Genomic DNA, 112,259 nt, shown 5'->3' with positions numbered 1-112,259 from the left:
TTCTTCCTGCCGACGACCGCCTTCCAGGACTCGGCGGGCCGGCACCTGGACTCCGCCACGCTGCCGTATGTCGTCGTGCCCGGCCCGAGCAAGGTCTGGGACCACCGCCGCTGGGGTGTGCACGGCGGGGGAGTGGTCGCCGTGATCCACCGGGGGAAGGTCGAGTACGCCGTCGTCGGCGACACCGGCCCGACGGATCTGATCGGTGAGGCCTCGTATGCGACGGCCCGCGCGCTGGGCATCGATCCGCATCCTGTGCACGGGGGCGCCGACGGCGGGGCCACGTACATCTTCTTCCGCGACTCGCGGGTGCGGCCGATCGAGAACCACCGGGAGGCGGTGCGGATCGGGCAGGAGCTGGCGCGGAAGTTCGTCACCAGCTGACAGGGCCTGTCATTACAGCTGGGTCAGGATGCGCGGCCCGTCGTCGGTGATCGCGACCGTGTGCTCGGCGTGGGCGGCGCGGGTGCCGTCCACGGTGCGCAGGGTCCAGCCGTCCCGGTCCTCGTAGTAGCGGTCCGTGCCGCCGCCGATCAGCATCGGCTCGATCGCGAGCACCATGCCGTGCCGCAGCGGCATACCGCGTCCGGGGCGGCCCTCGTTCGGCACGGACGGGTCCTCGTGCATCTGCCGGCCGATGCCGTGGCCGCCGAAGCCCTCGGGGATCCCGTAGCCGGCGGACCGGCAGACCTTGCCGATGGCGTGGGCGATGTCGCCGATGCGGTTGCCGACGGTGGCTGCCGCGATGCCTGCGTCGAGCGCGGCGAACGCGGTCTCCACGAGCTTGGTGTCCGCGGGGCGCGGGGTCCCGACGATGAAGCTGATCGCCGAGTCGCCCGCCCAGCCGTCGAGCTTGGCGCCGAAGTCGATGGAGACGAGGTCGCCGTCGGCGAGCCGGTAGTCGTCGGGGATGCCGTGCACGATCGCGTCGTTGACCGACGCGCAGATCACCGCGGGGAACGGGGTGGGCGCGAAGCTCGGCTTGTAGTGCAGGAACGGCGAGGAGGCGCCGGCCTTGCGCAGCACCTCGTGCGCCACCTCGTCGAGCTCCCGCAGGCTGCTGCCGATGCCGGCCGCCTCCCGTACCGCCGTGAGTCCCTGTGCCACCACGCGTCCGGCCTCACGCATGGCCTGGAGCGACTGATCCGTCTTGATCTCAACCATGCCAATTACTATACCGGTGGAAGCGGTATAGAAATAACGGTCCCTGGCGGTATTAGAATAACGGCATGGTGCGCACCCCTCTCACCCCCGAAGAGCGCGAGCGCGGCGAGCGTCTCGGCCGTCTGCTCCGCGAAGCACGCGGTCCCCGCAGCATGAACGAGGTGGCCACGGTGGCAGGGCTCTCCGCCGAGACCCTCCGCAAGATCGAGACGGGCCGCGCCCCGACCCCGGCGTTCTTCACGGTCGCCGCCCTGGCCGAGGCGCTCGGCCTCTCCCTGGACGAGGTCCTGGCCCGCTGCTCACCGCTGCCGGCCTGACCGGGGCCCTGCACGTCTGTACGTCCCGGTTTTACGTCCGCACGTCGCGGGCGGATTTCCCGCCCGTATGTCTCAAGCCGATACGGCCAGCTGTACGCGGTGGTGCGCGGGCCGCTCGATCTCGTCGAGGAGCGCCACGGCAAGGTCCGCGTGGGCGATGCGCCCCTCGCCCTCGATGACGGTGCCGACTGCGGTGCGGTACGTGCCGGTGACGGGGGCCTCGGCGTCGAGGTTCAGCGGCGGGACCACCATCAACCAGTCGAGGGCGTCCGCCTGTTCGCGCAGCAGACCGAACTCGGCGACATGCCCCTGCGAGAACACCCGGTACTCCTCGGGGAACGCCGGGTCGTCCATCACCCGTACCCCCGGAGCCGTCTCGAGCGTCGAGGCGATGCCGAGGACGAGCAGCCGGGGCACGCCCGCCTTCTCCAGGCCGGTGATCAACGCGCGGGCGGCCGCCGTGAAGTACTCCTCGGCCGGCATGTCGAGCCGCGCCGACGCGTTGACCGCCGCGTCGTGCCCCGCCGCGAGCGAGGCCACCGCCGCGGCATCGGTGACATCGCCCCGTACGACCGTGACCTGATCCGACCCGAGGTCCGGGTACTTGGCCGGGTCGCGCACCACCGCTGTCACCGTGTGGCCGCGGCGCACCGCCTCCGCCACCGCCGCGCTGCCCACCCGCCCGCCGGCGCCGAAGATCACGATCCTGCTCATGGGAACTCCCTGGGTTGCTCACCTCTGGACTGAGGGCAGGACCGTAGAACGGCAAGGGCCGGTTACTTCAAGGGAACCGGCCCCGGTGGCCGGGGAGAACCCGCCCCGTACGGCGACCTCGTAGGCTTCCCGTATGAACCGGATCGAGCCCCTGAGCGCGGACATGTTCGACGCCGACTGCGCGCACCGCATGCCCTTCCGCATCGGTGACAAGTGGAGCGCCATGATCATGCGCTGCCTCGAAGCCGGGCCGCGCCGCTTCACCGAACTCAAGGTGCCCCTGCACCGCGTCTCCCCGAAGGTGCTCACCGAGACGCTGCGCGCCATGGAGCGCGACGGCTGGGTGACCCGCACCGTGTACGACGAGAACCCGCCGCGCGTCGAGTACGCACTGACCGCGCTCGGCCGCTCTCTGCTCGACCCGATGGACCATCTCTGCGCGTGGACGCGGGCGCACCGCGAAGAGATCCTCGGCGCGCGGGAAGAGCCGGCCGGGACGCCGTCCGTGCTGCGCGGCGCGCGGGGGGAGTAACAGATCCTGCGCCCCGGCCCCGCCGGGTCCAGGCTGCCCGTATGGTCCGTCCCCTGGCTCTCGTACGTGCCGTGCTCGCCGTCGTGCTGCTGCCGCTCCTGGTCTCGACCGCTCCCGCGCCGCGGCCGTTGCAGCATCCCGGTGCCTTCCTCGACCGGGCCCGGCTCGACTTCGTCCGCGCCCGGGTGCGCGCCGGCGACGAGCCGTACGCCTCGGCCTTCGACGCGATGCGCGCCAGCCGCTACGCCTCGATGTGGTACTTCGTGCAGCCGCAGAACGAGGTCGTCTGCCCGCCCGGCGACCGGCCCGGGCGCGGCTGTGTGCAGGAACGCGAGGACGCGATCGCCGCGTACACCCACGCACTGATGTGGGTGGTCACCCGCGAACAGGCCCATGCCCGCAAGGCCCTTGAGATCATGGACCTGTGGTCGGGCACGCTGCGCGCGCACAGCGCGGGCAACTCCGGACTGCAGGCCGCCTGGGCCGGATCGACCTGGGCGCGGGCCGGGGAGATCATGCGGTACGTCCACAAGGGCTGGCCGGAAGAGAACGTGGCGCGCTTCGACCGGATGCTGCGCGAGGTCTATCTGCCGCAGGTTGCGGGCGGTTCGCTCGGCCGCAACGGCAACTGGGACCTGGTCATGGCCGACGCGGCCGCGAGCATCGGGGTCTTCCTCGACGACCGCGCGGTGTTCGAGCGGGCCGTCGCGCGGGTGCGGCAGCGGGTGCCTGCCTACTTCTATCTGCGGACGGATGGTCCGCGGCCCAAGAGCCCGCCGGGCGGACTGGTCGACAGCCCCGCGGAGTTGACCCGCTACTGGTTCGGACAGCAGCGGTTCGTGGACGGTCTGGCGCAGGAGACCTGCCGTAACTTCGAGCACGTCGGCTACGCGATCGCCGCCACCGCGCATGTCGCCGAGACGGCCCGGGTGCAGGGCGTCGACCTCTACAAGGACGTGGCCGAACGGCTGCGAGCCGCCTTGGAGTTGCATGCGCAGTACCAGGTGAGCGAGGCGGAGGCCGGGCCCGAGTGGCTGTGCGGCGGGCGGCTCACGCTCACCATGGGGCCCGACGCCGAGGTCGCCCTGAACCATCTGCAGAACCGCCTCGGACTGCGGCTGCCGCACGCGCGGCGCCTCGTCGGCGAGATGCGGCCGGCCGGCACGGACAACCTGTTCGTGGCCTGGGAGACGCTGACGCACGGTGGGGAGCCGGTGAAGTGAGACGTAACGTCGCCTTGTTCGCCCTGGTCACCGGCCTGCTCGCGGGCCTGGTAGGCGCCGCGCCGCCGCCTCCGCCGCCCGCCGACATCCGCTCCGGGTTCCAGCACCCCGGCGTCCTGCTCGACCTCGATCGGATCGAGGCGCTGCGGCGCAACGTCCGAGAGGGCCGGGAGCCCCAGACCTCCGCGTACCGCCGGATGAAGGAGAGCCGTTACGCGGCGGACGACTACCGGCCGCGCCCGTACCGGATCGTCGCCTGTCCGCCGTACAAGAACCCGCCCGCCTGTACCGGCGAACGCGAGGACGCGATCGCCGCCTACACGCAGGCGCTGCTCTACACCGTCACCCGCGACCCCGCCCACGCCCGTCGCGCCGTACGCATCATGGACGCCTGGTCCGCGGTCCTGCGCGACCACACCGAGGGCAACTCCGCGCTGCAGGCGGCCTGGTCGGGCTCGACCTGGGCGCGCGCCGGGGAGTTGGTGCGCCACACCTATGAGGGCTGGCCCGTGGAGGACGCCGACCGTTTCTGGAGGATGCTGCGCCACGCCTACCTCGGCGAGTACGCCGAGGAGGTCGCCGACTACAACGGCAACTGGGACCTGACGATGATCGACGCCGCGATGGCCATCGGCGTCTTCCTCGACGAACGCCGGATCTTCGACGAGGCGGTGCGGCGCTTCCGTGACCGCGTCCCCGCGTACTTCTATCTGCGCTCCGACGGCCCGCTGCCTGTCGCACCGCCCGGCGGCAAGGCCGATACGCCCGAGGAGATCCGCGAGTTCTGGTTCGGCCAGCGCACCTTCGTCGACGGGCTCGCGCAGGAGTCCTGCCGAAACTTCGAGCACGTCGGCTATGCGCTCGCCGCCACCGCGCACGCCGCCGAGACCGCCCACCACCAGGGCGTGGACCTGTACGGAGAAGTACGCGAACGGCTGCGCGCCACCATCGAGCTGCACGCCCGCCACCAGCTCGGCGAACCCGTGCCCAAGACGCTGTGCGGCGGCCGCCCGCAGCTCACCATGGGTCCGGATCTGGAGGTGGCGCTGCACCATCTGCGCGGCAGGCTGGGGATCCGTATGCCGTACGGGCAGCGCCTCGCGGCCTCGATGCGGCCGGCCGGCACCGACGACCTGTTCGTGGCCTGGGAGACGCTGACACACGGCACCGGCTTCGGCAGCTGCCCCGGCGCGGATAGGGTCGCCTGTCATGACCAGCGACGCCCTTGAGGCCCTCGGCCGCTCCCGCTACATCTCGCTCACCACGTACCGCAAGAACGGCACCCCCGTCTCCACGCCGGTCTGGGTGGTGAGCGACGGCACGCTCTTGTACGTATGGACGAAGACCGACACGTGGAAGGTCAAGCGGCTGCGCAACGACAAACGGGTCGTGGTGACCGCATGCGATGTCCGCGGGCGGATCGCCGAGGGCGCGGTGAGCGCCGAGGGGACGGCGACCCTGCTCGACGAGAGCGGGATGCCGAAGGTGCGCCGGCTCCTGTCGCGCAAGTACAAGTGGCAGTACTGGATGGTCGACTATCCGGCGCTGATCGTGCGGCTCGGCAAGCGGCCGCACACCGGGATCGCCGTGCGACTGACGCAGGTCTGAGCCCACCCGGCGCACCCGCATTCCCGTACCCGCCGGCCCGTTTTCATGTGACCCTACGAAAACCGCGCGTAGCGGCCCCGTAACACGCCGGGTGTGGAATGCTGCCGCACACACGTGGACCGGAACGGTCCAGTCTGGTGGGGGAGACATGGCGGCGGGGCAACACGCGGACCCTGCGCGGGAGTTCGCGGACTATCTGAGAGGACTGGTCGGACGCATCGACCAGGACGGCGGCTGGTGCGGAGTCTTCCTGCGCCGTGACCCCGACGGTATGCGCGCCTGCCTGCAGGGCCGTGAGGCGCCTCCGTGGGATGTGGTGGAGGCGCTGCTCCATGATCTGGCGGCGGCCTACGGACGCGAGACCGCCACCCGGGAGCTCACTCATGCCCGCGCCCTCCACCAGCGTCTGCTCCGCCATGTCGACACCCGTCCCGGCGCACGGGAACGGCTGGCCGAGCGTCTTGACCTGATGCTCAAGGAGCAGCACTACGCCGCCGAACGGCAGGCGGAACTGGTGGAGTTGCTGCAGTCCGCGTCGCCCTTCGACGCCGAACGGCTGCGGCTCGACCTCGCCTGGGCCCAGGACGACCACGAGCGGGCGACGGCACGGGCGGCGGAGTTGCGGATGCGGCTGCACCAGGTGGCGGGGCCCGCGCGGCAGACGGTGCCGCGGCCCGAGGCCCCGTTCTGCGCGCCCCGGCAGGCGGCGGAGGCCGCGCCTCGGGCGGAGGACGCGACCCAAGAGGCCTCCGGCGGCCACCGGTTCGCGCGCAGGGGCGCGCGCTATGCGCCCGGCGGGGAGGAGGCCTCGGTGATGCCGCCGACCGCCGCGCCGGCCGCGCCCCGTGGCGCCCGGTACGGACAGGCGCCCGAGCCGGCCGCACGGACCGCGCCGCCCGGCACCGCGCCCGGGCCCGATGTGCGGTCCACCACGGCCACGGTGGCCCAGCTGATCTCGCTGCGCAGCGCTGGCCGTACTGGTGAGGCGCATGTGCTCCTGTGCGAGGCGGCACGGCGTCCGCCCGAACAGCTGCCGCTGCTGGCCGAGGAGTTGTTCCGCGCCGGGCTCGGCGCCGACTGGGCCACGCTGCTGTGGGAGGCGGCCTCGCTGCCGCCCGCCGACCTCGTGGCCGTGGCCGACGCACTGGCCGCGGCGGGCCGGTCCGAGGACTCGGGGCGGCTGCTGCGGCAGGGTGTGGGGCGGCCCGCGTCCGAGATCGGCGAGGCCGCGCTCGTCATGGCCGACGCGGGGCGCCGCGGACAGGCCGAGGTGCTGCTCGAGGCCTTTCTGCGGGTCCGTACGCCGGAGGAGGCCGCACGGATCGTCGCCGCCGACCCGGACCGTCTGATCCCGCCGCTGCTCAAGGCGGCGGAATCGGTCTCGGGGAACTGCCGCCGCGATCTGTCCCATGCGCTGCGGGTGGCGGGGTACCGGCCGTAGGGGCTTCGGGGGCTTCGGGGGCTTCGGGGGGCTTCGGGAGCTTCGGCGGCCGGGGTGCCGGCCTCGCCGACTGCGTCGGCGGGCCCGCGTCTCACCCGTACGAGTAGGAATTCGCGATCAGTGCCGTGGCCTTGCGGCAGGCGGTCTTGCCCCGCACCCCCGGTGGTCGTACCTTCGTGGCTCCACGGCCCTCGTCTACGGGCGTAGAGCCCGCTGAACGGCCTCCTCGGGGCCGCTCGGGGCCGACAGCGAGCGTTTCGTCGAAGGAGCAGCTCATGGCCACCGTCGTACGCGCCGCACTGGTCCAGGCGACCTGGACAGGCGACACCGAATCCATGATCGCCAAACACGAGGAGCACGCCCGGGAGGCCGCGCGCCAAGGCGCGAAGGTGATCGGCTTCCAGGAGGTGTTCAACGCCCCGTACTTCTGCCAGGTGCAGGAGCCGGAGCACTACCGCTGGGCCGAGCCCGTGCCCGACGGGCCGACCGTGCGCCGTATGCAGGAGCTCGCGCGCGAGACCGGGATGGTCATCGTCGTCCCCGTCTTCGAAGTCGAGCAGGCGGGCTTCTACTTCAACACCGCGGCCGTGATCGACGCCGACGGCACGTATCTCGGCAAGTACCGCAAGCACCACATCCCGCAGGTGAAGGGCTTCTGGGAGAAGTACTACTTCAAGCCGGGGAACATGGGCTGGCCCGTCTTCGACACCGCGGTCGGCAAGGTCGGCGTCTACATCTGCTACGACCGGCACTTCCCCGAGGGCTGGCGCCAACTCGGCCTGAACGGCGCCCAGTTGGTGTACAACCCGTCGGCGACCTCGCGTGGGCTCTCCGCGTATCTGTGGCAGCTGGAGCAGCCGGCGGCCGCGGTCGCCAACGAGTACTTCATCGCGGCGATCAACCGGGTCGGCCAGGAGGAGTACGGGGACAACGACTTCTACGGGACCTCGTACTTCGTCGACCCGCGCGGGCAGTTCGTGGGCGAGACCGCGAGCGACAAGACCGAAGAACTCCTTGTACGAGACCTGGACTTCGGCCTGATCGAGGAAGTACGCAACCAGTGGGCGTTCTACCGCGACCGCCGTCCGGACGCGTACGAAGGGCTGGTGCAGCCGTGACCGAATCCGATCTGCGCGCACGTCACCAACAGGTGCTGCCCGACTGGCTCGCGCTCTACTACGAGCAGCCGATCGAGCTCACCCACGGCGAGGGCCGCCATGTCTGGGACGCCGACGGTGTGAAGTACCTGGACTTCTTCGGCGGCATCCTCACCACGATGACGGCGCACGCGCTGCCCGAGGTCACCAAGGCGGTCGCCGAGCAGGCCGGCCGCATCATCCACTCGTCCACGCTGTACCTCAACCGGCAAATGGTCGAACTCGCCGAGCGCATCGCGGCGTTGAGCGGCATCCCCGACGCCCGGGTCTTCTTCACGACCTCGGGTACGGAGGCCAATGACACGGCCCTGCTGCTCGCGACGGCCTACCGCAACTCGAACGCGATCCTCGCGATGCGCAACAGCTACCACGGACGCTCGTTCTCGGCCGTCGGGATCACCGGCAACCGCGCGTGGTCGCCGACCTCGCTGACCCCGCTGCAGACCCTGTACGTGCACGGGGGCGTGCGCACCCGAGGCCCGTACGCCGCGCTTGACGACGACGCGTTCATCGCCGCCTGTGTGGCGGACCTCGAGGACCTCCTCGGCCACGGCCGCCCGCCGGCCGCCCTCATCGCCGAGCCCGTCCAGGGCGTCGGCGGCTTCACCTCGCCGCCCGACGGCCTGTACGCGGCCTTCCGCGAAGTCCTTGCCGCACGCGGGGTGTTGTGGATCTCGGACGAGGTCCAGACGGGCTGGGGCCGGACCGGCGACCACTTCTGGGGCTGGCAGGCGCACGCCGCCTCCGGGCCGCCCGACATGCTCACCTTCGCCAAGGGCATCGGCAACGGCATGTCCATCGGCGGCGTCGTCGCCCGCGCCGAGGTCATGAACTGCCTCGACGCCAACTCCATCTCCACCTTCGGCGGCTCCCCGGTCACGATGGCGGCGGGCCTCGCGAACCTCACGTACCTCCTGGAACACGACCTCCAGGGCAACGCCCGCCGCGTCGGCGGCCTGCTCCTGGAGCGGCTGCGGGCGGCGTGCGCGGGAGTCGCGTGCGTACGGGAGGTGCGCGGCCGGGGCCTGATGATCGGCATCGAACTGTGCGAACCCGGCACGGACCGGCCGTCTCCGGAACGGGCGGCCGCGGTCCTGGAGGCGACCAGGGCCGGCGGACTGCTGATCGGCAAGGGCGGCGGCCACAGCACGAGCGTGCTGCGGATCGCGCCGCCGCTGAGTCTGACGGTGGGGGAGGCGGAGGAGGGCGCGGCGATCGTGGAACGGGCGCTGCGCGCTGTGTAGTTGACGCGCCTCTGTCCCCTCCGTCCCGTCTGTTTCCTCCGACCCGCCTGTTCCCTCCGTCCCCTCCGTCCTCTCTGTCCCCTCCGTTGATCTGCCTGCTGTTGCCGAATCCCACCCCTGGGGGAAGCCATGACGACCCGTACCCTCATCACCGGCGGCCTGGTCATCACGGCCGCCGACGAGACCCACGCCGACGTCCTGATCGAGGACGGCCGCATCGCGGCCCTGGCGGCCCCCGGCACACAGGAATGGTCGGCCTCGGCGGACCGGGTGCTCGACGCGACGGGGAAGTACGTGATCCCCGGCGGCGTGGACGTGCACACGCACATGGAGCTGCCCTTCGGCGGAACCTTCGCCTCGGACACCTTCGAGACGGGCACGAAGGCGGCGGCGTGGGGCGGCACGACGACGATCGTGGACTTCGCGGTGCAGACGAAGGGGCAGTCGCTGCGGGCCGGTCTTGACGCCTGGTACGCGAAGGCGGACGGCAACTGCGCGATCGACTACGGGTTCCACATGATCCTGTCGGACGTGAACGACCGGACCCTGAAGGAGATGGACCTCCTGGTGGAGGAGGGCCTGACCAGCTTCAAGCTGTTCACCGCCTACCCGGGGGTCTTCTTCTCCGACGACGGTCAGATCCTGCGGGCGATGCAGCGGGCATCGTCCAACGGCGGCATGATCATGATGCACGCGGAGAACGGGCTCGCGATCGATGTGCTCGTGGAACAGGCGCTGCAGCGCGGTGAGACGGATCCGCGGTATCACGGAGAGGTGCGGAAGGCGCTGCTCGAAGCGGAGGCCACGCATCGGGTGATCAAGCTGGCGCAGGTGGCCGGTGCACCCGTGTACGTGGTGCATGTGTCGGCCCAGGAGGCGGTGGCGGAGCTGGCGCGGGCGCGGGACGAGGGCCTGCCGGTGTTCGGGGAGACCTGCCCGCAGTACCTGTTCCTGTCGACGGACAACCTGGCGGAGCCGGACTTCGAGGGCGCCAAGTACGTCTGCTCGACACCGCTGCGGCCGCGCGAGCATCAGGCGGCGTTGTGGCGGGGGCTGCGGACCAATGACCTCCAGGTGGTGTCGACGGACCACTGCCCGTTCTGCTTCGTGGGGCAGAAGGAACTGGGCCGCGGGGACTTCTCGAAGATCCCGAACGGGCTGCCGGGCGTCGAGAACCGGATGGACCTGCTGCACCAGGCGGTCCTTGACGGCCACATCTCCCGCCGCCGCTGGATCGAGATCGCGTGCGCCACGCCGGCGCGGATGTTCGGCCTGTACGGGAAGAAGGGCACGATCGCGCCGGGCGCGGACGCGGATGTGGTGATCTACGACCCGGCGGCGGAACAGGTGATGTCCGCCGAGACGCACCACATGAATGTGGACTACTCGGCGTATGAGGGGAAGCGGGTGACGGGGCGGGTCGAGAGCGTCCTGTCGCGGGGTGAACTCGTCATCGATCAGAGGGAGTTCGTGGGGCGGGCAGGGCATGGGGCCTATTTGGCGCGAGGGACCAGCCAGTACCTGGGCTGAGTGCATGCCCGCCCCGCCCCGCCTGTATGGCGCCGGTCAGCGCTCGGGCCTGCTCGTGGAGGTACGGCTCAGCCTTCCTGCCCGGAGGTGTACAGCACGCGGGTGATCCGCTGGTGGAGGCCCTCCTGCGGTGCGCCGGGCGCGGTCGGTGCGGCGTCGGTGATGGCTGCGGAGAGGTCGCGCAGCTTGGTGTTGGTGTGCTGGGAGTGGCGGCGCAGCAAGCGGAGCGCGACATCGGCGTCGATTCCGTACAAGGCCATCAGGATGCCGCGTGCCTGGTCGATGGCCGCCTGGCTGGCCCGTGCGCGGTGGATGTGAGGTTCGGCGGCCTCGTTCACCTCCTGGGCGACCGGATGCGTGACATCGATGAAGAATCCGCGCAGGGTCACGACCGAGCCGCTGTCGTCGAGGCGTCCGTCGCCGACCAGCACGACCTTGAGCTCGCGGTCGGAGGCATCGAGGATGCGGTGGTAGCAGGCGAACGGCTCGCCCGTCTCGCGGGCGGCGGCGAGTATGCCGGCGACACGCTGGGCGTCGTCTGGGTGCTGATGCTTGCGCAGGAGCCGGATGCTCGGTGTGACGGAGTCGGGTTCGTAACCGTGCAGCCGGTACATCTCGTCGGACCACCACCAGGTGTCCTCGGGAAGGCGGTGCACGAACACGCCTGTCACTTCGCCGGCGTTGCCCGAGGCCTCGGGAGTCGAATCCACTGTGAACATCCTCCGTTTCCGCAGCGCGCACGTAGTGCCGGTCGGTGCGGAAGCACCCTCGGGCGTGGTGCCCAAAGGTTAAGCGGCGGAGCGCACCTCGGATATCGATTCGACCGGTTCCGGTACAGGACGCGGCGAAGGGCGCCCGGGCCGCACCTTCGATGCGGTCCGGGCGCCCTGTGTCTGCGGCCGGTGTTCAGCCGCTTTGCCCTGTCAGGCCGTTTTGTCCTGACATCGCACAAGCAGGAATCAGCGACCCGCCAACAGCTCCAGCGTGTCGATCACGCGGTTGGAGAAGCCCCACTCGTTGTCGTACCAGGCGACCACCTTGATGTGGCGGCCGTCGACGCGGGTGAGGGCCGAGTCGAAGATGGACGAGGCGGGGTTGCCGGTGATGTCCGAGGAGACGAGCGGGTCGTCCGAGTACTCGAGGACGCCGGCCAGCGGGCCCTCGGCCGCGGTGCGGTAGGCCGCGAGGACCTCGTCGCGGGTCACGTCGCGGGCGACGGTCGTGTTGAGTTCGACGATCGAACCGACCGGCACCGGTACGCGGATCGAGTCGCCCGACAGCTTGCCGTCGAGGTTCGGCAGGACCAGGCCGATCGCCTTGGCGGCGCCGGTCGTGGTCGGCACGATGTTGACACCGGCGGCGCGGGCGCGGCGGGGGTCGCGGTGCGGACCGTCCTGGAGGTTCTGCTCCTGGGTGTACGCGTGCACGGTCGTCATGAACCCGTGCTCGATACCGGCGAGTTCGTCGAGCACCTTGGCCAGCGGTGCGAGCGCGTTCGTGGTGCAGGAGGCGTTCGAGACGATCGTGTGGATCTCGGGGTCGTACGCGTCGGTGTTGACCCCGTACGCGAGGGTGACGTCGGCGCCGTCCGAGGGGGCGCTGACGAGCACCTTCTTCGCGCCCGCGTCGAGGTGGACGCGGGCGGCCTTGGCGGCGGTGAAGCGGCCCGTGGCCTCAAGGACGATGTCGACGCCGAGTTCGGCCCACGGCAGCTGCGCAGGATCGCGCTCGGCGAGGACCGTGATGCGGCGGCCGTCGACGACGAGGGTGTTGCCGTCGACGCTCACCGGGCGGCCGAGCCGGCCCGCCGTGCTGTCGTACGCGAGCAGCCGGGCGAGCGTGGCGGGCTCGGTGAGGTCGTTGACCGCGACGATCTCCAGCGCGGTGTCGCGCTCCAGGAGTGCGCGCAGCACGTTGCGTCCGATGCGGCCGAATCCGTTGATGGCGATGCGGGTGCTGGTCATGTGAGGTGTCCCCTTTCCTTCGCCACCAGGCTCGCTCGCGGAGTGCGCTGCTGACAGTGGCGGGAACGCCATGGTTCAAAAGGATCGCGCCACCGGCTGTACGGCCGGTCATTCCCCCTGAGTGAACGTGCGCCGGTACTCGGTCGGCGTCGTGCCGAGAATGTGCTGGAAGTGCAGACGCAGGTTCGCGCCGGTGCCGAGCCCGGTGTCGGCCGCGATCTGTTCGACGCTGCGCTGTGAGCGCTCGAGGAGTTCGCGGGCCAGGTCGATACGGGCCCGCATCACCCACTGCATGGGGGTGTAGCCGGTCTCCTCGACGAAGCGCCGCGAGAAGGTGCGCGGCGAGACCCCCGCCTGTCGCGCCAGTATGTCGAGGGTGAGGGGGTCGCCGAGCCGGTGCAGCGCCCACTCGCGGGTGGCCGCGAACCGCTCGCCGAGCGGCTCGGGCACGCTGCGCGGCACGTACTGTGCCTGGCCGCCGCTGCGGTACGGGGCCGCGACCAGGCGCCTGGCCGCGTGATTGGACGCGGCCACGCCGAGGTCGCCGCGCAGGATGTGCAGGCACAGGTCGATGCCGGAGGCGGCGCCGGCCGAGGTGAGCACGCTGCCCTCGTCGATGAACAGGACGTTCTCGTCGACCTGGACGAGCGGATGCCTGGCCGCGAGCGCCCGGGTGTAGTGCCAGTGCGTCGTGGCGCGCCGGCCGTCGAGCAGCCCGGTGGCGGCGAGCGCGAAGGCGCCGGTGGAGATGGCGGCCAGACGCGCGCCCCGCTCGTGGGCGGCGATCAACGCGTCGACCACGGCCGGCGGCGGGTCTTCGTGGTCGGGGAATCGGTAGCCGGGGACGAAGACGATCTCGGCCCAGGCGAGCGCGTCGAGACCGTGGGCCACGTGGTACGACAGGCCGTCGCCGCCGGTCACGAGCCCGGGCTGCGCCCCGCAGACGCGCACTTCGTACGGCATGCTCGCGCGGGTCGTGAAGACCTGCGCGGGGATCCCGACATCGAGCGGCTTCGCACCCTCCAGGACGAGGACGGCGACGCGGTGGAGGCGGGGGGTGGGCACAGGGAGAGGGTACGGGGTGCGGATTCCGGTTTCTGCGCCTGTGTCAGTGCCTGCGCCTGCGCCCGTGCCTCCGCCTGCGCCTGCGCCCGTGCCTCCGCCCGGCGGCGCTCGAGACCCTCAACTTGCCCACCCGCCACCCCTGTTGCCCCGGACTCTCCCCCCATCCGATGGCCGAAATACTGCGCGGATGACGCGGTACCCGTCCTCCACCTCCGACGTGTACGCGGGCGCGTCGAAGGCACCTTTGACGGCGTTGACGGTGGGCCGGTCCTCGAACTTCCCGTCCTGTGCGTACTCCAGGCGGATCAAGGTGGGGGTGAGCACTTGGAATCGGGCATCACCGTCGACGACGGTGCCGTCCGCTTGCGGGTCCGGGGCTTCGGCCCGGGCGGGGCCCGCCGTCGCGGACAGGGCGAACAGGGCTCCTGCGGCGAGCATGGCCCCTGCTCGTCCGGCTCTGATGGGCATGGCTGTTCCCTCCTCGTGGGGATGGGCGTGCGGCGGAGGATCCGCGGAAAGCGGCGCGGATCGGCACGCCGAAAGTGCCCTGCACGTGGACGCACGTCGGCCCAAGTCTGGTGGTGACAGGGCTGTTCCGAGCCGGTCGGAGGCTCTCTGCGGGCACCCGAAGGCTGGTACGGGTTTGTCGCCCAGAGCAAGATCTATTGCGCGGACGTGTGTGAGACAGCTCCTCAGCGAGCAGAAATCCGCAACTGCCGGTGCCTACGACGAGGATGCGAGCGTTCCACCCGGATCCTGGTACACCACATCGAGCGCGAGCGAAGCCGCGCCCCGCGCCGCCGCGCTGAAGCCGAGCGTGGACGCCAGGACGGTGCAGCCGCCCGCGTCGGGGGCCATGACGCGTTCGGTCAGCTCGCTCTGGACGCGGGTGATCAAGTGGTCGCCGAAATAGGCGAAGTAGCCGCCGAGGACGATGGCCCGGGGGTTGAGGATGTCGGTCAGGGCGGCGAGCCCGAGGGCGAGCCCTTCCGTGATGGCTTCCAGCGCGGCCGTGGTGGCCGGCTCGCCCGCGTCGGCGCGGCGCCGCAGTTCCGCGAGCCGCAGCTCCAGGTCCACCGTCGCGTCCCGTACGGGATCGCCGGGGGCGGCGGCGTGGTCGAGCAGGGCGTGCAGGCCGACCATGGTCTCCCAGCAGCCGCGGCGGCCACAGGCGCAGAGCTTCCCGTCGGGGCTCAGCCGCATATGGCCGATCTCGCCGGCGTATCCGGCCGCGCCGCGCAGCAGCCGTCCCTCCGTGATGATGCCGCCGCCGACCCCCGTCTCGCCGGTGACGTAGATCAGGTCGTGGATGCCGGCCGCGGCCGCGATCAAGTACTCGGCGAGAGCGCCGAGTTTGGCGTCGTTCTCCAGGTCGATCCGCGGGCTCCGGGGGCCCAGGCGCCGGGTCAGGAAGCCGACGACGTCCACGTCCCGCCACTCGATGTTCGGCGCGTAGGAGACCACTCCGCTGCGGTGCTCGATCACGCCGGGGGCCGCCACCGTCACGGCCACGGTGTGCATGCCCCGGCTGCGCAGCCTGCGGCGGGTGTCACGGATCGCCTCCGCCGCGCGGTCGAGCACCTCGTCCGCGCCGAGGCCCCGGACGTCGAGCGGGATGTGCTGTTCGGCGGCCACCTCGCCGCGCAGGTCGAGTGCGATGAGGAAGAGATAGTCGGCGCTGATCTCGACGCCGATGCCGCAGATCGCGCGCCCGTCGATCTCCACGGTACGGCTGGGCCGCCCGATCGATCCGTCACGAGTGGGTTCCCCCTCCCGCACCAGGCCGCGCTCCATCAACTCGGCCACCAGATTGGTGATCGTGGCCTTGGGCAGCCCGGTCTCCGCAGCGATCCGCGTACGGGGCCGGGGCCCGGCGTCGCGCAGCAGCCGCAGCACCTGGCCGAGGTTGGTCCGGCGCAGGGAGGCGCGGTCGCCTGCCTTGTGCGGTCCGTCGCCGCCCGGGGTACGGACACCCGGTCCCCGCTGATCTGCCGTCACTCGGTCTCTCCTCGCGTCCTCGCTCGCGCTGCAGGTCAACGTACGCGAGAGGTCACCGGCGCGGCGAGGGGCCCTGCCCGATCACAAGAACAATCTCTTGCGCACCCATTGACTAGGCATTACTAATTTCGGATCCTAGCCGAATTAAAGACGGGTCCCACTTGGAGGCGCTGAGCACGTGGTGAGGGAACGAGCTGGACGGCCGGACGGCGTGCCCGCGGGGATCCGCGGGCCCCGGGCGCGCTACCACCTGCGCTACCAGCTGCGGCCCGGCGCCGACCTGGCGCAGCGGGCCGCCGCGCTGGCCAAGGTGTGCGACGAGAACGGGGTCGGTGAGGTCGTTCTGCTGCTCGGCGCGGAGGAGGAGTACACCGGACATCTCCTCGGCGCCGAGGAGGACCGCTGGTTCGCGGCGGCTTCCGAGGCCCGTTCCGTACTCACCGAGGCGGGCCTGGACGTCAGCCTCAACCCGTGGGTGACGGCCGGGCACGCGGACCGCGGCAGGACCGGCCGGCCCGGCTTCGCCCCCATGGTCTCGCCGACGGGCAAGGCGGCCGCGGCCCAGGCCTCGTTCGCCTGTCCCGCCTGGCGTGACTGGCTGTACGCGCACTACGGGCGCTTCGCCCGCCTCGGCTTCCGCGTGCTGTGGGTGGAGGACGACTTCCGCTTCCACAACCACGCCCCGCTGGACTGGGGCGGCGGCTTCGAGCCGCTGATGATGGAGCGGCTCTCCGCGCTCGTGGGAGAGCAGGTGACGCGGCCGGACGTGGTGGCCGCCGTCACGCGGCCCGGGCCTCCGCATCCGTGGCGTGCGCTGCTCCAGGAGGTCTGGCGTACGGCGCAGCTCGAAGTCGCCGAGGGTCTCGCCGCGGCCGTACGGGAGAACTCGGCCGGAGCCGCCCGGCTCGGCCTGATGAGTTCGACGCCGGCCCTGCACTCGGTCGAAGGGCGCGACTGGGAGGCCCTTTTCGGGGCCCTGTCCATCGGCGGACGCGTCACGCAGCGCCCGCACTTCGCGCCCTACTCGGACGTTCCGGCCCGCCAACTCGCCTCGGCCGTCTGGTCCCTGGAGGCCCAGCGGGCGCTGCGCCCGGCGCACGTGGCCGTCGAGCCGGAGATCGAGAACTGGCCCCACACGGCCTGGTCGAAGTCGGACACGCAGACCTGGTCCGAGATGGTGACCGCGCAACTCGCGGGCGCGGAAGCCCTGTTGCTCAACGTGCACCCGAGCGCGGCCGGGCACGCGGACCGCTTCCCGCGGATCGACGCGCTGCTGCGGCGCTCGCGGCCCGCGCTCGACTGGCTCGCCGGGCGCCGCACGGAACAGGCGGAACCGATCGGCGTCGGCCTGCCCTGGCGGCCGGCCACCGCCGCGCACGTGCAGACCGGCGAGGGTGCGCTGCACGAACTCGCCGTGGACCCCGCGCCCGCCGCGGACTATCTGCTCGGCTACGGCGTTCCGGTCACCTCGGGACCGGGCCCGGTGCAGGCACTGTTCGGCCGGTGCGCCGACGCCTTCGGCGACGAAGCGCTGCGCGCGATGCTGGCCGGCGGGCTGCTCCTCGACGGGGTGGCCGCGCGGCGGCTCACCGAGCGCGGATTCGGTGCTCTGCTCGGCGTACGGGCCGCGGGGGTGTACGGGCGCGACGCCGAGCACTCCGAAGGACCGTATGCCGTGGAGCAGTTGACCGAGGCAGGCTCGCAGGCCATGGAGCGGGTGAGCGGCGAAGGTGTGCAGGCCGCACGCCACTCGGCCACCGAGCAGGGCGAGCAGCTCAGCGTCGACGTCCAGCCCGCGCTCGCGCACCTCGAAGAGGAGCCGGGCGCCCAGGTCCTCACCCGGATCCGTACGCCTGACGGCCGGCCCTGGGGCGCCGGGCGCAGCCACTTCGTCAACGCGCTCGGCGGCCGGGTCGCGGTGCTCGCCGCCACGGCGCCCGCCGACCTCGCCCGCAGCGATCCGGGGCAGCGGCTCCTGCACGCCACGGTGCGCTTCCTGGAGGGCGACCAGCCCCGGCTGCCCCTGGTGTCCGGCTCCCCGCACCTCATCCCGCACGCCGCCCGCAGCGGCGACCTGATCCGGCTCGCCGTGGCCAACGGCAGCGCCGACCCCGGCCGGCTGCGTCTCGGCCTGCCCGGAACCCCCCACGCGGTGCGGGCCACGCTGCTCGCGCCGCTCGCGGAACCGGCCCCGACCTCCATGACGCAGGTCGACGGCCACCCAGAACTCGAGGCCGAACTGCCGCACCGCGGCTGGGCGGTCCTCGAATGGCGACCCGCCCGCAGGCGTGTGTCGCTCGCGTCCCCCACCTCCGTCTCCTGAAGCGAGGAGTACCTGTGCCATCCCGTTCCAGAGCACGAGCCGCGAGCGCCTTCGCCGCGGTGGCCGCCCTGATGGCGGGCGCGGCCCTGTCGTCGCCCGCCGCGGCCGACGACAGCGCGGAGCCCGCCTATACCGTGAACGTGGGGCAGTTGGGCAAGTGGACCAACCCCGACGACACCCCCGCCGCCACGTACATAGACAAGGACGGCACGTTCCACTACCAGTCGGCGCACGCCCTGTACGCCGCGAACGACCCTCGCAAGTGGTCGTTCTACACGGGCAGCGACTTCGACACGGCGAAGCTGGACACCAAGGTCAGCAGCGCGGTGAACCCGGCCAACGCGCTCGACCGCAACGACGACACGACCTGGCGCTGCAACAACAGCCCCACCGGCCGTGAGTCCACCTACGCGCCCGACACCTCGCACTACTCGCAGCGCAACTACTGCGACCTGATGGGCGTGTGGATCGACCCGGACACCGGCGACTACTACGGCCTGGTGCACAACGAGTTCACGCCGAGCCCCTTCGACGACGGGCTCCACTACGACGCCATCGACTACGCGGTCTCCAAGGACCAGGGAAAGACCTGGGACATCAAGGACCACGTCCTGACCTCGCCGTACAGCACGAAGCGCGGTGACACCGAGGCCTTCCCGCACGACCTCTACCACTACGGCAACGGCGACGCGCGCCTGTTCGTGGACACCGCCTCCGGCTACTTCTACGTCTACTACAACTCCCGCGCCATCCCGAAGGGCGGGGTCTCCGGCGGCTGGACCGACGGCAGCCGCGGCCATGTGGCGCGCGCCCCGATGTCCGCGAAGATGGCGCCCGGTTCCTGGCAGAAGTGGTACGACGGCGCCTGGTCGCAGCCCGGGGTCGGCGGCAAGGAAAGCAACATGGAGCCGGTGACCGCCGAGAACCCGAAGGGGTACACGCCGGTCGCGAACGACTACGACCCGGCGAACGACGGCAATGTCGCCGAGCAGGTGGCGGCAGGTGAACTGCCCGCCAAGTCCGACCTGTTGACGATGAACATCGCCTACAACGCGTATCTCGGCCTGTACATCGGCACGCCCGAGGCGGTCGTCCAGGACAGCAGCGAGCCGCAGCGCTTCTACGTCACCGACGACCTGGCCACGCAGAAGTGGAAGCTGATCGGGGACACCGGCGCCTACAAGTCCGGCTCCTGGTACCGGTGGATGCTGGACTCGGTGAACAAGACGGGCTCCACCATCGTCGGCAAGAACTTCCGCAACTACTGCTCCTGGCAGTGCTCGGGCGGCGGCAGCGGTGAGTACTACAACACCGCGATCGAGACCGACTCGCCCGCCGCACCCGTCGCGTCGGGCGCGCAGTACACCCTCGCGAACGCCGCGGGCCGGGTGCTCGCCCAGTCCTCGGCGAGCGCCACCACCTCGCTGCCGGCCGCCGACGGCTCGGCCCGCAGCAAGTGGACCTTCACGTCCAACGGCGACGGCTCGTACCGCATCGCCAACGCCGCGAGCGGACGGCTGCTCGGCGTGGACTCGGCCAGGAACGCGGGCCGCGCCTGGGCCGCGAAGCCGACCGTGTCGGCGGCGCCCAAGGGCGGCCCGACCGTCGGCCAGCAGTGGTTCGTGATCCCCGGCAAGGATGTCTCCGGGGCGCCAACTGGCACGTTCAAGCTGGTCAACCGCTACAGCGGCCTGGTCATCGGGCTCTCGGGCGCCGAAGGCCGCGCCGCCGAGACCACTCCGGTCCGCGCCTGGACCGACAGCAGCGGTTCGGCGGTCGGCGGCGGACGGACGGCCGGCGAGCAGACGCTGACGCTCACGCGGGTCGGCTGACAGACCCCTGGCGCGCGCATGCCCTACGGCGGTACGGCGTGCGCGCGCCAGGCCCATCAGCCGTGTACCGAGCCGGGGGTCTGTCAGCCGTGTACCGAGCCGGGGGTCTGTCAGCCGTGTACCGGGCCGGGGGTCTGGCAGCCGTGTATCGGTCCGACGGCCGCGAATTCCGCGGACGTCCGCATCGGCACCGACGACACCACCGGCACCTTCACCGCGACCTCCCCGGACACACCGCGCACGCCACCGTCCTGATCGAGGCCTATCTGCCGGGAGCCTCCCTTGCACGCACAGAGGACCCGCTGCTCGGCGGGCTGCTCAGGGACGGTGCGGTGGCCGAGGAGGTGCTCGGCGATCCCGCGTATACGCATCGCTCCGGGCTGCTGACCGTCACTCCCGCCGACGGCCGGATCCTCGACCCGTCGCTCGGCGGCCCGCACCCGCGCCGGATCGCGCTCGGTGCCCCCACCAACAGCCGTTCCGTCGCGGCTTTCGCCCGGCCGCGCAGCGACGCACCGGCCTTCCGTCAGAACGACGCCGTGGCCCGGGACCTGCTTCGCGCCCTGCGGGCGCCGCAGTTCACGTCCCCGACTGCTGCGTCCGGCCCGGCAGTTGGGGCACCCGCGCCGCTTCCGCCTCCGCCTTCGCGTCGCTGACCGCGGCGTCCGCCTGCCGGGCCGCCTCGTCCGCGGCCGCCGCCGCGTCAAGGGACAGCTGGGAGCCTGCTTCGAGCTGGGGATCGCCGTCGGGTTCCGGTGCGTCCCCCTTGCCGGGGTCCGGCAGTCCCGTCTTCGACTGGTCGCCGAACGCGGTGGTGACGGTGCGGATCGCCTCCGTCAGCTCACCCGGGATCACCCAGAACGTGTTGTTGTCGCTGTTCGCCAAGTGGGGGAGTGTTTCGAGGTACTTGTACGCGAGGACCTTCGCGTCGGCGTTGTTGCGGTGCACCGCCTGGAAGACGCGCTCCACCGCCTTCGCCTCGCCGTCCGCGCGCAGGATCATGGCCTGCTGGGTGCCCTGCGCCTCCAGGATGTCCTTCTGCTTCCTGCCCTCCGCCGTCAGGATCGTGGCCTGCCGCTCGCCCTCGGCGTGCAGGATCGCCGCGCGCTTGTCCCGCTCGGCCCGCATCTGCTTCTCCATCGCCTCCTTGATGGTGTGCGGCGGGTCGATGGCCTTGATCTCGACCCGGTTGACGCGGATACCCCACTTGCCGGTGGCTTCGTCGAGGACCGTGCGAAGACGGGTGTTGATCTCCTCGCGGGAGGTGAGGGTCTCCTCCAGGTCCATGGACCCGATGACGTTGCGCAGCGTGGTGACGGTCAACTGGTCGATGGCCTGCAGATAGTCGGCCACCTCGTAGGCCGCCGCGCGCGGGTCGGTGATCTGGTAGTAGAGCACCGTGTCGATGTTCACCACGAGGTTGTCCTCGGTGATCACCGGCTTGGGGTCGGAGGAGTAGACCTGCTCGCGCACATCCAGTTTGGTGTTGATGCGGTCCGCCACCGGCAGCACGAAGTTCAGGCCGGGCTGCAGCGTACGGCGGTAGCGTCCGAAGCGTTCGATGTTGTACCGCCGTGCCTGCGGGACGATGCGCACCGTGGCGGCCACGAGGAAGACGACGACGATCGCCGCCACGAGTATGGGGATGACCACCGGATCCACAACGTCCTCCTCGTGATGGGGTGTTGTTCAAGGGAGCAGTTCGCGCGGATAGACCACCGCGGTCGCTCCGTCGATCTCCATGACGTCCACCAGGGCGCCCACCGGGATCACATGGCTCTCGTCCAGGGCGCGTGCGGACCACTCCTCGCCCGCGATCTTGATCAGGCCGCGGGAGCCGGTGACTTCCTTGAGCACCTCGGCGCGCTTGCCGATCAGCGCGTCACTGCCCTCGTACGTCAGGGGCTGCTGGTCGAGCTGCCGCAGCGCGATGGGCCGTACGACGAGCAGTCCGGCCGCGGAGGCCGCGGCGAGCGCCACCAGCTGGCCGAGCAGCCCGACGCCGACCCCGGACACCACGGCGGCCACGAGCGCGGCCCCGGCGAGCAGCCCGAAGACCAGCGTCAGGGTGAAGAACTCCGCGACACCGAGCACCCCGGCGGCAAGCAACCAGACCAACCACGGCATGGAATCAGCCTCCCTCTGGGGGACTCATCCACCACGCTACGCTCCCGAACCCGGACAGAACAGGCCTGTCGCACCAGGTCGGGACTCCCGTACGGCCGGGTCAGCCGGCGAAGGCCGTCTTCGTGAGCTCCTCCGAGAGCTGCCAGACACGGCGCGCGTGCTCCGGGCTGTCCAGGCGGGAGTACAGCTTCTGCTCCGCGGGCGCACCGCCCAGGTGACCGGGGCCGCGCGGACCGTACAGCCTGCCGCCCTCGGCGTCGGGGGAGGTGGCGGCGTACAAGGCGGGCAGCTGCGCGGTGCGCACCGTGCCGACGAGGATGCCGCGGGCCGACAGGGCCCGGATGAGGCGGACCTGAAGGGTGTCCCGGTCGCGGCCGACCTCGGGCCGCGCCGAGAGCAGGCTCGTCGGGGCCACTCCGGGGTGCGACAGATTGGACGTGATGCCCCAGCCGCCGGCCCGGCTGCGCCGGTCGAGCTCCAGGCCGAAGAGCCCGAACGCGATCTTCGACTGGCTGTAGGCCTTCATGCCGTCGTACGAACGCTCCCAGTTCAGGTCGTCCCAGTTGATGGCACCGCGGTTGGCCGCGACGCTGACCTGCGAGGTGACACGGGCCCGGCCGGCCTTCAGGAGCGGAAGCAGCTGGGCCACCAGGGTGAAGTGGCCCAGGTGATTGGTGCCGAACTGCAGCTCGAACCCGTCGGCGGTGGTCTGCCGGTCGGGCGGGGTCATGACGCCGGCGTTGTTGATGAGTAGATGGACCGGCAGGCCCTCCGTACGGAGGGCCTCGCCGAGGGCCGCCACCGAGTCCAGGGACGAGAGGTCCAGGGCACGCAGTGACACGTTCGCGGCGGGAGCGGCGCGGCGGATCGTGGCAAGCGCGGCCTCGCCCTTACGGGGATTGCGCACGGGCAGCACCACCTCGGCCCCCGCCGCGGCGAGCCGCGTGGCGATCCCGAGCCCGATCCCGTCGCTGGCCCCCGTGACGACGGCGCGCCGGCCCGTCAGGTCGGGGACGGTGATGTCGACGGTCTTGCGGGCCATGGCTTCACTCCTGGGAACGGGGGCGGCTGCTGCCACCGTCGGCTGCTGCGCTCACCGCACATCCTGCCCGCGGGCCGGGCGCGCCGCCGCCTGCGAGAGGGGGATCGAGAGGGCGTGGATATGGGGATGCGGGGCCGGTAGAAAGGGGGCACAGGTGAGAGGTTGTATGCGGTGGCAGGTGCACTGGCGAGAGGGTGTGCGTGCCGGCGGGCGCACCGGCGAGAGGGTGTCCGCGCAGGCAGGCGCACCGCAAGCAGACGCACAAGCAAAGGAGGCCGCAGTGGCGATCGACCGGGCCGCGCTCGCCGAGTTCCTCAGGCGCCGCCGCGAGGCGCTGCAGCCCGAGGACGTGGGCCTCCCGCGCGGACGCCGGCGCAGGACCAGCGGGCTGCGGCGCGAGGAGGTGGCCGCGCTGTGCCACATGTCCGCCGACTACTACGCGCGACTGGAGCGCGAGCGCGGCCCGCACCCCTCCGAGCAGATGGCCGCCTCCCTCGCCCAGGGGCTGCGGCTCTCGCTCGACGAACGCGACCACCTGTTCCGGCTCGCCGGCCACCAGCCGCCGCCGCGCGGCACGGCGAGCGACCACATCGGCCCGGGCATGCTGCGCATCTTCGACCGGCTGCAGGACACCCCCGCCGAGATCGTCACCGAGCTCGGCGAGACCCTGCGCCAGACCCTGCCCGGTGCCGCGCTCACCGGCGATCTGACCGCGTACACGGGCCCGGCCCGCAGCATCGGCTACCGCTGGTTCACCGACCCCGCCGCCCGTGCGCTGTACCCGCCCGAGGATCACGCCTTCCTCAGCCGCATGTTCGCCTCCGGGCTGCGCGGGGTGCTCACGCTGCGGGGGCCGCAGTCCCGCGCGGCCCACCTCGCCGACCTGCTGCTCGCGCGGAGCGAGGAGTTCCGTGCGGTGTGGGACGCGCACGAGGTCGGCATCCGCCCCCGCGAGGTGAAGCGCTTCGTCCACCCGGAGGTCGGAGACCTCGAACTGGCCTGCCAGACCCTGATCGAACCCGGCCAGTCCCACCACCTGCTCGTCTACACCGCCCTTCCGGGCAGCGAGAGTTCCGCGAAGCTGGAGCTGCTCTCGGTCATCGGGACGCAGACGCTGCGCTAGGGCTTGTCCAGGTGATCGGGCTCCCGGGCCGCCTTCGGTACGGGTGCCGATCCAGGACTCGTCGTCGCCGGTGTCCGGTCGCGCAGCGCGGGGACCAGCGCGGTCAGCATCAGCGCGGCCGTGCACGCGAAGGAGAGCGGATAGCCGAGGCCGGCCGCGAGCAGACCGAAACCCACGGCGCCGACGCCCATGCCCGCGTCGTACGCGAAGTTCCACATGGCCACGACGGTGCCGTAGCCCTCGGGCGCCACCCGTGCGTACATCAGCGTCATCGTGGCGTTCTGCGTGATGCCGAAGCCGATGCCGAACACGCCACGCCGGCCACGACGGCGACCGGGCTGTGGGTCAGGGCGAGCAGCAGTGTGCCGACGGCCGACAGAGCGAGCCCGGGGACGACCAGGCGCGCGGGTCCATTCCGGTCGCCGTGCCGGCCCGCGGCCCAGCGCGCGGCCGTCGACGCGGCGGGCTGCACGAACAGGGCCACCGCCACGAGGGACGTGGCGCCGGCGGGAACGGCGAGCGGCAGGAAGGTCACGACGATCCCGGTGGCCAGGGCGCAGGCGCCGAACACCGCGGTGGGGCGGACGAGTTGCCCCGTACGGAACCCCGTCACCAGGCCGACGCGCCTGTCACCGGCAGGCTCCTGATGGGGCAGCGCGGGCACCGTGGCGATCGCGGCAAGGGCGAGCGCCCCGGCGGCCACCGCCACCGGCCCGTACCCCACCCGGGCCGCCAGCCAGACGCCCAGCGGCAGGGCGGCCAGCATGGGCACCCCGGCCACCACACCGAGCAGCGCGAGCCCTTCGCCTCTGCGCTGCGGCGGAAGCAGCGGCACCGTCAGCGCGCTGCCCGCGACCAGGGTGAACGCGAAGCCGATTCCGCGGACCAGGCAGAGCGCGACGATCCAGGCGAGGTGCCCGGACAGGGGCAGCAGCAACGCCGGGGCGCCGAGCAGGAACAGGCCCGCCGCGAGCGTCACACGGTTGCCGAAGCGGGCGGCAAGACGGGGGGTGAGCAGAACGCCGGCCACCGTTGCGAACATCAGCGCGCCCGTGGTGAGTCCGGCGGCGTCACCCCTGCCGCCCGACTCCAACGCGTACAGCGGGACGACCGACAGGAGCAGGTAGTAGCTCGCGGACGCGCCGACGATCGATACGCAGCGCACCAGCAGGGGCCGGGTGACCAACTGCGTTCGCCGCGCGGCGGGTTCGGGAGACGGTGCGTCGGGCATGCGGGGAACCTAGGTGCCGCGCCTGCCGAAGGCAAGGTCGTTTCACGGTGCACGCATGCGGCGACGAGGGCCGCCGCAAGGGCGCCAAGTCAGCCGCGACCAGCGGGAATCGTGTCTGGGCACTATTAGTCGGGCATTAGCTGCACCGCCCCCTTGACGGTCCTTTCGCGACGGCGGCAGGGTTCGGTCTCATCCGCGGCAGCCGACGACGAAGGTGCTCGCCGCCGCGGACTAATGCGCATTAGTCAGGGGAGTCGAGCATGGCCGAGATCCGGTTGCCGAAGGCCCGCCGGGGGCGTCCGCGCCAGGCGGAGGTCGCCCGGCTCGCCGGCGTCTCGCAGACCACCGTGTCGCTGGTGCTCAGCGGCAACAAGCAGGGCATCGCCCTCCACCCGGACACCCGGGCGCGGGTGCTCCAGGCGGCACGGCAGCTGGGCTACGCACCCGACCCGGCCGCGCAGCGCCTGGCCGCCGCCCGCAACGACCTGCTCGGTGTGTTCAGCTTCACCGCCACGTTCCCGACGGATGTGGCGCACTCCTACTACCCGATCCTGGTCGGCGTGGAGCAGGAGGCCGTCGCGCGCGGCTACGACCTCGTCCTCTTCACCGGCTCCAGCTCCGCACCCGCCCGGGCCGGCCGCGCGGACGCGCTCGACCGGGTGCGGCTCGCCGACGGGTGTCTGTTCCTCGGCCGGCACGTGCCCGCGGACGAGCTGCGCCGCCTCGTCGAACAGGGCTATCCCGCCGTGCACATCGGCCGCCGCGACGAACTCGACTCGCTCGCCTGGGTCGGCGCCGACTACGCAGAGGCCACCGCCGAGGTCGTACGAAGGCTCGCGGCACTCGGGCACCGGCACGTGGTCCTGGTGTGCGAGACCGACGAAGCGCTTGCCTCCACCGATCGCGAGCGCGGCTTCCGCGGCGCGCTCGCACAGACGGGTCTGACCGGTGAGGTGGTCCGCGCCGCCGACCCCGCGGCGGAGATCACCGGCGAGTGGGTGCGGTCCCAACTGGCTGCGGGGGTCCGTGCGTTCGTGGCCGAGGAGACCGACACCTGCGCCGCCTGGCGGGCGCTGCTCACCGCCGTGGAGGACGCCGGACTCACCGCACCCGCGGATCTCTCGCTCGCGCTGCTCGGCGCACCGCCCGCCGACCTGGCCCACCTGCCCGAACCGACCGGATTCGACGTCCCCAAGGCCGAGCTGGGAGCGGCCGCCGTCCGCACGCTCACGGCTCTGCTGACCGCGGGCGCCGCCGACTGCTCGCCGCTCGTGCCCTGCGAGTTCAGGCCGGGACGAACGGCGGGGCCGGCCCCGCACCCGTAAGCGAGCCGCTTCCTCCGTCCCCTCTCCACGCAGCGCGTGCGCTGTGGCGTGCCCGCATGCCCCGAGCCGATCCGTCCGGGCCGATCCGCCACCCGCCTCGGTCCGTCCACCCGCCCCACCTCACGAAGGAGCCGCACCTCATGTCATTCGACCGCCGCCGCTTCCTGCAGACCGCCGTCACCGGAGGCACCGCACTCGCCTTCGGCGCGCTCGGCGCCCGCCCCGCGCTCGCCGCACCCGGGGGCTTCCCCGACTACCGCTACGTCCGCACGCTGCTGACCCCCTCCCAGCTCGCGTACAACCCCACGGGCGAGATCATCTTCCCGTGCGTACGCGGCGTGTACGACAAGCTCACCTCGCCGCTGGGCCGTTACTACCTGTACTACGCGCCGCACGACGCCCCCGGCGGCATCTGCCTCGCATACGCGGACTCGATCGAGGGCCCGTACACGGAGTACGCGGCCAACCCGATCGTGAAGAACGACTGGTCACCGCACTACAAGGTCAGCCATGTCTCGTCCCCGCACGTGATGTGGAACGCCGACCACCGCGAGCTGTGGCTCTACTTCCACGGCGAGAACACCACCACGCGCCTCGCCCGCTCCAAGGACGGCATCCACTTCACGTACGACAAGACCGTGCTCACCACCGCGATGCTGCCGGCGGGCACCACCGAGGCCTCGTACGCGCGTGTCTTCCGGCACGATCTGCCGAGCCGTGGCGCCCGCTACGTCATGGTCTTCATGCGCAACGACACCACCAACCACCGTGACATCGGCTGGGGTTGGTCGGCCGACGGGCGGGACTGGCAGTTCGCCGCCGAGCCGCTGATCGACCACGCGGACGTCGGCGCGGTCAATGTGTCGGGGGCGCATCTGCTGTGGCGCAACGGCTCCACCTACGTCGTCTACCACACGGACAAGGCCAGCGGCGGCAACATCCTGATCACCGAGGTCGGCAACGACTTCTCCCGCCGCAACCACCTCGGCGTCTTCTACGACTCCTCGTCCGCCGCCCCGGAGAGCGGCCGGGCCGCCGCGCCCTGCTTCGGCACGGACGGCGGGGTGCCGTACATGATCTACGAGGCGGGGGACCGGCTCGCCGGATCGATCGCCCTGGCCCGCGGCTGAGTTGAGCGGTGGGCGGTGCGGCATGCGCCGGCAACCGCCCACCGCCTCACACCACCGTGACCCGCACCCCCGCCGCCCGCACCGCCGTCAGCTCCTCCTCGGGCGCGCCCGGATCGGTGATCAGGGTGTGCACGGCGGACAGCGGGCAGATCTTCGCGAAGGTGGTGCGGCCGAGCTTGGTGTGCTCCGCGACCACCACCGTGCTGCCCGTGTGCCGGGCGAACGCACGGTCGGTGGCCGCCTCCAACTGGTCGTGGGTGGTGCAGCCGTGGGCCGCGCTGATGCCGTCCACGCCGAGGAAGGCGAGGTCGGTGTGGTGGTCGGCGAGGGTCTTCTCGGCGATGGGGCCCACCAGTTCGTAGCTCTCCCTGCGCGCGGTCCCGCCGATCACGATCAGCGTGACCTCGGGATACGGCATCACGGACGTGGCGATGTTCACCGCGTTGGTGACGATCGTGACGGGTCCGCGTTCGGCGAGCAGCCGGGCCACCTCGCTGGTCGTGCTGCCGCCGGTCAGCCCCACGACCGCGCCCTCGGGGACGAGGCCGGCCGCGGCCCGCGCGATCGCCAGCTTCTGCGGGGAGCGCTGCTCCAGACGGTGCTGCAGCGGGAGTTCGAGGTTCATGCCGCCGCGTACCGCGCCGCCGTGGGTGCGCTCCACGAGCCGCTGTTCGCTCAGCCGGTGCAGGTCCCTGCGCACGGTGGCCTGCGAGACGCCGAGCAGCCGGGCGAGCCGGCTCACGTCCGCACTGCCGTGCGTGGCGACCTGCTCGAGTATCCGCATGTGGCGGTCGCTTCTCAGCACGCGGTGAGCATAGCCCCGGCGGCCGCCGCCACGACCGTACGAGCATGGACTGTGCGCACTTCTGCGCGAGTTGGCGGGATTCCGCTCAAGTTCCGTCCCTTGACAGGGCCGACAGCGCTCGATTTACTCCCTGGCACGCCGATGTCGAACCTCGGCGACAGAGGTACGCCTAGCCGGTAGGTGGCCACGGCCACGAGCCCGGACTGAGTCGCCAGGACCGTTCCGTGTCCGAGGCGGGGACGTGCCCACCACATGTGGAGCTCTGCGATGAGCCTCGAGCGTGTGCTGAGCAAGAACAAAGCCAAGAGCCTGGCGACGACCGCCGCCCTCGCGGCGGGTGCCGCGTCCTGTCTGCTGTTCGCGCCGTCGACGGCCTCGGCCGGAGCGGCCGCGGTGTCCCTGCCGCCGCCCCACGCCGGCTTCGACTACCAGATCGGCGGCGCGTACACCCCGCCCGCCGGAGTGCGGGTGGTCAGCCGCGACCACGAAGCCGCTCCGGCGCCCGGCCTGTACAACATCTGCTACGTGAACGCCTTCCAGGCCCAGCCCGGTGCCGAGGGGGAGTGGGAGGACGATCTGCTCCTGCGCGACGGCGACGGAGAGATCGTCTACGACGGCGACTGGGGCGAGGCCGTCCTCGACATCCGCACCGCCGACAAGCGCGAACGGATCGCGGCCAAGGTGGGCGGCTGGATCGACGGATGCGCGGACAAGGGCTTCCAGGCCGTCGAGCCCGACAACTACGACACGTTCACGCGCTTCCCCGACCACCTCACGGCGAACCAGGCGAAGGCCTTCATCGCCCTGCTCGCCGACCGCGCGCACGCGGCCGGCCTGGCCATCGCCCAGAAGAACACGGCCGAACTGGCCGGTGCGGGCAAGGAGTCGGGCCTCGACTTCGCGGTGGTGGAGGAGTGCGGCGCGTACAACGAGTGCGATGTCTTCACCGCCGAATACGGCAACCACGTGGTCGTGGTCGAGTACACCGCGACCGGGATGCGCAAGGCCTGCGCAGGCTGGGGCGACGAGCTGAGCATCGTCCGCCGTGACGTGGACGTCTCTCCGGTGGGCAGCAGCGGATATCTGCGCCGGACCTGCTGATGAGCCCGTCCCGCCGCAGCGTGCTGCGCGCCGGTTCCGCCGCGGCCCTCGCGGGCGCCCTCGCCGGCTGTGCCGGCGGGGCGCCCGACGGGGTCGGCGCCGACGGCCGCGTCACCATCCAGCTCTGGCACGGCCAGACGGACACCGCCCTGAAGGTGATCAAGAGCCTGGTCGCCGACTTCCACCGGGCCCACCCGGACATCCGGGTCGACCTGGGCGGCGGCGTCCTCGCCGACGCCATGCTGCAGAAGGTGACCGCGGCGCTCGCCTCCGGTGCTTATCCGGACGTGGCGTTCATCTTCGGCTCCGATCTGGCCGGCATCGCGCGCAGCCCGCAGGTCGTCGACCTCACCGAGCACGTACGAAAGGGCCCCACGCCCTGGAACAGCTACTGGCCCTCGGCCCGCGACGCCGTCACCGTCAACGGCCGGGTCAGGGCGGTGCCGGCGATGGTCGACTGCCTGGCCATGGTCTGCAACAAGAAGCTGTTCGCCGAGGCCGGCATCGACCTGCCCGAACCCGGCTGGACCTGGGCCGAGTTCACCGACCTCGCCCGCCGTTTCACCGACCCCGGCAAGGGCCGCTTCGGCACCGGCTGGCCCGGCACCGGCGACGAGGACACGGTGTGGCGCCTGTGGCCCCTGATCTGGGGCGCGGGCGGCGAGGTGATCGCCGCGGACGGCAAGCACATCGGCTTCGCCGAGGAAGGCGTACGGGCCCTCGACGTCGTACGGGACCTGGTGCGCGACCGGAGCGTCTACGTGGATCCGAAGCCGGGCAGCGAGCAGATGTACAAGGTGTTCCTGTCCGGCCGGATGGCCATGGTGCCCACGGGACCGTGGCAGCTGCCGGACATCACCCAGGCGAAGCTCGACTACCACGTGGTGCCGCTGCCCACCTTCGGCGGCGATCCGGTCACCATCTCCGGGCCCGACACCTGGACGGTCTTCGACAACGGCGAGGCCCGCGCGAAGGCCGCCCGCACCTTCGTCACCTGGCTCACCCAGCCCGCCCAGGACAGCCGTTGGGACGTGGAGGCCGGCAGCCTGCCGCTCAGCCGGGGCAGCGAGGAGAGCCCGGCCTGGCACGCGCACGCCACCGGCACCCCGGGCATGCCCGTGTTCACCGAGGCCCTGACCTCGGCGCGGGTGCGTCCGGTGCACCCCGCGTACCCCCGGATCTCCCAGGCCCTCGGCGAGGCCATCGTCTCCGTGCTGCTCGGCCGCGCCACGCCCGCGGCGGCGATCCGCACCTGCGCCGAACAGGCCGACGCCGCCCTCCTGATACCGCGCTGAGGACCCGACATGCCGCGACTTCCCACCCCCCTGACCCTGCCACCCGACCGCACGGACCCCCGCCGCAAGCGCACCCTGCGCCGGCGCCGGCGCACCGAGTCCGCCACCGCGTGGGCGTTCGTCTCACCGGCCGTCCTCGTCATCCTCGGCCTGAGCGTCGTCCCCGTGATCTGGTCGCTCCTGCTGTCCTTCCGCGCCAGCGACCTGGTCACCCCCAGCCGCTGGGTGGGCCTGGACAACTACCGCGCCCTGGCCCAGGACCCGCACTTCCACGAGGCCGTACGGAACACGCTCGTCTACACCCTTCTGTACGTGCCCCTGAGCATCGTGGCCGGTCTCGCCCTCGCCCTGGTCCTCAACCGGCGCATCCGCTTCGTCGGCCTGTACCGCACTCTGTTCTTCGTCCCGTTCGTCGTCTCGGCCACCGCGCAGGGCGTGCTGTTCTCCTTCGTCCTCGACCCCCAGTTCGGCGCCGCCAACTCGGTCCTGCACCGCCTCGGCGTCTCCGCACAGGGCTTCCTCACCGATCCGTCGCAGGCCCTGTACGTCCTGGTCGCCATCACGCTGTGGAGCGGCACCGGTCTGTGCACCGTCGTCTATCTGGCCGCGCTGCAGGACGTACCGCAGGAGCTGACCGAGGCGGCCCGCCTGGACGGCGCCCGCCGCCGGCACCTCCTGCGCCATGTCACCCTGCCCGCGCTCGCCCCGGTCAGTGTGTTCCTCGTGCTGTGGCAGACCATCCAGGCACTGCAGGTCTTCGACCTCGTGTACGTGACCACCAAGGGCGGTCCGCTCGGCTCCACCACGGTGATCGTCTACTTCATCTGGGAGCAGGCGTTCAAGAACTTCACCGCCGGATACGGAGCCGCCGCGGCCTATGTCCTCGCCCTGGCCCTGTTCGTGATGGCCGCGCTGCTGCGGATCGCCCGCGGCCGTGCCCGTACGGAAGCAGCCGCCCGATGACCCTCACCGCCCTGCCGGAGGCCACCCGCACCCCGGCCGCCGAGGCCGTGGTCAGGCCCCGCCGTGTCCGACTGCCGTTCAGCGCCTGGCACTTGCTGCTCGCCCCGCTCGCCGCCCTGTTCGCGCTGCCGCTCCTGTGGCTGCTGGTCACCTCGGTGATGAGCGACGCCGAGATCAACCGCTTCCCGCCCGCCCTGTGGCCCTCCGATCTCGACCTCGGCGGCTACCGCTATGTGCTCGGCAACGCGATGTTCCCGCGCTGGCTGCTCAACTCCCTGATCGTCTCCGGGGTCGCCGTCGTCTCGAACCTCGTCTTCGGCGCGCTCGGCGGATACGCCTTCGCCAGGATGCGGTTCGGCGGCTCCCGGGTGCTGCTCGTCCTGATGCTGGCCACGATGGCCGTGCCCTTCCAGCTGACGATGATCCCGACCTTCCTGGTGATGAAACAGCTAGGACTCATCGACACCCTCGGCGCGCTGATCGTGCCCTCGCTCGTGACCCCGTTCGCGGTGTTCCTGCTGCGGCAGTTCTTCCTCTCGCTGCCGCGTGAACTGGAGGAAGCCGCCTGGATGGACGGGTGTTCGCGGCTGCGCGTGCTCTGGTCGGTCGTGCTGCCCCTCGCCCGTCCCGCGCTCGCCACCGTCGCCGTGCTGACCTTCCTGACCACCTGGAACGACCTGTCCTGGCCGCTGATCGCGATCAATCACGACACCCAGTACACGCTGCAGCTGGGCCTGACCACCTTCCAGGGACAGCACCACACCCGCTGGTCCGCGGTGATGGCCGGGAACGTGATCACCGTCCTGCCGGTGCTGCTCGCCTTCCTCGCCGCGCAGAAGACCTTCATCCGGTCCCTCACCACCAGCGGCCTCAAGGGCTGACCCCTTTTCCACCGCCTCCTCGCGACGACCTCCGCCTCCTCGCGACGACCTCCGCAGATTTCCGTACGACCTGAAGGACCTCGGACATGCCGCATCAGTACGACCTGCTCGTCATCGGGGACGCCAACCCCGATGTGATCCTCGGCCCGCTCGACGGACCCCTTGCCTTCGGGCAGCGGGAACAGCTCGTGGCAGCCGGCTCGTTCACCGTCGGCGGCTCGGCCGCGATCATGGCCTGCGGGGCCGCGCGCCTCGGCCTGCGGGTCGCGTTCGCGGGCCGCGTCGGGGACGACGACGCCGGGCGCTATCTGCGGGACACCCTCGCCGCGCGCGGCGTCGACACCCGCGGCCTGCGCAGGGACCCCGACCGGCCCACCCCGCTGACCGTCGTCCTGACCCGCGGCGACGACCGGGCCGTCCTCACCTCACCCGGCACCCTCACCGCCGTGAGCGGCGCGGACGTCCCCGACGAGCTGCTCGCCGCGAGCCGTCACGTCCACTCCTCCTCGTACTTCCTGCAGCCGCGCCTGGCCGCCGATCTGCCGGCCGTCCTGCGCGCCGCCCGCTCCCACGGTGCGACCACCTCCCTGGACACCCAGGACGATCCGTCCGACCGGTGGCAGGGACTCGATGCCGTACTCGCCCAGACCGACATCCTGCTGCCCAACGCCCAGGAGGCCCTGCGCCTGGCCGGGCCCGCCGCGTCCACCGTGCGGGAGGCGGCCGAACTCCTCGCCGCGCGGGGCCCGTTGACCGTGGTCAAGAACGGCGCGGACGGCGCGCTGTGCCACGACGGCCGGGTGCTGTGCACCGTCCCCGGACTGCCGGTCGAGGTCATGGACACCGTCGGCGCCGGTGACAGCTTCGACGCCGGGTTCATCGCCGCGACGCTGGACGGCAGACCGGCGCCCGAGGCACTGCGGTTCGCCGTCGTCTGCGGCGCCCTGTCCACCAGGGCGCACGGCGGCACACCTGCCCAGCCCACGTGGGACGAGGCCCTCGCCCACCTCACCCGTACCGGAGCACCTCTCGTATGAGCCGTCCGAACCCGCCCAAGATCGCCTTCATCGGCGCCGGCAGCGTCGTCTTCACGCAAGGGCTCCTCGCCGACCTCTTCGCGTTCCCGGAGCTGAAGGACGCCCATATCGCCCTGCACGACATCGACGCCGAACGCCTGACCACGGCGCAGGCCGCCGCCACGTACATAGCGCGGCACCGGGGCGCGCACACCACCGTCACCGCGCACACCGACCGCCGCGCGGCCCTGGCGGAAGCCGACTTCGTCATCAACATCGTGCAGATCGGCATGGGCGAGGCCACCCGCACCGACTTCGACGTGCCCGCCCGCTTCGGTCTGCGCCAGACCATCGGCGACACGCTCGGCATCGGCGGCATCTTCCGTGCGCTGCGCACCTTCCCGTTCCTCAAGGAGCTCGGCACCGACATCGCCGAGGTGTGCCCCGACGCCTGGCTGCTCAACTACACCAACCCCATGGCCATGAACGTCCAGTACGTCACCGCTGCCACCGGCCTCACCAAGGTCGTGGGCCTGTGCCACTCGGTGTACTGGACGATGCAGGACCTGGCCAAACTGGTGAACGTCGCCTACGACGAGATCACCTACCGCGCCGCGGGCGTCAACCACCAGGCCTGGGTGCTGCGTTTCGAGCACGAAGGCCGCGACCTGTACCCGGTGCTCGACGAACTCATCGCATCCGAACCGCAGTTGAGGCGCCGGGTGCGCGTCGACATGTACCGCAGGCTCGGCTTCTACCCGACCGAGACCAGCGAGCACTCCAGCGAGTACGTGCCCTGGTATCTCCACCACGACCAGGAGATCGAGCGGCTGCGGCTGCCGGTCGGCGCGTATCTGGGGATCGTCGACGAGAACGTGGCCCAGTACCACCGTACGAAGGAAGCACTCGCCGGCGGGCAGCCGCTGGCCGTCGAGGGCACCATGGAGTACGCCCCGCAGATCATCCACAGCGTCGTCACCGGCACCCCGCGCACGGTCTACGGCAACGTCCCCAACCACGGGCTGATCGACAACCTGCCCGCCCACGGAGTCGTCGAGGTGCCCTGCCTGGTCGACGCCTCGGGCGTGCAGCCCACGCGGATCGGGGCGCTGCCGCCGCAGCTCGCGGCGCTCAACCGTACGTATCTGAGCGCCAACGACCTGGTGGTGCGGGCCGCCTTGGAGGACGAGCCGCGGCACATCCGGCACGCCGCGATGACCGATCCGGCCACCGCGGCCGCGCTGCCCGTCGAGCGGATCTGGCAGCTGTGCGACGCCATGGTGCGGGCGCACGGCGAGCGCCTGCAGCCGGGGCTGCGGGCGCTCCTCGGCGACTGAGCCCGCCCCGTGGGGGGCCGGCCCGCATCAGCGGGTCTGCCCCCGCTCGAAGTAGGCGATGAGCTCGGCGTCCAGACCGGGGACCGTGCGCGCGTCGCCACCGGCGCGCAGCGACTCCGTGGCCCGGACGCCCGCAGCCACCGCCATGCGCGCCGCGACCGGCGAGGTGTCGGTGCGGCCGCCCGCGCGGGCGAAGCGCACGAACTCCTCGACCAGCAGCGGGTCGGCGCCGCCGTGCCCGGCATCGTCCTCGGCATCGGGTACGGGGTAGGTCGTGTCGGGCTCCGCGCGGTAGTGCGAGCGGCGGGTGTTCCACACCTTCACCACCGACCCCGGCCCGTCCCCGAAGTTCTCCAGCCGGCCCGCGTCACCGATCACGGTGTAATTGCGCCAGTAGTCGGGCGTGAAGTGGCACTGCTGGTAGGCGGCGAGCACCCCGTTGTCCAGACGCATGTTGACCAGCGAGACGTCCTCCACGTCGATGACGGGGTTCAGGCCGCGCTGGGTGCCCGGCGGCCAGTGCCCGTCCTCCGTGTACCAGTCCGCGTGCTTGGGCTCACCCGCCGCCCGCCGGTCCGGCAGATCCCCGTAGACCATGAGGTCGCCGAGCGCCTGCACCTGCCGCGCGAAACCGCCGGCGAGCCAGTGCAGTACGTCGAAGTCATGGGCGGCCTTCTGCAGCAACAGGCCTGTCGTGTAACGGCGTTCGGCGTGCCAGTCCTTGAAGTACCAGTCCCCGCCGTACCCCACGAAGTGCCGTACCCATACCGTCTTCACCGCGCCGATCTCGCCGCGCGCGATGATTTCGCGCATCAGCCGGACCACCGGCATGTGCCGCATGTTGTGGCCCACGTACAGCCGGGTGCCGGTCTCGTAGGCCGTACGCAGCACCTCGTCGCAGCGTTCGACGGTGATGTCGAGCGGCTTCTCCACGAAGACCGGCCTGCCCGCCCGCAGTGCCGCGCAGGCCAGGCCGGCATGGGTGTGGTCGGGGGTGAGGACGAGGACGGCGTCCACGTCCGGGCCGCCGATCACCTCCTTGGGGTCACCGGATATCCGCGCGCCGGGGAAGGCCGCGGCCGCTTCCGTACGGATCTCCGCGGCGTGATCCGCGACCGCGACGACCCGGGAGCCATGGCCCGGGCGGTGCGCGAGCCGGGCGATCGAGCCGCGCAGTCCGAAGCCGAGGACACCGAGGCGCAGGTCGGGGGAGGGGGCGGTCATGGGTGAGGGCCTTTCGTCAGGGAAGGACGCACCGGCCGCCCTCGGGTGAGGGCAGCCGGTGCGCCGTGAACGGTGGTGCGGTCAGCCGACGGTGCCGCGGTCGGCAGACCGCGTTCCGGTCAGCCGACGGTGATCCGGTCGATGTCGGGCGCCCAGCCGGACGGGTTGGCGATGGTGATGCGGTTGCCCGTACCCGCCTGGAGTTTCAGCTGCACCGTGGCCGTGGAGGTCGTCCACCAGTCCGCGGTCGGGCCGAACTGGACGGTCTGAGCGGTGCCGTCGTTGGCCCGGACCGTGGCGCTGCGGGCCGTGGCTGAGGCGTAGTGCAGGGTCACGGTGCGGGTGCCGCCGCTGCCGCCGTCGACCCCGTTGAAGGTGAGGGTGCCGCCGTTGCCGAGGTAGCCGACCTTGGCGCCGCCGGAGCAGCCCGCGCAGTCGGCGGTGACGGCGCCGCCCGCGAGGGTGTTGCCCGTGGCCTCGGCCTCGTAGCTCTTCGGGTCGGAGCCCTGGCCGCTGCCGACGCTCATGTCACCGAGGTCGAGCCAGCCGTCCGCCTGCTGCCCGGCATTGGCGAAGCGCAGCTTCCTGGCCGCGGAACTCACGTCCTCCAGAGGGTTCTTGGCCTTCATCACGAGCTGGTAGTCGCCCGCGGCCACGGCCGAGAGGTCCACCGTCGTGTCGAAGTACTGCGGCCGGCCGAAGTCCAGATAGGTGGGGTCGGCGCCGACGTTCCAGTCCGGGAAGGCGCGGATCTTCAGCGGCATGACCTTGCGCAGATCCCAGGAGGTCTTCCAGGTCTTCACCACGTTCCCGTCGGCGTCCTTCAGGCCGAGGCTGACGTCCCAGGGGTAGTAGAACGGCGCCACACCGTTGTTGGCGATCTGCACGCCCACCTTGGTGGTGCCCTGCGCGGTGCTGTGGAAGTAGGCGTTCTTCACGCCCAGGTCATAGCCCATGAGCCGGACCGCGGCGGCCACCTTGGGGTCGTCGGCGGCGTACTCGCCACTGCGCTCGTTGATCTTCCAGGTGGTGTGCTCCAGCTCGATACAGGCCTTCATGTCGTCCACCGCACCGCCGCCACCGGGCCAGTTGGCGAACGCGGTGCTCTGGATCTCGGGCCGGACCTCGCCGCCCATCGATGCGGTGATCCACTTGTTCTCGACGCCCTGCTCGACGGCCTTCTGCAGCTGGGCCCAGGGGGCTCCGCCCATCGAGATCGGCAGCGTCACACCGGCCGCGGGACTGCCCTCGCGGAAGCAGAAGGAGTCGTCGTGGTAGCCGATCGCCGGAAGGCCGTTGGCCGCGCCGCCGGCCGACTCCGGGTAGCGGATCTCCAGCCGGGTCTTCTTGAACGCGGTGTTGTACGCGTTGATGATCTCCGCGCCGTGGGCGTCGGTCGGCATCAGGTTCGGGTGCGAATCGCTGGTCGTGTCCGTGTCGTACGGCCAGGTGTGCCACTCGCCCCACAGGCCGACGAGGCCCAGGTGGATGTAGCCCAGACGCGGGTCGCCGTCGTACCGGGCGCCGAACGCGGCGATGAAGTTCTTGAGGCCGGCCAGAAGGTCGGGGTCGTCGTAGTCGGGGCTTGTGGTGCCCCAGTAGGCGTTTTCGCGGTTGGCGACCTTCCCGGCGAAGCAGGGCGGGATGGCGTTCGCGGGGTGCGTGCCGGTGCCACCCGGATACTCCATGTAGAAGCGGATCGCCGCCTGGTGGCCTGCCTGGGCGATCTCCTGCAGCGCGCTGTCGAGGATGCTCCAGTCGTAACTGCCGCAGTTCGAGGCGTTGTTCATGACCTCGGAGAGACCGAAGTAGGCCCAGGTCAGGGAGTGCGGGTAGCCCGCGTTCTGGTTGCCGCCCGGCTGGTAGAAGCGGGCGAAGCCCTTGAGCGGATTGTCCACGGGGGACGCGGCGGGGGCGAGCGCGTGGACCGGGAGCGAGGGGTCGGGGCTCGGGCCGGGAGCAGGCCGGACGGGTACTCCCGCGGCCGCGACGGCCGCGGCCTTCTTGCGGACCTGTGCGTCGGGGTCCGCGGCCTGGGCGCCGGCGGGCAGCGCCACCAGAGCAAGGGCCGCGGCCGCGGCACACAGGGCCGCCGAGAGCCCTCTGCCGCGTCTGCGCAGGGACGTACGCATCGAATCAACCTCCAGAGTGACGGGGGGAGTTGCAGGTCGGTTCCGTGCGCCCGGATCATCGCCGGGTTTATGCGCCAGCATTGACAAACTTTCGCTGTTCCTCATCAATATGTGTGCACGGCGCCACGCTGACAAGAGGTGCGGCGCGAGATCTCCTCGGAGGCGTAACCATGGGCGCCAAGACGGCAGTTGCGCCGCCGGACCAGGGCACCGGCATACGGGCCGCCGCGGGCAAGGAGCGGAAAAGGCCAGGCAGACGACGTGATGACCGCAAGGCGGCGTGGCTGTTCCTGGCCCCCGCACTGGTGGGCTTCGCGCTCTTCTACGCGTATCCGACCGTCCGCGGCGTCTACTACTCGCTGACCGACTACAACATGCTCGCCCCGCCGAACTTCGTCGGAGCGGAGAACTACACGCAGCTCATCGGCGACGAACAGTTCTGGAACGCGCTGAAGGTCACCGCCTACTACGTGGTCCTCAACATCGGCTCGCAGACGGTGCTCGCCCTGCTGCTCGCCACGCTCATGCACCGCCTCACCCGGTCGGTGGCGCTGCGGGCGATGCTGCTTGTGCCGTGGCTGGTGCCGAATGTGACCGTGGGGCTGCTGTGGATGTGGCTCCTGGACGCCAACCTGGGCTTCGTCAACCACGTCCTGGAAGCCCTCGGCCTCGGCACCTCCGGCTTCTTCACCTCACCCGACCTGGCGATGCCGACCATCGCCGCGGTCAACACCTGGGCGTACACGGGCTATACGGCCCTGCTCCTCTACGCCGGAATGCTCCAGGTGCCGCAGCACCTCTACGAGAGCGCCTCGCTGGACGGGGCCGGTGAGTGGCGGATGTTCCACCGGATCACGCTGCCGCTGCTGCGGCCGGTGCTCGCGCTGGTCCTGGTGGTCTCGCTGATCGGCTCGTTCCAGATCTTCGACACCATCGCGGTGACCACGAAGGGCGGGCCGGTCGGCGCCACCCGGGTCATCTACTACTACATCTACGAACAGGCCTTCGCGCAGTTCCACATGGGATACGCCTCGGCCGTCGCGGTGATCCTCGCGCTGGTGCTCGGTGTCCTGACCGCGGTGCAGATGCGCCTGCTGCGGGCCTCCCGCTCGGACCTGGCCTGAGGAGAGTGACCATGACCCGCACCCTGACCCGGGCCCGTACGTCGACCGCGGCCGACGCGCCGCACACCCGGCGCGCAGCGACCGGGAGCCACGGCCGCGTCCGTACCCGCCGCAAGCTGTCGCCCGGCAGGATCGCCGCGTGGGCGGTGCTCCTCTTCGCCCTGGCGGCCACGCTCTTCCCCTTCTACTGGATGATCCGTACCGCCCTCACCCCGGCGTCCGACCTCTACTACGACTCCACCGGGTTCGTGCCCGAACACCCCACGATGATCAACTTCCTGCGGGTGCTCGGGCTGACGAGCCAGGAGGAGGCCGTGGCCGCCGGCGGGTCCGGCGCCCAGGTGGACTTCCTGCGCTACCTGCTCAACTCCGTGGTCTACAGCGGCCTGATCGCCTCCCTGCAGACACTGTTCTGCGCGATGGCGGGCTATGCCTTCGCCCGCCTGAGGTTCCCCGGACGCGACGCGCTGTTCGGTGTCCTGATCGCCGCGCTGATGGTGCCGCCGATCTTCACCCTGCTGCCCAACTTCGTCCTGGTGAAGAACCTGGGCTGGCTCAACACCTTCGCCGGCATGGTCGCGCCCAGCGTGCTCATGACCCCATTCGCGGTGTTCTTCCTGCGCCAGTTCTTCCTCTCCATCCCGCGCGAGGTGGAGGAGGCGGCCGTCCTCGACGGGGTCGGCGCCTGGGGGATCTTCTGGCGGGTGGTGCTGCCGATGAGCCGCGGACCGCTGATCACCATCGGGCTCACCACCACGGTGTGGGCCTGGAAGGACTACCTCTGGCCGCTGCTGACCGGACGCGACGAGGAGACCCGGGTGCTCACGGTCGCGCTCGGCGTCTTCCAGCAGCAGTCGCCCAACACCCAGCCCGACTGGACCGGGATCATGGCCGGTTCCACGCTCTCGGTGCTGCCCGTCCTCGTTCTGCTCATCCTCCTGGGCCGGCGCCTGGTGGAGTCCCTGAACTTCTCCGGCATCAAGTAGGCCGACCGTCCCCCCACGCGCACAGGCACCACTTCCTTCCTGCTCCACCCATCGAGAGAGGTACGCCATCATGCGATCGACGCACCGGCGCGCGGGCGCGGCCCTGCTGTGCCTGGCCGCCACCGCCGGGCTCGTGTCCTGCGGGGGATCGGACTCCGCCTCAGGCAAGACCACGCTCGACTACTGGCTCTGGGACGACAAGCAGCTCCCCGCATACAAGGAGTGCGCGGACGCCTTTGAGAAGGCCAACCCGGACATCGCCGTGAAGATCACGCAGACGGCCTGGAACCAGTACTGGCAGAACCTGACCACCCAGCTCACCTCGGGCGACGCCCCGGACGTGTGGACCGACCAGGCCTCGTACTACCCGCAGTTCGCCACCAACGGCCAGCTCCTCGACCTGCAGCCGCTGATCGACCGGGACAAGGTCGATCTGTCCGGCTACCAGGAGGGCCTCGCCGACGTCTGGGTCAAGGACGGCAAGCGGTACGGGCTGCCGAAGGACTGGGACAGCATGGCGCTCGTCTACAACACCGCCCAGTTCGAGAAGCAGGGCGTCTCCACCGAGCAGCTCGCCGACCTCAAGTGGAACCCGGATGACGGCGGGACCCTGGAGCAGGCGATCGCCAAGGCCACCGTCGACGCGGAGGGCCGCAACGGACTCGACCCGGCCTTCGACAAGAAGAACGTCAAGACGTACGGCTTCCTGCCGGAGTGGGCCGACGGCGCCACCGGACAGAACGGGTGGGGCCCGCTGGCGGCCTCGAACGGCTTCACCTATCTCGACAAGAACCCCTGGGGCACCGAGTACAAATACGACGACCCCAAGCTCGCCGAGACCATCGCCTGGTTCAAGCGCCTGATCGACAAGGGGTACGCACCCCGCTTCGACAAGCAGTCGAGCGTCGGCAACACCGAACTGCTCAGCGCGGGCAAGGGCGCGATGATGATCGCGGGCTCGTGGACCATCTCCACGTTCACCGACCCGAAGGCGCGCCAGAAGTTCGCCTTCGCACCGCTCCCCGCAGGCCCCGAGGGCCGCAAGAGCTCGCTCAACGGTCTGTCCGACGCGATCTGGGCCGGCACCGAGCACAAGGAAGAGGCCTGGAAGTGGGTCAAGTACCTGGGCTCGGCCGAGTGCCAGGACAAGGTCGGCAAGCGGGGCGTCGTCCTCCCCGCCCAGAAGTCCGGCACCGAGGCTGCGCTCGCCGCGCACACGGCGGCCGGCCGTGACATCAGTGCCTTCACCGACATCGCCGCCGACAAGAACAGCACCTTCATGCTCCCCGTCACCGAGCACGGCACCGAGATCAACCCGCTCGTCCAGGACGCCGTCCAGTCGGTGATCCTCGGCCAGGCGGAGCCGGGCCCGGCGCTCAAGAGCGTCAACGAAAAGGTCAACGGCCTCTTCAAGTAAGCCACTTCGCCCGTGGGGCGGCAGAGCACACCTGCCGCCCCACCCCGTTCTCACGCAAGGAGACCCATGGCCCAGCTCCTCGACGTCGGCGCACACACCTTCGCCGTCGAACTCGAAGGCGAAGGCGCTCCCCGGCCCGTCGACGGCGGTCTGCTGCTGCCGCCCGGACGCGTCGCCGTTCTGCACGGCCTCGGCGACGCGCTGTTCTACCGGCACGGGCACAACTCCTGGAGCCCGTGCGGATGGCGCAGGCTCTCGGAAACGCCCCTGCGCATCGAGAGCGCCGAGCGCCGGCTGACCGCCGACGACACGGTCTGGGACGACCCCGCGCGCCACCACTCGTCCGCGGTGGCCGCACTGGAGGGGCCCGACGGCCGGGTGCTGCTGCTCGGCGCCCTCGGCCTCGACGTCCCGCGCCTGGCCGCCGACCGGGACACCCTCTCCGGCTGGTACGAGTCCGCGGGCGCGCCCTGGTTCCTCGCGTACGGCTCCGAGGAGGAGGTGTTCGGCGCCTACACCGCGCAGTTGGGCGAGCGGCTCGGCCGCAGCACCCGGCGGGCGGGCAACGTGTGGTGCAGCTGGTACGCGTACTACGAGAACATCACCGAGGAGCAGCTCACCAAGGACATCACCGCCCTGCGCGGACTGCCCTTCGACGTCGTGCAGGTCGACGACGGCTGGGAGCGGATGGTCGGCGACTGGGAGCCGAACGACAAGTTCCCCTCCGGAATGCGGGCGTTGGCGGACCGGATCAACGACGCCGGGCTGCGCGCCGGACTGTGGATCGCCCCGTTCATCGCGCTGCCCGAGTCGCGGACCGCACGCGAACACCCCGAGCTGCTGCTGCGCGGTGAGGACGGCGAGCCGGTGATCGCCGGGTACAACTGGGGGACCGGCTACTACGCGCTCGACCTCACGCGTCGCGCCGCGCAGGACCACGTACGGGAGACGATCCGGCGGGTCACGCAGGACTGGGGGTTCGGCTACCTCAAGGCCGACTTCATCGGAGCCGCCGCGGCTCCCGGCGTACGGGCCGCGGACACCGGGCGCGAGAAGGCGTACCGCCTCGGCTTGGAGATCATCAGGGAGGCGGCGGGGCCCGACACGTATCTCCTCGGCAGCGGCGCACCGTTGCTGCCCTCGCTCGGACTGCTCGACGGCATCCGCAGCGGACCCGATGTCGCGCCGCAGTGGGAGCACTACGCGACCCAGGATCCATCCGACGCGCTCGCCCGCAACGCCGTGGTCAACACGCTCCACCGCCTGTGGCAGTCGTCACTGCTCGAAGTCGACCCGGACGTCGTGTACTTCCGCAGCCGCCTCAACCTCCTGACGGAGCATCAGCAGAGCTGGCTGCGCGACCTCGCCGACATCTGCGGCTTCCGTGCGGTCTCGGACCCGCCGGGCTGGCTGCACCCGGACGAACTCCAGGCGCTCACCGACTACTTGGGGGCCAGGCCCGAGATCCGCAGGACCGGCAGGTACCGGTTCGCGCTCGACGGACGCGAGGTCGATTTCACGGCGGCCGTGGCGCCCGAGGCACAACAGCGCTACCCGATCTCCTAGAGGAACGACAGCACCAGCCGATCTTCCAGGCGAACGCCGCGATCGGACCCGGGCGGCCCCCGGGAATTAGTAAACTGCCCAGCGATATCCAGCGGCGGGTACCGCGCGTTCCCCACAAGGGAGTAGACCAGCATGGCGACCACGGGCACGGACCTGTCCCGGATGCGCGAGATGAACCAGCTCTCCATCGTGTGGGCGCTGCGCGGCAACCCGCCTTCGACCGTCACCGAACTCGCCGGCCGGACGGGCCTTTCCCGTCCCGCCGTCGACGTCCTGGTGCAGGCGCTGGTCACGGACGGCTGGGCGGCGGTCGAGGAACCGGGTGCCAGGAGCGTCGTGGGGCGCCCGGCCCGCCGCTACCGCTTCCGCGCCGACGCCGGCCACGCCCTCGGCATCGACATCGGCGTGCACAAGGTCCTCGTGATGCTGAGCGATCTCGAGGGCAACCTGGTCGAGGCCGTACGCAGGCCCGCCGACCCCGACGCGGATCCCGCCGCCCGTCTCGCGACGGTCGACGCGGCGATCGACGAGCTCCTCGACGCGGCCGGTATGACACCGTCCGACATCTGGGGCATGACCGTGGGCGTGACCGGACCGGTCGACGCCACCGGCCGCACCTCCTTGTTCACCCCGCTGCCCGGCTGGGGCGAGGCCGACCCGGCGGGCCATCTCGCCGCCCGGTTCCGCTGCCCCATCCAGGTCGAGAACGACTGCAAGCTCGCCGCCGTGGCCGAGCGCTGGAAGGGCGTCGCGCAGGACGCGGACGACATCGTGTACCTGCTCGCCGGCATCCGTACGGGAGCGGGCCTCATCCTCGACGGCACCCTGCGCCGCGGCCACGGCGGCGCCGCGGGCGAGATCGGCGCGCTCAAGGCCGTCCGCTGGCTGGATGCCCCCGGGCACCTGGCCGCCTGCCCCGGCGTGCCCGCGACCGCCCGGCCGGGAGAGGCCGCCGCATGGGTGTTCCAGGCGGCGCGCGAGGGCAACCGCGAGGCCAGGACGGCCGTACGGCGCTACACGCGCGATCTCGCCGTCGGCGTCGCCGCGCTCGTGCTCGCACTCGACCCCGAGATCGTGGTCTTCGGCGGCGGCTTCTCGCGCTCGGCCGACATCATCCTCGACCCCCTGCAGCGCGAACTCACCAAGCACTGCCTGCGCCTTCCCGAACTGCGCACCTCCACCCTCGGCGACGAGAGCGTGGCGCTCGGCGGTCTGCGCCTGGCACTCGACGACATCGACAAGCGCCTCCTGAGCGCGGAACTGGCGGCCCCGCGCGCACCTCGGGGCTGACTGCGGCGGGCGGGCCGCGGCCGGCGGGAACGTGCCTCCTACCTGGGCCTTGGCAGATAGCCGCCATGGCGGCTTCCCGCCCGCCTCCGTTCCTCGTGTGACGCCCGTAGACCACTGAGACTCTCCCCAGCGCCCGGGGCACAACCCACTAACCCCGGGGCTCGTAGGAGAGGCAGTTCGATGAACAGAGCACCCTCGGGGCGCAGGAGCCGGCTGCTGACAGCAGGGCTCGCGCTCGTTCTGCTCCCGGTCGGGCAGCAGGCACAGGCCGCCGACGACCCGGCGCCCTCGCTCAGGACCCGGGCCGGGCAGACCGCCCTCGCCGCCCACACGGTCACCCTGATCACCGGCGACAAGGTCACCGTCACCGACATCGGCGGCGGCCGGAAGACCGTGGACGTCGAGCGGGCCAAGGGCGCGCAGGGCAAGGTTCTGACGCAGACCGACCACGACGGCGACATCACCGTGGTCCCCGACGAGGCACGCGCCTTCCTCGCCGCCGGCAAGCTCGACAAGCGGCTCTTCGACGTCAGCGAGCTGATACGCCAGGGATACGCGGCGAAGGCGGGCCAGCAGGCCGAGGGGCTCCCGCTCATCGTCACGTACGGCAAGGGCGCACGGGCCGTCACTCCCCAAGGGGCCGACCGTACAAGGGCGTTGCCCAGCATCAACGGCGCCGCGGTCGAGGCCGAGCGCAGTGGCGAGATGTGGCAGGCGCTCACCGACGACGGTGCGCGCACCAGGTCGTTCGGCTCCGGCATCCAGAAGATCTGGCTGGACGGCAAGGTCAAGGCCGACATGGCCGAGTCCAACGCACAGATCGGCAGCGCCAAGGCCTGGGAGGCCGGGCTCACCGGCAAGGGCGTCAAGGTCGCGGTCCTCGACACGGGCGCCGACCTCACGCACCCCGACCTCAAGGACCGGATCACCGAGACCAAGTCGTTCATCGCGGGCGAGGAGGTCGCCGACCGCAACGGGCACGGCACCCATGTCGCCTCCACCGTCGGCGGCAGCGGCGCCGCGAGCGACGGCAAGGAGCAGGGCGTCGCGCCCGGCGCCGAACTCGCCGTCGGCAAGGTGCTCTCCGACGGGGGCTCCGGCAGCGACTCCGAGATCATCGCCGGCATGGAGTGGGCCGCCAAGGACATCGATGCCAAGGTCATCTCGATGAGCCTCGGCACCCAGGAGCCGGGCGACGGCACCGACCCGATGTCGCAGGCCGTGAACAACCTCACCGAGGAGACCGGCGCGCTCTTCGTCATCGCCGCGGGCAACTCCGGCTACTCGGGCTCCATCGGCTCGCCCGGCGCCGCCGACTCCGCCCTCACCATCGGCGCCGTCGACAGCACGGACACGGCCGCGGGCTTCACCAGCAAGGGCCCGCGCATGGGCGACAACGCGCTCAAGCCCGACCTCTCCGCACCCGGCGTGGACATCCTCGCCGCCCGTTCGTCCCTCATCGAGGGCGAAGGCTCGTACATGAGCATCAGCGGTACGTCGATGGCCACCCCGCACGTCGCGGGCGTCGCGGCCCTGCTCGCCGAGAAGCACCCGGACTGGACGCCGCGGCAGCTCAAGGACGCGCTGATGTCGACGTCCAAGACGCTCACCGACTCCCCGTACGACCTGGGCGCGGGCCGAGTCTCCGTCCCCGACGCCGTCGAGGCGCAGGTCACGGCGACGGGCAGCGCCGACTTCGGCTTCTACAGCTGGCCGTACGAGGACAACCAGCCGGTCACCAAGACGCTCACCTACACCAACCACACCGATCAGCCGGTCGAGTTGACGCTCGCCGCCGCAGGCGCCGACTACCTGACCTTCGCCGACAGCACGCTCACCGTCCCGGCGAACGGCACCGCCTCGACGACGGTCACCGCCGACGGCGCCAAGGCCCCGGTGGGCAACAACGGCGGCCACATCACCGCCACGTCCGGTGACAGGACCGTCGCCCACACCGCATGGGGCCTGGCCAAGGAGGAGGAGCGCTACACCCTGACGGTCCACGTCAAGGACCGCGACGGCTCCCCGATCCCCGGCTCGTTCAGCCTCCTCAAGCTGGCCGCCGGCGAGGAGGGCTGGGGTTACGAGGTCGGCGAGTCAGGCACCGTCAAGCTCCGCCTGCAGCCGGGTACGTACGCGCTCGACGGCCTCGCCGACGTCAAGGGCACCAAGGGTAAGGACTCGCTCGGCATCGGCTACTTCAGCGAGCCCGAGATCACCCTCGACCGGGACCGCGAGATCACCCTCGACGGGCGCAAGCTGCGCGAGATCGACGCCGAGGTCGACAAGCGGACCGAGACCCGCCAGCTGATCATGCAGTTCTCGCGGACGGCCAACGGCACCGGTATCGCGAACAAGGTCCAGGTCCCGCTCACCTACGACTCGATCTTCGCCGCACCCTCCGAGAAGCCCGCGACCGGCACGTACGAATACCGGACCGTGTGGCGCCTCGGCAAGCCGATGCTCTCCGTCGAGGCCGGCGGCCGCCGGATCGGCGAGGCCACCGTCCAGGGCGGCGGCACCATCCTCGACGGCGACCTGAAGCTGCCCGTCGTCGACGCGGGCGACGGCAGCGCGGCCGCGTACGCCGGAAAGGACGTGAAGGGAAAGGCGGTTGTCGTCCGGGCCACGGGCAACCTGTCCGCCGTCGAGATCGGGCAGAACGCGCAGGACGCCGGCGCCAAGGCGCTGTTCGTCGGCGACGAAGCGGCCGGCCGTCTGATGGACTGGTGGGGCACGGACGCGTACGAGGACCGGCCGCTGCACATCGCGACGGTCAACTCGGCGGACGCGGCACGGCTCGTGGAAGCGGCCCGGCGCGGTCAGGCGCTCGAACTGGAGGGCACGCAGTACACGCCGTACGTGTACGACCTGACCGACGGCCACTCGGGCGCCATCCCGGACCGGGACCTGACCTTCGAGCCCTCGCGGCGTGAACTCGCCGTCATCGACACGAAGTTCCACGCGGCGAAGCGGACCGACGGCGGCGAGTTCCGCTACTCGATGACCAGCGCGTACCCGATCGGCGTGGGCTTCTACGAGCGGATCGACTTCCCGCGCGAGCGCACGGACTACGTGTCCACGGGCGAGGGCCAGGAGTGGCACGAGTCCGTCAAGGCCGGGCCCGAGATGCTCGAGCAGCGCAGCGGTGAGTTCGCGTACGAGGGCGGCAGCCGCCAGGAGCTCAACTGGTTCAAGCCGGTTCTGCACCCGTGGCTCGGCACCGGTCTCGGCTGGGGTCAGGGGCGCTACGGCAACAACGTCGAGTTCAACGTTCCCGGCTGGGGCGACTCCGGCCCCGACCACACGGGCTTCGGCGATGTGTGGAGCGCGGAGTCCGGGCTCACCCAGCAGACGAAGGTGTACGTGGACGGCAAGCTCGTCGACGACAGGACGGGCTCCGGCGCGTACGCCTGGTCCGAGGACGTCGAGTCCAAGGTCCAGGACTTCAAGGTCGTCACGGACACGACGGCCGACCCGGCCAAGTGGCACCTGTCCACGCGCGGCCACTCCGAGTGGACGGTCAAGTCCGGCCCCACGCCGGAGGACCGCTACACCTACCTGCCGATGCTCAACCTCGGCTTCGACGTCGACACCGACCTCGCGGGCAACGTCCGCGGCGGCGGTCTCGTCCCGGTCGGGATCTTCGCGGAGTACATCAAGGGCGCCGTGGACACGGGCCGGATCGGCAAGGGCTCGCTGGAGGTCTCCTACGACGACGGCAAGTCCTGGAAGACCGTGAAGCTCTCCGACGGAGCGGGCGCCTCCTGGAAGACGCTGCTCGCCGTGCCGCGCGACGCCGCGTTCGTCTCGCTGCGCGCGTCGGTGGTGGACGACCGGGGCGGCTCGGTCAAGCAGGAGATCATCCGCGCCTTCGGCGTGAAGTAGCCCCTGCTCCGACTAGTCCCTGCTCCGACTCCCAGGTGACACGACGGCCCGGCAAGGCACGCTGCCTTGCCGGGCCGTCGCATCGGCGCCGTCACGTACTGAGATGCTCGTGGAGCATCACCCACGCGCCGTCCCGGCGCACGATGACATTGGTGCCGCGCCCCTGCCCCGAACGCGGCGCGCCGCCGACGATCCCGGTCCACGCGAACCGATAGCGGCACACGGCCGCATCGGGCGTGAGCACTGGCCACTCCACGTCCCGTACCTCGTACACCTCGTCGTGGATCGTCGCGAAGGTCCGCTCGATCGCCGCGCGGATCCGCCCGATGCCCTCGTAGGTGCCGTCCGAGAACCAATAGGTGGCGTCATCCGCGATGAAGGGCAGGACGCGGGTGATGTCGTGGCTGTTGTTCGCCTGCTCGTACGCGCCGAGGAATGCGGTGAGTTCGCGCCGCAGAGCATTCCGGGCGCTCCCTTCGCCGTCCGGCATCAGTGCTCGCACAAGCAGAACGGATGGCCCGCGGGGTCGGCGTACACGCGCCAGTTGGCATCCGGGCGGAGTTGGTCCGTGCGTTCGAGGAGGGTGGCGCCGAGGGACAGGGCGCGCTTTTCCTCGAGGTCGAGGTCGTCCACGTCGAAGTCCAGATGGAGCTGTTGCGGGCGGTCCTGGCCCGGCCACTGCGGCGGGCGGTAGCCGTCCACACGCTGGCAGGCCAGCGGGGTGCCCTCGAAGCCGACGACGTCGACCCAGTCGGGGTCGTCCGGATCGGCGACGACCCGGCCGCCGAGCAGATCCGCGTAGAACTGCGCGAGCCGTAGGGGATCGGCGCAGTCCAGTGCGACCGCCTGCAATTTACGAATCACTTGCGACACCTCTTGTTCCGTGCGACGGGTGGGGACGGCAAGTGCGTACCCGCCGCGGTTGCCCGCATACCAAGCCCGTCCTACGTGAGGTCCAGCCGGCCGAGGACACGGCGCACCGCTTCCCGTATCACCGCGCGGGACTCGTCGGTCCGGTCGATGCCCTCGAAGGAGTGGTGTCCGTTCGGGACGTCGATGATCTCCAGCGCGGCGCCGGCCGCGTCCGCCGCCGCGACGAACTCCGTGACCGTCGCCGCGATCGCGGAAGTCTCCAGGCCCGCGCGGACCAGGAGCAGTGGCAGCGCTCCCGCCTGCGCGACCACATCCGCCGGGCGCCGCTGCCCCGCGGCAAGACCCCAGCTCGCGAGCGGCGCCATGATCGGATAGTTCGCCGCGAGGCAGCGCAGCCAGGGCGGAGGCGCACTGAGCCAGTCGGCGGTCATCGGTCCGCTGCCCGAGAAGAACCACAGGGCGATACGGGAGTTGTCCACGCGCGGGTCGGCGCGGACCTGCTCCACCGCGGCCGCCAGATCGGCTGCCGCGACCGGATAGTCGGCCACGTCGTGGAGCCGGTGGTCCAAGGTCACCCCGACCGCTCCCAGCGAGGCCGCGTACCGGGCGTATCCGACGAGGGTCGGCCACTCGCGGGGCGCGGGCTGCATGCCAGCCGGGACCGGACCCCCGTGCACGATCACCACGGCGGGCCGCGGGCCGTCGGCGTCCGGCAGGAACAGGTCCACGTCGCCCTGCCGCTCGGGCCCGATCTCCGGTACGTCGAGCAGGAAGGGCCGCAGATACCCGGGCGTCTCCGCGGGCTCGTCCGCCGCCGAGAGGCTCACCCCGCCGCCGGCCGCGGCCGACAGGAGCGCCTCGGCAAGATCGGCCGGGCGGGACAGCATCGGCCAGTGCCCGGTGGGCAGTTCGAAGAAGGTGACCTCGGGGCGGGCAAGCGCCTGGAGCGCCGGATCGCCGAACCCCACCAGCATCCGTACGGTCGCGATCGTCGCCCCGCTCTCGGCGCAGAGCACCCCCGTGGTCGGCAGATCGGCTGCCGCCCCCGTGAGGTGCAGCGGCTGCAGCAGTGTCGCCGCCGGCTGGGGTGCGGCGAGCGCGGTCAGCCGGTCGATGTGGGCGTCGGAGAGCCCCGCCGTGCTGCCCCAGCGCTCCCACTCGTCACGGTCCGGTACCGGCAACGACTCCTGACCCGCGAGCTGTTCGCGCACCTCCGGGTCGGGGACCGTGGCCAGCGCCGTCGCACCGTCCTGGACCAACGGCGCGTCCACGTACACGATCCGGGCCACCCGGTCCGCCCTGCGGTCCGCCGCACCCACCGCGGGGAAGACCCCGTAGTCGTGCCCGACGAGGACCACGTCCGGCGTTCCGCCGGCGCCGCCCGCGTCGATCGCCGCCACCACCTGCGCGATATGCGCATCGAGGTCCACGGCGGCCCCCTGCTGCCGCGGCACCTCCACCACCTCCGCCTTCGCGCCCGCGGCGAGCAGCCGTTCGACGGTCTCCTGCCACACCTGGGCCCCGGTGAACAGCCCCGGAACCAGAACGAATCGGGTCATCCTGCACCTCCGTACTCCGTCACCCGCGGACCGGCCGTCCGTGCCGTCCGCGGTCGCGGGTACGTTAGGAACTCCCCTTAAGGGAGGTTCAAGTGCCGACGCCGTCCGACGGTTCGTGGAGTATCGGCGAGCTCGCCGAGCACGCGCGGACCACCGTGAAGACCGTCCGTTTCTACTCCGACAAGGGCCTGCTCCCCGAGCTCTCGCGCAGCGGCGGCGGCCATCGCCGCTACGGGCCCGAGGCCCTCGAACGGCTCCGCCTGATCCGCTCCCTGCGCGGCCTCGGCGTCCCCCTGCCGGCGGTCCGCCGGATCGTCGACGAGCAGTCCGCGGCCGCTCTGGAGGACGCGGTCGCCGGACAGCTGCGCACGCTCGGCTCCCAACTGACCGCCCTGCGCTGGCAGGAGGCCGCACTCCGCCTCGTACAGGAGTCGAAGCCGCAGGAGCGAGCCGAACGCCTGCAGCTGATCGGCGCACTCGGCACCCCGCCGAGCACCGCGCCGCTCGCCAGGTTCTGGCGGGCCTGGCTGCCCGCGCGGATGCCGGCCAAGTCGGCCGCGGACTTCCTCGAGGTGGCCGTCCCGCAGCCGCCGCAGAGCCCTTCCGGCCGCCAGGTCCTGGCCTTCGCCCGGCTCAACGCGCTGGTCTCGCGCCCCTGTTCGGGCACCTCGCGCCCCCAGCCGGCCGCGCACGGGTCGGTCGGCGCGCGGGAGTCCGCGCTCCTGTACGCGGGGCTGGCCGAGGCGTACGAACTGGCGGGCCGGCACATCCTCGCGGGCGTGGCGCCGCACTCGGGCGAGGCCCTCGTCGCCTTCGTCGACACCTACGCGACGGTCACCGGCCACCGCGACACCCCGGCCTTCCGACACGGGCTCGCCCGCCAACTCGCCGCCGATCCACGGTTCGACGGCTACTGGGAGCTCGTGTCCGAGGCGACGACCGGCCCGGGGGAGCGGCCGATACCGACACCGGGCGAGTCGCATGACTGGCTGCTTGCGGCGCTGGAGGGGGAGGTGGGGGTGGAGGCGGCGTGAGGCAGGGGCCTGCTCGGTGCCCTGCTTGTGGCCCAGGCCTGGCCGATTCTTGTGGCCAGGCCTGGGCGAGCGTCGGCCTGAGACCTGGGCCTAAGCGGCCCGTTCCGCCAGGCCGTCCAGACGCTCGCGTTGCGCCTCGCTCAGCTCGATGCCCGCCGCGGCCACGTTCTCCTCCAGGTGCGCGATCCGCGCCGTCCCCGGGATCGGCAGCATGACGGGGGAGTGTCCGAGCAGCCAGGCGAGAGCGATCTGCGTAGGTGTGGCATCCAGTTCCGCGGCCACGGCCGCGACCTCCGCGTCGGCGCCCGACTTGCCCCAGGCGACGGTGCGCCACGGCAGGAACGCGATGCCGTCCTCCTCGCACGCGGCGAGCACCGGCTCGTGCTCACGGTCGAGCAGGTTGTAGCGGTTCTGCACGCTGGCGATCGGGGCGACCCGCTGCGCCTGGCGCAGCTCGTCGACCGTCACCTCGGAGAGGCCGATCCGCCCGATCTTGCCCGCCTCCCGCAGCTCGCGCAGCGCGCCCACCTGGTCGGCAAGCGGTGTCTTCGGATCGATCCGGTGCAGCTGGAGCAGCTCGATGCGCTCGACACGCAGCCGCCGCAACGCATTGTCCACCTGCCCGCGCAGCATCTCGGGCCGCCCGTCCAGCTCCCACTCGCCCGCCGGCCCCGACCGCTCGAGGCCGATCTTCGTCGTGACCAGGAGGTCCTTCGGGTACGGGTGCAGCGCCTCGGCGAGCAACTCCTCGTTTCCGCCCCCTCCGTACATGTACGCGGTGTCGATCAGCGTGACGCCGAGCTCGACCGCGCGCCGCGCCACCGCGAGCGCGTTCTCACGGCCGGGCCCCGGGTCCGCGGGCAGGTGCATGGCTCCGAAACCGAGCCTTCGTACTTCGAGATCCCCGCCGATACGGAACACGTCGGACGTCATGCGCAAGAAACTCCCCATGGGTGAAGTGGCTACCGTAACAAGCGCGTTGGAGAGGCCGGGGCTCAGCCGACGTACACGTCCGTGAACTCGGGCCGTTCCAGGCCCTGCCGGCAGCCCTCGTGATCGTCGGGGCCGCCGACCTTCGTCAGGACCAGCGCGTAGCCCTGGCCGAGCCGGCAGTCCTTGGCGCGCCACTCGTGGGCCAGCACGGTCCAGGCAACGCCGACGCCGACGGCAACGACAACAAGGATCACACGCATCACCATGTCTTCCCCCTCGTCCGCCGGCCCGCACCATGGTGACGCCGACCTCGCACGCCCGCCAGCCCTGCTTGCACGGGCCCTCACGCGTCACGCGCCCCCTGACGCCCCCTCCGCGTCCGCGCGCTGATGCCCCCGCCGCGCATCGCGGTCGAAGATGCCCAGGATTTCGCAGGGGCCGCCGGCGCTGCCGATCGCGTGCGGCAGCATCGTCGGGAACTCCGCGGCCTGGTGGGTCTCGATCCGGTGCCGGTGGTTGCCCAGGAGCAGGATCGCCGTGCCGGACAGGACGACGAGCCACTCGCGGCCGGGGTGTGCGCGCAGGCGCGCGATGTTGTCCGGGGGCGGCTCGGTCATGCGCTGGCGGACCACCGTCATGCCGGGTTCGGACCTGATCGGCCAGCGCATCAGGCCGCGCGCGGCGTCGATCGTGGGGCTGATGATCACGTCGTCCGAGGCGCTCTCGACCAGCTGGTCAAGGGAGGTGTCCAGGGCGCGCGCCAAGGTGACGAGCTGGTCGAGGGCCAGGCGGCGCTGACCGTTCTCGATCCGGCTGAGGGTGGACTGGCTGACCTTCGCGCGGGTCGCCAGTTCCTCCAGTGACCAGCCCTGGGCCACGCGCAGGGCGCGGATGCGTTTGCGGACGAGGCCGTCCAGATCACCAGTCTCTTGCGTCATACGCAAGATTGTATGTCTGAACCGCAAGGTCCGCTTAGCGTTGCGGGCGTCTCCCCGAATCCCGCCCCACTTGCGAGGAACCATGGCTCCATCCCGTACTCCGGACGCAGCGCCCGAACCCGCGAGCGTCACCGGCCGATCCGCCACCGGCCGATCCGCGGCCGGCTTCTCCGGACCGGCGCCCGACGCCCGCCAACGCCGCTCCATCCTGATCGCCGTCTGCATCGCGCTGATGGCCGTCATCGCCTCGGTCTCCGGCCTGAACGTGGCCCAGCCCGATCTGGCCGTCGAATTCGGCGCCTCGCAGTCGACGATCCTGTGGATCATCAATCTCTACACGCTCAGCCTGGCGGCGCTGCTGCTGCCGCTCGGTGCGCTCGGCGACCGGATCGGGCGCAAGCCCATGCTGGTCGCGGGCCTGGTGCTGTTCGGCGCCGCGAACGTCGCCGGCGGGCTCGCGCCCTCGGCCGAGGTGATGCTCGGGGCGCGCCTGCTCAGCGGGGTCGGCGCCGCGATGATCATGCCGATCACACTCGCCGTGATCACCTCCACCTTCCCGGAGGAGGAGCGCGGCCGGGCGATCGGCGTCTGGACCGGAGTCGCCGGAGGCGGCGGCATCCTGGGCATGTTCCTGTCGGCCGCCCTGGTCGACGTCGCGAACTGGCGCCTGCTGTTCGTGCTGCCCGTCGTCCTGGTCCTCGTGGCCCTGGTGATGACGCTGCGCTCCGTTCCCGACTCCCGCGAGATATCGGGCCATTCCTACGACACCACCGGCGCCCTGGCCTCCGTGGTCGCCGTCGTGGGGCTGATCTGCTTCCTCCAGGAGGGGCCGGAGCGGGGGTGGGGCGAGCCCCTGACGCTCCTGAGTCTCGCGGTCGGCGGGCTTGCCGGGGTCTTCTTCGTCCTGTGGGAGCTGCGCCGGCGGGACGCCGCGCTCCTCGACGTCCGGCTCTTCCGTGAGCGCGGACTCGCGGGCGGCTCGCTCACGCTGCTCGCAGTCTTCGGTGTGCAGGCCGGCATCTTCGTCGTCCTCTTCCCCTTCCTGCAGGCCGTGCTCGGCTGGTCGGGGCTGCTGTCCACGGCGGCTCTGATGCCCATGGCCGTCCTGATGATGCTGACATCGGGACTCGCCCCGAAGCTCGCCGAACGCGTCGGCCCCAAGGCCACCATGGCCACCGGAATCGCCTTGTCCGGCGCGGGACTCGGCCTCATGGCCGCGGTCGTCTCGGTGGACGGCGGCTACCTCTCGCTGCTGCCCGGCATGCTCGTGATGGGGACCGGCATGGGCCTGTCCATGACCCCGTCCACCGAGGCCATCACCGGCTCCCTGCCCCAGGAACGCCAGGGCGTGGCCTCCGCCCTCAACGACGTCACCCGGGAGTTCGGCACGGCACTGGGCATCGCCCTCCTGGGCGCGCTGCTCTCCGCGGGCTACCGCGATGCGATCACTCCCCGCCTCGACGGCATCCCCGAGACGGCCGCGGCCCCGGCCCGCGAGGGCGTCGCCACCGCCCTGGACGCCGCCCACACGGCAGGCCCGCACGCCGCGGCCCTCTCCCACGCGGCCCGCGAATCCTTCGTCGCCGGCTGGCAACAGGCCATGTGGGCGGGCGTGTTGGCCATGGCCGCGCTCCTTGCTTACGTGATGTTCCGCGGCCCGTCCCGCAAGCAACCCCTTGCGACGACCTGACCCACCCGACCACCCCGGGCCCCGCCCAACTCCTCGGCGTACGGCGTGGAGAGCCGCGGGACCGGCACCGGAAGGGGCCGCGGGCGGGCTTGCGCCGGGGGGTGGTTGTCACGGGGGCGGTTGTCCGTGGGGGTGGTTGTCAGTGGGGGCTGTCATGATCCCCGGCATGTCCTACGAGATGCTCGAGATCCCCGCCGACGCCCCCTGGGCCGCGGAGCTCAGCGCACGGGTGCCGTGCGGTCCGACGGCCGAACTGGCCGCGCTCGTGGGGCACTTCCGTGCCCTCACCTCACCGCGCCCCGCACAGAAGTGGCGCCGCACCTGCCTCGACCTCCTCGCCGCCGCCCAGGCCGGCGGCCTCGTCGCCGAGGTGCTGCGGGACCTCGCGGAGGGCGACCCGATCTGCAGCCAGGAGCACGGCGCGCACACCGCCTGGATCGGCGGCCGGTACCACTACCACTACGTCGTGCACACCAATGACGGCGACCTCGCCCGCGGCGTCATCTGGGCCGCCGCCCTCGCCGGCGGATCCGACACCGTACGGCACCTCGGCGCGCTCGCCCTGCGGGTCAGCGGCGCCGAGCGCGGCACGATCCAGGACCTCAAGCTGTCCGGTGCCGCCATCAATGCCTTGGCCGAGACCGGAGACCCGGACTCCCTCACCGAACTCTGGCGCCTCCAGTCAAAGATCAAGCACCGTGCCCTGCGCAAGCAGCTCGACACCGCACTGACCACAGCCGCGGGCAATCAGGGCATCACCCCGGAGCAACTCGTGGAGCGGTCCGTCCCCGAGCACGGCCTTGGCCGGGACGGCGCTCTCGAAAGGAAGTTGGGCGGACACACCGCCGGGGTCGCGATCGAGGACGCCACGACCGTCCGCCTCACCTTCACCCGCCCCGACGGCAGCACCGCCCGCACCGCACCCGCCGCAGTGAAGGACGAGTTCCCCGAGGAGCTCAAGGAGCTGAAGGCCTACGTCAAGGAGCTCCGCGCCACCCTCGCGAGCGAACGCACCCGCGTCGAGGCCCTGATGTCCACCCGCCGCGACTGGCCGTACGACGAATGGCGCCGCCACTACCGCGACCACCCGGTCACCGGCGTGCTCGTCCGCGGCCTGATATGGGAGTTCCAGGACGCGGACGGCACGTGGCAGGCCGCTGCCCCCGGCACGGAGCCGGACGGGAGTCCCACGCGCGTCAGGCTCTGGCACCCCGTCCGCGCCACCCCCGACACCGTCCGCCAGTGGCGCGAACGCCTCATGGCCGATCGCCTGCGCCAGCCCTTCAAGCAGGCCTTCCGCGAGATCTATCTCCTGACACCGGCCGAGGAGCGGACCCACGTCTACTCCAACCGCTATGCCGCACACATCGTCCACTACCAGCAGCTCTACGCCCTGTTCAAGGCACGCGGCTGGCAGGCCAACTACCTCAGCGGCCACGAGGGCGGCTACCACGGCATCGCTCGCGCGGAGTTCGGGGACGGAGCGTGGCGTGCGCTGTTCCATCACGAGCCCTCGACCGACGATTTCCGGTACTCACCCGACCATGCCGCCACCGACCAGGTCCGTTTCGAGCGCCGCGCAGGCCGGCAGTGGCGGGCGGCGCCGCTCACGGAGGTCCCGGCGGAAGTGTTCAGCGAGGCGATGCGTGACGTCGACCTCTTCGTCGCCGTGACCTCCATCGCCGCCGACCCCCAGTGGACCGACCGCGGCGAGGACCGCCACACCGCGTACTGGCGGACCGAGACCTTCGGCGAGCTGACGGCCACGGCCGAGGTCCGCCGCGCGGCCCTCGAACGGATCGTCCCCCGTCTGAAGATCGCCGACCGCTGTCGTATCGACGGCCGTTTCCTCGTCGTCCGCGGCGACTTGGCCACGTACAAGATCCATCTCGGCTCGGCGAACATCCTGATGGAGCCGGACGACACCTACCTGTGCATCGTCCCCGCCGGCCGCTCCCCGCGCACGGGCGGCCAGGTCTTCCTGCCCTTCGAGGACGAACGGCTCTCACTGATCCTCAGCAAGGCTCTCCTTCTGGCCGCCGACACGAAGATCACGGATGTGACCATCCTGCGTCAGCTCCGCCGAGAGCCGGCTGGGTGAACTGCCGGAGTCGGCTCCGGGTGAGGAAGTCGGCCACGACGCCGGTGAATCGGGCGGGGTCGTCGAGCCAGGGGAAGTGGCCGGCTCCCGCTTGCGTGACCAGTTCGGCGTGGGGGAACAACGCGGCGATCCCGGCGCCGACATGGGGCCGCGGGCCGCTGTCCAGCTCGCCGGCGAGCACCAGGACCGGCACCGCCAAGGCGGCCACGGCTTCGCGGGCCGCGGCAGGGTCGAAAGCGCCGGCGGACGCATAGATCTCCGCGGCCTGCTCGTTGATCTGTCCGGGCTCGGCTGCGAAATGCGCCTGGGTGGCAGCGTCCCAACGGCCGTAGAAGAAGGGGGCGGCGGCATCGAAGTCGGCATCGGTGGGGGACCCGAACCAGATGGCCTCGTAGCCGGCACGAGCCGCCTCCCACCACGGCTCGGCCGCGCGCAACGCCACCACCTCCCGCCGGTGGTCCCCGGTGAAGTCGACGCCGAGGGCCCGGGCGCGGGCGGTGATCAGGCTGAGGGTGCGGATGCGGTGCGGATGGCGCGCCGCGTAAAGGATCGCCAGGTCCCCGCTCGCCGAGTGCGCCAGCACATCGACCCGCTCCCAGCCGAAGTGCCGTCTCAGCGCTTCGACGTCATCGACCTGACGGTCACAGCGGTAGGTCCCCGGATCGCCGGGAACGCCGGAGTCACCGGAGCCCCGCAGGTCGAGCATGACCAGCCGGCGCTGCCTCGACAGTCCACCGAGATCGCCCAGGTAGGCCGAGGCGCGCATCGGTCCGCCCGGCAGGCAGAGCAGTGGCTCGCCTTCTCCCCTCACGTGATAGGCGAGCTGTGTTCCGTCGGCGGCGGTGAACGTAGGCATGGCGCCATCCTCATCAGCGGCGACGATCACGGCAAGCACGTTTTACGAGCGGCTGGCGCTCTCGCACTCGCCGTTGCGGCCGGTTCCCGTGAGGCCCTCGCTGCGGTCGTACGGGTCGATCTCCTCGTCCCCGTCGGCCGTTGTGTGGTCCTCGGTGAAGGCGGGGGAGAGGAAGCCGAACACGTCGCAACCGCCGTTGGTCGTGTGCATCTTGTACGAGACGAAGGAGAAGGTTCCGGGCTTCGTCCGCACCTTCGACGGGTCGTCCCAGCTCAGCACCAGCTCACGGCGCACGATGGTGCGGGTGACCTCGTCGCTGCCGTCCTCGGCGCGTACGAAGGGGTAGACGAAGGTGACGTCGGCGGTCACTTCGAGGGCGCCGTACTTGCCTTCCTCGTACGAGAGACGGCCGCGCGTCTTGACGGTGCCGCCGACGAGTTCCACTTCGTCGGTGTGGTAGCGCGTGAAGAGGAGCAGGGGGTCGTTGTCCGGGGTCGGCTTCGCGAAGGACGTCGTGAGCAGGGGCTGAACGTCCGGCTGGTCGGGGCTGACCAGCGCGATCGCCGCCTCGGGTCGGTCACCGCGCAGCACGGCCGGGTCCAGGTTCGACGCCGTGAGGAAGTCGCGGGACTTCTTCAGCGCATCGGCGACCTGAGCCTCGTCCATCCAGCCCGTCGCCCGCGCCGCGGGCACATGGATTCCGTCCGCTCCGTCGGCCCACCGGGCGGCCGGGGAGCCCTTGAACGGCTCGTCCGGGGTGGGCCGTTCACCCGCTCTGTCCGCCGGCGCCGCACCGGGACGTGCGGACTCCGCGGCGAGCGGACGCTCCTCGTCCCCGCCGCCGAACCAGTTGCCGGAAAGGGCGCCGGGCGTGAGCGCCACGATCAGCGCGGCCACGGACAGGAGCAGCGCGGCCACCTGCCAGGCCTTGAACCGCCGCTGCCGGGGCGGCCGATGAGCGCGCCATGCCTCGGGACTGCCGGGGGCGTCGCGCAGCCGGTCCGCCACCATCCGGGCCCGCGCCGACGGTTCCTCGGGCGCGCCGGGGCTGCCGGCCTCGGCCTCGCGCAGGAAGCGTTCCCACTCCTCGTCCGGTATGGACGACTCACCCTTGTTCGTACCCAACTCCGGCCCCCTTCTTCCGCTGAGCGATGATGGCACAGGGGAAGAAGGGGCCGGAGAGGTCTGTGCGGTCAGGCTTCGCGCTGCACGATGACGAAGGCGGCGCGAGCCGCCGACTCGTCCGCGCGCTGCCATACGCCACTGACCTGACCGCCCTCCCCGGGAGCGAGCACTCGCGCAAGCCGGAGCGCGGCACCGCTCGTCAGGCGCACCTCGGTGGCGTCCGCGGAATCGGCGACGGACTCGATCGCCGCCGCCCCGAGCGGGGCACCCTCGTACGAGACCTGGATGTCCCGGTCCTCCTGATCGCTGACGCTCTGCGCCTGCGCCTTGGCGCGTCCGTCGATCAGCGACGCCAACTCGGCGACCAGGACCGGGTCATGGCACCCGTCGTAGACCCACCGCTTGCCGAGCACGCCGTGCTCCGTGGTGCCGATGAGAGCCTCGTCCGCGCCTTGCAGCGGCGCGCCGCGATAGGCCATCGGGACGAGATACGAGGCCTCTGCATCGTTGACGACCATGAACTCGATCCCGACCTCGCCCTCCGGGTCGTCGAGCCGGAAACCGCCCGCCTTGGCGAGCAGCGGCGCCTCGGGCCCGCCCCGGTACCAGGGCCGTCCGGGCAGCCACTCCGTGAGCAGCTCCAGCTTGGTCGGCTTGAGCGTCGTGTGATGGATCTCGGCCATACGGCGGTGTCCTCCAACGGGTTGGGCTGGGCTTCGCTGTGACCAACCTTTTCACCGGGCTGATCCATTCCGGCTCGGAGGGTGGACCCGAAGGGTCTTGAGCACCTCACCGATCCGGATCTTGAGCAGCCCGCGGAGCAGTATCTTGAGGCCCCCGGCCGTCCGTGGAGCGGGGCGGGTGAGGCGGTCGGGTGCAGCCGGGGGCGGAAAGCATGGACGAGGTAGGGGCCGAACTCGGCGAGCGGGTGTCGGCGGACGTGGCCAAGGCGTGGCTGACAGGGCTCGGCTCCAACCCGGCCGCACCTGCGGAGGTGTTGGTGCGGCTCCTGGACACGCGCCACACGAGATTCCTGTGGCACCGTGACGTCCCCGAGGCCGTACTGGACGCGGCCGTGGTGTACCCGTCGAAATGGGCGTGGGGGGCCGCCGCCGAATCGGGCCGGCTCTCCGCCGCCCAGTGGGAGCGCCTGCTCGCCCACACGGTGGGACTGCCCGAGCACGCACTCCTCGTCGAGATGGCGCAGACCCCATCCGTGCCCGGCTGGCCGGGCCCCAGGATCGGCATCGAACCTCCGCCTCATGAAGGCGCGCAGCCCCCGGCGACGCCCAAGGAGATCGCTGCCTGGGCCGACGCGGTTCCGGACATCCCGCCGGGCGACCGTACGTATGCCCTGTGGTGGATCGCCGCTCTGCACGACCGGCCGGAAGCCATGCGTCAGCTGGTGGCTTCGAGCAACCTCCGGATCCGAAGGAGCATCGCCCGCGCCCGCAGGCTGCCCCCGGACGTAGTCGACGTGCTGGCCACCTGCGAGGACAAGGTCGTGCACCTCTTCCTCGCCGAGTCCTGCGACGACGCACCGCCCGAGCTGCTGCTCGACGTGTGGACCTGGTGGTCCGGCAGCCTCTCCTTCCCCGGCCGCCCCCGCAACCACCCCAACTTCCCGCGCGACGGGCTGCTGCGCTTCGCCGACGACCCGCGCCCGCGCGTGCGGCTGCTCGCCCTCGACGACTCCGAGTCGCCCGCAAGCCTGGTCGAGCGGTTCACGCACGACACCGACCCGGACGTACGCAGGCGGGCGGCCGAGGACCCCCGCCTCCAGCCGGCATCCGCCGCCCGGCTCGCCGACGACTCCGAGTGGCGGGTCCGCCGGTGCGCCCACAGGAACCCCGTGCTCCCGCGCGCCGTTCTCGTACGGCTGCTCCAGGACGAGGCGAGCGCCGAAGACGCGGCGCAGAACCCGGGCATCCCCGTTCCCGCGATGCACCGCATGATCGCTACGGCCGTCCGCCACGAGCGCCCGCCCCGCAAGCGGTAGCCCCGCGATGAGTTTCCGGGATGCCACCGGTCTGTCTTCCTGAGGGGGCCACAGGGGCCCGCGCTCAACGAGGGCCGCGCAGGCCCACCGACAACCGGGAGCGGTCATGGGCAAGGTCGTCATGCAGAACGTCGTCTCCGTGGACGGATTCATCGCCGACAGGAACGACGACGTGGGTCCGCTCTTCGAGTGGTACGGGAACGGCGACACGGATCTGGGCGGTCCGGGTCTGAAGGTGTCCAAGACCTCCGCCGCGTATGTGCAGCCGCTGTGGGACTCCCTGGGGACCCTCGTGATCGGGCGGCGCCTGTTCGACATGACCAACGGGTGGGAGGGCAAGGCGCCCGCCGGTCAGCACGTGGTGGTCGTCTCGCACCGGCCCAAGCCGGAAGGCTGGCACCCCGAAGCCTCGTACCACTTCGAAGGAGACGTAAGGAGCGCACTGGCCAAGGCGCAGGAACTCGCGGGGGAGAGGCCCGTGGGCGTGGCGGCCGGCGACGTGGGCGGTCAGGCCCTCGCACTCGGGCTCGTGGACGAGGTCGCCATGGACGTCGTGCCGGTCGTCTTCGGCTCCGGCAAGCGCTTCTTCGGCTCGGTCGACTCCCAGCACCTCCTGGAGGACCCGCACGTCGTCATCCAGGGCGACCGGGTGCTGCACCTCTGCTACCGCGTGCGCCGATGAACACACCGAGGTGCTCTCGCATACGCCGATGAGCACATAGAGGTGCTCCTGCGTACACCGATGAACACACCAAGGCCGGAAGGTGGACACGCGTAGAGCGCCCTCTTGCCAACGCCCTGGAACAAGTCCACGATGGTCGCTTCCCGGTGGCCCCGGCCGGCGGACTCGCCCCGGAATCACGGGTCTTGGACGCGGGCTTTGAACCAGGAGCACCAGCATGGACTTCGGACTCGTTCTGCAGACCGACCCGCCGGCCGCGCACGTCATCAGCCTGATGAAACGGGCCGAACGCAACCGCTTCCGCTACGGCTGGACCTTCGACTCGGCCGTGCTCTGGCAGGAGCCGTTCGTGATCTACAGCCAGATCCTGGCCCAGACGCAGCGGCTGACCGTCGGCCCGATGGTCACCAACCCCGGCACCCGCACCTGGGAGGTCACCGCCTCCACCTTCGCCACGCTCAACGACATGTACGGCAACCGCACGGTGTGCGGGATCGGACGCGGTGACTCGGCGATGCGGGTGGCCGGGCGCAAGCCCAACACCCTCGCGCGGCTCGGCGAGGCGATCGACGTGATCCGTGATCTGGCGGAGGGCCGCGAGGCCCAAGTCGACGGCGCCGCCGTGCAGTTGCCGTGGGTGCGGAACGGGAAGCTGCCCGTCTGGATGGCGGCGTACGGGCCGAAGGCGCTCGCGCTCGCCGGGCAGAAGGCCGATGGCTTCATCCTCCAGCTCGCCGACCCTTTCCTCACCGAGTGGATGGTCCGCGCCGTGCGCGACGCCGCCACGGCGGCGGGCCGCGACCCCGCGGACATCAAGATCTGCGTCGCCGCACCCGCCTATGTGAGCGACGACCTGGCGCACGCCCGCGAGCAGTGCCGCTGGTTCGGCGGCATGGTCGGCAACCACGTCGCCGATCTGGTGGCCCGCTACGGAGAGCACTCGGATCTCGTCCCCGAGGCGCTCACCGCGTACATCAAACAGCGCGAGGGCTACGACTACAGCCACCACGGCCGCGCCGGAAACCCCTCCACGGACTTCGTCCCCGACGAGATCGTCGACCGCTTCTGCCTGCTCGGACCGGTCGAGGCCCACCTCGAAAAGCTCCGCACGCTACGGGAGTTGGGCGTCGACCAGTTCGCGGTGTACGCGATGCACGACGCGCGCGAGCAGATCATCGACATCTACGGCACCGAGATCATCCCCGCGCTGCAGGGCTGAGCCCGGAAAGCCGCCGCACCCCCCACACCGCGAGCCCCGCGGCCACGACGGGGGCGACGCGACGGGTGAGGATCCCGTTGCTGTCGCTGCCGATGCCATGGCCGGGCAACAGTCCGATGCGCATGGTCAGTTCACGGTTGGCGAGATCGCGGAGGGTGGAACGGAGCTGGTCGAACGTCGAGTTGGCGGCGAGGATCAGCTCCAGGGTGCGGCGGGCCGCCTGCTCGCGGGAGAGCATGTCGCGGGCGATCTCGACCATGACGTCGGTCAGGGCGTCCTCGAACACGTCCAGCGCGGACAGTTCGGGGGCGACCAGGCGTACGGAGCCCTCGATATTCGTGATCGACTTGCCGAGCATGCCCACCATGGGGCTCGTACGGATACCGCGCTGGGCCGCGCAGCGCAGGACCTGGGTGAGAGCGACTCCGAAGTCCAGATCCTCGAGAGCCGCCGAGGTGATCAGGGGGACGAGCCGTGTCATGTCCTCCTGGAAACCCAGGAGATCGGCGAACGGGGTCGCCCGGCCCATCTCCGTCCAGGCGGAGGCGAGACCGCGGGCGTCGTTCTGGGCCAGGCTGGTGAGCGCCATGATGCCCAGCGACCCCAGATTGCGGTCGATCCGGCCGACCATGCCCCAGTCGATGAGGGTGGCGCCGTGCTCGGGGTGGACGAAGATGTTCCCCGGGTGGGGATCGGCGTGGAACATCCGCTCCACGAAGTAGCCCCGGTACATGAAGGTCAGCAGGTCACGGCCGATCCTGCGGCGCTGCCTTGCCGAGAAGGCCGACAGATCGGCCTGGTTGAGGGCCTCTCCCCGGGCCATGCTCTGCAGCAGCACCCGCTCGGTCGCGAGGTGCACCTCGGGGATGTGGATGCCCTTGAAGTCCTGTGCCATCCGCTGCCCTTGGGCCATGTGCTTGGCTTCGGTCGTGAAGTCCAGCTCGGGCTGCATACAGTCGAAGATCACCTGAAGCGTCGCCTCGACATCGAGGACGGAGCCGATACGGGGCACGGCATGGCCCGCGAATCTGGCGCCGCGCCGCAGGTACGCCATGTCGGCGTACACACGGGCCCGGGTGCCGGGCCGCATCACCTTGAGCACGGCGCAGCGGCCGTCGGCGAGCACCACGCGGTAGACCTGGGCGAGGGAGGCGGATCCCAGCGGGGATTCCGTGTCGATCTCACGGAATCTCGCGGCCCAGTGCGGGCCGAGTTCCTGCCGCAGGACCGGTTCGAAGACCTCGAACGGCTCGGTGTGCACCGAGTCCTGGAGCCCGGTCAGTTCGGCGAGCACGGCATCGGAGACGACATCGGAACGGGTGGCGAGGATCTGGCCCACCTTCACCCAGAACGGCCCCAGACCCTCGATCACCTCGCGGATGCGGCGGGCCCGCCGCTGCTGCCGGGCCAGCTCGGCGTGCTCGACGCCGATGCGCTCGCGCGAGGTGAGCACATCGGCGACGAGGAGGGTCATCAACTGCGCGACCTTGCGGCTGCGCCCGCGGATCATGGCGTACGCCCGGCGTCGGGACGGGCACCGAGCAGGCCGGACAGGACGGACAGCCCGGGCGGCAGTCCGGGCAGCCCCGGCAGTCCGGGCAGCCCCGACAGGACGCCTTCCGTCGGCACTTGCGCCGATACGACCTCGAGCAGGAGCTCGACGGTGCAGTCGCGGCCCGTCGTCTCGTGCCGCACCCGTACCCGCTCGCCCGCCCGCAGCAGGGCCGCGAACTCCGCCGTACCGGTCTCCTTGCCACCCGCCCCGAGATCGAGGAGCCGGCCATCCGCCGTACGGATCAGCACCCGCAGTGGCCGGGGATCCCGTGCGCCCATGGTCCGCATCACTTGCCCTTCGTCGTGTCCGCGCGGCTGCCGGCCCACGGCCGCATCGCTGGAGTGTCCGGGTCTCACGAGCGGCCGAACAGCCGCGTGGCCGCCTCCGCATCGGCGCGGACGGTGAAGAACTGCCCCAGCGCATCGAGGAATTCGGTCTTGGTGATCTGCCCGTCACCGTCACGGTCGATCTCCCGGAACCCGCGGGCGAGATCGTCCGGGTGCAGCTTGGGGCCGAAGACCCGGCGGTACTCCGCCAGGTCCAGACACCCGCTGTGATCGGTGTCGGCCGCGTCGAACACCGCGGCCATGGCGGAGAGCAGCCCCGAGGGCGCCTCCGCGGCGGGCCCCGCCGTCGCCCCCGCCACGAACTCCTCGCGGGAGACCCGGCCGTCGCCGTCCGTGTCGAGTGCGGTCAGTTGCGCCCACCATGCGTCGAAGGCGTCGTAGACCCGCTGTTCGGCCCCTTCGGTGAGGTCGAGCGGCCAGCACACCGAGCGCACCATGGCCTGCAGATCCTCACGGGTGAGGTAGCCGTCGCCGGTCTGGTCGAGCACATCGTCGAAGAACCGTCGCACGCGGACCGGACGCGCATCACCCACGCGGGGCGCCGGCATCGCGCCGCGCCGGCGCGCCTGCCGGGGCACTACGGGCCGGCCGCCGATGGCGGCAGCCGCGAGCGGCAGAAACCGCCACCGCACGGGCAGGCCGGCCAGGCACCACCGCGCCGTACGGTGCAGCAGCCAGGACAGGGCACGGTCGCGGCGCCGTGCGGGCAGCCCCAGCCGGCCGGCGTACGCAGCGGGGAGATCGGCCCGCAGCACGGAACCCATCACGGACTCGGCGAGCGAGCACACGGCCTTCCACAGCGGTGCCGGGCACCAGGACAGCCAAGGCGGCAAGGGCAGGTCGGCGTACAGGGCGCCCAGGAGATGACGGACCTCGGGGTTGTCCTCGAGCACGTCGACGACCATGGAGTCGACATAGCTGCGGCACTCCGCCACATCCCGCGGGACGGCGCTGTCGGCCATGCCGAACGACAGCATGATCGCCCGCCACTCGTCGTAGAGCTGCGCCTCCTGGGCCGGGGTCAGGGGCCTGCCGCCGAGGCGCTCCATCGTGACCATGGCGTCGAAGAGCGTGACCGCGATCCAGGTGCGGCTCGCGTCGTCCAGGCCGTCGTATACGCGGCCTTGTTCGTCGGTGCCGTTGATGTGCCGGTGCACGCGGCGGATCCGGGCGAACTCGCGCTCCCTGGTGACCTTGTCGCCGTAGGTGAGGCGCTGCAGGCTCTCCAGGGTGAGTTCGAGCCGGCGCAACGGCCGGGTCCGGTAGGTGGAATGACGGGCGAGCGCCGCTCCGCCGGCGGGCAGCGCGGCCTCGAGGACCAGCGCCCTGCCGGTCACGAGGAGCATTCTCCGCCGGCCCAGCAACCGCCAGCAAAGGGATCCGGGACCGGGTAGGGAAAGGTCACTCACGCGATACCTCCAGTGGCGGCGATTCATCCGGCGAACGGGGACTTCCTGCGCACCCCGGACCCTTCGGAAACACGACGCGAATTCATGGATCGGCCAACCCCCGCTCCTTTTCAGGGGATTGGCTCGCGCAACAGAACTCGATCGAGTGATGCCCTGCCGCAATTCCCGCCAAATGTCCGGTGCGGGAATGGAGATGATGCGGCCCGGGTAGCCCGGAATGGTCCACGGGGGGAACATCGAAGCCACGAGACGGATGTACATGTTCGACGCGCACGTCATGGAAACGCTGAAGAGCACGAGCCGCACCTTTTTCCTGCCGATCATGCGTCTCGACGGGGAGTTACGGGACACCGTCGCGGCGTACTACCTCGCCAACCGGGCCCTGGACCAGATCGAGGACCACCCGCGTCTGACGCCCGAGGCCAAGATCGCCCTGCTGGGCGGAGTGAGCCGGCTGCTGCAGGAGGAAGCGTTCACCGAGGGGCAGGTCGACCGTCTCTTCCACCCGTTCCGCGACCGACTGGAGCCGGTCACCCTGCGCTTCCACGAGTGGGCCGTGCAGCTCCCGCCGCGTGATGTGGCACCCCGCCTGTGGGACTCCTTGGCGACGCTGGCCGACCGCATGGCCGAGTGGGTGCGTGCCGACTTCCGTATCGACGACGAGTCGGACCTCGACCGCTACACGTTCGCGGTGGCGAGCTCCATCGGCATCACGCTGTCGGATCTGTGGAGCCGCTACGCCTCGGTGGTCACGCGCTTTCCCGAGGCCGTCGCGTTCGGACGTGCGGTGCAGGCGGCGAACATCGCCTGGAACCACGAGGACGATCTGTCCCGAGGCGTGGACTTCTTCCCCGCCGGCTGGACCACCGACGACATGTGCCGCTACGCCCGCAGGCACCTGCCCGCGGCCGAGGCGTATGCCGCGTCCCTGCCGGCCGGGCCGATCAGGGATTTCTGCTCACTCACCCTGGACATCTTCCGCGCGACGCTGTCCGCGCTCCAGGAAGGAAGTCCCCTGGACCGGAAGACCGTCACCGCGCTCGCGGACCGGTATGCCGTATCCGATTGATACGGACTCTCCACCGATTCCGCCGTACCGAGACGAATGCAGAGCACCACGGGAGGAATGCATGGACAACACCGAAGCGCGCGCCCTTTTCGCCCGGATCAGAGCCGCCGGAGAATATGTCGATCCCGATGAACTCGACGCGATCTGGGCCCAGTTGGAGTGCGTGCGGCCCGAGGAGATCCTGGGCAGCTGGCGGGGCAGCGAGTTCGACACGGGCCACGTCATGAACGGGCAGCTGGATTCCGTCGAGTGGTACGGAAAGACTTTCGTCTCCCTGCTCGACGTCAAACCGCTGATGTGCCGCGACGGCGACGGCGTGCTCTATTCGCACGTCGAACTCGGCAAGGGCGAAGCCAGCCTGTGGTCCGTGGAGTTCCGGGGCGAGACCACCGCGACCATGGTCTACGACGGACAGCCGGTCTTCGACCACTTCAAGAAGGTGGACGACGACACGCTCATGGGGATCATGAACGGGAAGGGCGTGCTCGACCAGGGCCGGCACTTCTACTTCTCGCTCGACCGGGACTGACGAAGTGTCCCGGCCCCGCCCGCTCCGGACCTGGCGGAGGCTGCGGACGGCGGGGGCGCTGTTCGCCTGCACGGCCGCCGTGAGCGTTCCCCTCTTTTCCGTGTCACCGGCGCTCGCGCAGGCTGCCGCGCCCGCCGAGGCCCGCCCGCGCGTCGTCGCCCCCGGTGTCGCTCCGGCGGACGGCTGCGGCTCTACGGGCGCCGACCTCGATCTGGCCGAACTCGGCCGGATCGCACGGGAACGGGACGTGGAGGACGCCGTGCGAGCCGCCTGCCGGTCCACGCCTGCCCCACCGCCGCCCGTAGCGCCGAGGAAGGCGCCCCGGCCCGCCGCGCCGCCCCCGCAGCCCCCAAAACCCGCGGCACCTCCGGAATCCGCGGCGCCTCCGGAACCCCCGCCGTCGACCCTCACCCCCACTCCCGAACCCGTCATCCCCCGCGCCTACCGGGGCGCCCCCGGCAAGAAGGAACCCGAGGGCCAGCCGCTCACGTCGAAGGCTCTGCTGCTCGTCGCCCCGGCCGTACTCGCCGCCGCCGCGCTCGGCGCGGGCCGCGGCCGCCGCTGATCCGCACGCACGCCCGCAGCTGACACCCCGCCTCACGTACCACCCCCCCCAGAAACCGGAGACGGTCATGCCACCTTGGCTTGTGATGCTCTGCGCCGTGGCCGCGATCGGCGCGGTCATCTACCTCACCACCGGACTCGTCCAGCGCCGCGTCGGCGAGGACGACGACCCCTCGCAAACCCCCGATGTCATCGAGTACATGACGATGATGATCGGCGTGGTCTACGCCATCGTGCTCGGCCTCGCCATCGCCGGAGTCTGGGAAGCCCGCGGCACCGCCCAGGGCGTCGTCGACACCGAGGCCCAGGCGCTGCACGAGGTCTACGAACGGGCCGAGGTCTACCCCGAAGCCGAGCGTTCGGCGATCCGGCAGAGCGTGGACGCGTACGTGACGTACGCGGTCCGCACCGAGTGGGCGCACCTGGCCGAGCGGCACCGGCTGACGGAGGAGGGCAACCGGCTGTTCACGGCCGTACGCCACACCGTCCAGGACAGTGAGCCACGCAATGAACTGCAGGGGCAGGCGTACGCGCCGATGACCGACCAGGTCGCCATCGCGGACGACGCACGTGCCGCCCGCCTGGCCGCGGCCGCACCCACCATGCCGGGCGTGGTGTGGCTGGGGCTCGTCACCGGGGCGCTGGTGTCGATCGGTATGGTCTTCGCCCTGCAGATCCGGCGTACACCAAGGGAGTTGGTGGTCGCGGGCCTGTACTCGGCGCTGTTCGCCTTCCTCCTCTATCTGATCTGGGACATGGACACGCCCTTCAGTCGCTCGATGGCGATCGGGGCGGACGCGTTCCTGCAGCGGTTCCCCGGAGCCGGCGGCTGAACGCACGGGTGCGGTCCGGTGAACCGGTGGGTGCGGGGCGCGTGCGGTCCGGTGAACCGGTGGGTGCGGGGCGGGTGCGGTCCGGTGAACCGGTGGGTGTAGGCCGGGTGCCGGGCGGGCAGTTTCCGGCATCGACCCCGTGTCGTCACGGCAATCCTCAAGAGGAATGGACCGGACATGACGTACGCGAACCCTGCACCCAGAGACAGTGAACCGGCCGTCCCCCCCGCCACCCAGACCGTCACCGCCGACGGTCAGGTCGAACTCACCGCCGGTGCCTATCCGGACGACAGCCCGTACGCCAATGACGACCTCAAGCCCGTGCCGGTGGCCGACCGGCACTGGACCACGTACAACTTCGCCGCGCTGTGGATCGGCATGGCGCACTGCATCCCGTCCTGGACTCTGGCCTCGGGCCTGATCGCGCTCGGGATGGACTGGAAGCAGGCGGTGTTCACCATCGCCCTCGCCAATGTCCTCGTCCTCTTCCCGATGCTGCTCACCGGGCACGCGGGACCGAAGTACGGCATCCCGTTCCCGATCCTCGCCCGCGCCTCGTTCGGTATCCGCGGCGCCAACCTGCCCGCCCTGCTGAGGGCCGCGGTGGCCTGCGGATGGTTCGGCATCCAGACCTGGATCGGCGGCCAGGGGATCTTCGTGCTCCTGGACAAGCTCTTCGACGGCTCGCTGGCGAGGACCGGAGTGATCGGCGGCCAGCCCTGGGCGCTGTGGCTCTGCTTCGGGCTCTTCTGGCTGCTCCAACTCGCCATCATCCACCGGGGCATGGAGACCCTGCGGCGCTTCGAGAACTGGGCGGCGCCCTTCGTCCTGGTCGGCGCGCTCGTGCTTCTGATCTGGATAGCCGACAAGGCGGGCGGTTTCGGCCCGCTGCTCGACCAGCCCTCCACGCTCGGCTGGGGCGCCGACTTCTGGCCCGTCTTCTTCCCCGCCCTGATGGGCATGATCGGCTTCTGGTCCACCCTCAGTCTCAACATCCCCGACTTCACCCGCTTCGGCCGCGGTCAGCGCGCCCAGGTCTGGGGCCAGACACTCGGCCTGCCGACGACGATGACGCTCTTCGCGCTGATGTCGGTCCTGGTGACCTCGGGCTCGCAGGCCATCTACGGCGAACCGATCTGGGAGCCGATCCCGCTCGCCGCCAAGGCCGACAACGCCTTCGGGCTCGTCTTCGCCCTGATCACCGTCCTCGTGGCCACGATCTCCGTGAACCTCGCGGCCAACGTCGTCTCACCCGCGTACGACCTCTCCAACCTGGCGCCGCGCTTCATCAGCTTCCGAACGGGCGCCCTGATCACGGGTGTTGTGGGCGTGCTGATCTTCCCGTGGGAGCTCATCTCCACGCCCGAGTTCTACATCTTCGTCTGGCTGGGCGTGGTCGGCGGTCTGCTCGGCACCGTCGCGGGCATCCTCATCACTGATTACTGGCTCGTGCGCCGCACCCGGCTCGCGCTGCGCGAGCTGTACGTGAAGGAGGGCAGCCGCTACTGGTACAGCGGCGGCTGGAACTGGCGCGCCGTCCTCGCGTTCACGGTCGGCGCGCTGCTCGCGGTCGGCGGCTCGCACTCGGCGCCCGGCAAGGGGCCGTTCCCCGAGGACGGACTGATCCCGTTCCTCGAGCCGCTGTCGGATTACGGGTGGGCCGTCGGCCTCGCCTCGGCGGCGGTGCTCTACCTGGCGCTGTCGTCCGGTCGCCGTGAGGCCGAGGCGTAGGCGAGCGCCTCGTCCAGGATCTCCAGGCCCAGGGCGAGCTCCTCCTCGGTCGCGGTCAGGGGCGGCGCGATACGGAACACGCCGCCCATGCCCGACAGTTGCACGATGTTCATATGCAGGCCGAGCTCCAGGCAGCGGCGCGTGACGCGGGCTCCCAGATCGTCCGAGCTCTCCTTCGTCGTACGGTCCACGACGAGTTCGAGCCCGGCGAGCAGCCCGCGGCCGCGGATGTCGCCCACGACCTCGTGCCGGTCCGCCAGCTCTTCGAGACCCTTGCGCAGATACGTACCGAGGGAGCGCGCCCGTTCGTCGAGACCGTCGCGGACCAGGACGTCGAGGACCGTGTTGCCGACGGCGGCCGGCAGCGGATCGGAGACGTGGGTGGTGAAGAACAGGAACCCGCGCTCGTACGCCTCTTGCTCGATCTCCGCGCTGGTCACGACGGCCGCCAGCGGCAGGCCCGCGCCGAGTGTCTTGGAGAGCGTCAGGATGTCGGGCACGATGCCGTCGCGCTCGAAGGCGTACCAGGAGCCGGTGCGGCACAGGCCCGTCTGGGCCTCGTCGAGGATCAGAAGCATGCCGCGCTCGCGGCACTTGGCCTGCAGCGCGCCGAAGTAGCCGGCGGGCGGCTCGATGATGCCGCCCGAACTGAGCACCGGCTCGACGATGCAGGCGGCGAGGCTGCCCGTGGACTGCGCGTCGATCATCCCGAAGGCGAAATCCAGTTGGCGCCGCCAGTCCAGGGTGCCGTCCGGTGCGGTGAAGTCGGGGCGGTACGCGTTCGGCACGGGGATGGCGAAGTTGCCCGGCGCGGACGGGCCGTAGCCCTTGCGGCCCGCGCTGTACGTGGCGGACGCGGCGGCCTGGGTCATGCCGTGCCAGGAGCGGGCGAAGGACACGATCTCGTGCTTGCCGGTGACGAGCTTGGCCATTCGGATCGCGGCCTCGTTCGACTCCGCGCCCGTCGTCAGGAGCAGGGTCTTCTCCAGCGGCGCGGGCAGCGTTCCGGCGAGGCGACGGGCGAGGTCCACGACCGGGCGGCTGAGCATGCCGCTGTAGAGGTGGTCGAGGCTCGCCACCTGGCGGCGGACCGTCTCGACGATCTCCGGGTGGGAGTGGCCGAGGATGGCGCTCATCTGCCCGGAGGTGAAGTCGAGGATCCTCCGGCCGTCCGCGGTGTACACGAAACTGCCCGCGGCGCGCTCGATGATCTCGCGGGTGAACTCCCCTCCGTAGCGGACGAGATGACGGTCGGCGTGCGTCCAGAAGTCGGAAGCGGGCGTGTCTGACGATGAGTTGGCGTACATGAAAGCGCTCATGTCCTCGACCGTAGGTACGCCGCGAGCGTCGCGTCCATCTCACACTTCCGCCCTTCCTGTACGGCAGAACCGCACAAGAATGAGGGCGTGATGAACCCGTGGCGGCTCCGCCTGCTCAGTCAGCTGGACACGCTCGGTACGGTCCGCGCGGTGGCCCAGGCCGCGCATATGAGTCCGTCGAGCGTGTCCCAGCAGCTGGCCGTCCTGGAGTCGGAGACGCGTACGCAGCTGCTCGAACGCACCGGACGCAGGGTGCGTCTGACCTCGGCCGGGGTGATCCTGGCGCGCCGGGCGCGGGCGCTGCTCGACCACATGGACAGCGTCGAAGCGGAGCTGCGCGGCTTCGGCGAGGAGCCCTCGGGGCTCGTACGGCTCGGCGCCTTCCAGAGCGCGATCCACAGCATGGCGGTGCCCGCGGTGACCCTGCTCGCCCGCGAACATCCGCATCTGGACGTCGAGTTGCTCGAACTCGAACCGCACGCCAGCGTGCCCGCGCTGCGGGTGGGCGACGCCGATCTGGTGATCACGACCACGGACTTCGACGAACTGCCGCTCGGCCCCGACCTCGACTTCGTGCCCCTGGCCACCGATCCGGTCCTCGTGGTCCTGCCGGTCGGTCATCCCGCCGCGGCCGGACGCGGGCCCGTCGACCTCGCCGCGCTCGCGGACGAGTCCTGGGCCTTCGACATCCCCCAGTCGTACATGGCGAATCTGACGCTGCGGCTGTGCCGGCAGGCGGGCTTCGAACCGCGCGTGGTGTGCCGCTTCAGCAACTACCTCATGTCCCTGCAGCACGTCGAGGCCGGCCTCTCGATCACCCTCCTTCCCGGCCTCGCGGTGGACCCGCGCTACCGCGTGACGACGCGCCCGCTCGCCACCCCGGTCAGCCGCCGCATCACCGCGGCCCAGCGCAGCGGCATGCCGCCGCGGGCGGCGGTGCGTGCGGTACTCGACGCGTTGCGGGGGCTGCCGGGGTCGTCCGGGTCGCCCGGGTCGCCCGGGTCGCCCGGGTCGCCCGGGCCGTCCGGGACGCAGGCGGAGGCGCGCGGGTGAGCGCTCGGTCCTGCCGCCCGGCTCAGCCGCGAGCCGGCCGCTCGGGGCAGCCCTGAGCCCGCTGCTGGGCTCAGCCCCGAACCCGCTGCTCGGCGCCGCCCCGCAGATCCGCGAGCGCCTGGTCGAGTGCGGCCCGCAGATGGTGGATCTCGCCGGTCGTCTGCAGGATGATCACCCCGCCCTGGACGGCCGCGAGCAGCGCGGCGGACCGCTGCTCCACATTCACCTCGGCGGGGAGCCTGCCCGCCGCCTGCAGCGCGCGGATCCCCTCGGCCAGGCTCTCCTGCCAGCGCCGCAGCAGTTCGACCACGATCGCCCGCGCCCCCGGGGTCGAGCGCCCCACCTGGAAGAACAGAGCCCCCAGCGGGCACTGGTCCCCCTGCTTCTCGTAGCGCTCGATCACCGCGTCCCGCCAGCGCTGCCAGGCGGCCCAGCTGTCCAGGCGGCCCAGATGCGGCTGCTGGTCGTCGAGCACGCGGTCCGCCTCGAACTGCGCGACGGCGAGCAGGAGTTCGTCCTTGCCCGCCGGGAAGTAGTGGAACAGCTGGCTCTTGCTGGTCCGCGTGCGGGCCATGATGTCCTCGAGCGTCACCACGGCGACACCCAGCTCGCGCAGCACCGCGGCGGCGCCCTCGATGATCCGCGCCCGGGTGGAGTGCCCCTTGGCCGTCAGCTGCCTGCTCACGTACACCTCCTGGAATGGACCGGTCAGTCCAGACTATGAGACCTGGCCCGGCGCGACGGGACTGCGGCGTCAGGCGCGCACACAGCCGCGGCGGGACTGCGGCTCAGGCGGCGATGACGGCCGCGGCGGTCCGGCCGCCGTCGACGTCGAGGACGATGCCCTGCACGAAGGAAGCCTCGTCGGCGGCCAGATAGACCGCGGCGTGTGCGATCTCCTGCGGGGTGCCCATCCGTCCCGCGACGGTGCCCTTCATCATCACCTCACCGGGGTGCACCTCGCCCGGGGCCGGGGTGAGCACCACGCCCGGAGAGATCGCGTTCACCCGTACCCCCTGCGGTCCGAACTCGGCTGCCCAGGCCCGCGTCAGGGTCTCCATCGCGCCCTTGGTGGAGCTGTACAGGGCGCCGACGGGAACGGCCAGACGCGCGATCCACGACCCCAGGTTGATGACGGCGCCGCCGCCGGCCCGCGCCATGGCGGGGGCGACGGCCGCGGTCAGGAAGAAGGGAGCCTTGACGTTGACCGCGTAGACCTCGTCGAAGGTCTGCTCGCCCGTGTCAGCGGTGGTGTCGCCCGGATAGACGCCGGCGTTGTTCACCAGTACGTCGATCCCGCCGCCCAGGACGTCGCTCGCCTCCCGGGCGAGCTGCCGCGAGGCGGCCGCGCTGCCGTCCAGGTCCGCGCGGACGAAATCGGCGCGGCCGCCCCGTGCGCGGATGGCCGCGACCACATCCCGGCCCCGTTCGGCGCTGCGGCCGGAGACGATCACGTGCGCCCCCTCCGCGGCGAAGGCCTCCGCGATGGCCCGCCCGATGTTGCTGGTCGCCCCGGTCACCAGGGCCCGCTTGCCCTCAAGCCGCTTGGACATCTTCTGCTCCGTCGCTCGATCCGCACTGTGCACCCGGGGCGCGCCGCGTCGGCGGCCGGGATGCGCCCTGATGGCCAGGGCGCATCCCACTGTGCGCCGACAGAAATGGACCCTCAAGTCCAGAAAACGAGGGTCACCGCGCGACCGTCGAGGCGCCGTCCAGGGGCTGGGGGAGGAGCGGTCAGGCCGGCCGGATCCCCGCCGCGGACAGCCGCCCGAGGACCGATTCCCAGGCCGGATCGACCGGCGCGAGGCCGTGGCCGCCCACGCCGACGTCCTTGAATCCGCTCGACGTGGCCACGCACACCACGGGCCCTTCGACCTCGGGCGCCGCCGCCCGCAGGCCCGCGAGCCCCGCCGCCGCGGAGAGCTCGCACCACAGGCCCTGCGCGGCCAGTTCGCTCTGCGCCGCCTTGAGCTGGGCGTCGTCGACGAGCAGAGGGTCCCCGCCGCTGCGTTCCAGTGCCAGGACGCCGCGGTAGCTGTTCACCGGGCAGTCGATGCCGTACGCGTCCGTGGCGCCGACGGGCACACGGGTCGCGGGAACACCCTGGCGGACGGCCGCGGCGAGAGGGCCGCCCGTGCGGGGCTCGCAGCTGTACAGGCGCGGGACGCGGTCGGTCAGACCGAGCTCCCGCAGCTCCGCGAAGCCCTTCCCGATGCCGAAGAGCAGCTCGCCGTAGCCGGTCGGCACGAACACCGCGCCCGGTACGCCGAGTTCGGCGACGATCTCGTACGCGACGGTCTTGTAGCCCTCGGGTCCGAAGGAGCTGCCCGTGTGGAACGGGGTGAGATTGCTGACGGGGAAGTAGCCGAACTCCTCCACGATGCGTTCCGTCAGCGGCCAGCGCTCCTCGGCCGGGACGGGCAGCACGACCGCGCCGTACGCGCTGAGGAACGAGGCGACGGCGGGCGGCAGTCCGGCCGATCCGAGCACCACGCAGCGCAGCCCGGCGCGGGCCGCGTAGGCGGCCGCCGACGCGCCGTGGTTGCCCGAGGAGGCCACCACGATGCCGGGAGCGCCGGCCCCGAGCGCCGCGCTGACCGTGCACCGGTTCAGACGGTCCTTGTGGCTCCAAGTGGGGTTCCGCGACTCGTCCTTGAGGTACACGCCCTCGCCGAGGTCGACCAGCGGAGTGCCGCCCTCGCCGAGCGAGGGAGCGAGCAGCGGCGGCAGCAGGGCACTCCAGCGGTCGAGCCCCGATCCGGCCCGCGTGAGGAAGTCCGCGGGCACCTGCGCATAGTCGTACTCCACGTCCACCGGATACGACATGTCCGCCGAACTGGTCCGCGGACACCCCCGGATCAGCGGAGGCCACAGCGGATAGCGGATGTCCGGGTCGGCGAGCGAGCGTTGGGCCTGGGCGAGCGATGCGGTGTCCGACATGGACCGGGAGTCTAGGCGGGCATGATCCCGGGCCCGCCCGCCGCTCGGCTCGCGGCGAGACCTTTCCGCACCGCGGCCGCCGTCCGGTCGAGCCGGTCGCGCTCGTGTACGCGCCAGTCCGCGTCGATACGGAAGGGGTCGCCCGCGAAGCGCGGGAAGACATGCAGGTGTACGTGGAACACCTCCTGGAAGGCGGCCTCGCCGTCCGCGAGAAAGAGATTGACGCCCTCGCACCGCAGCCCCGAGGCGCGCAGGGCTCCCGCGAGCCGGTGGGCCGCCCGCCAGACCTGGATGCCCGCTTCCTCCGGCAGATCCCCGAGGCCGGCCGAGTGCGCCTTGGGGATGACGAGGAGGTGACCCGGGGTGACCGGCTGGAGATCCATGAACGCGAGCACCGACGCGTCCTCGTACACGACGCTTGCCTCGGCCTGCCCCCGTGCGATGGCGCAGAAGACGCATCCGTCCTGTGTCATACGCGGTCCAGGCCGAACAGCGGCAGGCATTCCGTGAGGCCGTCCAGCTTGACCGGGATGTGCTCCTGGTACTGCCACTGCTCGGCGGTGAGGCGGAGCCGGTGCATGAGGGCCGGCTCTCCGCGTACGGCGTGGTGCTCGATGCCGTCGTCCCGGTAGCCGAGCTTGCGGGAGACCGCCAGCGAGGCCGCGTTGTGGTGCAGCGCGCCGGAGAGCGCGTGCCGGGCGCCGAGGCCGGCGAAGGCCAGGTGGAGGACGGCGGTGCGCATCTCCGTTCCCATGCCTCGGCCGTGGTGGCGCAGGCCCAGCCAGGATCCGGTGCTCACCTCGCGGCAGACCGCGAAGTCGCGGGCGCTGACGCCCTGCATGCCCACGACCGCGCCCTCGTACAGCACCACCAGGTTCAACACCCAGTTCTGCGGCTGCCATTCACCCCAGCAGCGCCAGTGGTACTGCAGTACATCGCGCGCCCGCTGCCCGGGCTCGGCATCCGTCCACGGCACGGTGAACGGCTGTACCGCGGGGTCGTGCACACCCTCGGCCGCCAGCGAGGCCAGTGCGCTGAGCTCGTCGGGACCCGGCAGCCGCAGCTCCAGGCGAGGCGTGGTGAGCCGGAGGCCGGCGAGGGGCCACTGGGTCGGTAAGCGCGGCGATGTCATGCCCGGAGATTCTTCTCGCCCACGGGCCGCCGGGGCCAGCGGATTTCCGTGCGCGGCCGCGCGGCAGCGGTGTCCGCGACACCGCCGCGCGGTAGACACGTTCCATGGGCGCCATGACGGTCTGGATGGACAGCTGGCAGATGGAGTGCTGCGGTACTCCTTTCCGTATCGGGGACCGGGTCGACTGGGCGGTGCGCGAGCCGGACCGCACGTGGCTGGCCGACGTGCTCGGTCCGCAGGCCGCCGGGGAGGTGGACGCGGCCGAGGGGCACCACGGCGACGTGGATCCGGCGACGGGACATCGGGCCACCGGCAGGGTGGTCGGCATCCGGTACGCGCACTGCCGCTACGCGCCCGCGCACGACGGTACGCGGCACGCGGTGCCGGGCAGCGGGACACTCACCCCGGTGAGTGAGGCGGAGCAGTGGGTGGAGGACCTGGGGGAGGCCAGGTTCGTCGGATACCTCGTACAGGTGGAACCGGAATGACCGGCCACGTGGCCGGCCTCAGCGCGCCGCGAGGCGGTTGAGCAAGGTCACCGTGCGGGCCAGCGACTCCCGTTCCGCCGCGGAGAGTTCGCCCTCGATCGCCTGGGCGAGCCAGCCCGCCCTGCGGCCGCGCTCCGCCTCCAGGGCGGCCCGCCCCGCAGGCGTCAGCTCGACCAGGGACTTGCGCTTGTCCGTGGGGTGCGCGCGGCGCGTGATGTGCCCCTGCTCCATGAGCAGCCCCACGGCCCGCGCCATGGACTGCGGACGTACGCGCTGGTCGGCGGCGAGATCGCTGGTGGTCATCGCACCGTCGCGGTCGAGGGCGCCGAGCACGGCCACCTGGCCGAGCGGGATCCGGTCCTCGTGCTTGACGCGCCGCGCGAGCTTGCCCATCGCGGTGCGCAGCTCGGCCGCGAGCGCGGCGGATTCCGGGGTGGGCATGCCCCAGCTTAACCCGGTGATCGGCAGCGAAGCTGTGCAGCCGAACTGCACAGCACAACTGAACAGCGAAACTGTACAGCAATGCTGTAGAGTTTCGAGCGTCGCCCCGGCCCAGCGCCACCGTCGTCGCACCCAGGCGGGCCGAGGCAGCCGACATCGGGAAGGGCAGCGATCCGCGCCATGAACCCCACGTCATCGATATCCACCCGCACCACCGTCTCCTCCGTCACCGCCCGTCAGATCCTCGACAGCCGCGGCAATCCCACCGTCGAAGTGGACGTCACCCTGGCGGACGGTTCGCTGGGCCGTGCCGCGGTCCCGTCCGGCGCCTCCACCGGAGCCCGTGAAGCGGTCGAGCTGCGCGACGGCGACCCGCGGCGTTGGCACGGCAAGGGCGTCACACAGGCCGTGGCCCACGTCAACGGCGAGATCGCGGAGGCTGTACGCGGCCGCGCGGCCGAGGACCAGTCCGGGCTCGACGCCGCACTGATCGCGCTCGACGGCACCCCGGACAAGTCACGCCTCGGCGCCAACGCCCTGCTCGGTGTCTCGCTCGCCGCCGCCAAGGCCGCCGCCGCGGCCCACCGGCTGCCGCTTTACCGCTACCTCGGCGGCGCCGACGCCCATCTGCTCCCGCTGCCGATGATGAACATCGTCAACGGCGGTGCCCACGCCGACAATCCGCTGGACTTCCAGGAGTTCATGATCGCCCCGGTGGGCTCGGAGACCTTCGCCGAGGCCGTACGGATCGGCTCGGAGGTCTTCCACACCCTGCGCCGCGACCTGCTCGCCGCCGGCCACGCCACGGGCGTGGGCGACGAGGGCGGATTCGCTCCGGAGCTGCGTACCGCGGAAGAAGCACTCGACTTCGTGGTCCGCGCGATCGAGCGGGCCGGCTACCGGCCGGGCGAGGACATCGGCCTCGTGATGGACCCGGCGTCCTCGGAGTTCTTCACGGACGGCGCCTACGACTACGCGGGCGAAGGCGTACGGCGCACGCCGGCCGAACACGCCGCCTACCTGGCCAAGTTGATCGACGCGTACCCGGTCGTCTCCATCGAGGATCCCATGGCCGAGGACGACTTCGACGGCTGGCGCGAACTGACCGCGCAGGTCGGCGACCGCTGCCAGCTCACCGGCGACGACGTGTTCTGCACGAACGAGACGCTGCTGCGCGAGGGCATCCGCACCGGCGTGGGCAACTCGATCCTCGTGAAGGTCAACCAGATCGGCACGCTCTCCGAGGCCCTGGCCACCGTCCGTACGGCGCACCGCGCGGGCTACACGGTCGTCATGTCGCACCGCTCGGGCGAGACCGAGGACACCACGATCGCGGACCTCGCGGTCGCGACGGGCTGCGGCCAGATCAAGACCGGCTCGCTGTCCCGCTCGGACCGTACGGCGAAGTACAACCAGCTCATCCGGATCGAGGAGGAGCTGGGGGAGTCGGCGCGCTACGCGGGCGCGGAGGTCCTGCGCCGCAAGTGACCCCGAGCGGTAGGTGAACACGGACCGGCGCGCACCGCCCCCACAGCGATGCGCGCCGGTGGTTCAGGACCCCGTCACTTCAGCCCCGTATGCGCCAGCCCTTCCACGAACTGCCGCTGCGCGAACACGAACACCGCGAGCACCGGGAACGCCGTCAGCGAGGCCGCGGCCAGCTGCACGTTCCACATCGGACCGCCGTACGCGTCCACGTACTGCGTCAGCGCCTGCGGCAGCGTGAACATCTCCGGGGTCGTCAGATAGACGATCGGCTCCAGGTACAAGTTCCAGCTGTGCAGGAAGGTGAAGATCGCCACCGCGGCCAGCGCAGGGCGGGCCAGCGGCATCGCGATCCGCCAGTAGATGGCGAAACGGCCGAGACCGTCCATCCGGGCCGCCTCCTCCAGCTCGCCCGGCAGCGCGAGGAAGAACTGCCGCATGATGAAGGTCGCGAGCACGCTCGGCGCGCCCAGGATGGGCACCAGGATCAGCGGCCAGTGCGTGTCGACCATGCCCCAGCCGTTGAACATCTGGAACAGCGGGACGATCGTGACCTCGCTGGGGATCAGCAGGCCGGTCAGGACGACCAGGAAGACCACGTTCTGGCCGCGGAAGCGGATCCGGGCGAAGGCGTAGCCGGCCATCGACGACACGATCAGCGTGCCGATCGTCACGACCACAGCGATGTACATGCTGTTGAAGTACTGTTGCCCGAACGGCTGCAGCTCGAAGACCTTCTCGTACGCGGAAGCCGTCGGACTCGCCGGCAGGATCGACGGCGGGAAGGCGAACACCTCGCTCACCGGCTTGAAGGACGAGCTGGCCATCCACCAGGTCGGGAACACGAACGGGATGCACAGGACGAGCAGCACCCCGTAGAGCACGAGCTTGGCGCGGGGCGAGAGCTTACGACTCATGGAAGACCCACTTCTTGCGCATCTGCCACTGGATCACGGTGAGCACGAGCACGATCACGAAGAGGAGAACCGAGAGCGTGGCGCCGTATCCGAAGTGGTGGAACTTGAAGGCCTGTTGGTACAGGTAGTAGACGAGGACCGTGGTGGAGCTGTTGGGCCCGCCCTGCGTGAGCACCGCGATCTGCGCGAACACCTGGAGCGAGCCGACCACCGTGATGATCGAGGTGAGCAGCACCGTCGGGCTGATCATCGGCATCGTGATCCGCCAGAACTGCCGCCGGCGCCCGGCGCCGTCCATCGTGGCCGCCTCGTAGAGCTCCTTCGGTACGCCTTGGAGCGCGGCGAGGAAGAGCACCATGTTCAGGCCGACGTTCTTGAAGACCTGGACGACGATGACCGAGGCCATGGAAGTGCCCTCGCTGCGCAGCCAGTTGGGGCCCTCGACGCCGAAGAGGTCGAGTCCCGCGTTGATGCCGCCGTTCTTCTGCAGCAGGAAGCCCCAGACGATGGTCCACGCGACCAGCGAGACGACCACCGGCGAGAAGAACAGGGTGCGGAAGAACACGCTGCCGCGCAGCTTCTGGTTGAGCAGCACCGCGAGTGCCAGGGCGAGCGTCAGGTTGAGGACGACGAGCCCGATGGAGAAGAGCGCGGTGGACTTGAGGACGCCCGGCAGCTTCGGATCGTCGAGCAGCTTCTGGTAGTTGTCGCCGCCCACCGAGTGGAAGGTGCCGGCGAGCACGTTCCACTCGTGGAAGCTGTACCAGACGACCAGGCCGAGCGGGATCAGGACGAAGAGGACCGAGCCGATCAGCTGCGGGGCGATGAAGAGCCAGCCGGCCAGCTGGTCACGGCGCCGCGCGGTCCAGAACGGCTTCTCGGTACGGGGCCGCCCGCCCGCCCCGCCGCCGGACCGACCGGCGGCGGGGGTGCGGGGTCGTTCGAGGGTCTTCATCAGGGACTCACTGCTCCAGGAGCGGGTTGATCGCCGTGCAGACGCCCTGCAGCACCTTCGCCACGTCCGCGTCCTTCTTCCACAGCGGGTCCAGGGCGCCGCGTACCGCGTCGTTGATCTCCGCCTGTCCGCTGTGGACGGGCTTGACCTTGCCCTTCTGGATACCGTCGATCACCACGTCCGACAGCTGCTTCTCGCTCAGCTTCGGGTTCGACTTGGCGAGGGTCGCGGCGTCGAGCTGGGAGCTGCGGGCCTGCGGGAAGTAGGCGCCGAGCTTGGCGGAGTTGTCCTTGTTGGTCAGGAACTCCAGGAAGCCGTCGGCCTCTTCGGGGTGCGCGCTCTTGGCGAGGCGTGCGATACCGGCCTGCCCGATCACGTCGTACTCGCCCTTGGGGCCCTCGGGCAGCGGGACGAAGTCCCACTTGAACTTGTCGCCGAGCAGCGAGGCCCGGCTCATCTGGGTGACGGTCATCGCGGACTCACCGGCGAAGAAGTCGGCGCTCGTGCCCGGGGCGAGCATCGACTCGTCCTCGAAGACCGCCTTGTGCAGCGAGGTCATCGCCGCGACCATCTCGGGCTTGTCGAAGCCGCAGGTCTTCCCGTCCTCGCTCCAGGCTTCCGCGCCCCAACCGCCCCAGTACTGGGCGAGGTTGTCCCACATCTTGTAGTCGAAGTCGCGGATCACCATGCCCGTCTTGCCGGTCTTGTCGTGCACCGCGGCGCCGAGCTCGGACACCTTGTCCCAGTTCCACTTGCCCTGCGCGATCAGCTCGGCCGGTGTGGGCTGGCCGGCCTCCTTCAGCATGTCCGTGTTCACGAACACCCCGAACGGCGAGGTGGAGAACGGGTAGGCGTACAGCTTGCCGTCCTGCTCCCAGATCTTCTTCGCGGACGGCAGGACATCCTTCTCGTCCTTGAGGTTCACCTCGGCGAGCGCGCCCGAGGAGACGAAGTCCGCCGCCGAGTTCTCGAAGATCCACGCCAGGTCCGGTGACTTGCCGCCGGCTATCTGCGTGGTGAGGGTCGTCGTGTAGTTCTCAAGGGGCAGCACGTCGAACTTGATGGACTTCACGTCCGGGTGCGCCTTGCGGTACTCGTCGGCGATCCCGTTGAGCAGCTTCATGTGCTCGGGGGAGCCGGACCAGACGGTCATCCGGAGGTTCACCGGACCGTCGGACGCGGTGCCGGATCCACCGCCGCAGGCGGTGAGCGCCAGGACCGAGGCGGCGGCGAGTGCGGTGAGCGAGATGCGGGTCTGCTTGCGCATGGGAGGTGCTCCTGATCAGTAGCCGCTGATGTCGGGCCAGCGCAGCTCCACACCGTGCGAGGTGAGCAGACGCTGGAAGGTCTCGAGCCGTTCGGGGGAGTTGCGCACGGCGCGCGGGCTCAGCCCGTGCTCGACGCAGTGGGCCGCGAGCAGACCTGCGGCCTCGCCGATGTTCCACTCGACGGGGTGCAGCCGGTAGCAGCCATTGGTGATGTGCGTGGTGCCGAGGTTCTTCGACGCCGGCAGGAGGTTCTCCACGCGCTGCGGGATCAGCGCGCCCAACGGGATCTCGAACGGACTGGAGGGCACGTCGATGTAGTTGTCGCCGCCGGTCGAAGGGTGCAGATCGATCCGGTACATGCCGATGCCGACCGAGTCGAGGTAGTTCACGGCGCCCTTGCCGCCGCGCACATCGAGCGACAGATCCTGCTCGACGACCGTGTACTCGGCCTGGATACGGCGCGATTCACGGTGGTACGGGGCCTGCGCGAGTCCGTCCTTCGAACCGGTGACGTCACCACGCAGCCGCAGACCGGGGAAGCCGGTGCCGCCGTCGGCGCGCGGGGCCTCCGTCTGCATCCAGTACAGCATCGAGAACGACAGCTCCTTGGCCCGCGCCAAGTGCCGGTCTGCGTCCGGCACTTCGATCGCCGGACCCTCCAGGTAGTCGATCATCGGCCAGTTGACCAGCGTGATGTCGCTCTCGTACGCGCCCGGCGTGAACATCTCGCGCGCCGCGATCCGCCGGAACGTCCACAGATTCATGTCCCCGCCGCTGACCCGCTGGTCCGCGACCACCGACAGCGGATCGTCCCCGGGGTTGGGTGTGAAGCCGCGCTCGACGACCTCAAGGGTGCGCGGGTGCGGCGCGCGGAAGGAGAGCAACGGCGCGCCCCAGAAGGAGGGTTGGTACGTGCGCCAGAAGTCGTACGAGGCCGGCTTGTCGATGGTGTGGTCGCCGTCGACGTGGTCGAGGGCGAAGCAGTACGAGACCGCCTGCAGATTGAGCGGCTGCGCCTCGTCCGGTGCGCTGGGCTCCCCGGTGTCGGACTGGGCCTCGAACCCGGTGACGTACTCCGTGCCGGTGAGCGGAAGCAGTTCACCGGTCTCGGTCGCGTCGAGCACATAGGACCCGGTGAGCGTCAGGCGCTCACCCGTGTCGCGGTGCTCGACGGTCACCGACGTGACCCGGTCGCCGTCCGTCTCGGCGGCAACCGGACGGTAGGGCTGCAGCACGGTCAGGCGGCCCGAGCCGCGGTACGGCGCGAGCATCGCGTCGATCACGGCGACCGAGACGCGGGGCTCGTGGCACAGCCGGCTGACGTACCCCGCACCGGGGTTGAGGTCCCGGCGGGCGCGGGCCGCCTCCGTGAGCGGGTAGTGGCGCCGGTAGTAGTCCCGGACGCCTTCCCGCAGGGAGCGGTACGAGGCGGTCGCGCCGAACTGCTCGATCCAGGTGTGCTCGTCCGGCGGCACGGCCTGGCTGGTGAGCTGGCCGCCGAGCCAGTCGTACTCCTCGGTGAGCAGCACGCTCCGGCCGGCCCGCAGCGCACCGAGCGCCGCCGCGACTCCGCCGGTGCCGCCGCCTATGACGAGGACGTCCGCTTGCATGGGTCTCCTTTGTGCGGAAGGAAGTCGATCTGGAGCTGGGGTGGTTCAGCCGTGCGGAAGGGAGCCGATCTTCAGCCCGGGGTGGTTCAGCGGCGCGGCGGGGCGAGCGTCTCGCCCTCGACCGGCCGGCAGGCGAGCAGCCGCTGGCTGACCTGCGCCTGGCCGTGCAGCATCTCCGTCAGGAGCTCGACCGCCTGGCGGCCCATCTCCTGGCGGGGGATGGTGAAGCCCGTATACCGGAGCGGGGCGTCGACCGGGGTGGTGGGGTCGCCGAGCGCGATCACCGAGAGGTCATCGGGGATGCGAAGGCCGCGTGCGGCCGCCGCCTCGGTGAGCTCGACGGCATCGGCGAGGAAGTCGACGAACACCGCCGTGGCCCCGGCGGCGAGGATCCACTCCAGACGGTCCGCGGGCTCCGGCACCTCCACGCCGACATGGAGCGCGTCCGCGCCCGCCGCCCTGCGGAAGCCCGCCAGACGGTCCGCCGAGGACTCGGCACCCGCACCGGGACCGACGAACGCGAACCGCTCGTGCCCCAACTCTCGTGCCCGGTCGACCTGTTCGGCCGTCGCCGCCACATAGTCGGCCCCGACGTACGGCACCGGCAGCCCGTCCGCGTCGTCACGCCGCCCGACACAGACGAAGGGGTAGTCCTCGGTGACGAGCCGGCTGAGCTCCTCGGACGGGATCGCCCGCCCGAGCAGGACACAGCCGTCGGCCACCCGCAGGCGGTTGTTCTCGTGGAAGATCCGCCGGATCCCGTCCTGTACCGGAGCGCTGGTGAAGAGCAGCAGATCGCAGCCGCTCAGCTCGGCGCTCTCCTCGATCCCGCGCAGGAACGGGTAGTAGAAGTCGGCGCTCGTCGAGGGGAACACCGGCTCGTACGTGAAGACGCCGAGGATCTGGTTGAGCTGCTTGAGCATCCGGCGCGCCAGCGGGTCCGCCGCGTACCCGGTCTCCCGGATCACCCGCAGCACCCGCTCGCGCGTCTCGGGCGCGATACGTGCCGCGTCGGGCCGGTTGTTGAGCACCAGCGACACCGTGGTCTGGCTGACACCCGCGAGCCGTGCGATATCCCGCTGGGTGAGCCGGCCGGGAGCCTGAGGCATGGGAAGGAGACCCCTCACGTAGAGTGGCTAATACGTATTGCTTGGAGCAGATGCCGAGGAAGCTAGGGGCGGACCACGCGCCGCGTCAAGGGTGTTGCAGCAGGAGTAATACGGATTAGCGGCGAACACTGGCGGACGCGGCGGGGTTACGCAGGGCAAGTTGCCAGGCTGCGAAGGCGATGGACGCGTGGCGAGGCCCTCCGGTGACCCGTCGCGAGGCATGACCGCCGCCCGGCAGCTATGCGGATAGCGGCCGCGAGTTATGCGGATAACGCCCGCGCGCCCCTTGACACCCCGTCTCCGCAGCCATGAGCATCCCTGCCCATGCGGCCTTGGCGAACAGCCTTGTCGCAGCAGCCTGTTATGCGCATGGCGATCGCGAGGGGGTGGATTCATGGCGGGCCGGGTGACCGGGCCGACGTGGCGCGGTTCGCGGGGGTGAGTCAGGCGACCGTCCCGCTCGTCCTGAACGCCGAGTGCGTCCGCGCGGGCGAAGCCGGCGGCCGCCGGGTCCTCGACGCGATCACCCGAGCCGGCGCATCACCCTGCGTGGCAACCGCGGATACCGGGACAAGACACCGGAGGTCACCCAGTGGGGCGCGACGGTGACGGACGCGTGCTCCGAACGCCGCCTACGGGCACTGGAGTTCGCACTGATCGAGATCGGGGGCGGGCGATGAACGGCATCACACCACGTGCTTTCGTCGCGGGCGCTCTCGCCGTGTCCGCCGCTGGACCGTCTGCGCACCGACCCCGCGGCCGACCGTACCCCAATGCTCTCCTGGGCGGCCGGCGACACCGCGCACCTCACGGCGATCGGGGCCGGCACCCTCGACCCCTGGATCGACGACCGGGCACGGGCGTGCCGCTTGTCGTGGGCGAGACCGGGCCGCACCGGGCGGACAGCGATCCCGTCCAGGCGGCGTGGCTGCGCGCGGCGAATCCGTACTTCAGCCCCGCATCCAGTCGCGCTCCGGATACGGGGTCGGATCGGCGACCCAGCCGGCCGTGAGGACGAGGCGGGAGGTGCGGTGGACGGTGAGGAAGCCGAAGGGACGGTCGAAGGCGGCCTCGATACGCCGCACCGTGTGCCGCGGTGCGGGCGGCGCACCGCCGGCCACTGCCGCCAGCGCGGTCACGGCCGCCGACTCGAACCCCTCCGCGTCGAAGACGGCGAGCGCGGACTGGGCGGCCGCACCGATGGCCAGCGGGCGCGGACCGATGCCGGGGAAGTGACCGCGACCGGCGTTCGAGGCCGATTCCAGGCCGTACCGGGCCGCGTCCTTGAGCAGATCGTGCCGGGCCGTCACGCGGAACGGGCAGGCGGTCAGGTCGAGTTGGGGGTCCGGGCGCGCACTGCGCTCGTCCGATACGAGCAGGCCGGGGCCCGGCCGCCCCAGGGGCAGTCGGTCACCGGGCACGAGGTCGCCGGAGAGCGCGCCGATCCCTTCGGACAGGACCGTGGACGGCGTCATCTCCTCGGGGCCGAGAAGGAGATGCACATCGACGCCGGTGTCGCCGAGCACCTGGACCAGGGTGAGCGGCCCGGCGGCGGTGTGCGCCACGCCCACCCGGTCGTGCAGCGAGGTGAACCGGTGCAGGCCCAGGAGCTCACGTCCCTGCCAGGGACCCGAGTCCGGCAGCAGCAGCGTCTCCCGGAACGGACGCAGCCAGCGCGTACGTACCAACTGGGCCCCGGCGAGCACGAGTTCGGTGTCCTTGTGCACGTCCACGGGCATCGCGTCGATCAGGCCGTCGGTGTTCCGCGACGCCCAGGCGTCGAGCCGCTCCTGACTGACCGCGGGGTCGCTGTCCAGCAGGCCTGTCAGCCCCGTGGGCAGCCGCAGCGTCCACTCCGGGTGCAGCGGAAGATCCGGGGCGGTCCAGAAACCGACCGCCGTCCGCGTGCCGCGTATCCCGCCGAACGCGTCGAGCAGCTCGTGCGCCATCCGTATCGCGCTGTCGGCCCGCACTCCGACCGCGTCCTCCAGCTCGTCGCGCGCGGGACCGTCCGCGGGGTCCGCGAGCAGGGCGAGGAGCGGCCACAGGCTCGGCGCCGAGAACACGGTCGCCTCGTGGCCGCTCAGACCTCGGGCCCACCGCTGGGTGAGACGGTTCACGGCGCGCACGGTGGCTGCTCTCGGTTGCATGGGCTCATTTAAGCCCGTGCGACTTTCAACCCGTGCGCATTTTCAGCCCCTGCGGCGCTTGAGCAGGCGGGGTCTGCGGGCGGCGGGGTCTGGGGGTGCACGGGGCGAAGGCCCCGTGGGCCACCCACCGCGGGGGCCGGGGCGGGTGGCCCACCCCCAGCCCCTGCGGCGCTTGAGCAGATCCGACCGGGGGCGGATGCGGGGGCCGGGGTGGAGCCTCGCCCCCAGCCCCTGCGGCGCTTGAGCAGATCCGACCGGGGGTCGGATGGGGGGTCCGGGGCAGAGTCCCGGTTTCGGGAAGGGGCGGGGCGGGGAGAAAGGCCCGCCGCAGGCGCACCCGCCACGGGCCCGCGGGGATTCCGCCCGCTGCACCCCGGCATCGCGGCGCCCGCCGCAGGCGCACTCGCCGCCGGCCCGCGGCCCTGCACCCCCGCATCGCGGCCCACCCGCACCCAAGCCCCACCCGCACTCAAGCCCCCCGCACCCAAGCCCCCCCCCGCACTCAAGCCCCCCGCACCCAAGCCCCACCTCATCCAAAAGCCCGATGCGCCCAAGCCCAGCCCTCCCGTATCCTGGCCGCATGTCGATCACGTGCTGTCTGTGCTGGTGGCGCTCCCTCTAGGAGCGGCCACAGATCAGACACACCCCGGGCCGTGCCACACCACGGACGGCCCGGTCCCCTGCGTGAAGGTGATCTCCCGGCCCGTTCCGGCCCGGATCGATCCACCACCTCGCGGCAGGAGACAGACCATGCAGACCGACACCATCACCGCCACCAGCCTCAGCAGCGACAGCATCTCCGTCGCGCGGCGCCGCAGCGCCGAGCTCGAGGAGCAGATCCGCCGCGACCCCGCGCGTTTCCGGGTGCTCACCGGTGACCGGCCGACCGGACCGCTCCACCTCGGCCACTACTTCGGTACTCTGCGCAACCGCGTCAGACTCCAGGACGCCGGCGTCGAGACCTTCGTCCTGGTCGCCGACTACCAGGTGCTCACGGACCGCGATGTCGCCGAGCGCCAGGCCGAGATCGTCGAGGAGCTGATCCTCGACTACCTGGCCATCGGCATCGACCCCGAACGCTCCACCGTCTTCACACACAGCGCCGTCCCCGCGCTCAACCAACTCCTGCTGCCGTTCCTGTCGTTGGTGTCGGTCGCCGAACTCCAGCGCAACCCCACCGTGAAGGACGAGATCGCGCACTCGCGGCAGTCGGCGGTGAGCGGCCTGATGTTCACCTATCCCGTGCACCAGGCGGCGGACATCCTGTTCTGCAAGGCGAACCTGGTGCCCGTAGGACAGGACCAGCTGCCGCATCTGGAGGTCACGCGGACGGTCGCGCGCCGTTTCGACGAGCGGTACGGTCCGGTGTTCCCGGTGCCGGACGCGCTGCTCTCCGAGGCACCGCTGCTCCTCGGCACCGACGGCACCAAGATGAGCAAGTCCCGTGGCAACGCGATCTCCCTGAGCGCCACCGCCGACGAGACGGCGAAGCTCATCAAGGGCGCTAAGACGGATGCCGAGCGGCACATCACGTACGACCCGGAGAACCGTCCCGAGGTCTCCAGCCTGGTGCTCCTCGCCGCTCTGTGCGAGGGCGGGGACCCGCGGTCGGTGGCGGACGAGATCGGCGACGGCGGGGCCGCGGCGCTCAAGCGCCGGGTGACGGAGTCGGTCAACACCTTCATGACCCCGCTGCGCGCCCGCCGCGCCGACTACGCCGCTGACCGCACGTATCTCCGCAAGATCCTGCACACCGGAAACGAGCGCGCCACCGCCGTCGCCGACGCCACCCTGACGGAGGTGCGGCAGGCGATGGGGACGCTGTACTGACGGAACAGGCGGAACGGAGGGGCGGGTTCAGGCCTGCGCGGTGAGCTGCTGCAGCGCCGCGCGGGCCGCCGTCTCGGCGCCCTCCTGTATCGACGCCTCGGTGGGTGCCTTGCGCGACTCGAAGTCGCAGCCGTTGTACGTGATCGTCATCAGGGCGTTGCCCGAACGTGCGGTCACCACGGCCTCGCGGGTCTGCTGCTTGTCCTTGGTCGTCAGCGAGACCAGGATCGTGGCGGCGTCGCCGAGGTCCCGCAGCGGCTGCCCGCCCTTGTCGCCGTACTTCTTGTACGCGGCTTCGGCGGCCTTCTGCGAGTCGAAGACCTCGTACGAGACATCGAGCCAGCGGTAGTCGAAGTTCTTGAGCGCACTCCACGAGCAGGTGCGGCGCCGGTCCGGGTCCGTGAGCTCTATTTCCTTGCCCGCCGGCTTGGCGCCGGGCACGAGCTTCTTCACGACGGCGGCGTCCACCGCGCCACAGGGCTCGGGCGGCTTGTCGTGCTTCGCCTCGGGCGTCGGTGTGGGCGTGGAGCGTGGGGCGGCAGCCGGCTTGATGTCGTCGGGCGCGTACGGGCCGCTCGTCCAGGCCCAGCCGGCCGTGGCGAGAACGACGACCGGCAGCAGGCGCCCGGCGAGCAGCAGTGGCAGCGAACGCATGGCGTCCACCTCCTGCAGGGGAAACGCGGGGGTCAGCCGCGCGAGAGCGGGGGTGTGAGGGATGACAGTGCCATAAGTGCAGCCGTGGGGAACAGGGGAGCCGGACGAGACGTGGCTCATGTCCCGTCCGGCTCTTGCCGGTTGCTTCGCTGTTTGCGATGGAGTGTTGTGAATTGCCGGATTTGACCCGCGGGTGGGGCTCGCTCAGGGACGTACGCCCGTCACCAGCCACACACTCGACGGGAGCCGCACTCCCAGCGGACCCGCGTAGGGCGTGAACACCTCCGCCATCGCCGCCCGCACCTCGGCCGCCACCTCGGTCCGCGGGCCGCGCGACAGGACGAAGTCCACGGCGTCCTCGGGGTCGCTGCCGTAGACCGACGCGGCGTGCACCGGGCGGATCGCCACCTGGGAGAAGTCGGCGAGGACCTCGCGCAGCCGGTCCGGCTCGCAGAGCGAGGCCATCGCGCGATGGGCCGCCGTCGTCACAGGGTCCGGCGGCAGCGGCCGCAGCTCGGCGAGGCGCCCGAAGACCCGGGCCTCCACGCTCTGCGCATCCACCGGCTGCGGGCAGATGAATGCGAACCGGCCGCCGGGCCGCACCGCCCGGGCGATGTTGGCGAACGCCGCCCGGTGGTCGGCGAAGAACATCACGCCGCCCCGGCTGATCATCACGTCGAAGCCGCTCTCGGGGAAGGGGTGCGTCTGTGCGTCGCCCTGCTCGTACCAGAGGTTGGGCAGAAGTGCCGCGCGCGCCCGCTCCAGGAGCGGTGCCGAGATGTCCACGCCGAGCGCCCGGCCCCAGCGGGCGAGCCGCGCCGCCCTGCGGGTGGTCGGGCCCGCACCGCAGCCGATGTCGAGCACGCGGTCGGTGGGCCGGATCGCGGCGGCCTCGAACAGCGCGCTGTCGAAGTCGGCGAGCATCGCGTCGTACCGCTCGTGATGCGCGGCCCAGTGGCCGCCGACGGCACCGTTCCACACGTCGGTCTGCGGGAGTTCGGCGGTCATCCGCGGAGGTTCGGTGCTCATGCGCCTGACGTCGGTGCTCATCGGGACTCCAGGGCGGACGCGAAGCCGAAGGCGACACGGTCGACGGCGAGGAACGCGCCGTAGGCGACCAGGTGCACCAGACAGTGGTCGGCGTGCTGCGGGGTGCGCCAGGCCGCGATGTCCTCGTCCGTGATCCGGTACGGGGCCAGGGCGGCGAGCAGCGCGAGACGGGCGCCGGGACGTTCCTCGCGGGAGGGCAGCCCGGGCCAGTCCTCGTCGGGGTGCTCGCCCTTCCAGTCGGCCACGGCCTCCTCGACGAACTCGCGGTCCTCCTCGTCGAGCAGCCCGCCGCCCATGGTCGCGGCGTGTTCGAGCGCGGCGTACGCGCTGCCGATCGCCGTGCCCGCCGCCCAGGCGGGCCCCGTGCCGGCCTCGTCGAGCAGCGGCAGGCTCAGGCCCGGCACCGGCGCCTGGCGCACCGCCTTCGACAGCGAGCGGCCGGCGAGGCTGCGCACGGCGCGGTACCTCTGTGCGCCGCCCGGCAGCACGCTGGGGGTGAGCAGGGCGGACACGATCCGGTTGATGAAGTGGAACGCGAGCACCGTGCCGACGTACTCCGGCCACTCGTCGCGCGGCACCGGCGGGGCACTCGCACCGCCCGGTGCACGGCTCTCCTTCGACCAGGCGAGGATCCGCGCATGCGTCTCGTCCTCGGGTGCCTGACCGCCCGCAAGGCGCTCGGCGAGGCGGTGTTCGCCGGTCGCGTGCAGCAGCATCGTGTGGGCGTCCACGCAGAACTGGCAGCGGTTGGCCTGCGAGGCGCCGAGCGCGGCGACCTCCTTGCCGACGCGCGAGGCCTCGCCGGCGAGCAGCGACTCCCGCATCAACGACCAGGTGGCGGAGAGGAGTTCGTACGAGGGCGAGAGGACCTGGAACGTCGCGAGCTTGTCCATGCCGAAGTCCGCGCCGATCTGTGCGTAGACCTCGGCGGTGCGGCCGGTGGCCGACTTGGGCGGGACGGGCTGGGTGTAGCGGAACGGACCGGGCATGACAGCCTCCGTGAAGGGTGTGGGGGCGCCTCGCCGTCCGGCGGCTCCGGCGCCTGCTGATGCCCTCCATGCTGTTGCGTCCGGGCGCTTGGGTCGTCGTACGGCCGGACCGACCTGCGGCTGGTGCGCGCGGGGCGGCGCACGGCGGGGACTACTACGGGGGGAGTAGCGCAGAATCGGTGCCGGGGGAGGACGTGCGGCGGGCGAGGCCGCGCCTAGGGTGCCCATGCGCGGGTCCTGCCCGGCGGCGCGCATCCGGGACGGGTGTGCCTCGACCGAGGTGCGCGTACGGGATGTGCGTGTCTCGCCCGAGGCGCGCATACGGGAGGGGAGTGCCGTGACAGTCGACGACGCGCGGCTCAATCGGCCGCAGCCGCCGGTGACTTGGCGTGGGCGGGTCGGTGACGCGGTCCTCGCCGTGGTGGTCGGCGCGCTGGTGATCGCCTCGGCTCCGCCCGCCGCCGGGTGGCCCGCCTTCGCGCTCGCCGGCGCGGGATCCCTCGCCCTGGCCGCGTACCGGCCGGCGCCCCGCGCCGTCCTCGTCGTCACCACGCTGCTCCTGTCGGCCTACGTGGTGCTCGCCGAGCCGGGCGCCGCGAGCGCCCTGCCGGTGGTCGGCGCGGTCCACACGGCCTCCCGCGTGGGCCACCGGGTGCCGGGTGCGGTCGCCGCGGCCGGATTCCTGGCCGTGTTCGCCGTGGCCGGCGAAGGGCTCAACACGACCTTGCTGCTTGCCGGTTGGTTCCTGTGCGCCAATGTCACCGGACTCGCCGACCAGAACTGGCAGGCCTACCTCCGCCAGACCGAACAGCGCGCACTCGACGCCGAACGCACCCGCGAGGAGGTCGCCCGGCGCCGCGCGGGCGAGGAGCGCCTGCGGATCGCCCGAGAGCTGCACGACTCGCTCACCCACAGCATCGCCGTGGTGAAACTCCAGGCCGGAGTCGCCGTCCATCTGGCCCGCAAGCGCGGCGAGGAGGTGCCGCCCGCCCTGCTCGCGATCCAGGAGGCGAGCGGCGAGGCGATGCGGGAACTGCGCGCCACGCTGGTCGTGTTGCGCGAGCCGGGCCCGGCCGGGCGGGTCAAGGAGGTCGTGGAGCGCGCCCGCGCCGCCGGCCTCTCCGTCACCCTCACCGACTACGACGGCGACCTGCCGGACGAGGTGCAGCACACCGTGTACCGCATCGTGCAGGAGTCCCTGACGAACGCGGCGCGGCACGCGCGGGCCTCGGAGGTCACCGTGCAACTCACCGCCGATGAGGGGCAGTTGGAGGTGCGCGTGGAGGACGACGGACGTGCGGATCCGGTGGCCGGATTCGAGCCGGGGATCGGCCTGACCGGGATGCGGGAGCGCGTGGCGGCGCTCGGCGGCACGCTGGAGTGCGGCCCGAAGGACGAGGGCGGCTTCCTCGTACGGGCCCAACTACCGCTCTCTGTAAGAGAAATGACCGCCCGGACCTCGGAGGCGCAGTGATCCGCGTCGTACTCGTCGACGACCAGGCCCTGATGCGGGCCGGCTTCCGTGCGCTGCTCGACGCCGAGGAGGGCATCGAGGTGGTGGGCGAGGCCCCGGACGGAGCGCAGGGCGTCGAGCTCGTACGGGCCGAGGTGCCGGACATCGCGCTTGTCGACGTGCAGATGCCGGTGATGACGGGCATCGAGGCCACCCGGAAGATCGCCGAGGACCCGGCGCTCGCCGGCGTCCGCGTCGTGATCCTCACCAACTACGGCCTGGACGAGTACGTCTTCGAGGCCCTCCGGGCAGGCGCGAGCGGCTTCCTGCTCAAGGATACGGAGCCGGCCGATCTGCTGCAGGCGGTGCAGGTCGTCGCGGCGGGCGAGGCGCTTCTGTCCCCGTCGGTCACGCGGCAGCTGATCGGCGAGTTCGTGGCCCGCCCGCCGGATCGCGCGACGGCTCCAGGACTGGAACACCTCACGCCGCGCGAACTGGAGGTCACCGCACTCGCGGCCCGCGGTCTGAGCAACGAGGAGATCGCCGCGCACATGGTGATCAGCCCGTTCACCGCGAAGACCCATGTGAGCCGTGCGATGACCAAGCTGGGGGCGCGGGACCGTGCGCAGTTGGTGGTGTTCGCCTACGAGAGCGGCCTTGTGCGGGCGCGGGGCGGGTGAGCGGAGCGGCGATGGGCAGGTGAGCGGCCACGCACAGGCGAGCGGGCACGTACTGACGAGCGGCCACGCACAGGCGAGCGGGCACGTACTGACGAGCGGCCACGCACAGGTGAGCGGCCACGCACAGGCGTGTGGGCCGCCGGTACCCCCGTGGCATGATCCCCGGGTGACCCGCATATCAGTACGGCCCGTCCTCGCCCTGGTCCTCGCCGCGACGCTCACCACCCTGGCGACGGGCTGCAGCTCACTCGCGGACGAGCTGGAGCGCGAAGCCGACCCGGCACGCGCCTCACAGGCCGCGGACGACGCACCGGCGCCCGCCCCCTCCGTACCGGACCCGGACGACCTGGAGATCGAGCCTTCGGCCGCGCACAGCGCGACGGACTGCGGCGCGGAGTCCCTGCGGGCCACGGCCTCCCTGGTCGACGCCGCGATGGGGCTGCGCGCGATGAGCATCACGTTCACCAACTGCGGTACGAGCACCTACGAGGTGAACGGCTACCCGGCCGTCACCGTCCTCGACGCCGACCGCGAGCCCGTGGCGATCGAGGTGCTCAAGGGCACCGACGGCATCTCGACCGGCCTGCGCAACACCAAGCCGACGGCGATACGGCTGCAGCCCGGCGAATCCGTCCTCACCACGCTGACCTGGCGCAACACGGTCACCGACGCCACCAGGCCCGCCCCGCACGGCACATACTTCGACATCGCCCCCGCCCCGGGGCGCGGCAGCCATGTCGTCCAGCCCGCCGACGGCGGCCCCATCGACATCGGCAGCACGGCCCAACTCGGCACCTCCGCCTGGGAGAAGGCCCCGGCCGACCCGGGCGGCACGGGCCCGGAGCCGACCACGCCGAACTGACCCGGGCGGGGGCGGAGGCCGAGGGGCAAACGCCCCTACGGCACCCGCGCCGTCCACTCCGGCGAGCCGAACTTGGTGCGCGCCAGCTCCTGCGCCCGTGCCATCTCCTCGTCCGTGACCTTGCCCGCCGTCAGGCCGTAGCGCGCCCGGAACGACTCCACCATCCGCTCGATCACCGCATCGCGCGGAAGACCGGTCTGCCGGCGCAAGGGGTCCACACGCTTCTTCGCGCTCTTCGTGCCCTTGTCCGAGAGCTTCTCGCGCCCGATCCGCAGCACCTCCAGCATCTTGTCCGCGTCGATGTCGTACGCCATCGTCACGTGGTGCAGCACCGCACCGCCGCCGCCCGCGATCCGCTTCTGCGCGGCGCCCGCGATCTTCCCGGCGTCCGTGGCGATGTCGTTGAGCGGCTGGTACCAGGCCTTGATCCCCATGTCGCCGAGCGCGCCGAGCACCCAGTCGTCGAGATAGGCGTAGCTGTCCGCGAAGGACAGGCCCTGCACCAGCGCGTCCGGCACGGAGAGCGAGTACGTGATGGTGTTGCCCGGCTCGCAGAACATCGCCCCGCCGCCGCTGATCCGCCGTACGACCTCGATGCCGTGCCGCTTGGCGCCCTCGGGGTCGACCTCGTTGCGCAGCGACTGGAAGCTGCCGATGACGACGGCCGGCGCACCCCACTCCCAGATCCGCAGCGTCGGCGGCCTGCGCCCCTCGGCGACCTCGGTGGTCAGGACCTCGTCGAGCGCCATGTGCAGCGCGGGCGGCTGCGGCCCTTCGTGGATCAGCTGCCAGTCGTAGTCGGTCCAGTCGGTGGCATGGGCGAGCGCTCTGCGTACGGCGACACCGACGCCTTCCGTCGTCAGGCCGTACAGGACCGTGCCCGGGGGCAGCGCGGCGTCGATCCGGGCCGCGAGGCCGGAGGCGTCGGTGTCGGCGGGGGCGCCGTTCAGGGCCTGGCTGAGGACCGTGAACGAATCGTCGGGCTCCAGGAAGAAGTCCCCGGCCACCCGTACATCGCGCAGGACGCCCGCGCTCTCGTCGACCTCCAGATCGACGGTCACGAGCTTTCCGCCGGGAACCTTGTACTCGCCGTGCACTGTGCTGCCTCCCGGCTTGTCGGCCAAGCGTTCTTGGTCACGCTCAATATGGTGATTCGGTGCAAATCGTACTTCGGGTCGCCTCTGCGGCCAGCGTCCTGCTGCTCACCGTCGGTGCCGCCCCGGTCTCCGCGACCCCGGTCCCCGCCGCCTCCGCGTCCTCCCCGCCGCCCGTTCCCTCTCCGTCTCCCTCGCTCGCCCTCACACCCTCCGCCCGGCCTCCGGCCACCGCGTCGGGCTCGCCCAAGCCGGCCGTCACCCCGGTGAAGCCGCGCCCTGTCCAGGCAGCAGCCGCCGCGCGCCCCGTATTCCGCCACCGCACGCTGCCCGTCACGCGGACCGCGCTCGGCCGCACCTACCGCCCGGGCTGTCCCGTGCCGCCGCAGCGGCTGCGGCTGCTCCGGATGAGCCACTGGGGCTTCGACGGCAAGGTGCACACCGGCGAGATGATCGTCAACGAGCGGGTGGCGAAGGACGTGCTCTACGTGTTCGGGAAGGCGTTCGCCGCCAAGTTCCCGATCCGCAAGATGCGCCCGGTGTCCGCGTACAACGGCAGCGACCACGCGTCCATGGCCGACGACAACACCTCGGCCTTCAACTGCCGCCAGGTGGTGGGCAATCCGGGCCGTCTGTCGCAGCACTCGTACGGGGACGCGATCGACATCAACACGGTGGAGAACCCGTATGTCGACTGGAGCGGCCGCGTCCATCCCGCAGCCGGTGCGCGCCACCTCGACCGGTGGCGGAGGACCAAGGGCATGATCCGCTCGGGCGATGTGCTCACCCGCGCCTTCCGTGCGGTCGGCTGGGAGTGGGGCGGGCGCTGGTCCAACCCGGACTACCAGCACTTCTCGCGCAACGGGCGGTAGTGCGGGGCTACTTGCTGTCCAGCACCAGCTTTGCCACCGGCCCGTACGTCGGATCGGGCGCCCGCCCCACCGCCCGCGTCGTCGCGATGCGGTAGATCAGGGCGCGCAGCAGCAGCTGGTAGCGGTGCGGGTCCCCGGTCCAGGGGCCGAGGAGCCCTGGATCGCCCTCGTACCAGAGCAGCGCGTCCACGACGGCGACCGCCGACGCCCACATCGGCGGTCGCCAGTACACCGGCCAGTCGATCACCGCGGGCGGCAGCCCGTCCGCGAACAGCACATTGCCCAGGAGATCGCCGTGCACGGGCTGTTCGTCGCCCGTCGTCAGCGGCTCGCGCGCGGCCATGAGCGGTGCGAGCATCCCGAACTCGCCTTTCGCATCGGCCTCTTGGCCCAGATCCCACGACAGCCGGTCTGCCCGCGTCCACGCGTCGTCCTTCGCGTCCAGGAACCCCGGGCGTCCGAGGCCGAGCGAGGCGACCGCCGCGTGGAAGGCCTCTCCGGCACGCACGATGTCTTGCGTACGGTGCGGATCGGTGTCACCGGCCACGAGATGCCAGGCTTCCCAGCCGGTCACCGTCCAGGTTCCGTCGCTGGCGCGCACCGGCCGGGCCACCGTGAACTCCTCCGACTCCGGCAGCGCGTCGAGGACTTCGGCCCGCCACGCGGTCTCCTGGGCCCCGTCCGTCGGCTTGAGCACGAACCGGCCCGCCCGCCAGGTGACCCCTTGCCCGCCCGCGAGCAGCACGACCTGCCCTTCGGCACCGAAAGCGGCCAGCACATGGGACGGGGGAGGGGAGTTGACCATGCCCCCGGACCCTACGCGGTCGTAGGGCGGGACCGGCGGACGAGGCCGGGGTAAGTTGAGCCCGGGCGGGTCGGCCGGAGGTGGATCGGAAGGTGGTCGGCCGGTGGTGGATCGGAAGGTGGTCGGCCGGTGGTGGATCGGAAGGTGGCCGGCCGGGCACGCTGCCCCGCCGCGGCACCTGACCGTCGAGGAGGCCGAGCAGGGCGCCGCGCTCCTCGTGCACGGTGCGAGGAGCGCACAGGAGCACCTGGCCCGAACAAGGGAACGCCGCCATGACGACCGTCTTCGAGCCCCTGGGACCGGCCCTGTCGGTCCGCCAGGTCCTCGCTCTTGAGCGCGTGCTCGCCGGAGAGCCCGAGGTGATAGCCGGCGCGAGCCGGCTCGACCGGCCGGTGCGCTGGGTGCATGTCGCCGAGGCCGCCGACGTGGGCGTGATGCTCAGCGGCGGCGAGATGGTCCTGACGACGGGTGTGCTGCTCGCCGGGGACGAGGACAAGCAGGCCGAGTACATCCGCTCCCTGCACCGCGCGGAGGCCGCGGCGGTGGTCCTCGGACTCGGCCGCGCCTTCCCGGCGCCGCCGGACGTGATGCGCCGGGCGGCCGAGCGGTGCGGACTGCCGATGATCGTGCTGCACCGGCCCTTTCCCTTCGCGGAGTTGACGGAGGAGGTCCAGTCCCGGCTCGTGCGGCGGAAGTTCGCCGCCGTCAGTCTCTCCGAGGCCGTACGGACCGCGCTCACCGGCCTCATCACCGCGGGCGCCCCGCTGCAGCGGCTGCTCGACGAGGTGGCCCAGCACAGCGCCTGCCCGGTCGTCGTCACCAACCTCGCGCATCGCGTTCTCGCCACGGCGGGGGAGCGGCCCGCGGTGGACGACGTGCTGCGCGACTGGGAGCGCATCGCCCGGCAGGCGGGCGGCAGCGAGGGAGACGGCTGGATCCGGGCCGAGCTCGGCGGGCGAGGTGAACGGTGGGGGCAGATCATGCTCTGCGGGTACCGCGGGGACACCGGCGTGGGCAGGCTGCTCGCCGACCGTGCCGCCGAGGCCCTCGTGCTGCACCGCATGCTCGGCAACGCCGCGCATTCCTGGGAGGAGGAGTCGGCGCAGGGCCTGCTCACCGACCTGGTGAGCGAGGTGGTACCGGCACGGCAGCTGCTGCCGCGGGCGCGGGCCGCCGGGCTCCCGGTCAACCGGCGGACGTTCGTCCCGCTCGTCGTACGGGACGGGACCCCGGCCCAACTGGACCGGCTGCTCCGCCTCCTCGGTCTGTCCGGGCTCGTCGCCGAACTCGCCGGCGACGCCACCGCCGTACTCCTCAGCCTGCCCCGTGACCAGGACGCAGAGGCGCTGACGGAGCACTTCGCGGCGCGGCTGCGCACCGAGCCGGGGTCGGGGGAGACCGTGGTCGCCGCGGCCGGCCCGCGGACCGTCTGGGACGACGTGCCCGCGGGACTGCGCGAGGCACAGCATGTGGCGGATGCCGTGGCCGATTCCTCGGCGGCGCTGGACCTTCCGGCCGTCGTACGCCTCAAGGACGTTCATCTGCGGGGCCTGATCCGGCTGTTGCGCGACGATCCGCGGGTGCAGTCGTTCGCGGAGCGGGAGCTGGACGGGCTGCTGTGCGAACGGGACGGCGAAGAGGCGGCTTTGCTGGCCGTGCTGCGGACGTATCTCGCCTCCGGCCGCAACAAGTCCCGTACCGCACAGCTCCACCACGTCTCCCGGCCCGCGCTGTACCGCCGCCTCGAAGCGATCCAGACGCGGCTCGGCGTGGACCTCGACGACTTCGAGCAGGCCGCCTCGGTGCACATCGCGCTCCTCGCGCATGACGCGCAACAGGGCTGAAACATACGGCGACCTGGGAAAACGGCCGTGAAACACGGGGCCACGGCAGAGTGACACCGTGGCACGCCAGGGGCCCGCAGACGTGACACCGTGCAACTCAAAGACGACTTTCGGACTTCCTAGGTTTGTCGCACACCGAGCGACCGGAGGTCCCGATGAGCCGAGTGATTCGTGCCGCCCTGTTCCAGACCGCGTGGACGGGCGACAAGGAGTCGATGATCCAGGTACATGAGCAGGCGGTGCGCGATGCCGCGGCACAGGGTGCTCAAGTGCTGTGCTTCCAGGAGCTTTTCTACGGGCCGTATTTCTGCCAGGTGCAGGACAAGGCGTTCTACGAGTACGCGGAGTCGATCCCCGAAGGGGCGATCGTCCGGCGCTTCCAGGTACTCGCGAAGGAACACGGCATCGTGCTCGTGCTGCCGATGTACGAGGAGGAGCAGCCGGGCGTCCTCTACAACACGGCCGCCGTGATCGACGCGGACGGCTCGTACCTGGGCAAGTACCGCAAGCACCACATCCCCCAAGTGCCGGGATTCTGGGAGAAGTTCTACTTCCGCCCCGGCAACGCCGGCTGGCCCGTGTTCGACACCAAGGTCGGCAAGATCGGCGTCTACATCTGCTACGACCGCCACTTCCCCGAGGGCTGGCGGGCGCTGGGCCTCGCGGGCGCCGAGATCGTCTTCAACCCGTCGGCCACCTCGCGCGGTCTGTCCTCTTACCTGTGGCAGCTGGAGCAGCCCGCGGCGGCCGTCGCCAACGAGTACTTCGTCGGCGCGATCAACCGGGTCGGCGTCGAGGAGCTCGGCGACAACGACTTCTACGGGACGACGTACTTCGTCGACCCGGAGGCGCAGTTCGTGGGCGAGGTCGCCTCCGACAAGGAGCCCGAACTGGTCGTGCGCGACCTGGACATGGGCAAGCTGCGCGAGATCCGCGACCGCTGGCAGTTCTTCCGCGACCGCCGTCCCGACGCGTACGCCCCGATCACCGCACCGTGAAACGGCAGGAGGGAGAGGGAGCATGAGCAGCCGTACCGTCATCCGCGGTGGTCTCGTCATCACCGCGTCCGACGAGATCCACGCCGACATCCTGATCGAGGACGGCCGGGTCGCCGCCCTCGCCGCCTCCGGTACGCCGGCCGCGCAGGCCTGGACGGCCGAGCGGGAGATCGACGCCACCGGGAAGTACGTGATCCCGGGCGGCGTCGACGCCCACACCCACATGGAGCTGCCGTTCGGCGGCACCTTTGCCGCCGACACCTTCGAGACCGGCACCCGGGCGGCGGCCTGGGGCGGCACCACGACGATCGTCGACTTCGCCGTGCAGAGCGTGGGACACAGCCTGCGCGAGGGACTCGACGCCTGGCACGCCAAGGCCGAGGGCAACTGCGCGGTCGACTACGCCTTCCACATGATCGTCTCCGACGTGCACCAGGAGACGCTCAAGGAGATGGACCTCCTCGTGGACGAGGGCGTCACCTCCTTCAAGCAGTTCATGGCGTATCCGGGCGTCTTCTACTCCGACGACGGCCAGATTCTGCGCGCCATGCAGCGCTCCGCTGACAACGGCGGGCTGATCATGATGCACGCCGAGAACGGCATCGCGATCGATGTCCTGGTCGAGCAGGCGCTCGCCCGCGGGGAGACCGACCCGCGCTACCACGGCGAGGTACGCAAGTCGCTGCTCGAAGCCGAGGCCACCCACCGTGCCGTCAAGCTCGCCCAGGTCGCCGGGGCCCCGCTGTACGTCGTGCACGTCTCCGCGATGGAGGCGGTTGCCGAGCTGGCCCGCGCGCGTGACGAGGGACTGAACGTCTTTGGCGAGACCTGCCCGCAGTACCTGTTCCTGTCCACGGACAACCTCGCCGAGCCCGATTTCGAGGGCTCGAAGTACGTGTGCTCGACGCCGCTGCGCCCCAAGGAGCACCAGGCCAAGCTGTGGCAGGGCCTGCGGACAAACGACCTCCAAGTCGTCTCCACCGACCACTGCCCTTTCTGCTTCGTGGGACAGAAAGAGCTCGGCCGGGGCGACTTCTCGAAGATCCCCAACGGTCTGCCGGGCGTGGAGAACCGGATGGACCTGCTCCACCAGGCCGTCGTCGACGGGCACATCTCCCGCCGCCGCTGGATCGAGATCGCCTGTGCCACGCCGGCCCGGATGTTCGGCATGTACCCGAAGAAGGGCACCATCGCGCCCGGCGCCGACGCCGACATCGTGATCTACGACCCGGACGCCCAGCAGGTCATGTCAGCCGCAACGCACCACATGAACGTCGACTACTCGGCGTACGAGGGCAAGCGCACCACCGGCCGGGTCGAGACCGTCCTGTCGCGGGGCGAGGTCGTCATCCACGAGCGGGAGTACACCGGACGCGCAGGACACGGCGTCTACACCCCGCGCTCCACCTGTCAGTACCTCAACTAGGAGTGGCGTACATGGACTTCGGACTCGTCCTGCAGACCGACCCGCCGGCCTCGAAGGTCATCAGCCTGATGCAGCGCGCCGAGCGCAACGGCTTCACGTACGGCTGGACCTTCGACTCCGCCGTGCTCTGGCAGGAGCCGTTCGTGATCTACAGCCAGATCCTGGCCCAGACGGAGCGGCTGACCGTTGGCCCGATGGTCACCAACCCCGGCACCCGCACCTGGGAGGTCACCGCCTCCACGTTCGCGACCCTCAACGACATGTACGGCAACCGCACCGTGTGCGGCATCGGACGCGGCGACTCCGCGATGCGCGTCGCGGGCCGCGCCCCGAACACCCTGGCCCGGATCAGCGAGGCCATGAAGGTCATCAGGGCGCTCGCCTCGGGGAAGGAGGCCGACCTCGGCGGTTCGGTCGTCAAGTTCCCGTGGGCCAAGGAGGACGCCCGACTCCCGGTCTGGATGGCCGCGTACGGGCCCAAGGCCCTGAAGATGACCGGCGAGGAGGCCGACGGGTTCATCCTCCAGCTCGCCGACCTGTACCTCACCGAGTACATGGTCAAGGCGGTCAAGGAAGCCGCCGTCGCCGCCGGACGCGACCCGTCCGAGGTGAAGATCTGCGTGGCCGCCCCCGCCTATGTCACCGAGGACGACTCGCCCGAGGCGCTCGCCCATGCGCGCGAGCAGTGCCGCTGGTTCGGCGGCATGGTCGGCAACCACGTCGCCGACCTGGTGTCCAAGTACGGCGCGCACTCCGCGGCCGTACCCGCGGAACTCACCGACTACATCAAGGCGCGCGAGGGCTACGACTACTCCCATCACGGACGCGCCGACAACCCCGACACCGCGTTCGTGCCCGACGAGATCGTCGACCGGTTCTGCCTCATCGGGCCGGTGGAGCAGCACATCGAGAAGCTGAACGCGCTGCGCGAGCTGGGCGTCGACCAGTTCGCGGTGTACGACATGCACGACGCCCAGGAGACCGTGATCGACGCGTACGGCTCGCAGGTGATCCCGGCCGTGAACGGCGTAAGCGCCGTAAGCGCGGTAAACGCCTGAGACACCTGACCGCCTTCTCCCGCACCCGAGTTCCCCCTTGTTCTCCCCCTTCCCGCCGTCCCGGGAAGGGGGTCCGGGCGCACACCGCGCCCCCCTCGGCGCCACCCGCACGGCCTTTCCCGTCCCGACCTCCCTGATTGGCCTGCCCATGACCGAAACCGTTCCCGCCGCCCCACCGCCGTCCTCCCAACCCACGTCGGCCGACGGCCGGGTGGAGATCGCCCCGGGCTCCCCGGCGCCCACCGGCCCGTACGCCAACGACGACCTGCTGCCGGTTCCCGTCGAGAAGCGCACCTGGACCACGTACAACTTCTCCGCACTCTGGGTCGGCATGGCCCACAACACCGCCTCCTGGACCCTGGCCTCCGGTCTGATCGCCGTGGGCATGGACTGGAAGCAGGCGGTGCTCACCATCGCCCTGGCCAATGTGATCGTCCTTGTGCCGATGCTGCTCACCGGGCATGCGGGCCCCAAGTACGGCATCCCGTTCCCGGTGTTCGCCCGCGCCTCCTTCGGTATCCGCGGCGCCAACCTGCCCGCGGTCGTACGGGCGTTGGTGGCGTGCGGGTGGTTCGGCATCCAGACCTGGATCGGCGGCGAGGCGATCTTCTTCCTGGCCGGAAAGCTCATCGGCGAGGGCTGGAGCGACGCCGGGAAGATCGGCGGCTACGCCTGGACCATGTGGCTGTCGTTCGCGATCTTCTGGGCGATCCAGGTCGCGATCATCTATCGGGGCATGGAGACGATCCGCCGCTTCGAGAACTGGGCGGCGCCCTTCGTGCTCATCGGCGCGTTCGTGATGCTGTGGTGGATGGCCGACAAGGCCGGCGGCTTCGGCCCGCTGCTCGACCAGCCCTCCAAGCTGGGCTGGGGCGGCGACTTCTGGAAGCTGTTCTGGCCCTCCCTGATGGGCATGATCGGCTTCTGGTCCACCCTGTCGCTGAACATCCCGGACTTCACCCGGTACGGCAGGAGCCAGAAGGCGCAGATGTGGGGCCAGGGTCTCGGCCTGCCGACCACCATGACGCTGTTCGCCTTCATGTCGGTGATGGTCACCTCCGGCTCGCAGGCGGTGTACGGCGAGCCGATCTGGGATCCGGTGAAGCTGGCCGCCAAGACGGACAGCGTGGTGGGACTGCTGTTCGCGCTGGTGACCGTCCTTGTGGCGACGCTGTCGGTGAACATCGCGGCCAACCTGGTCTCCCCGGCCTTCGACTTCTCCAACATCGCGCCCCGGAAGATCAGTTTCCGTGCCGGTGCGCTCGCCACCTGCGTCCTCGGTGTGCTGATCTTCCCGTGGAAGCTGTACTCCGACCCGCAGGGGTACATCTTCACCTGGCTCGGCCTGGTCGGCGGTCTGCTCGGCACGGTGGCCGGCATCCTCATCGCCGACTACTGGATCCTGCGCCGCGGCAAGCTCGACCTGCTCGACCTGTACCGCGCCGGCGGGCGCTACTGGTACGACCGCGGCTGGAACTGGCGGGCCGTCGTCGCCTTCGTGGCCGGCGGTGTGCTCGCCGTCGGCGGTGCGAGCTTCGACCCGCTGATCGACGGCCGGCCCATCCCGGCCCTGTCGTCCCTTGCCGACTACGGCTGGGCGGTGGGCCTGGCGACCTCGATGGTGCTGTACGTGGGCCTGATGCTGCTGCGCGGCCGGGATCGGGACCGGGACCGGGACACGATCTGACCGGAGCGGAAGGACGGCCGGTCGCGCCGGCCGTCCTCCCGCGTCGCCCCCGCTCGCCCTGCGTCGCCCCCGCTCGCCCTGCGTCGCCCCCGCGTCCGACCGCGGCGGGCGCCGTACGCGGACGGCGTCGATCCCGGGCGGCTTCTCTCCCGGCCGGTCGCTCTCACGGCCGTGCTCGATAGCCTGCCGGACGAGATCAGCCGGACGAGTTCAGCCCGACGCGAGAAGTGAGAGGCCAGATGTTCACCACCCGCCCCACCCTCCAAGGCACCTTCGGCATGGTGTCCTCCACCCACTGGCTGGCCTCGCAGTCGGCGATGGCCGTCCTGGAGGACGGGGGCAACGCGTTCGACGCGGCCGTGGCCGCCGGGTTCGTGCTGCATGTGGTCGAGCCGCATCTCAACGGTCCCGCCGGCGAAGTGCCGATCATCCTCGCGCCCGCGGGCGGCGAGGTCCGCGTGCTGTGCGGCCAGGGTCCGGCCCCCGCGGGCGCGAGCGTGGAGCACTACCGCGCGCTCGGCCTCGACCTGGTGCCCGGCACGGGACCGCTCGCGGCCGCCGTGCCAGGGGCGTTCGACGCATGGATGGTGCTCCTGCGCGACCACGGCACCAAGCCGCTCGACGAGATCCTCAAGTACGCGATCGGATATGCCGAGTCCGGGCATCCGCCGGTCGAGAAGATCGGCGAGACGATCGCCACCGTCCGGCAGCTGTTCGAGACCGAGTGGACCACGTCCGCCGAGGTGTATCTGCCGGTCGTACGCCCCGGCGCGCTGCTTGTGAACCGCACGCTCGCCGCGACCTGGCGCCGGCTGCTCGCCGAGGCCACGGGGTCCACGCGCGAGGCGCGGATCGACGCCGCGCGCAGGATATGGCGGGAGGGTTTCATCGCGGAGGCGCTGCTGCGGCAGAGCGCACGGCCGACGTACGACACCAGCGGCGAGCGCCACACCGGCACCCTCACCGGCGACGACCTCGTCTCTTTCCGTGCCGCTTACGAAGCTCCGGCGACGTACGACCGCAACGGCTGGACCCTCTGCAAGGCCGGCCCCTGGAGCCAAGGCCCCGCCCTGCTCCAGCAGTTGGCGCTGCTGCCCGGCGAACTCCCGGCGCGCGGCTCGGGCGATTACATCCATCTGCTCGTCGAGGGCTGCAAGCTGGCGATGGCGGACCGCGAGGCCTGGTACGGGGACGCGGGCGACGACGTACCCCTGCAAGCCCTGCTCTCCGATCCGTACAACGAAGCGCGCCGCAAGCTCATCGGCGACAGCGCCTCGCACGAACTGCGGCCCGGCAGCCCTCCGGGGCGCACCCCGCGCCTGGCCTCGCCGGCGCAGGACGTCGAGGGCCGTACCGCCTTCGACGCCCTGGGGCTCGCGTCCGGTGCCGGTGAGCCCACGGTCAGCGAGTACGGCGATCCCATCGTCGGCGAGTACGGGGAGACCCGCGGCGACACCTGCCATGTCGATGTCGTCGACCGTTGGGGCAACATCGTCGCCGCCACCCCCAGCGGCGGCTGGCTGCAGTCCAACCCGGTCGTTCCCGAGCTGGGCTTCCCGCTCGGCACCCGTCTGCAGATGACCTGGCTGGAGCCGGGCCTGCCCAACTCCCTCACCCCCGGCCGCCGCCCGCGCACCACGCTCACGCCCTCGCTCGCGCTGCGCGGAGGGGTGCCCGTGATGGCCTTCGGGACGCCGGGCGGCGACCAGCAGGACCAGTGGCAGCTGCCGTTCTTCCTGCAGGTGGCGGAGGGACCTGCCGTACGCGGCGGCCTCGACCTCCAGGGCGCGATCGACGCCCCTAACTGGCACACCGACCACGTCCCGTCGTCCTTCTACCCGCGCGGCATGCTGCCCGGCCAGCTCACGGTCGAGTCCCGGGTGGGCGAGGAGGTCGTCGCCGAGCTGCGGCGCCGCGGACACCAGGTCACGGTCGGTGCTCCCTGGTCGGAGGGGCGGCTGAGCGCGGTGGCCAGGGACCCGGAGACCGGAGTGCTTTCGGCCGGGGCGAATCCGCGGGGGATGCAGGGGTACGCGGTAGGGCGCTGAGGACGGGGTCCCGGGGCGCTGAGTCCAGGGTCCGGCAGGTCCTGGGACCCCGCCGCACTCAGGGTTCACCGGGAATCCACCCGGAGGTCACCCTCCGGGTGGGGACTGTCAGTGGGGCGTGGTGGGATGGACACATGATCGAAGACAAGACAGGCAACGAAGACCTTCTCGACATCCGTATCGCCGGCTTCCTCGACACCCGTCTCCACGAGGTGGAGGAGGCCGTACGCAAGGCCGCGGCCGCGGAGATCATGCCACGCTTCCGTCAGCTCGCCGACTACGAGGTCGTCGAGAAGAACGGTCCGCACGACCTGGTGACGGTCGCCGACCGCCTCGCCGAGGAACACCTCACGGCCTCCCTGACCGAGCTCCTGCCCGGCTCGGTCGTGGTCGGCGAGGAGGCGGTGCACGCCGACCCGTCCATCCTGGAGGCACTGCACGGGGACGCCCCGGTGTGGATCGTCGACCCCGTCGACGGCACCCGCCAGTTCGTCCACGGCGACTCCGGCTTCTGCACCCTGGTCGCGCTCGCCCGCCGCGGCGAGGTGCTCGCGTCCTGGACGTTCGCGGCGGCCCGCGACGAGATGGCGGTGGCGGTACGGGGCCAGGGCGTGGTCCTCGACGGCCGCCCCCTCACCCAGGCACCCGCAGAGACCGGCGCGCCGCTCGAAGTCGCCACGTCCCACCCGGACTTCACCACGGACGACCAGAAGCGGGCACTGCTCGGGCTGCGCACCGAAGGGGTCGCCCCGCGGCCGTGCGGTTCGGCCGGCCTGGAGTATCTGGCCATCGCCAAGGGTGAGTTGGACGCGGTGGCGTTCTCCTGGGAGAACGCCTGGGACCACGCGGCGGGCCTCCTCCTCGTCACCGAGACGGGCGGCGGACACCTGACGGTGGCGGGCGAGCCCTTCCGTATCGAGGGTGGCAACGCACTCCCGTTCACGGCGGGCCGCGACGCGGCGACGGTGGAGCGGGTGATCGGGTTGTTGAGGGCGGAGGCCTGAACAGCTGTGGGGGCGGCATCCTGACCGGCCGCGAGTGATCAGTCCTCGACCGGGCGGAGCCTGATCTGGGCTCCCGCGCCCCGTTCGAAATCGACCCGCAGGGTGGTCACCTCGAACCGGCCGGCCGTGCCGACGGACGGCCACAGTGCAGGCTCCCGGGGCAGGGACAGCACGTCCACGAACCCCTCGACCGGCAGTCCGAGGTCCACCAGGAGGCCCGTCCTGCCCGCACCCCAAGGCAGTGCCCGCACCGTCCCCGCGAGCACGGCACCCTCGGGCACGGGCCCCGTGTCGTACGGCGTGAAGTGCCGTCCGATGAGCCCGCGCCGCCACGTGTCCTCGAACTCGTCGACTGTCACCTCTTCCGTGCGCGACGCGGTGTCCGGCTCGTCCGGAGCGCCGTACACGGCCTCGTACAACTCGACGCCGAAGGCCCCGTAACCCCTCCGCAGCTCCTGTGCCACGTCCCGCGACCAGGCGCAGACCACCGCACCGGACGGCGCGAACGTCACCTGCCGCAGGACCTCGCCACCCGCCGCCCCGGTCTCGTACCAGTACTCGGCGAGACCGCGCGTATGTACGCCGCGCAGACAGACGTAGGAGGAATTCGGCATCCAGGGACCCTACCCCCGGCCGGACTGTCAGAGCCCAGGCATATCCTGAGGCCCAGTGGCCATCGGCTGACAAAGGAGTCCGAAGGTGCCGTCGATGCTCGATGCCGTCGTCGTGGGAGCGGGACCCAACGGACTGACCGCTGCGGTCGAGCTGGCCCGCCGTGGGTTCTCGGTGGCCGTGTTCGAGGCCAAGGACACGATCGGCGGCGGCGCCCGCACCGAGGAGCTGACCCTGCCGGGTTTCCGGCACGACCCGTGCTCGGCCGCGCATCCGCTCGGCGTCAACTCGCCCGCCTTCAACGACATGCCGCTCGGCCGGTACGGCCTGGAGTGGCTGCACGCCCCGCTGCCCATGGCGCACCCGTTCCCCGACGGCACCGCGGCCGTGCTGTCCCGCTCGGTGGCGGAGACCGCCTCGTCGTTCGGCGCACGGGACGCGGGCGCGTACCGCAGGCTCGTCGAGCCGTTCCTCGCCCGCTGGGACACCCTGGCCAGGGACTTCATGTCGCTGCCGCTCAGCACCCTGCCCCGCGACCCCGTCACGCTCGCCCGTTTCGGCTTCGTGGGGCTGCCCCCGTCCAGCTGGACGCTCGGCCGGCGCTTCCACGACGACAAGGCGAAGGCCCTGTTCGCGGGGCTCGTGGCCCATGTCATCGCGCCGCTCGGCGGCCTCGCGACCACCGCCGTCGGACTGGTCTTCGCCCTGGCCGCGCACGCCCGTGGCTGGCCCGTCGCCAAGGGCGGCTCGCAGTCCATCTCCGACGCCCTCGCCGCGTATCTGAAGGACCTCGGCGGCGCCGTGCACACCGACTACGAGGTCAAGCGCCTCGATGATCTGCCGCCCGCCCGCGCGTACGTCTTCGACACCTCGCCGACCGCCCTCGCCCGTATCGCCGGCCTGGGCAACTCGTATGCCAACTACCGTTACGGCGCGAGCGTGTTCAAGGTCGACTATGCGCTCGACGGGCCCGTGCCCTGGACCGCCGAGGAGCCGCGGCGCGCGGGCACCGTGCAGATCGGCCCGGGCAGCCGCGACATCGCCACCGCGCTGCACGCCGCGTCCCGCACCGATCAGGCCCCGGAGAACCCTTTCCTGATCACGGTCCAGCCCACCCTCGCCGACCCGTCACGCGCCCCCGAGGGCAAGCATGTCTTCTGGGCGTACGGCCATGTGCCCAACGGCTGGGACGGCGACCTCACCGAGGCCATCGAGCGCCAAGTCGAGCGTTTCGCACCGGGGTTCAGGGACCGCATCCTCGCCCGCGCCACGATGGGCCCGCCCGAGCTCGCCTCGCACAACGCGAACTATGTCGGCGGTGACATCGCCTGCGGCGCCGCCTCGGGCCTCCAGCTGCTCCTGCGCCCCAAGCTCTCCCTCTTCCCGTATGCGACGAAGCACCCCGCGGTGTTCCTCTGCTCCTCGGCCACCCCGCCGGGCCCGGGCGTCCACGGAATGTCGGGCCACAACGCGGCGAAGGCGGTCTGGCGCCGCCTGCGTACGGTGACCGCTTGACGATCTCCGTACGGTGACCGCCTGACGACCTCCGTGCAGTGACCGCCTGACGACCTCCGTGCAGTGACCGCCTGACGACCTTTGCGCGGCGACCCTGACGATCTTCGTACGGTCAGCGCATGACGCCCGTCGGACGGGACCGCATGCGACCTTCGTACGATGACCGCATGGCGAACCTCACCCTCGTCCAGGGCGACATCACCGCGCAGTCCGTCGACGCGATCGTCAACGCCGCCAACTCCTCGCTGCTCGGCGGCGGGGGAGTGGACGGCGCGATCCACCGCAAGGGCGGCCCGGAGATCCTCGAAGCCTGCCGCGCCCTGCGCGCCTCCCACTACGGCAAGGGTCTGCCCACCGGCCGGGCGGTCGCGACCACGGCCGGCCGCCTCGACGCCCGCTGGGTGATCCACACGGTCGGACCGGTGTGGAGCGCGACCGAGGACCGCTCCGGACTGCTCGCCTCCTGCTACCGCGAATCCCTGGCCGTGGCCGACGAGTTGGGCGCACGGAGCGTGGCCTTCCCCGCGATCTCGACCGGGATCTACGGCTGGCCGATGGACGACGGGGCGCGGATCGCCTACGAGACGGTGCAGGCGGCGAGGACGGGTGTGGAGGGGGTCCGGTTCGTGCTGTTCGACGAGCGGTCCTACGAGACCTTCGCGGCGCGCCTGCCCTAGTAGGACTTTGTTAGGTGGTGTCGTAGGGCTGCCAGGGTGCGGGTTGGTGGCAGGTTGGGCAGTGTCCTGACCA

The 112,259-nt window shown here is 71.2% G+C and carries 102 protein-coding genes (1 of these 102 running past the window's edge); 56 read left to right on the top strand and 46 right to left on the bottom strand.

What is annotated here, in order from left to right:
* Nucleotides 1-384: the 3' portion of a glycoside hydrolase family 75 protein gene (locus H9Y04_RS09010; RefSeq protein WP_236070691.1), read on the top strand. Its footprint begins 273 nt before the window's first position; only the last 384 of its 657 coding nucleotides appear in the window; its start codon lies off the left edge, out of view; the stop codon is at nt 382-384.
* 12 nt (nt 385-396) lie between these two features.
* Here H9Y04_RS09010 and map read toward each other — a convergent pair whose 3' ends face one another.
* Nucleotides 397-1,164: a type I methionyl aminopeptidase gene (map, locus tag H9Y04_RS09005; RefSeq protein ID WP_187813210.1), complete on the bottom strand. Its 768-nt coding sequence runs from the start codon at nt 1,162-1,164 to the stop codon at nt 397-399.
* A 65-nt stretch (nt 1,165-1,229) separates the two neighbouring features.
* On the opposite strand from map, the gene H9Y04_RS09000 reads away from it, so the two are divergent.
* Nucleotides 1,230-1,481, top strand: coding sequence for a helix-turn-helix domain-containing protein (locus H9Y04_RS09000; protein ID WP_187813209.1), 252 nt, complete (start codon nt 1,230-1,232; stop codon nt 1,479-1,481).
* A 72-nt stretch (nt 1,482-1,553) separates the two neighbouring features.
* On the opposite strand, the gene H9Y04_RS08995 is transcribed toward H9Y04_RS09000, so the two are convergent.
* Nucleotides 1,554-2,195 (bottom strand): NAD(P)-dependent oxidoreductase, encoded by a 642-nt coding sequence (locus tag H9Y04_RS08995; RefSeq protein ID WP_187813208.1) that lies wholly within the window; start codon nt 2,193-2,195, stop codon nt 1,554-1,556.
* Nucleotides 2,196-2,328: 133 nt separating this feature from the next.
* Here H9Y04_RS08995 and H9Y04_RS08990 point away from each other — a divergent pair, with 133 nt between their 5' ends.
* The 8 genes from H9Y04_RS08990 to hydA (H9Y04_RS08955) all read left to right on the top strand — a co-directional run bounded on the left by H9Y04_RS08990 (nt 2,329) and on the right by hydA (H9Y04_RS08955) (nt 10,930).
* Nucleotides 2,329-2,727 (top strand): winged helix-turn-helix transcriptional regulator, encoded by a 399-nt coding sequence (locus H9Y04_RS08990; protein ID WP_187813207.1) that lies wholly within the window; start codon nt 2,329-2,331, stop codon nt 2,725-2,727.
* A gap of 41 nt (nt 2,728-2,768) precedes the next feature.
* Nucleotides 2,769-3,950, top strand: coding sequence for an alginate lyase family protein (locus tag H9Y04_RS08985; protein ID WP_187813206.1), 1,182 nt, complete (start codon nt 2,769-2,771; stop codon nt 3,948-3,950).
* Nucleotides 3,947-5,179: an alginate lyase family protein gene (locus H9Y04_RS08980; protein ID WP_187813205.1), complete on the top strand. Its 1,233-nt coding sequence runs from the start codon at nt 3,947-3,949 to the stop codon at nt 5,177-5,179. The genes H9Y04_RS08985 and H9Y04_RS08980 overlap by 4 nt, the downstream gene beginning before the upstream one ends.
* Nucleotides 5,160-5,558, top strand: a complete 399-nt coding sequence (locus tag H9Y04_RS08975) for a PPOX class F420-dependent oxidoreductase (protein WP_187813204.1) — start codon at nt 5,160-5,162, stop codon at nt 5,556-5,558. Before H9Y04_RS08980 ends, H9Y04_RS08975 begins: the two co-directional genes overlap by 20 nt.
* Before the next feature lie 148 nt (nt 5,559-5,706).
* On the top strand, nt 5,707-6,999 hold the full coding sequence (locus H9Y04_RS08970) for a hypothetical protein (protein WP_187813203.1): 1,293 nt from the start codon (nt 5,707-5,709) through the stop codon (nt 6,997-6,999).
* Between the two features lie 275 nt (nt 7,000-7,274).
* Nucleotides 7,275-8,117: a nitrilase-related carbon-nitrogen hydrolase gene (locus H9Y04_RS08965; protein WP_187813202.1), complete on the top strand. Its 843-nt coding sequence runs from the start codon at nt 7,275-7,277 to the stop codon at nt 8,115-8,117.
* Nucleotides 8,114-9,400 (top strand): aspartate aminotransferase family protein, encoded by a 1,287-nt coding sequence (locus tag H9Y04_RS08960; protein ID WP_187813201.1) that lies wholly within the window; start codon nt 8,114-8,116, stop codon nt 9,398-9,400. Before H9Y04_RS08965 ends, H9Y04_RS08960 begins: the two co-directional genes overlap by 4 nt.
* Before the next feature lie 129 nt (nt 9,401-9,529).
* Nucleotides 9,530-10,930 carry a dihydropyrimidinase gene (hydA, locus tag H9Y04_RS08955; RefSeq protein ID WP_187813200.1) on the top strand — a complete coding sequence of 467 codons (1,401 nt, stop codon included), beginning with the start codon at nt 9,530-9,532 and terminating at the stop codon, nt 10,928-10,930.
* Nucleotides 10,931-10,998: 68 nt separating this feature from the next.
* Here hydA (H9Y04_RS08955) and H9Y04_RS46580 read toward each other — a convergent pair whose 3' ends face one another.
* The 5 genes from H9Y04_RS46580 to H9Y04_RS08930 all read right to left on the bottom strand — a co-directional run bounded on the left by H9Y04_RS46580 (nt 10,999) and on the right by H9Y04_RS08930 (nt 15,957).
* Nucleotides 10,999-11,649, bottom strand: a complete 651-nt coding sequence (locus H9Y04_RS46580) for a PAS and ANTAR domain-containing protein (protein WP_187813199.1) — start codon at nt 11,647-11,649, stop codon at nt 10,999-11,001.
* Between the two features lie 240 nt (nt 11,650-11,889).
* On the bottom strand, nt 11,890-12,894 hold the full coding sequence (gene gap, locus H9Y04_RS08945; RefSeq protein ID WP_187813198.1) for a type I glyceraldehyde-3-phosphate dehydrogenase: 1,005 nt from the start codon (nt 12,892-12,894) through the stop codon (nt 11,890-11,892).
* Nucleotides 12,895-13,002: 108 nt separating this feature from the next.
* Nucleotides 13,003-13,959: a GlxA family transcriptional regulator gene (locus H9Y04_RS08940; RefSeq protein WP_187813197.1), complete on the bottom strand. Its 957-nt coding sequence runs from the start codon at nt 13,957-13,959 to the stop codon at nt 13,003-13,005.
* Nucleotides 13,960-14,076: 117 nt separating this feature from the next.
* Nucleotides 14,077-14,427, bottom strand: coding sequence for a hypothetical protein (locus H9Y04_RS08935; protein ID WP_187813196.1), 351 nt, complete (start codon nt 14,425-14,427; stop codon nt 14,077-14,079).
* Between the two features lie 255 nt (nt 14,428-14,682).
* Entirely contained in the window at nt 14,683-15,957 is a 1,275-nt protein-coding gene (locus H9Y04_RS08930; RefSeq protein WP_187813195.1) for an ROK family transcriptional regulator, read from the bottom strand.
* Between the two features lie 181 nt (nt 15,958-16,138).
* Between H9Y04_RS08930 and H9Y04_RS08925 the strand changes: the two genes are divergently transcribed.
* The 3 genes from H9Y04_RS08925 (at nt 16,139) to H9Y04_RS08915 (ending at nt 20,768) form a co-directional block, all read left to right on the top strand.
* A complete protein-coding gene (locus tag H9Y04_RS08925; protein WP_214661059.1) occupies nt 16,139-18,280 on the top strand; it encodes a hypothetical protein in 2,142 nt (713 codons plus the stop codon).
* Nucleotides 18,281-18,294: 14 nt separating this feature from the next.
* Nucleotides 18,295-20,112, top strand: a complete 1,818-nt coding sequence (locus H9Y04_RS08920; RefSeq protein ID WP_308800918.1) for an RICIN domain-containing protein — start codon at nt 18,295-18,297, stop codon at nt 20,110-20,112.
* Between the two features lie 143 nt (nt 20,113-20,255).
* The gene (locus H9Y04_RS08915; RefSeq protein WP_236070689.1) at nt 20,256-20,768 is read left to right on the top strand and encodes a hypothetical protein; all 513 of its coding nucleotides are present in this window, start codon (nt 20,256-20,258) and stop codon (nt 20,766-20,768) included.
* Here H9Y04_RS08915 and H9Y04_RS08910 read toward each other — a convergent pair.
* The 3 genes from H9Y04_RS08910 to H9Y04_RS08900 all read right to left on the bottom strand — a co-directional run bounded on the left by H9Y04_RS08910 (nt 20,692) and on the right by H9Y04_RS08900 (nt 23,281).
* Nucleotides 20,692-21,774 (bottom strand): SPFH domain-containing protein, encoded by a 1,083-nt coding sequence (locus H9Y04_RS08910; protein ID WP_187813194.1) that lies wholly within the window; start codon nt 21,772-21,774, stop codon nt 20,692-20,694. The genes H9Y04_RS08915 and H9Y04_RS08910 overlap by 77 nt on opposite strands.
* A gap of 27 nt (nt 21,775-21,801) precedes the next feature.
* Nucleotides 21,802-22,239, bottom strand: a complete 438-nt coding sequence (locus tag H9Y04_RS08905) for an NfeD family protein (protein WP_187813193.1) — start codon at nt 22,237-22,239, stop codon at nt 21,802-21,804.
* Nucleotides 22,240-22,339: 100 nt separating this feature from the next.
* Complete coding sequence (locus H9Y04_RS08900; protein WP_187813192.1) at nt 22,340-23,281, bottom strand: SDR family oxidoreductase; 942 nt, start codon at nt 23,279-23,281, stop codon at nt 22,340-22,342.
* A gap of 280 nt (nt 23,282-23,561) precedes the next feature.
* On the opposite strand from H9Y04_RS08900, the gene H9Y04_RS08895 reads away from it, so the two are divergent.
* Complete coding sequence (locus tag H9Y04_RS08895; protein ID WP_308800917.1) at nt 23,562-24,404, top strand: helix-turn-helix transcriptional regulator; 843 nt, start codon at nt 23,562-23,564, stop codon at nt 24,402-24,404.
* Here the strand turns inward: H9Y04_RS08895 and H9Y04_RS46575 are convergent.
* Nucleotides 24,401-24,667: a hypothetical protein gene (locus tag H9Y04_RS46575; protein ID WP_236070688.1), complete on the bottom strand. Its 267-nt coding sequence runs from the start codon at nt 24,665-24,667 to the stop codon at nt 24,401-24,403. The genes H9Y04_RS08895 and H9Y04_RS46575 overlap by 4 nt on opposite strands.
* A 5-nt stretch (nt 24,668-24,672) precedes the next feature.
* On the bottom strand, nt 24,673-25,635 hold the full coding sequence (locus tag H9Y04_RS08890; protein WP_236070687.1) for an MFS transporter: 963 nt from the start codon (nt 25,633-25,635) through the stop codon (nt 24,673-24,675).
* Between the two features lie 260 nt (nt 25,636-25,895).
* Here H9Y04_RS08890 and H9Y04_RS08885 point away from each other — a divergent pair, with 260 nt between their 5' ends.
* Nucleotides 25,896-26,960 (top strand): LacI family DNA-binding transcriptional regulator, encoded by a 1,065-nt coding sequence (locus tag H9Y04_RS08885; protein WP_187813190.1) that lies wholly within the window; start codon nt 25,896-25,898, stop codon nt 26,958-26,960.
* Between the two features lie 140 nt (nt 26,961-27,100).
* Nucleotides 27,101-28,090 (top strand): glycoside hydrolase family protein, encoded by a 990-nt coding sequence (locus H9Y04_RS08880; protein WP_187813189.1) that lies wholly within the window; start codon nt 27,101-27,103, stop codon nt 28,088-28,090.
* 46 nt (nt 28,091-28,136) lie between these two features.
* On the opposite strand, the gene H9Y04_RS08875 is transcribed toward H9Y04_RS08880, so the two are convergent.
* Nucleotides 28,137-28,895 (bottom strand): DeoR/GlpR family DNA-binding transcription regulator, encoded by a 759-nt coding sequence (locus H9Y04_RS08875; protein ID WP_187813188.1) that lies wholly within the window; start codon nt 28,893-28,895, stop codon nt 28,137-28,139.
* A 267-nt stretch (nt 28,896-29,162) separates the two neighbouring features.
* Between H9Y04_RS08875 and H9Y04_RS08870 the strand changes: the two genes are divergently transcribed.
* The 6 genes from H9Y04_RS08870 (at nt 29,163) to H9Y04_RS08845 (ending at nt 35,488) form a co-directional block, all read left to right on the top strand.
* The gene (locus tag H9Y04_RS08870; protein ID WP_187813187.1) at nt 29,163-29,996 is read left to right on the top strand and encodes an endo alpha-1,4 polygalactosaminidase; all 834 of its coding nucleotides are present in this window, start codon (nt 29,163-29,165) and stop codon (nt 29,994-29,996) included.
* Complete coding sequence (locus H9Y04_RS08865) at nt 29,996-31,291, top strand: ABC transporter substrate-binding protein (RefSeq protein ID WP_187813186.1); 1,296 nt, start codon at nt 29,996-29,998, stop codon at nt 31,289-31,291. The genes H9Y04_RS08870 and H9Y04_RS08865 overlap by 1 nt, the downstream gene beginning before the upstream one ends.
* Before the next feature lie 9 nt (nt 31,292-31,300).
* Nucleotides 31,301-32,254 carry a carbohydrate ABC transporter permease gene (locus tag H9Y04_RS08860; RefSeq protein ID WP_187813185.1) on the top strand — a complete coding sequence of 318 codons (954 nt, stop codon included), beginning with the start codon at nt 31,301-31,303 and terminating at the stop codon, nt 32,252-32,254.
* Nucleotides 32,251-33,135: a carbohydrate ABC transporter permease gene (locus tag H9Y04_RS08855; RefSeq protein ID WP_187813184.1), complete on the top strand. Its 885-nt coding sequence runs from the start codon at nt 32,251-32,253 to the stop codon at nt 33,133-33,135. The genes H9Y04_RS08860 and H9Y04_RS08855 overlap by 4 nt, the downstream gene beginning before the upstream one ends.
* Nucleotides 33,136-33,221: 86 nt before the next feature.
* Nucleotides 33,222-34,172: a carbohydrate kinase family protein gene (locus tag H9Y04_RS08850; RefSeq protein WP_187813183.1), complete on the top strand. Its 951-nt coding sequence runs from the start codon at nt 33,222-33,224 to the stop codon at nt 34,170-34,172.
* Nucleotides 34,169-35,488, top strand: coding sequence for an alpha-glucosidase/alpha-galactosidase (locus H9Y04_RS08845; RefSeq protein WP_187813182.1), 1,320 nt, complete (start codon nt 34,169-34,171; stop codon nt 35,486-35,488). Before H9Y04_RS08850 ends, H9Y04_RS08845 begins: the two co-directional genes overlap by 4 nt.
* A gap of 27 nt (nt 35,489-35,515) precedes the next feature.
* Here the strand turns inward: H9Y04_RS08845 and H9Y04_RS08840 are convergent, their stop codons facing one another.
* Both H9Y04_RS08840 and H9Y04_RS08835 read right to left on the bottom strand, forming a co-directional pair.
* Entirely contained in the window at nt 35,516-36,712 is a 1,197-nt protein-coding gene (locus H9Y04_RS08840; protein ID WP_187813181.1) for a Gfo/Idh/MocA family protein, read from the bottom strand.
* Between the two features lie 119 nt (nt 36,713-36,831).
* A complete protein-coding gene (locus tag H9Y04_RS08835; protein ID WP_187813180.1) occupies nt 36,832-38,844 on the bottom strand; it encodes a DUF4832 domain-containing protein in 2,013 nt (670 codons plus the stop codon).
* A 170-nt stretch (nt 38,845-39,014) separates the two neighbouring features.
* Here H9Y04_RS08835 and H9Y04_RS08830 point away from each other — a divergent pair, with 170 nt between their 5' ends.
* The 6 genes from H9Y04_RS08830 to H9Y04_RS08805 all read left to right on the top strand — a co-directional run bounded on the left by H9Y04_RS08830 (nt 39,015) and on the right by H9Y04_RS08805 (nt 49,115).
* A complete protein-coding gene (locus tag H9Y04_RS08830; protein ID WP_187813179.1) occupies nt 39,015-39,968 on the top strand; it encodes a carbohydrate ABC transporter permease in 954 nt (317 codons plus the stop codon).
* 11 nt (nt 39,969-39,979) lie between these two features.
* Nucleotides 39,980-40,954: a carbohydrate ABC transporter permease gene (locus H9Y04_RS08825; RefSeq protein WP_187813178.1), complete on the top strand. Its 975-nt coding sequence runs from the start codon at nt 39,980-39,982 to the stop codon at nt 40,952-40,954.
* Nucleotides 40,955-41,024: 70 nt separating this feature from the next.
* Nucleotides 41,025-42,371, top strand: coding sequence for an ABC transporter substrate-binding protein (locus H9Y04_RS08820; RefSeq protein WP_187813177.1), 1,347 nt, complete (start codon nt 41,025-41,027; stop codon nt 42,369-42,371).
* Nucleotides 42,372-42,437: 66 nt separating this feature from the next.
* On the top strand, nt 42,438-43,937 hold the full coding sequence (locus H9Y04_RS08815; protein WP_187813176.1) for a glycoside hydrolase family 36 protein: 1,500 nt from the start codon (nt 42,438-42,440) through the stop codon (nt 43,935-43,937).
* Nucleotides 43,938-44,069: 132 nt separating this feature from the next.
* Nucleotides 44,070-45,227 carry an ROK family transcriptional regulator gene (locus tag H9Y04_RS08810; protein ID WP_187813175.1) on the top strand — a complete coding sequence of 386 codons (1,158 nt, stop codon included), beginning with the start codon at nt 44,070-44,072 and terminating at the stop codon, nt 45,225-45,227.
* Nucleotides 45,228-45,407: 180 nt separating this feature from the next.
* Nucleotides 45,408-49,115 (top strand): S8 family serine peptidase, encoded by a 3,708-nt coding sequence (locus H9Y04_RS08805; protein WP_187813174.1) that lies wholly within the window; start codon nt 45,408-45,410, stop codon nt 49,113-49,115.
* Between the two features lie 91 nt (nt 49,116-49,206).
* On the opposite strand, the gene H9Y04_RS08800 is transcribed toward H9Y04_RS08805, so the two are convergent.
* The 3 genes from H9Y04_RS08800 to H9Y04_RS08790 all read right to left on the bottom strand — a co-directional run bounded on the left by H9Y04_RS08800 (nt 49,207) and on the right by H9Y04_RS08790 (nt 51,547).
* On the bottom strand, nt 49,207-49,617 hold the full coding sequence (locus H9Y04_RS08800) for a YybH family protein (RefSeq protein ID WP_308800916.1): 411 nt from the start codon (nt 49,615-49,617) through the stop codon (nt 49,207-49,209).
* A complete protein-coding gene (locus tag H9Y04_RS08795; RefSeq protein ID WP_187813173.1) occupies nt 49,605-49,979 on the bottom strand; it encodes a VOC family protein in 375 nt (124 codons plus the stop codon). Before H9Y04_RS08795 ends, H9Y04_RS08800 begins: the two co-directional genes overlap by 13 nt.
* 80 nt (nt 49,980-50,059) lie before the next feature.
* Nucleotides 50,060-51,547: an alpha/beta hydrolase gene (locus H9Y04_RS08790; protein WP_187813172.1), complete on the bottom strand. Its 1,488-nt coding sequence runs from the start codon at nt 51,545-51,547 to the stop codon at nt 50,060-50,062.
* A gap of 92 nt (nt 51,548-51,639) precedes the next feature.
* Here H9Y04_RS08790 and H9Y04_RS08785 point away from each other — a divergent pair, with 92 nt between their 5' ends.
* Entirely contained in the window at nt 51,640-52,581 is a 942-nt protein-coding gene (locus H9Y04_RS08785; RefSeq protein WP_187813171.1) for a MerR family transcriptional regulator, read from the top strand.
* 90 nt (nt 52,582-52,671) lie between these two features.
* Here H9Y04_RS08785 and H9Y04_RS08780 read toward each other — a convergent pair whose 3' ends face one another.
* The 3 genes from H9Y04_RS08780 to H9Y04_RS08770 form a co-directional block, all read right to left on the bottom strand.
* Nucleotides 52,672-53,514, bottom strand: coding sequence for an aldo/keto reductase (locus H9Y04_RS08780; protein ID WP_187813170.1), 843 nt, complete (start codon nt 53,512-53,514; stop codon nt 52,672-52,674).
* A 62-nt stretch (nt 53,515-53,576) separates the two neighbouring features.
* A complete protein-coding gene (locus tag H9Y04_RS08775) occupies nt 53,577-53,780 on the bottom strand; it encodes a hypothetical protein (protein ID WP_187813169.1) in 204 nt (67 codons plus the stop codon).
* A gap of 84 nt (nt 53,781-53,864) precedes the next feature.
* Nucleotides 53,865-54,452 carry a helix-turn-helix domain-containing protein gene (locus H9Y04_RS08770; protein ID WP_187813168.1) on the bottom strand — a complete coding sequence of 196 codons (588 nt, stop codon included), beginning with the start codon at nt 54,450-54,452 and terminating at the stop codon, nt 53,865-53,867.
* Between the two features lie 232 nt (nt 54,453-54,684).
* Between H9Y04_RS08770 and H9Y04_RS08765 the strand changes: the two genes are divergently transcribed.
* Nucleotides 54,685-56,142 (top strand): MFS transporter, encoded by a 1,458-nt coding sequence (locus H9Y04_RS08765; RefSeq protein ID WP_236070724.1) that lies wholly within the window; start codon nt 54,685-54,687, stop codon nt 56,140-56,142.
* Between the two features lie 166 nt (nt 56,143-56,308).
* Complete coding sequence (locus H9Y04_RS08760; protein ID WP_187813166.1) at nt 56,309-58,243, top strand: DUF4132 domain-containing protein; 1,935 nt, start codon at nt 56,309-56,311, stop codon at nt 58,241-58,243.
* On the opposite strand, the gene H9Y04_RS08755 is transcribed toward H9Y04_RS08760, so the two are convergent.
* The 3 genes from H9Y04_RS08755 to H9Y04_RS08745 form a co-directional block, all read right to left on the bottom strand.
* Nucleotides 58,194-59,129, bottom strand: coding sequence for an alpha/beta fold hydrolase (locus tag H9Y04_RS08755; RefSeq protein ID WP_438818090.1), 936 nt, complete (start codon nt 59,127-59,129; stop codon nt 58,194-58,196). The two genes, H9Y04_RS08760 and H9Y04_RS08755, sit on opposite strands and share 50 nt — an antisense overlap.
* 12 nt (nt 59,130-59,141) lie before the next feature.
* Nucleotides 59,142-60,224 (bottom strand): hypothetical protein, encoded by a 1,083-nt coding sequence (locus tag H9Y04_RS08750; RefSeq protein ID WP_187813165.1) that lies wholly within the window; start codon nt 60,222-60,224, stop codon nt 59,142-59,144.
* A 68-nt stretch (nt 60,225-60,292) separates the two neighbouring features.
* The gene (locus tag H9Y04_RS08745; RefSeq protein ID WP_187813164.1) at nt 60,293-60,907 is read right to left on the bottom strand and encodes a maltokinase N-terminal cap-like domain-containing protein; all 615 of its coding nucleotides are present in this window, start codon (nt 60,905-60,907) and stop codon (nt 60,293-60,295) included.
* A 212-nt stretch (nt 60,908-61,119) separates the two neighbouring features.
* Here H9Y04_RS08745 and H9Y04_RS08740 point away from each other — a divergent pair, with 212 nt between their 5' ends.
* The 3 genes from H9Y04_RS08740 (at nt 61,120) to H9Y04_RS08730 (ending at nt 64,124) form a co-directional block, all read left to right on the top strand.
* Nucleotides 61,120-62,223, top strand: a complete 1,104-nt coding sequence (locus H9Y04_RS08740; RefSeq protein ID WP_187813163.1) for a hypothetical protein — start codon at nt 61,120-61,122, stop codon at nt 62,221-62,223.
* Between the two features lie 106 nt (nt 62,224-62,329).
* Nucleotides 62,330-62,905, top strand: coding sequence for a dihydrofolate reductase family protein (locus H9Y04_RS08735; RefSeq protein WP_187813162.1), 576 nt, complete (start codon nt 62,330-62,332; stop codon nt 62,903-62,905).
* Nucleotides 62,906-63,122: 217 nt separating this feature from the next.
* Nucleotides 63,123-64,124, top strand: a complete 1,002-nt coding sequence (locus tag H9Y04_RS08730) for a TIGR03842 family LLM class F420-dependent oxidoreductase (RefSeq protein ID WP_187813161.1) — start codon at nt 63,123-63,125, stop codon at nt 64,122-64,124.
* On the opposite strand, the gene H9Y04_RS08725 is transcribed toward H9Y04_RS08730, so the two are convergent.
* From H9Y04_RS08725 to H9Y04_RS08715, 3 genes are all read right to left on the bottom strand, one after another.
* Complete coding sequence (locus tag H9Y04_RS08725; RefSeq protein ID WP_187813160.1) at nt 64,102-65,634, bottom strand: ABC1 kinase family protein; 1,533 nt, start codon at nt 65,632-65,634, stop codon at nt 64,102-64,104. The two genes, H9Y04_RS08730 and H9Y04_RS08725, sit on opposite strands and share 23 nt — an antisense overlap.
* Nucleotides 65,631-65,966, bottom strand: coding sequence for a hypothetical protein (locus H9Y04_RS08720; protein WP_187813159.1), 336 nt, complete (start codon nt 65,964-65,966; stop codon nt 65,631-65,633). The genes H9Y04_RS08725 and H9Y04_RS08720 overlap by 4 nt, the downstream gene beginning before the upstream one ends.
* Nucleotides 65,967-66,031: 65 nt before the next feature.
* Nucleotides 66,032-67,462 carry an EF-hand domain-containing protein gene (locus H9Y04_RS08715; protein WP_268980463.1) on the bottom strand — a complete coding sequence of 477 codons (1,431 nt, stop codon included), beginning with the start codon at nt 67,460-67,462 and terminating at the stop codon, nt 66,032-66,034.
* Between the two features lie 232 nt (nt 67,463-67,694).
* Between H9Y04_RS08715 and H9Y04_RS08710 the strand changes: the two genes are divergently transcribed.
* The 5 genes from H9Y04_RS08710 to H9Y04_RS08690 all read left to right on the top strand — a co-directional run bounded on the left by H9Y04_RS08710 (nt 67,695) and on the right by H9Y04_RS08690 (nt 72,161).
* On the top strand, nt 67,695-68,504 hold the full coding sequence (locus H9Y04_RS08710) for a squalene/phytoene synthase family protein (protein WP_187813157.1): 810 nt from the start codon (nt 67,695-67,697) through the stop codon (nt 68,502-68,504).
* 61 nt (nt 68,505-68,565) lie between these two features.
* On the top strand, nt 68,566-69,033 hold the full coding sequence (locus tag H9Y04_RS08705; protein WP_187813156.1) for a DUF4334 domain-containing protein: 468 nt from the start codon (nt 68,566-68,568) through the stop codon (nt 69,031-69,033).
* Between the two features lie 100 nt (nt 69,034-69,133).
* Nucleotides 69,134-69,598, top strand: coding sequence for a hypothetical protein (locus tag H9Y04_RS08700; RefSeq protein ID WP_187813155.1), 465 nt, complete (start codon nt 69,134-69,136; stop codon nt 69,596-69,598).
* A 67-nt stretch (nt 69,599-69,665) separates the two neighbouring features.
* Nucleotides 69,666-70,430 (top strand): bestrophin-like domain, encoded by a 765-nt coding sequence (locus H9Y04_RS08695; protein ID WP_187813154.1) that lies wholly within the window; start codon nt 69,666-69,668, stop codon nt 70,428-70,430.
* Nucleotides 70,431-70,607: 177 nt separating this feature from the next.
* The gene (locus tag H9Y04_RS08690; RefSeq protein ID WP_187813153.1) at nt 70,608-72,161 is read left to right on the top strand and encodes an NCS1 family nucleobase:cation symporter-1; all 1,554 of its coding nucleotides are present in this window, start codon (nt 70,608-70,610) and stop codon (nt 72,159-72,161) included.
* Here the strand turns inward: H9Y04_RS08690 and H9Y04_RS08685 are convergent.
* Nucleotides 72,119-73,468, bottom strand: coding sequence for an aspartate aminotransferase family protein (locus H9Y04_RS08685; RefSeq protein WP_187813728.1), 1,350 nt, complete (start codon nt 73,466-73,468; stop codon nt 72,119-72,121). The genes H9Y04_RS08690 and H9Y04_RS08685 overlap by 43 nt on opposite strands.
* Before the next feature lie 102 nt (nt 73,469-73,570).
* Here H9Y04_RS08685 and H9Y04_RS08680 point away from each other — a divergent pair, with 102 nt between their 5' ends.
* Nucleotides 73,571-74,533 (top strand): LysR family transcriptional regulator, encoded by a 963-nt coding sequence (locus H9Y04_RS08680; protein ID WP_214661058.1) that lies wholly within the window; start codon nt 73,571-73,573, stop codon nt 74,531-74,533.
* A 70-nt stretch (nt 74,534-74,603) separates the two neighbouring features.
* Here the strand turns inward: H9Y04_RS08680 and H9Y04_RS08675 are convergent, their stop codons facing one another.
* The 5 genes from H9Y04_RS08675 to H9Y04_RS08655 all read right to left on the bottom strand — a co-directional run bounded on the left by H9Y04_RS08675 (nt 74,604) and on the right by H9Y04_RS08655 (nt 78,605).
* The gene (locus H9Y04_RS08675; RefSeq protein WP_187813151.1) at nt 74,604-75,218 is read right to left on the bottom strand and encodes a TetR/AcrR family transcriptional regulator; all 615 of its coding nucleotides are present in this window, start codon (nt 75,216-75,218) and stop codon (nt 74,604-74,606) included.
* 103 nt (nt 75,219-75,321) lie between these two features.
* Nucleotides 75,322-76,086 carry an SDR family NAD(P)-dependent oxidoreductase gene (locus H9Y04_RS08670; RefSeq protein ID WP_187813150.1) on the bottom strand — a complete coding sequence of 255 codons (765 nt, stop codon included), beginning with the start codon at nt 76,084-76,086 and terminating at the stop codon, nt 75,322-75,324.
* Between the two features lie 181 nt (nt 76,087-76,267).
* The gene (locus tag H9Y04_RS08665) at nt 76,268-77,473 is read right to left on the bottom strand and encodes a threonine synthase (protein WP_187813149.1); all 1,206 of its coding nucleotides are present in this window, start codon (nt 77,471-77,473) and stop codon (nt 76,268-76,270) included.
* A gap of 11 nt (nt 77,474-77,484) precedes the next feature.
* Nucleotides 77,485-77,946: an HIT family protein gene (locus H9Y04_RS08660; protein WP_187813148.1), complete on the bottom strand. Its 462-nt coding sequence runs from the start codon at nt 77,944-77,946 to the stop codon at nt 77,485-77,487.
* Nucleotides 77,943-78,605, bottom strand: a complete 663-nt coding sequence (locus tag H9Y04_RS08655) for a GNAT family N-acetyltransferase (RefSeq protein WP_187813147.1) — start codon at nt 78,603-78,605, stop codon at nt 77,943-77,945. Before H9Y04_RS08655 ends, H9Y04_RS08660 begins: the two co-directional genes overlap by 4 nt.
* 104 nt (nt 78,606-78,709) lie before the next feature.
* Between H9Y04_RS08655 and H9Y04_RS08650 the strand changes: the two genes are divergently transcribed.
* Nucleotides 78,710-79,093, top strand: a complete 384-nt coding sequence (locus H9Y04_RS08650; RefSeq protein ID WP_187813146.1) for a DUF6578 domain-containing protein — start codon at nt 78,710-78,712, stop codon at nt 79,091-79,093.
* Nucleotides 79,094-79,111: 18 nt separating this feature from the next.
* On the opposite strand, the gene H9Y04_RS08645 is transcribed toward H9Y04_RS08650, so the two are convergent.
* The gene (locus H9Y04_RS08645; RefSeq protein ID WP_187813145.1) at nt 79,112-79,534 is read right to left on the bottom strand and encodes a MarR family winged helix-turn-helix transcriptional regulator; all 423 of its coding nucleotides are present in this window, start codon (nt 79,532-79,534) and stop codon (nt 79,112-79,114) included.
* Nucleotides 79,535-79,714: 180 nt separating this feature from the next.
* On the opposite strand from H9Y04_RS08645, the gene eno reads away from it, so the two are divergent.
* On the top strand, nt 79,715-81,022 hold the full coding sequence (gene eno / locus H9Y04_RS08640; protein ID WP_187813144.1) for a phosphopyruvate hydratase: 1,308 nt from the start codon (nt 79,715-79,717) through the stop codon (nt 81,020-81,022).
* A 74-nt stretch (nt 81,023-81,096) separates the two neighbouring features.
* Here the strand turns inward: eno and H9Y04_RS08635 are convergent, their stop codons facing one another.
* The 6 genes from H9Y04_RS08635 to H9Y04_RS08605 form a co-directional block, all read right to left on the bottom strand.
* Complete coding sequence (locus tag H9Y04_RS08635) at nt 81,097-81,936, bottom strand: carbohydrate ABC transporter permease (protein ID WP_187813143.1); 840 nt, start codon at nt 81,934-81,936, stop codon at nt 81,097-81,099.
* Nucleotides 81,926-82,891: a carbohydrate ABC transporter permease gene (locus tag H9Y04_RS08630; RefSeq protein WP_187813142.1), complete on the bottom strand. Its 966-nt coding sequence runs from the start codon at nt 82,889-82,891 to the stop codon at nt 81,926-81,928. The genes H9Y04_RS08635 and H9Y04_RS08630 overlap by 11 nt, the downstream gene beginning before the upstream one ends.
* Nucleotides 82,892-82,898: 7 nt before the next feature.
* Nucleotides 82,899-84,158: an ABC transporter substrate-binding protein gene (locus H9Y04_RS08625; RefSeq protein ID WP_187813141.1), complete on the bottom strand. Its 1,260-nt coding sequence runs from the start codon at nt 84,156-84,158 to the stop codon at nt 82,899-82,901.
* A gap of 15 nt (nt 84,159-84,173) precedes the next feature.
* Nucleotides 84,174-85,769 (bottom strand): FAD-dependent oxidoreductase, encoded by a 1,596-nt coding sequence (locus H9Y04_RS08620; RefSeq protein WP_187813140.1) that lies wholly within the window; start codon nt 85,767-85,769, stop codon nt 84,174-84,176.
* A gap of 86 nt (nt 85,770-85,855) precedes the next feature.
* Entirely contained in the window at nt 85,856-86,878 is a 1,023-nt protein-coding gene (locus H9Y04_RS08615) for a LacI family DNA-binding transcriptional regulator (protein WP_187813139.1), read from the bottom strand.
* A 950-nt stretch (nt 86,879-87,828) separates the two neighbouring features.
* A complete protein-coding gene (locus H9Y04_RS08605; protein ID WP_308800915.1) occupies nt 87,829-88,998 on the bottom strand; it encodes a serpin family protein in 1,170 nt (389 codons plus the stop codon).
* 780 nt (nt 88,999-89,778) lie between these two features.
* On the opposite strand from H9Y04_RS08605, the gene trpS reads away from it, so the two are divergent.
* Nucleotides 89,779-90,858: a tryptophan--tRNA ligase gene (gene trpS, locus H9Y04_RS08600; protein ID WP_187813136.1), complete on the top strand. Its 1,080-nt coding sequence runs from the start codon at nt 89,779-89,781 to the stop codon at nt 90,856-90,858.
* A 27-nt stretch (nt 90,859-90,885) separates the two neighbouring features.
* Here trpS and H9Y04_RS08595 read toward each other — a convergent pair whose 3' ends face one another.
* The 3 genes from H9Y04_RS08595 to H9Y04_RS08585 form a co-directional block, all read right to left on the bottom strand.
* Nucleotides 90,886-91,512 carry a hypothetical protein gene (locus tag H9Y04_RS08595; RefSeq protein ID WP_187813135.1) on the bottom strand — a complete coding sequence of 209 codons (627 nt, stop codon included), beginning with the start codon at nt 91,510-91,512 and terminating at the stop codon, nt 90,886-90,888.
* Nucleotides 91,513-91,716: 204 nt separating this feature from the next.
* Complete coding sequence (locus H9Y04_RS08590) at nt 91,717-92,562, bottom strand: class I SAM-dependent methyltransferase (protein ID WP_236070685.1); 846 nt, start codon at nt 92,560-92,562, stop codon at nt 91,717-91,719.
* The gene (locus tag H9Y04_RS08585; protein WP_187813134.1) at nt 92,559-93,551 is read right to left on the bottom strand and encodes a carboxymuconolactone decarboxylase family protein; all 993 of its coding nucleotides are present in this window, start codon (nt 93,549-93,551) and stop codon (nt 92,559-92,561) included. Before H9Y04_RS08585 ends, H9Y04_RS08590 begins: the two co-directional genes overlap by 4 nt.
* 337 nt (nt 93,552-93,888) lie before the next feature.
* Here H9Y04_RS08585 and H9Y04_RS08580 point away from each other — a divergent pair, with 337 nt between their 5' ends.
* The 3 genes from H9Y04_RS08580 (at nt 93,889) to H9Y04_RS47475 (ending at nt 96,546) form a co-directional block, all read left to right on the top strand.
* On the top strand, nt 93,889-95,025 hold the full coding sequence (locus H9Y04_RS08580) for a sensor histidine kinase (protein WP_308800914.1): 1,137 nt from the start codon (nt 93,889-93,891) through the stop codon (nt 95,023-95,025).
* Complete coding sequence (locus H9Y04_RS08575) at nt 95,022-95,684, top strand: response regulator (RefSeq protein WP_187813132.1); 663 nt, start codon at nt 95,022-95,024, stop codon at nt 95,682-95,684. The genes H9Y04_RS08580 and H9Y04_RS08575 overlap by 4 nt, the downstream gene beginning before the upstream one ends.
* 166 nt (nt 95,685-95,850) lie before the next feature.
* Entirely contained in the window at nt 95,851-96,546 is a 696-nt protein-coding gene (locus tag H9Y04_RS47475; protein ID WP_187813131.1) for a DUF4232 domain-containing protein, read from the top strand.
* A gap of 35 nt (nt 96,547-96,581) precedes the next feature.
* Here H9Y04_RS47475 and lplAB read toward each other — a convergent pair whose 3' ends face one another.
* A complete protein-coding gene (gene lplAB, locus H9Y04_RS08565; RefSeq protein WP_187813726.1) occupies nt 96,582-97,643 on the bottom strand; it encodes a lipoate-protein ligase LplAB in 1,062 nt (353 codons plus the stop codon).
* A gap of 59 nt (nt 97,644-97,702) precedes the next feature.
* Here lplAB and H9Y04_RS46560 point away from each other — a divergent pair, with 59 nt between their 5' ends.
* A complete protein-coding gene (locus H9Y04_RS46560; RefSeq protein WP_308800913.1) occupies nt 97,703-98,512 on the top strand; it encodes a M15 family metallopeptidase in 810 nt (269 codons plus the stop codon).
* Nucleotides 98,513-98,519: 7 nt separating this feature from the next.
* Here H9Y04_RS46560 and H9Y04_RS08555 read toward each other — a convergent pair whose 3' ends face one another.
* Nucleotides 98,520-99,317, bottom strand: coding sequence for a TIGR02569 family protein (locus H9Y04_RS08555; RefSeq protein ID WP_187813130.1), 798 nt, complete (start codon nt 99,315-99,317; stop codon nt 98,520-98,522).
* 272 nt (nt 99,318-99,589) lie between these two features.
* Between H9Y04_RS08555 and H9Y04_RS08550 the strand changes: the two genes are divergently transcribed.
* From H9Y04_RS08550 to H9Y04_RS08520, 7 genes are all read left to right on the top strand, one after another.
* Entirely contained in the window at nt 99,590-101,161 is a 1,572-nt protein-coding gene (locus H9Y04_RS08550; protein ID WP_187813129.1) for a PucR family transcriptional regulator, read from the top strand.
* Between the two features lie 155 nt (nt 101,162-101,316).
* Nucleotides 101,317-102,159, top strand: coding sequence for a nitrilase-related carbon-nitrogen hydrolase (locus H9Y04_RS08545; protein WP_187813128.1), 843 nt, complete (start codon nt 101,317-101,319; stop codon nt 102,157-102,159).
* A 22-nt stretch (nt 102,160-102,181) separates the two neighbouring features.
* Nucleotides 102,182-103,585 carry a dihydropyrimidinase gene (hydA, locus tag H9Y04_RS08540; protein WP_187813127.1) on the top strand — a complete coding sequence of 468 codons (1,404 nt, stop codon included), beginning with the start codon at nt 102,182-102,184 and terminating at the stop codon, nt 103,583-103,585.
* Nucleotides 103,586-103,596: 11 nt separating this feature from the next.
* Complete coding sequence (locus tag H9Y04_RS08535; protein ID WP_187813126.1) at nt 103,597-104,643, top strand: TIGR03842 family LLM class F420-dependent oxidoreductase; 1,047 nt, start codon at nt 103,597-103,599, stop codon at nt 104,641-104,643.
* A 148-nt stretch (nt 104,644-104,791) separates the two neighbouring features.
* On the top strand, nt 104,792-106,330 hold the full coding sequence (locus tag H9Y04_RS08530) for an NCS1 family nucleobase:cation symporter-1 (protein WP_187813125.1): 1,539 nt from the start codon (nt 104,792-104,794) through the stop codon (nt 106,328-106,330).
* Between the two features lie 239 nt (nt 106,331-106,569).
* A complete protein-coding gene (locus H9Y04_RS08525; protein WP_187813124.1) occupies nt 106,570-108,378 on the top strand; it encodes a gamma-glutamyltransferase family protein in 1,809 nt (602 codons plus the stop codon).
* 134 nt (nt 108,379-108,512) lie between these two features.
* Nucleotides 108,513-109,382 carry an inositol monophosphatase family protein gene (locus H9Y04_RS08520; protein WP_187813123.1) on the top strand — a complete coding sequence of 290 codons (870 nt, stop codon included), beginning with the start codon at nt 108,513-108,515 and terminating at the stop codon, nt 109,380-109,382.
* A 38-nt stretch (nt 109,383-109,420) separates the two neighbouring features.
* Here the strand turns inward: H9Y04_RS08520 and H9Y04_RS08515 are convergent, their stop codons facing one another.
* Complete coding sequence (locus H9Y04_RS08515; protein WP_187813122.1) at nt 109,421-109,996, bottom strand: hypothetical protein; 576 nt, start codon at nt 109,994-109,996, stop codon at nt 109,421-109,423.
* Nucleotides 109,997-110,090: 94 nt separating this feature from the next.
* Here H9Y04_RS08515 and H9Y04_RS08510 point away from each other — a divergent pair, with 94 nt between their 5' ends.
* Both H9Y04_RS08510 and H9Y04_RS08505 read left to right on the top strand, forming a co-directional pair.
* Nucleotides 110,091-111,509, top strand: a complete 1,419-nt coding sequence (locus tag H9Y04_RS08510) for a phytoene desaturase family protein (RefSeq protein WP_187813121.1) — start codon at nt 110,091-110,093, stop codon at nt 111,507-111,509.
* Nucleotides 111,510-111,676: 167 nt separating this feature from the next.
* On the top strand, nt 111,677-112,186 hold the full coding sequence (locus H9Y04_RS08505) for an O-acetyl-ADP-ribose deacetylase (protein ID WP_187813120.1): 510 nt from the start codon (nt 111,677-111,679) through the stop codon (nt 112,184-112,186).
* Nucleotides 112,187-112,259: the final 73 nt, after the last annotated feature.

It is taken from the genome of Streptomyces polyasparticus (genome assembly GCF_014493765.1).
GTDB classification, from domain to species: domain Bacteria; phylum Actinomycetota; class Actinomycetes; order Streptomycetales; family Streptomycetaceae; genus Streptomyces; species Streptomyces polyasparticus.
Note: the sequence above shows the minus strand (reverse complement) of the source record. Positions and strands in the feature narration are given on the sequence as shown.

Excerpts from the sequence above, each read along its gene's own strand:
- map (WP_187813210.1), bottom strand. The coding sequence starts at position 1,164 with ATGGTTGAGATCAAGACGGATCAGTCGCTCCAGGCCATGCGTGAGGCC.
- H9Y04_RS09000 (WP_187813209.1), top strand. The coding sequence starts at position 1,230 with ATGGTGCGCACCCCTCTCACCCCCGAAGAGCGCGAGCGCGGCGAGCGT.
- H9Y04_RS08995 (WP_187813208.1), bottom strand. The coding sequence starts at position 2,195 with ATGAGCAGGATCGTGATCTTCGGCGCCGGCGGGCGGGTGGGCAGCGCG.
- H9Y04_RS08990 (WP_187813207.1), top strand. The coding sequence starts at position 2,329 with ATGAACCGGATCGAGCCCCTGAGCGCGGACATGTTCGACGCCGACTGC.
- H9Y04_RS08985 (WP_187813206.1), top strand. The coding sequence starts at position 2,769 with ATGGTCCGTCCCCTGGCTCTCGTACGTGCCGTGCTCGCCGTCGTGCTG.
- H9Y04_RS08975 (WP_187813204.1), top strand. The coding sequence starts at position 5,160 with ATGACCAGCGACGCCCTTGAGGCCCTCGGCCGCTCCCGCTACATCTCG.
- H9Y04_RS08970 (WP_187813203.1), top strand. The coding sequence starts at position 5,707 with ATGGCGGCGGGGCAACACGCGGACCCTGCGCGGGAGTTCGCGGACTAT.
- H9Y04_RS08965 (WP_187813202.1), top strand. The coding sequence starts at position 7,275 with ATGGCCACCGTCGTACGCGCCGCACTGGTCCAGGCGACCTGGACAGGC.
- hydA (WP_187813200.1), top strand. The coding sequence starts at position 9,530 with ATGACGACCCGTACCCTCATCACCGGCGGCCTGGTCATCACGGCCGCC.
- H9Y04_RS46580 (WP_187813199.1), bottom strand. The coding sequence starts at position 11,649 with ATGTTCACAGTGGATTCGACTCCCGAGGCCTCGGGCAACGCCGGCGAA.
- gap (WP_187813198.1), bottom strand. The coding sequence starts at position 12,894 with ATGACCAGCACCCGCATCGCCATCAACGGATTCGGCCGCATCGGACGC.
- H9Y04_RS08935 (WP_187813196.1), bottom strand. The coding sequence starts at position 14,427 with ATGCCCATCAGAGCCGGACGAGCAGGGGCCATGCTCGCCGCAGGAGCC.
- H9Y04_RS08905 (WP_187813193.1), bottom strand. The coding sequence starts at position 22,239 with ATGCCGTGGTTGGTCTGGTTGCTTGCCGCCGGGGTGCTCGGTGTCGCG.
- H9Y04_RS08900 (WP_187813192.1), bottom strand. The coding sequence starts at position 23,281 with ATGGCCCGCAAGACCGTCGACATCACCGTCCCCGACCTGACGGGCCGG.
- H9Y04_RS46575 (WP_236070688.1), bottom strand. The coding sequence starts at position 24,667 with ATGTACGCACGGGTGGCGCCCGAGGGCTACGGCACCGTCGTGGCCATG.
- H9Y04_RS08890 (WP_236070687.1), bottom strand. The coding sequence starts at position 25,635 with ATGCCCGACGCACCGTCTCCCGAACCCGCCGCGCGGCGAACGCAGTTG.
- H9Y04_RS08885 (WP_187813190.1), top strand. The coding sequence starts at position 25,896 with ATGGCCGAGATCCGGTTGCCGAAGGCCCGCCGGGGGCGTCCGCGCCAG.
- H9Y04_RS08880 (WP_187813189.1), top strand. The coding sequence starts at position 27,101 with ATGTCATTCGACCGCCGCCGCTTCCTGCAGACCGCCGTCACCGGAGGC.
- H9Y04_RS08870 (WP_187813187.1), top strand. The coding sequence starts at position 29,163 with ATGAGCCTCGAGCGTGTGCTGAGCAAGAACAAAGCCAAGAGCCTGGCG.
- H9Y04_RS08865 (WP_187813186.1), top strand. The coding sequence starts at position 29,996 with ATGAGCCCGTCCCGCCGCAGCGTGCTGCGCGCCGGTTCCGCCGCGGCC.
- H9Y04_RS08860 (WP_187813185.1), top strand. The coding sequence starts at position 31,301 with ATGCCGCGACTTCCCACCCCCCTGACCCTGCCACCCGACCGCACGGAC.
- H9Y04_RS08855 (WP_187813184.1), top strand. The coding sequence starts at position 32,251 with ATGACCCTCACCGCCCTGCCGGAGGCCACCCGCACCCCGGCCGCCGAG.
- H9Y04_RS08850 (WP_187813183.1), top strand. The coding sequence starts at position 33,222 with ATGCCGCATCAGTACGACCTGCTCGTCATCGGGGACGCCAACCCCGAT.
- H9Y04_RS08845 (WP_187813182.1), top strand. The coding sequence starts at position 34,169 with ATGAGCCGTCCGAACCCGCCCAAGATCGCCTTCATCGGCGCCGGCAGC.
- H9Y04_RS08840 (WP_187813181.1), bottom strand. The coding sequence starts at position 36,712 with ATGACCGCCCCCTCCCCCGACCTGCGCCTCGGTGTCCTCGGCTTCGGA.
- H9Y04_RS08835 (WP_187813180.1), bottom strand. The coding sequence starts at position 38,844 with ATGCGTACGTCCCTGCGCAGACGCGGCAGAGGGCTCTCGGCGGCCCTG.
- H9Y04_RS08830 (WP_187813179.1), top strand. The coding sequence starts at position 39,015 with ATGGGCGCCAAGACGGCAGTTGCGCCGCCGGACCAGGGCACCGGCATA.
- H9Y04_RS08825 (WP_187813178.1), top strand. The coding sequence starts at position 39,980 with ATGACCCGCACCCTGACCCGGGCCCGTACGTCGACCGCGGCCGACGCG.
- H9Y04_RS08820 (WP_187813177.1), top strand. The coding sequence starts at position 41,025 with ATGCGATCGACGCACCGGCGCGCGGGCGCGGCCCTGCTGTGCCTGGCC.
- H9Y04_RS08815 (WP_187813176.1), top strand. The coding sequence starts at position 42,438 with ATGGCCCAGCTCCTCGACGTCGGCGCACACACCTTCGCCGTCGAACTC.
- H9Y04_RS08810 (WP_187813175.1), top strand. The coding sequence starts at position 44,070 with ATGGCGACCACGGGCACGGACCTGTCCCGGATGCGCGAGATGAACCAG.
- H9Y04_RS08805 (WP_187813174.1), top strand. The coding sequence starts at position 45,408 with ATGAACAGAGCACCCTCGGGGCGCAGGAGCCGGCTGCTGACAGCAGGG.
- H9Y04_RS08790 (WP_187813172.1), bottom strand. The coding sequence starts at position 51,547 with ATGACCCGATTCGTTCTGGTTCCGGGGCTGTTCACCGGGGCCCAGGTG.
- H9Y04_RS08780 (WP_187813170.1), bottom strand. The coding sequence starts at position 53,514 with ATGACGTCCGACGTGTTCCGTATCGGCGGGGATCTCGAAGTACGAAGG.
- H9Y04_RS08775 (WP_187813169.1), bottom strand. The coding sequence starts at position 53,780 with ATGGTGATGCGTGTGATCCTTGTTGTCGTTGCCGTCGGCGTCGGCGTT.
- H9Y04_RS08770 (WP_187813168.1), bottom strand. The coding sequence starts at position 54,452 with ATGACGCAAGAGACTGGTGATCTGGACGGCCTCGTCCGCAAACGCATC.
- H9Y04_RS08765 (WP_236070724.1), top strand. The coding sequence starts at position 54,685 with ATGGCCGTCATCGCCTCGGTCTCCGGCCTGAACGTGGCCCAGCCCGAT.
- H9Y04_RS08760 (WP_187813166.1), top strand. The coding sequence starts at position 56,309 with ATGTCCTACGAGATGCTCGAGATCCCCGCCGACGCCCCCTGGGCCGCG.
- H9Y04_RS08745 (WP_187813164.1), bottom strand. The coding sequence starts at position 60,907 with ATGGCCGAGATCCATCACACGACGCTCAAGCCGACCAAGCTGGAGCTG.
- H9Y04_RS08740 (WP_187813163.1), top strand. The coding sequence starts at position 61,120 with ATGGACGAGGTAGGGGCCGAACTCGGCGAGCGGGTGTCGGCGGACGTG.
- H9Y04_RS08735 (WP_187813162.1), top strand. The coding sequence starts at position 62,330 with ATGGGCAAGGTCGTCATGCAGAACGTCGTCTCCGTGGACGGATTCATC.
- H9Y04_RS08730 (WP_187813161.1), top strand. The coding sequence starts at position 63,123 with ATGGACTTCGGACTCGTTCTGCAGACCGACCCGCCGGCCGCGCACGTC.
- H9Y04_RS08725 (WP_187813160.1), bottom strand. The coding sequence starts at position 65,634 with ATGATCCGCGGGCGCAGCCGCAAGGTCGCGCAGTTGATGACCCTCCTC.
- H9Y04_RS08720 (WP_187813159.1), bottom strand. The coding sequence starts at position 65,966 with ATGCGGACCATGGGCGCACGGGATCCCCGGCCACTGCGGGTGCTGATC.
- H9Y04_RS08715 (WP_268980463.1), bottom strand. The coding sequence starts at position 67,462 with ATGAATCGCCGCCACTGGAGGTATCGCGTGAGTGACCTTTCCCTACCC.
- H9Y04_RS08710 (WP_187813157.1), top strand. The coding sequence starts at position 67,695 with ATGTTCGACGCGCACGTCATGGAAACGCTGAAGAGCACGAGCCGCACC.
- H9Y04_RS08705 (WP_187813156.1), top strand. The coding sequence starts at position 68,566 with ATGGACAACACCGAAGCGCGCGCCCTTTTCGCCCGGATCAGAGCCGCC.
- H9Y04_RS08695 (WP_187813154.1), top strand. The coding sequence starts at position 69,666 with ATGCCACCTTGGCTTGTGATGCTCTGCGCCGTGGCCGCGATCGGCGCG.
- H9Y04_RS08690 (WP_187813153.1), top strand. The coding sequence starts at position 70,608 with ATGACGTACGCGAACCCTGCACCCAGAGACAGTGAACCGGCCGTCCCC.
- H9Y04_RS08685 (WP_187813728.1), bottom strand. The coding sequence starts at position 73,468 with ATGTACGCCAACTCATCGTCAGACACGCCCGCTTCCGACTTCTGGACG.
- H9Y04_RS08680 (WP_214661058.1), top strand. The coding sequence starts at position 73,571 with ATGAACCCGTGGCGGCTCCGCCTGCTCAGTCAGCTGGACACGCTCGGT.
- H9Y04_RS08670 (WP_187813150.1), bottom strand. The coding sequence starts at position 76,086 with ATGTCCAAGCGGCTTGAGGGCAAGCGGGCCCTGGTGACCGGGGCGACC.
- H9Y04_RS08665 (WP_187813149.1), bottom strand. The coding sequence starts at position 77,473 with ATGTCGGACACCGCATCGCTCGCCCAGGCCCAACGCTCGCTCGCCGAC.
- H9Y04_RS08660 (WP_187813148.1), bottom strand. The coding sequence starts at position 77,946 with ATGACACAGGACGGATGCGTCTTCTGCGCCATCGCACGGGGGCAGGCC.
- H9Y04_RS08655 (WP_187813147.1), bottom strand. The coding sequence starts at position 78,605 with ATGACATCGCCGCGCTTACCGACCCAGTGGCCCCTCGCCGGCCTCCGG.
- H9Y04_RS08650 (WP_187813146.1), top strand. The coding sequence starts at position 78,710 with ATGGGCGCCATGACGGTCTGGATGGACAGCTGGCAGATGGAGTGCTGC.
- H9Y04_RS08645 (WP_187813145.1), bottom strand. The coding sequence starts at position 79,534 with ATGCCCACCCCGGAATCCGCCGCGCTCGCGGCCGAGCTGCGCACCGCG.
- eno (WP_187813144.1), top strand. The coding sequence starts at position 79,715 with ATGAACCCCACGTCATCGATATCCACCCGCACCACCGTCTCCTCCGTC.
- H9Y04_RS08635 (WP_187813143.1), bottom strand. The coding sequence starts at position 81,936 with ATGAGTCGTAAGCTCTCGCCCCGCGCCAAGCTCGTGCTCTACGGGGTG.
- H9Y04_RS08630 (WP_187813142.1), bottom strand. The coding sequence starts at position 82,891 with ATGAAGACCCTCGAACGACCCCGCACCCCCGCCGCCGGTCGGTCCGGC.
- H9Y04_RS08625 (WP_187813141.1), bottom strand. The coding sequence starts at position 84,158 with ATGCGCAAGCAGACCCGCATCTCGCTCACCGCACTCGCCGCCGCCTCG.
- H9Y04_RS08620 (WP_187813140.1), bottom strand. The coding sequence starts at position 85,769 with ATGCAAGCGGACGTCCTCGTCATAGGCGGCGGCACCGGCGGAGTCGCG.
- H9Y04_RS08615 (WP_187813139.1), bottom strand. The coding sequence starts at position 86,878 with ATGCCTCAGGCTCCCGGCCGGCTCACCCAGCGGGATATCGCACGGCTC.
- trpS (WP_187813136.1), top strand. The coding sequence starts at position 89,779 with ATGCAGACCGACACCATCACCGCCACCAGCCTCAGCAGCGACAGCATC.
- H9Y04_RS08595 (WP_187813135.1), bottom strand. The coding sequence starts at position 91,512 with ATGCGTTCGCTGCCACTGCTGCTCGCCGGGCGCCTGCTGCCGGTCGTC.
- H9Y04_RS08590 (WP_236070685.1), bottom strand. The coding sequence starts at position 92,562 with ATGAGCACCGACGTCAGGCGCATGAGCACCGAACCTCCGCGGATGACC.
- H9Y04_RS08585 (WP_187813134.1), bottom strand. The coding sequence starts at position 93,551 with ATGCCCGGTCCGTTCCGCTACACCCAGCCCGTCCCGCCCAAGTCGGCC.
- H9Y04_RS08555 (WP_187813130.1), bottom strand. The coding sequence starts at position 99,317 with ATGGTCAACTCCCCTCCCCCGTCCCATGTGCTGGCCGCTTTCGGTGCC.
- H9Y04_RS08550 (WP_187813129.1), top strand. The coding sequence starts at position 99,590 with ATGACGACCGTCTTCGAGCCCCTGGGACCGGCCCTGTCGGTCCGCCAG.
- H9Y04_RS08545 (WP_187813128.1), top strand. The coding sequence starts at position 101,317 with ATGAGCCGAGTGATTCGTGCCGCCCTGTTCCAGACCGCGTGGACGGGC.
- hydA (WP_187813127.1), top strand. The coding sequence starts at position 102,182 with ATGAGCAGCCGTACCGTCATCCGCGGTGGTCTCGTCATCACCGCGTCC.
- H9Y04_RS08535 (WP_187813126.1), top strand. The coding sequence starts at position 103,597 with ATGGACTTCGGACTCGTCCTGCAGACCGACCCGCCGGCCTCGAAGGTC.
- H9Y04_RS08530 (WP_187813125.1), top strand. The coding sequence starts at position 104,792 with ATGACCGAAACCGTTCCCGCCGCCCCACCGCCGTCCTCCCAACCCACG.
- H9Y04_RS08525 (WP_187813124.1), top strand. The coding sequence starts at position 106,570 with ATGTTCACCACCCGCCCCACCCTCCAAGGCACCTTCGGCATGGTGTCC.
- H9Y04_RS08520 (WP_187813123.1), top strand. The coding sequence starts at position 108,513 with ATGATCGAAGACAAGACAGGCAACGAAGACCTTCTCGACATCCGTATC.
- H9Y04_RS08515 (WP_187813122.1), bottom strand. The coding sequence starts at position 109,996 with ATGCCGAATTCCTCCTACGTCTGTCTGCGCGGCGTACATACGCGCGGT.
- H9Y04_RS08510 (WP_187813121.1), top strand. The coding sequence starts at position 110,091 with ATGCTCGATGCCGTCGTCGTGGGAGCGGGACCCAACGGACTGACCGCT.
- H9Y04_RS08505 (WP_187813120.1), top strand. The coding sequence starts at position 111,677 with ATGGCGAACCTCACCCTCGTCCAGGGCGACATCACCGCGCAGTCCGTC.